The 115,343-nt window shown below is 74.9% G+C and carries 94 protein-coding genes and 1 pseudogene (1 of these 95 running past the window's edge); 48 read left to right on the top strand and 47 right to left on the bottom strand.

Annotation, left to right across the window (positions count from 1 at the left end):
• Together H7K62_RS00480 and H7K62_RS23390 are read left to right on the top strand one after the other, a co-directional pair.
• Positions 1-237, top strand: partial view of a glutamate--cysteine ligase gene (locus tag H7K62_RS00480; RefSeq protein WP_370591531.1) — the 3' end only. 2,289 nt of this gene lie to the left of the window's left edge; 237 of the gene's 2,526 nt are visible here — the last part of the coding sequence; its start codon lies off the left edge, out of view; it ends in the stop codon at positions 235-237.
• 52 nt (positions 238-289) lie between these two features.
• A complete protein-coding gene (locus tag H7K62_RS23390; protein ID WP_370591530.1) occupies positions 290-2,260 on the top strand; it encodes a S9 family peptidase in 1,971 nt (656 codons plus the stop codon).
• A gap of 130 nt (positions 2,261-2,390) precedes the next feature.
• Here H7K62_RS23390 and H7K62_RS00470 read toward each other — a convergent pair whose 3' ends face one another.
• From H7K62_RS00470 to sdhC, 4 genes are read right to left on the bottom strand one after another with little or no spacing between them, the layout of a single operon-like run.
• The gene (locus tag H7K62_RS00470) at positions 2,391-3,146 is read right to left on the bottom strand and encodes a succinate dehydrogenase iron-sulfur subunit (RefSeq protein ID WP_186715405.1); all 756 of its coding nucleotides are present in this window, start codon (positions 3,144-3,146) and stop codon (positions 2,391-2,393) included.
• Between the two features lie 5 nt (positions 3,147-3,151).
• Positions 3,152-4,918, bottom strand: coding sequence for a succinate dehydrogenase flavoprotein subunit (gene sdhA, locus H7K62_RS00465; protein WP_186715403.1), 1,767 nt, complete (start codon positions 4,916-4,918; stop codon positions 3,152-3,154).
• A 35-nt stretch (positions 4,919-4,953) separates the two neighbouring features.
• On the bottom strand, positions 4,954-5,433 hold the full coding sequence (locus H7K62_RS00460) for a succinate dehydrogenase hydrophobic membrane anchor subunit (RefSeq protein WP_186715401.1): 480 nt from the start codon (positions 5,431-5,433) through the stop codon (positions 4,954-4,956).
• Positions 5,434-5,449: 16 nt separating this feature from the next.
• Positions 5,450-5,842 (bottom strand): succinate dehydrogenase, cytochrome b556 subunit, encoded by a 393-nt coding sequence (gene sdhC, locus H7K62_RS00455; RefSeq protein WP_186716373.1) that lies wholly within the window; start codon positions 5,840-5,842, stop codon positions 5,450-5,452.
• 226 nt (positions 5,843-6,068) lie between these two features.
• Between sdhC and H7K62_RS00450 the strand changes: the two genes are divergently transcribed.
• The 12 genes and pseudogenes from H7K62_RS00450 to cofG form a co-directional block, all read left to right on the top strand.
• Entirely contained in the window at positions 6,069-7,220 is a 1,152-nt protein-coding gene (locus H7K62_RS00450; RefSeq protein WP_186715399.1) for a mannose-1-phosphate guanylyltransferase, read from the top strand.
• An 18-nt stretch (positions 7,221-7,238) separates the two neighbouring features.
• The gene (locus tag H7K62_RS00445) at positions 7,239-8,459 is read left to right on the top strand and encodes an amidohydrolase (protein WP_370591529.1); all 1,221 of its coding nucleotides are present in this window, start codon (positions 7,239-7,241) and stop codon (positions 8,457-8,459) included.
• Positions 8,460-8,726: 267 nt separating this feature from the next.
• A complete protein-coding gene (locus H7K62_RS00440) occupies positions 8,727-9,827 on the top strand; it encodes a BMP family lipoprotein (protein WP_222436843.1) in 1,101 nt (366 codons plus the stop codon).
• 126 nt (positions 9,828-9,953) lie between these two features.
• On the top strand, positions 9,954-11,558 hold the full coding sequence (locus tag H7K62_RS00435) for an ABC transporter ATP-binding protein (protein ID WP_186715395.1): 1,605 nt from the start codon (positions 9,954-9,956) through the stop codon (positions 11,556-11,558).
• Positions 11,559-11,610: 52 nt separating this feature from the next.
• Positions 11,611-12,807: an ABC transporter permease gene (locus H7K62_RS00430; RefSeq protein WP_222436842.1), complete on the top strand. Its 1,197-nt coding sequence runs from the start codon at positions 11,611-11,613 to the stop codon at positions 12,805-12,807.
• Complete coding sequence (locus tag H7K62_RS00425) at positions 12,804-14,096, top strand: ABC transporter permease (RefSeq protein ID WP_222436841.1); 1,293 nt, start codon at positions 12,804-12,806, stop codon at positions 14,094-14,096. Before H7K62_RS00430 ends, H7K62_RS00425 begins: the two co-directional genes overlap by 4 nt.
• Before the next feature lie 118 nt (positions 14,097-14,214).
• Positions 14,215-14,625, top strand: coding sequence for a cytidine deaminase (locus H7K62_RS00420; protein WP_186715393.1), 411 nt, complete (start codon positions 14,215-14,217; stop codon positions 14,623-14,625).
• A 142-nt stretch (positions 14,626-14,767) separates the two neighbouring features.
• Positions 14,768-16,102 (top strand): thymidine phosphorylase, encoded by a 1,335-nt coding sequence (locus H7K62_RS00415; protein WP_186715391.1) that lies wholly within the window; start codon positions 14,768-14,770, stop codon positions 16,100-16,102.
• A 141-nt stretch (positions 16,103-16,243) separates the two neighbouring features.
• The gene (locus tag H7K62_RS00410) at positions 16,244-16,603 is read left to right on the top strand and encodes a hypothetical protein (RefSeq protein WP_186715390.1); all 360 of its coding nucleotides are present in this window, start codon (positions 16,244-16,246) and stop codon (positions 16,601-16,603) included.
• 59 nt (positions 16,604-16,662) lie between these two features.
• Complete coding sequence (locus tag H7K62_RS00405; protein ID WP_186715388.1) at positions 16,663-17,751, top strand: adenosine deaminase; 1,089 nt, start codon at positions 16,663-16,665, stop codon at positions 17,749-17,751.
• Between the two features lie 181 nt (positions 17,752-17,932).
• Positions 17,933-18,328: a VOC family protein gene (locus tag H7K62_RS00400; protein WP_370591589.1), complete on the top strand. Its 396-nt coding sequence runs from the start codon at positions 17,933-17,935 to the stop codon at positions 18,326-18,328.
• Between the two features lie 42 nt (positions 18,329-18,370).
• Positions 18,371-19,654: pseudogene (cofG, locus tag H7K62_RS00395) on the top strand (7,8-didemethyl-8-hydroxy-5-deazariboflavin synthase CofG); the annotation flags it as partial.
• An 11-nt stretch (positions 19,655-19,665) separates the two neighbouring features.
• Here cofG and H7K62_RS24440 read toward each other — a convergent pair.
• From H7K62_RS24440 to H7K62_RS00380, 3 genes are read right to left on the bottom strand one after another with little or no spacing between them, the layout of a single operon-like run.
• The gene (locus H7K62_RS24440) at positions 19,666-21,216 is read right to left on the bottom strand and encodes a flavin-containing monooxygenase (protein WP_186715386.1); all 1,551 of its coding nucleotides are present in this window, start codon (positions 21,214-21,216) and stop codon (positions 19,666-19,668) included.
• 2 nt (positions 21,217-21,218) lie between these two features.
• Positions 21,219-22,367: an FO synthase gene (locus H7K62_RS00385; protein WP_222436840.1), complete on the bottom strand. Its 1,149-nt coding sequence runs from the start codon at positions 22,365-22,367 to the stop codon at positions 21,219-21,221.
• A complete protein-coding gene (locus tag H7K62_RS00380) occupies positions 22,364-24,436 on the bottom strand; it encodes a M13 family metallopeptidase (protein WP_186715384.1) in 2,073 nt (690 codons plus the stop codon). The genes H7K62_RS00385 and H7K62_RS00380 overlap by 4 nt, the downstream gene beginning before the upstream one ends.
• 26 nt (positions 24,437-24,462) lie before the next feature.
• Between H7K62_RS00380 and H7K62_RS00375 the strand changes: the two genes are divergently transcribed.
• Positions 24,463-25,563 carry an ABC transporter permease gene (locus tag H7K62_RS00375; RefSeq protein ID WP_186715382.1) on the top strand — a complete coding sequence of 367 codons (1,101 nt, stop codon included), beginning with the start codon at positions 24,463-24,465 and terminating at the stop codon, positions 25,561-25,563.
• 53 nt (positions 25,564-25,616) lie between these two features.
• On the top strand, positions 25,617-26,348 hold the full coding sequence (deoC, locus tag H7K62_RS00370; RefSeq protein ID WP_186715379.1) for a deoxyribose-phosphate aldolase: 732 nt from the start codon (positions 25,617-25,619) through the stop codon (positions 26,346-26,348).
• A 13-nt stretch (positions 26,349-26,361) separates the two neighbouring features.
• Here deoC and H7K62_RS00365 read toward each other — a convergent pair whose 3' ends face one another.
• From H7K62_RS00365 to H7K62_RS00345, 5 genes are all read right to left on the bottom strand, one after another.
• Entirely contained in the window at positions 26,362-27,447 is a 1,086-nt protein-coding gene (locus H7K62_RS00365) for a diguanylate cyclase domain-containing protein (protein WP_186715377.1), read from the bottom strand.
• A gap of 125 nt (positions 27,448-27,572) precedes the next feature.
• Positions 27,573-29,393 carry a phospho-sugar mutase gene (locus H7K62_RS00360; protein ID WP_370591528.1) on the bottom strand — a complete coding sequence of 607 codons (1,821 nt, stop codon included), beginning with the start codon at positions 29,391-29,393 and terminating at the stop codon, positions 27,573-27,575.
• Positions 29,390-30,283, bottom strand: coding sequence for a purine-nucleoside phosphorylase (locus H7K62_RS00355; RefSeq protein ID WP_186716350.1), 894 nt, complete (start codon positions 30,281-30,283; stop codon positions 29,390-29,392). Before H7K62_RS00355 ends, H7K62_RS00360 begins: the two co-directional genes overlap by 4 nt.
• Positions 30,284-30,365: 82 nt before the next feature.
• A complete protein-coding gene (locus H7K62_RS00350) occupies positions 30,366-30,842 on the bottom strand; it encodes a gamma-glutamylcyclotransferase (protein WP_139711912.1) in 477 nt (158 codons plus the stop codon).
• Between the two features lie 25 nt (positions 30,843-30,867).
• Positions 30,868-31,524 carry a hypothetical protein gene (locus H7K62_RS00345; protein ID WP_186715375.1) on the bottom strand — a complete coding sequence of 219 codons (657 nt, stop codon included), beginning with the start codon at positions 31,522-31,524 and terminating at the stop codon, positions 30,868-30,870.
• 290 nt (positions 31,525-31,814) lie between these two features.
• Here H7K62_RS00345 and H7K62_RS00340 point away from each other — a divergent pair, with 290 nt between their 5' ends.
• Complete coding sequence (locus H7K62_RS00340; RefSeq protein WP_186715373.1) at positions 31,815-33,236, top strand: NAD(P)H-quinone dehydrogenase; 1,422 nt, start codon at positions 31,815-31,817, stop codon at positions 33,234-33,236.
• Between the two features lie 32 nt (positions 33,237-33,268).
• On the opposite strand, the gene H7K62_RS00335 is transcribed toward H7K62_RS00340, so the two are convergent.
• On the bottom strand, positions 33,269-35,107 hold the full coding sequence (locus H7K62_RS00335; RefSeq protein WP_186715371.1) for an ATP-binding protein: 1,839 nt from the start codon (positions 35,105-35,107) through the stop codon (positions 33,269-33,271).
• 329 nt (positions 35,108-35,436) lie between these two features.
• On the opposite strand from H7K62_RS00335, the gene H7K62_RS00330 reads away from it, so the two are divergent.
• The 3 genes from H7K62_RS00330 (at position 35,437) to H7K62_RS00320 (ending at position 37,977) form a co-directional block, all read left to right on the top strand.
• A complete protein-coding gene (locus tag H7K62_RS00330) occupies positions 35,437-36,801 on the top strand; it encodes an L-lactate MFS transporter (RefSeq protein WP_186716349.1) in 1,365 nt (454 codons plus the stop codon).
• A complete protein-coding gene (locus H7K62_RS00325) occupies positions 36,798-36,971 on the top strand; it encodes an MFS transporter small subunit (RefSeq protein WP_186715369.1) in 174 nt (57 codons plus the stop codon). Before H7K62_RS00330 ends, H7K62_RS00325 begins: the two co-directional genes overlap by 4 nt.
• A 112-nt stretch (positions 36,972-37,083) precedes the next feature.
• Positions 37,084-37,977: a glucose 1-dehydrogenase gene (locus tag H7K62_RS00320; protein ID WP_370591527.1), complete on the top strand. Its 894-nt coding sequence runs from the start codon at positions 37,084-37,086 to the stop codon at positions 37,975-37,977.
• 80 nt (positions 37,978-38,057) lie between these two features.
• Here H7K62_RS00320 and H7K62_RS00315 read toward each other — a convergent pair whose 3' ends face one another.
• The 8 genes from H7K62_RS00315 to H7K62_RS00280 form a co-directional block, all read right to left on the bottom strand.
• The gene (locus H7K62_RS00315; RefSeq protein WP_186715367.1) at positions 38,058-39,065 is read right to left on the bottom strand and encodes a TIGR03557 family F420-dependent LLM class oxidoreductase; all 1,008 of its coding nucleotides are present in this window, start codon (positions 39,063-39,065) and stop codon (positions 38,058-38,060) included.
• A gap of 68 nt (positions 39,066-39,133) precedes the next feature.
• A complete protein-coding gene (locus H7K62_RS00310) occupies positions 39,134-39,817 on the bottom strand; it encodes a Maf family protein (protein WP_370591526.1) in 684 nt (227 codons plus the stop codon).
• Positions 39,818-39,828: 11 nt separating this feature from the next.
• Complete coding sequence (locus H7K62_RS00305; protein WP_186715365.1) at positions 39,829-40,314, bottom strand: GNAT family N-acetyltransferase; 486 nt, start codon at positions 40,312-40,314, stop codon at positions 39,829-39,831.
• A gap of 19 nt (positions 40,315-40,333) precedes the next feature.
• The gene (locus H7K62_RS00300; protein WP_186715363.1) at positions 40,334-41,827 is read right to left on the bottom strand and encodes a dicarboxylate/amino acid:cation symporter; all 1,494 of its coding nucleotides are present in this window, start codon (positions 41,825-41,827) and stop codon (positions 40,334-40,336) included.
• Between the two features lie 294 nt (positions 41,828-42,121).
• Positions 42,122-43,861, bottom strand: coding sequence for a DUF885 domain-containing protein (locus H7K62_RS00295; RefSeq protein ID WP_370591524.1), 1,740 nt, complete (start codon positions 43,859-43,861; stop codon positions 42,122-42,124).
• A 23-nt stretch (positions 43,862-43,884) separates the two neighbouring features.
• Positions 43,885-44,991 carry an esterase-like activity of phytase family protein gene (locus H7K62_RS00290; RefSeq protein WP_186715361.1) on the bottom strand — a complete coding sequence of 369 codons (1,107 nt, stop codon included), beginning with the start codon at positions 44,989-44,991 and terminating at the stop codon, positions 43,885-43,887.
• A 74-nt stretch (positions 44,992-45,065) separates the two neighbouring features.
• Positions 45,066-46,256, bottom strand: coding sequence for an AAA family ATPase (locus tag H7K62_RS00285; protein ID WP_186715359.1), 1,191 nt, complete (start codon positions 46,254-46,256; stop codon positions 45,066-45,068).
• Between the two features lie 68 nt (positions 46,257-46,324).
• Positions 46,325-47,047 (bottom strand): PspA/IM30 family protein, encoded by a 723-nt coding sequence (locus H7K62_RS00280; protein ID WP_186715357.1) that lies wholly within the window; start codon positions 47,045-47,047, stop codon positions 46,325-46,327.
• 184 nt (positions 47,048-47,231) lie between these two features.
• Here H7K62_RS00280 and H7K62_RS00275 point away from each other — a divergent pair, with 184 nt between their 5' ends.
• Together H7K62_RS00275 and H7K62_RS00270 are read left to right on the top strand one after the other, a co-directional pair.
• Positions 47,232-47,768 (top strand): PAS domain-containing protein, encoded by a 537-nt coding sequence (locus H7K62_RS00275; RefSeq protein WP_186715355.1) that lies wholly within the window; start codon positions 47,232-47,234, stop codon positions 47,766-47,768.
• On the top strand, positions 47,765-48,733 hold the full coding sequence (locus H7K62_RS00270; RefSeq protein ID WP_186715348.1) for a methyl-accepting chemotaxis protein: 969 nt from the start codon (positions 47,765-47,767) through the stop codon (positions 48,731-48,733). Before H7K62_RS00275 ends, H7K62_RS00270 begins: the two co-directional genes overlap by 4 nt.
• Positions 48,734-48,778: 45 nt before the next feature.
• Here H7K62_RS00270 and H7K62_RS00265 read toward each other — a convergent pair whose 3' ends face one another.
• From H7K62_RS00265 to H7K62_RS00245, 5 genes are all read right to left on the bottom strand, one after another.
• A complete protein-coding gene (locus H7K62_RS00265; protein ID WP_186715346.1) occupies positions 48,779-49,762 on the bottom strand; it encodes an SMP-30/gluconolactonase/LRE family protein in 984 nt (327 codons plus the stop codon).
• A gap of 1 nt (position 49,763) precedes the next feature.
• Positions 49,764-51,863: a TPM domain-containing protein gene (locus tag H7K62_RS00260; RefSeq protein ID WP_186715344.1), complete on the bottom strand. Its 2,100-nt coding sequence runs from the start codon at positions 51,861-51,863 to the stop codon at positions 49,764-49,766.
• Between the two features lie 594 nt (positions 51,864-52,457).
• The gene (locus H7K62_RS00255; protein WP_222436838.1) at positions 52,458-52,697 is read right to left on the bottom strand and encodes an acyl-CoA carboxylase epsilon subunit; all 240 of its coding nucleotides are present in this window, start codon (positions 52,695-52,697) and stop codon (positions 52,458-52,460) included.
• A complete protein-coding gene (locus H7K62_RS00250; RefSeq protein ID WP_370591523.1) occupies positions 52,694-54,331 on the bottom strand; it encodes an acyl-CoA carboxylase subunit beta in 1,638 nt (545 codons plus the stop codon). Before H7K62_RS00250 ends, H7K62_RS00255 begins: the two co-directional genes overlap by 4 nt.
• Positions 54,332-54,364: 33 nt before the next feature.
• A complete protein-coding gene (locus H7K62_RS00245; protein WP_186715339.1) occupies positions 54,365-55,291 on the bottom strand; it encodes an SMP-30/gluconolactonase/LRE family protein in 927 nt (308 codons plus the stop codon).
• A 189-nt stretch (positions 55,292-55,480) separates the two neighbouring features.
• On the opposite strand from H7K62_RS00245, the gene H7K62_RS00240 reads away from it, so the two are divergent.
• From H7K62_RS00240 to H7K62_RS00230, 3 genes are read left to right on the top strand one after another with little or no spacing between them, the layout of a single operon-like run.
• Complete coding sequence (locus tag H7K62_RS00240) at positions 55,481-56,362, top strand: biotin--[acetyl-CoA-carboxylase] ligase (RefSeq protein ID WP_186716341.1); 882 nt, start codon at positions 55,481-55,483, stop codon at positions 56,360-56,362.
• A gap of 55 nt (positions 56,363-56,417) precedes the next feature.
• Positions 56,418-57,140, top strand: a complete 723-nt coding sequence (locus H7K62_RS00235; RefSeq protein WP_186715337.1) for a response regulator transcription factor — start codon at positions 56,418-56,420, stop codon at positions 57,138-57,140.
• Between the two features lie 15 nt (positions 57,141-57,155).
• Positions 57,156-58,424, top strand: coding sequence for an ATP-binding protein (locus H7K62_RS00230; RefSeq protein ID WP_186715335.1), 1,269 nt, complete (start codon positions 57,156-57,158; stop codon positions 58,422-58,424).
• A gap of 23 nt (positions 58,425-58,447) precedes the next feature.
• Here the strand turns inward: H7K62_RS00230 and H7K62_RS00225 are convergent, their stop codons facing one another.
• Positions 58,448-58,957 carry a GtrA family protein gene (locus tag H7K62_RS00225; RefSeq protein ID WP_186715333.1) on the bottom strand — a complete coding sequence of 170 codons (510 nt, stop codon included), beginning with the start codon at positions 58,955-58,957 and terminating at the stop codon, positions 58,448-58,450.
• A gap of 87 nt (positions 58,958-59,044) precedes the next feature.
• Here H7K62_RS00225 and H7K62_RS00220 point away from each other — a divergent pair, with 87 nt between their 5' ends.
• Positions 59,045-60,331, top strand: a complete 1,287-nt coding sequence (locus H7K62_RS00220) for a 5-(carboxyamino)imidazole ribonucleotide synthase (protein ID WP_186715330.1) — start codon at positions 59,045-59,047, stop codon at positions 60,329-60,331.
• Between the two features lie 207 nt (positions 60,332-60,538).
• Positions 60,539-61,978, top strand: a complete 1,440-nt coding sequence (locus H7K62_RS00215; protein WP_186715328.1) for an amidohydrolase — start codon at positions 60,539-60,541, stop codon at positions 61,976-61,978.
• Positions 61,979-62,055: 77 nt separating this feature from the next.
• Here H7K62_RS00215 and H7K62_RS00210 read toward each other — a convergent pair whose 3' ends face one another.
• The 6 genes from H7K62_RS00210 to H7K62_RS00185 all read right to left on the bottom strand — a co-directional run bounded on the left by H7K62_RS00210 (position 62,056) and on the right by H7K62_RS00185 (position 64,940).
• Positions 62,056-62,646 carry a hypothetical protein gene (locus tag H7K62_RS00210; RefSeq protein WP_186715327.1) on the bottom strand — a complete coding sequence of 197 codons (591 nt, stop codon included), beginning with the start codon at positions 62,644-62,646 and terminating at the stop codon, positions 62,056-62,058.
• Positions 62,643-63,263 (bottom strand): DUF6286 domain-containing protein, encoded by a 621-nt coding sequence (locus H7K62_RS23380; protein WP_186715325.1) that lies wholly within the window; start codon positions 63,261-63,263, stop codon positions 62,643-62,645. Before H7K62_RS23380 ends, H7K62_RS00210 begins: the two co-directional genes overlap by 4 nt.
• On the bottom strand, positions 63,260-63,712 hold the full coding sequence (locus H7K62_RS00200; RefSeq protein ID WP_186715323.1) for an Asp23/Gls24 family envelope stress response protein: 453 nt from the start codon (positions 63,710-63,712) through the stop codon (positions 63,260-63,262). The genes H7K62_RS23380 and H7K62_RS00200 overlap by 4 nt, the downstream gene beginning before the upstream one ends.
• Positions 63,713-63,753: 41 nt before the next feature.
• Positions 63,754-63,945: a DUF2273 domain-containing protein gene (locus H7K62_RS00195; protein ID WP_186715320.1), complete on the bottom strand. Its 192-nt coding sequence runs from the start codon at positions 63,943-63,945 to the stop codon at positions 63,754-63,756.
• A gap of 124 nt (positions 63,946-64,069) precedes the next feature.
• Positions 64,070-64,471 (bottom strand): hypothetical protein, encoded by a 402-nt coding sequence (locus H7K62_RS00190; RefSeq protein ID WP_222436836.1) that lies wholly within the window; start codon positions 64,469-64,471, stop codon positions 64,070-64,072.
• A gap of 7 nt (positions 64,472-64,478) precedes the next feature.
• Complete coding sequence (locus H7K62_RS00185; RefSeq protein WP_186715318.1) at positions 64,479-64,940, bottom strand: Asp23/Gls24 family envelope stress response protein; 462 nt, start codon at positions 64,938-64,940, stop codon at positions 64,479-64,481.
• Between the two features lie 228 nt (positions 64,941-65,168).
• On the opposite strand from H7K62_RS00185, the gene H7K62_RS00180 reads away from it, so the two are divergent.
• The 7 genes from H7K62_RS00180 to H7K62_RS00150 all read left to right on the top strand — a co-directional run bounded on the left by H7K62_RS00180 (position 65,169) and on the right by H7K62_RS00150 (position 72,805).
• Complete coding sequence (locus H7K62_RS00180) at positions 65,169-65,840, top strand: RNA polymerase sigma factor (RefSeq protein WP_370591522.1); 672 nt, start codon at positions 65,169-65,171, stop codon at positions 65,838-65,840.
• 17 nt (positions 65,841-65,857) lie between these two features.
• On the top strand, positions 65,858-66,337 hold the full coding sequence (locus tag H7K62_RS00175; protein WP_186715316.1) for an Asp23/Gls24 family envelope stress response protein: 480 nt from the start codon (positions 65,858-65,860) through the stop codon (positions 66,335-66,337).
• A gap of 105 nt (positions 66,338-66,442) precedes the next feature.
• Positions 66,443-66,928: a 5-(carboxyamino)imidazole ribonucleotide mutase gene (gene purE, locus H7K62_RS00170; RefSeq protein WP_186716336.1), complete on the top strand. Its 486-nt coding sequence runs from the start codon at positions 66,443-66,445 to the stop codon at positions 66,926-66,928.
• 335 nt (positions 66,929-67,263) lie between these two features.
• Positions 67,264-68,217 (top strand): ferritin-like domain-containing protein, encoded by a 954-nt coding sequence (locus H7K62_RS00165; protein WP_370591521.1) that lies wholly within the window; start codon positions 67,264-67,266, stop codon positions 68,215-68,217.
• 80 nt (positions 68,218-68,297) lie between these two features.
• Positions 68,298-69,335: a cell wall-binding repeat-containing protein gene (locus H7K62_RS00160; protein WP_186715314.1), complete on the top strand. Its 1,038-nt coding sequence runs from the start codon at positions 68,298-68,300 to the stop codon at positions 69,333-69,335.
• 56 nt (positions 69,336-69,391) lie between these two features.
• Positions 69,392-70,324, top strand: coding sequence for a ferritin-like domain-containing protein (locus H7K62_RS00155; protein ID WP_186715312.1), 933 nt, complete (start codon positions 69,392-69,394; stop codon positions 70,322-70,324).
• 225 nt (positions 70,325-70,549) lie between these two features.
• The gene (locus tag H7K62_RS00150) at positions 70,550-72,805 is read left to right on the top strand and encodes an ArnT family glycosyltransferase (RefSeq protein ID WP_186715310.1); all 2,256 of its coding nucleotides are present in this window, start codon (positions 70,550-70,552) and stop codon (positions 72,803-72,805) included.
• Positions 72,806-72,898: 93 nt separating this feature from the next.
• On the opposite strand, the gene H7K62_RS23375 is transcribed toward H7K62_RS00150, so the two are convergent.
• The 3 genes from H7K62_RS23375 to H7K62_RS00135 form a co-directional block, all read right to left on the bottom strand.
• Complete coding sequence (locus tag H7K62_RS23375) at positions 72,899-74,131, bottom strand: LCP family protein (RefSeq protein ID WP_186715303.1); 1,233 nt, start codon at positions 74,129-74,131, stop codon at positions 72,899-72,901.
• A gap of 64 nt (positions 74,132-74,195) precedes the next feature.
• Positions 74,196-74,642: a DUF2304 domain-containing protein gene (locus tag H7K62_RS00140; RefSeq protein ID WP_370591520.1), complete on the bottom strand. Its 447-nt coding sequence runs from the start codon at positions 74,640-74,642 to the stop codon at positions 74,196-74,198.
• Between the two features lie 106 nt (positions 74,643-74,748).
• A complete protein-coding gene (locus tag H7K62_RS00135) occupies positions 74,749-75,420 on the bottom strand; it encodes a glycosyltransferase family 2 protein (RefSeq protein WP_370591519.1) in 672 nt (223 codons plus the stop codon).
• A 138-nt stretch (positions 75,421-75,558) separates the two neighbouring features.
• Here H7K62_RS00135 and H7K62_RS00130 point away from each other — a divergent pair, with 138 nt between their 5' ends.
• From H7K62_RS00130 to H7K62_RS00090, 8 genes are all read left to right on the top strand, one after another.
• Positions 75,559-76,857 carry an ROK family transcriptional regulator gene (locus H7K62_RS00130; protein WP_222436835.1) on the top strand — a complete coding sequence of 433 codons (1,299 nt, stop codon included), beginning with the start codon at positions 75,559-75,561 and terminating at the stop codon, positions 76,855-76,857.
• Positions 76,858-77,226: 369 nt separating this feature from the next.
• Positions 77,227-78,216 carry a type IV toxin-antitoxin system AbiEi family antitoxin domain-containing protein gene (locus H7K62_RS00120; RefSeq protein ID WP_186715301.1) on the top strand — a complete coding sequence of 330 codons (990 nt, stop codon included), beginning with the start codon at positions 77,227-77,229 and terminating at the stop codon, positions 78,214-78,216.
• Between the two features lie 650 nt (positions 78,217-78,866).
• On the top strand, positions 78,867-80,237 hold the full coding sequence (locus H7K62_RS00115) for an extracellular solute-binding protein (RefSeq protein WP_186715299.1): 1,371 nt from the start codon (positions 78,867-78,869) through the stop codon (positions 80,235-80,237).
• 2 nt (positions 80,238-80,239) lie between these two features.
• The gene (locus H7K62_RS00110; protein ID WP_186715297.1) at positions 80,240-81,184 is read left to right on the top strand and encodes a carbohydrate ABC transporter permease; all 945 of its coding nucleotides are present in this window, start codon (positions 80,240-80,242) and stop codon (positions 81,182-81,184) included.
• A 128-nt stretch (positions 81,185-81,312) separates the two neighbouring features.
• Positions 81,313-82,140 carry a carbohydrate ABC transporter permease gene (locus tag H7K62_RS00105; RefSeq protein WP_186716329.1) on the top strand — a complete coding sequence of 276 codons (828 nt, stop codon included), beginning with the start codon at positions 81,313-81,315 and terminating at the stop codon, positions 82,138-82,140.
• 165 nt (positions 82,141-82,305) lie between these two features.
• On the top strand, positions 82,306-85,500 hold the full coding sequence (locus H7K62_RS00100; protein ID WP_186715295.1) for an alpha-mannosidase: 3,195 nt from the start codon (positions 82,306-82,308) through the stop codon (positions 85,498-85,500).
• Positions 85,497-86,831, top strand: coding sequence for an AGE family epimerase/isomerase (locus H7K62_RS00095; RefSeq protein ID WP_222436833.1), 1,335 nt, complete (start codon positions 85,497-85,499; stop codon positions 86,829-86,831). The genes H7K62_RS00100 and H7K62_RS00095 overlap by 4 nt, the downstream gene beginning before the upstream one ends.
• 105 nt (positions 86,832-86,936) lie before the next feature.
• Complete coding sequence (locus tag H7K62_RS00090; protein WP_186715293.1) at positions 86,937-88,985, top strand: putative bifunctional diguanylate cyclase/phosphodiesterase; 2,049 nt, start codon at positions 86,937-86,939, stop codon at positions 88,983-88,985.
• On the opposite strand, the gene H7K62_RS00085 is transcribed toward H7K62_RS00090, so the two are convergent.
• The gene (locus tag H7K62_RS00085) at positions 88,916-91,249 is read right to left on the bottom strand and encodes a SpoIIE family protein phosphatase (RefSeq protein WP_186715291.1); all 2,334 of its coding nucleotides are present in this window, start codon (positions 91,247-91,249) and stop codon (positions 88,916-88,918) included. The genes H7K62_RS00090 and H7K62_RS00085 overlap by 70 nt on opposite strands.
• Before the next feature lie 161 nt (positions 91,250-91,410).
• On the opposite strand from H7K62_RS00085, the gene H7K62_RS00080 reads away from it, so the two are divergent.
• The 3 genes from H7K62_RS00080 to H7K62_RS21750 all read left to right on the top strand — a co-directional run bounded on the left by H7K62_RS00080 (position 91,411) and on the right by H7K62_RS21750 (position 95,543).
• Positions 91,411-92,742, top strand: coding sequence for a diguanylate cyclase (locus tag H7K62_RS00080; RefSeq protein WP_186715289.1), 1,332 nt, complete (start codon positions 91,411-91,413; stop codon positions 92,740-92,742).
• A gap of 114 nt (positions 92,743-92,856) precedes the next feature.
• Complete coding sequence (locus H7K62_RS00075) at positions 92,857-93,921, top strand: LacI family DNA-binding transcriptional regulator (protein ID WP_186715288.1); 1,065 nt, start codon at positions 92,857-92,859, stop codon at positions 93,919-93,921.
• A 113-nt stretch (positions 93,922-94,034) separates the two neighbouring features.
• On the top strand, positions 94,035-95,543 hold the full coding sequence (locus H7K62_RS21750) for a diguanylate cyclase domain-containing protein (protein ID WP_186715287.1): 1,509 nt from the start codon (positions 94,035-94,037) through the stop codon (positions 95,541-95,543).
• Positions 95,544-95,612: 69 nt separating this feature from the next.
• Here H7K62_RS21750 and H7K62_RS00065 read toward each other — a convergent pair whose 3' ends face one another.
• Positions 95,613-97,172 (bottom strand): GAF domain-containing protein, encoded by a 1,560-nt coding sequence (locus tag H7K62_RS00065; protein ID WP_186715282.1) that lies wholly within the window; start codon positions 97,170-97,172, stop codon positions 95,613-95,615.
• A 169-nt stretch (positions 97,173-97,341) separates the two neighbouring features.
• The gene (locus H7K62_RS00060; RefSeq protein WP_186715280.1) at positions 97,342-98,901 is read right to left on the bottom strand and encodes a GAF domain-containing protein; all 1,560 of its coding nucleotides are present in this window, start codon (positions 98,899-98,901) and stop codon (positions 97,342-97,344) included.
• 211 nt (positions 98,902-99,112) lie between these two features.
• Here H7K62_RS00060 and H7K62_RS00055 point away from each other — a divergent pair, with 211 nt between their 5' ends.
• On the top strand, positions 99,113-100,339 hold the full coding sequence (locus H7K62_RS00055; RefSeq protein ID WP_186715278.1) for a sensor histidine kinase: 1,227 nt from the start codon (positions 99,113-99,115) through the stop codon (positions 100,337-100,339).
• Between the two features lie 77 nt (positions 100,340-100,416).
• On the opposite strand, the gene H7K62_RS00050 is transcribed toward H7K62_RS00055, so the two are convergent.
• From H7K62_RS00050 to H7K62_RS23365, 4 genes are all read right to left on the bottom strand, one after another.
• Entirely contained in the window at positions 100,417-102,378 is a 1,962-nt protein-coding gene (locus H7K62_RS00050; RefSeq protein WP_186715276.1) for a methyl-accepting chemotaxis protein, read from the bottom strand.
• 210 nt (positions 102,379-102,588) lie between these two features.
• Positions 102,589-104,172: a methyl-accepting chemotaxis protein gene (locus tag H7K62_RS23230; RefSeq protein ID WP_186715275.1), complete on the bottom strand. Its 1,584-nt coding sequence runs from the start codon at positions 104,170-104,172 to the stop codon at positions 102,589-102,591.
• Positions 104,173-104,366: 194 nt separating this feature from the next.
• Positions 104,367-105,953: a methyl-accepting chemotaxis protein gene (locus tag H7K62_RS00040; RefSeq protein ID WP_370591518.1), complete on the bottom strand. Its 1,587-nt coding sequence runs from the start codon at positions 105,951-105,953 to the stop codon at positions 104,367-104,369.
• 48 nt (positions 105,954-106,001) lie between these two features.
• Positions 106,002-108,323, bottom strand: coding sequence for a putative bifunctional diguanylate cyclase/phosphodiesterase (locus H7K62_RS23365; RefSeq protein ID WP_186715273.1), 2,322 nt, complete (start codon positions 108,321-108,323; stop codon positions 106,002-106,004).
• A 316-nt stretch (positions 108,324-108,639) separates the two neighbouring features.
• Here H7K62_RS23365 and H7K62_RS00030 point away from each other — a divergent pair, with 316 nt between their 5' ends.
• Complete coding sequence (locus tag H7K62_RS00030; protein WP_222436832.1) at positions 108,640-109,056, top strand: hypothetical protein; 417 nt, start codon at positions 108,640-108,642, stop codon at positions 109,054-109,056.
• A gap of 53 nt (positions 109,057-109,109) precedes the next feature.
• Here the strand turns inward: H7K62_RS00030 and H7K62_RS00025 are convergent, their stop codons facing one another.
• The 4 genes from H7K62_RS00025 to H7K62_RS00010 form a co-directional block, all read right to left on the bottom strand.
• On the bottom strand, positions 109,110-109,262 hold the full coding sequence (locus tag H7K62_RS00025; protein ID WP_186715269.1) for a hypothetical protein: 153 nt from the start codon (positions 109,260-109,262) through the stop codon (positions 109,110-109,112).
• 504 nt (positions 109,263-109,766) lie between these two features.
• Entirely contained in the window at positions 109,767-111,239 is a 1,473-nt protein-coding gene (locus H7K62_RS00020) for an HNH endonuclease signature motif containing protein (protein ID WP_186715267.1), read from the bottom strand.
• A gap of 351 nt (positions 111,240-111,590) precedes the next feature.
• A complete protein-coding gene (locus tag H7K62_RS00015; RefSeq protein ID WP_186715265.1) occupies positions 111,591-111,752 on the bottom strand; it encodes a hypothetical protein in 162 nt (53 codons plus the stop codon).
• Positions 111,742-114,099 (bottom strand): putative bifunctional diguanylate cyclase/phosphodiesterase, encoded by a 2,358-nt coding sequence (locus H7K62_RS00010; protein WP_186715263.1) that lies wholly within the window; start codon positions 114,097-114,099, stop codon positions 111,742-111,744. Before H7K62_RS00010 ends, H7K62_RS00015 begins: the two co-directional genes overlap by 11 nt.
• 783 nt (positions 114,100-114,882) lie before the next feature.
• Here H7K62_RS00010 and H7K62_RS00005 point away from each other — a divergent pair.
• On the top strand, positions 114,883-115,343 hold a 461-nt coding region (locus tag H7K62_RS00005; protein ID WP_186715261.1), incomplete at its 3' end, for a cell wall-binding repeat-containing protein.

Genomic DNA, 115,343 nt, shown 5'->3' with positions numbered 1-115,343 from the left:
GCGCCGCAGCGGTGGGTGGCCCAGGAGCTCGTGCAGCTGTCCTCCCTGCCGTCGCTGGTCGGCGGCGACCTCGTGCCCCGGCACGTGGACCTGCGGGTGTTCGCCCACGTGGTCGGCGACGGCCGCGGCGACGCCCGCGTGGCCGACGTGGCCCTGACCCGCGTGGCCCCCGAGGGAGACCTGGTGGTGAACTCCTCCCGCGGGGGCGGCGCCAAGGACACCTGGCTGCTCACCTGACGGCGCCCCGGACGGCGGGGCGGACCAGCACGACGACGGGGGAGGGGCACCGGTGAGCGACACCGCGGCCAGCAGCACGGTCGCCAGCAGCACGGTCGCCAGCCGGGTCGAGGCGGCGGTGGCGCTCGCGGACGACCTCGTCGGCGCGTGGGGCAGCTGGAGCCCCGTCATGACGCCGGACGCCCGCCGCGTGGCGTTCGTCTCCGACAGGTCCGGCTCCCCGCAGGTGTGGGTGCAGGACGTCGTCACCGGCCTGCCCGAGGGCGCCGCGCTGCCGCGCGCCCACCACCTGCCGCTGGGCACCCCCGACCCGGTGGTGGGCCTCAACTGGGCCGCTGACGGCCGCTGGCTCGGCGTGGAGGTCGCCACCGGCGGCGGCGTGCGCACCGAGGTGTGGGTGGTGCGCCCCGACGGCAGCGACGCCCGCCGCATCGCCGGCGGCGCCGGGGCAGCGGACGGCGAGGGCGCCGAGCACGCGGCGCTCGGCCCGTGGACCCGCAGCGGACACCGCCTCGTGGTGACGCTGCCGTCACCGGGCGCCGGCCGGCCCACGCGCTCCTTCCTCGCCGACCCCGCCACCGGCCGCCTCGACCCGCTCGCCGAGGGCGCCAACACCACCGTGCTGGACGTCTCCCTCGAGGAGCGCTTCCTCGTGCTCAAGGACGGCGAGCGCGGCCACCAGTTCTGCGTGGCGGTGGACCGGCTGGAGGACTCCCACTTCCCGCTGCTGCAGCCCGGCGCCACCGGCTCCACCGACCGGGCCGTGCTGCGCCCCGCCCCCGAGGGGGACTCCGGACCGCTCTGGGTCTACCTCGCCTCCGACGTGGGCCTCGCGCGGCGCCAGCTCATCGGCACGGCGCTGGGCCCGCACGGCTTCAAGGGCGAGCCGCGGGCGCTGGCGGTGCGCGACGACGCCGAGCTGGAGGGCCTGGACGCCGACGACGCCGGCCGCCTCCTGCTGCTCGTGTGGAACTGCGCCGGGCGCAGCGAGCTGGAGCTGTTCGACACTTCGACCCACCAGCGCACGCCCATCACCGGCATGCCCGGGCAGGTCGCCGCCGACCCGGTGCTCTCCCGCGACGGCTCCTCGGTGGTGCTCGGCGTGGAGGGGCCGCGCCGCCCGCGCGAGCTGTGGCACGTCGACGTCACCACCGGGGCGTGGTCGCGGATCACCCACGCCCCCGAGCTGCCCGAGTCCTCCCTCGTGGAGCCGGAGCTCGTGCGCTTCCCCGGCAGGGACGGGCTGCCGCTCACGGGGTGGCTCTACCGGCCGAGGCCGTCGTCGTCGGGAGGGTCGTCGGGAGGGTCGGCGGGACCGGGGCCGGCGGCCCTGTGGCTGCACGGGGGCCCGGAGGCCCAGGAGCGCCCGACGTTCAACGCCCAGCACCAGGCGCTGGTCGCGGCGGGCATCGCGGTGCTCGCGCCCAACATCCGCGGCTCGTCGGGGTTCGGGCGGGAGTTCGTGCACGCCGACGACGTCGAGAAGCGCTGGGACGCCTTCGCCGACGTGCTCGCCGCCGCCGACCACCTCGTCGCGACGGGCGTGGCCGACCCCGCCCGCATCGCCGTGACCGGCCGCTCCTACGGCGGCTACCTCGTGCTGGCGTCGCTGGCGTTCTCGCCGGGGGTGTTCGCCGCCGGGGTGGACGTGTGCGGCATGAGCGACCTCACGACGTTCTACCGCGACACCGAGCCGTGGATCGGTGCGGTCGCGGTGACCAAGTACGGCCACCCCGAGCGCGACCGGGCGCTGCTGGAGGCGCTGTCCCCGCTGCGCGCGGTGGACGACGTCGACGCGCCGCTGCTCGTCGTCCACGGCGAGCACGACACCAACGTCCCCCTCGGCGAGGCCCACCAGGTGGTGGCCGCCCTGCGCGAGCGGGCGGAGCTGGACGAGTCCGCGCCACCGGTGGAGTACCTCGAGCTCGCGGGGGAGGGGCACGACTACCGCCGCGCCGACTCCCGCCGGGCTCTGCACGCCGCCGTCGTGAGGTTCCTCGCCGAGCACCTCGGCCCCCTCTGACCCACCGCCCTCTGCGCAGCCGAGCGCCCGGCTGCGGCTCGTGGGGACGTCGAAGGGCCGTGCCCCTCGACGCAGCGAGGGGCACGGCCCCGACGCGGTACCGGCGCCGAGTGCAGCGCCGGGACCGGCCTCAGATCTTGCGCTGCAGCAGCGCCTGCTTCACCTCGGCGATCGCCTTGGTGACCTGGATGCCGCGCGGGCACGCCTCCGAGCAGTTGAAGGTGGTGCGGCAGCGCCACACGCCCTCGCGGTCGTTGAGGACCTCCAGGCGCAGGTCAGCGCCCTCGTCGCGGCTGTCGAAGATGAAGCGGTGCGCGTTGACGATCGCGGCCGGGCCGAAGTACTGCCCGTCGGTCCAGAACACCGGGCAGCTCGACGTGCACGCCGCGCACAGGATGCACTTGGTGGTGTCGTCGAAGCGCTCGCGGTCGTGGGCGGACTGCAGGCGCTCCTTGGTCGGCTCGTGCCCGGAGGTGATGAGGAAGGGCATCACCTCGCGGTAGGACTGGAAGAACGGCTCCATGTCCACCACGAGGTCCTTCTCCACCGGCAGGCCCTTGATGGGCTCGACGGTGATGGGCTTGGACGGGTCGAGGTCCTTGAGCAGCGACTTGCACGCCAGGCGGTTGACGCCGTTGATGCGCATCGCGTCGGAGCCGCACACGCCGTGCGCGCAGGAGCGGCGGAAGGTCAGCGACCCGTCCTGCTCCCACTTGACCTTGTGGAGGGCGTCGAGGATGCGGTCGGTGCCGTGCACCTGGACCTTGTAGTCCTCCCAGTGCGGGGCCTCGTCGCGCTCGGGGTCGTAGCGGCGGATGCGCACCGTGACCTCGAAGCTCGGGATGGCGCCCACCTTCGCCTCGGGGGCCGCGTCGGTCTGGGCCATGGGTGTCAGTACTTCCGTTCCATCGGCTGGTAGCGGGTGGTGACGACCGGCTTGGTGTCCAGCCGCACGCCCTCGTGACCGTTCTCGTCGACCGCGCGGTAGGCCATCGTGTGGCGCATGTGGTTGGCGTCGTCGCGGTTGGGGTAGTCCTCGCGGAAGTGCCCGCCGCGGCTCTCCGTGCGGTGCAGCGCACCCGCGCAGATGACGTTCGCCAGCTCCAGCAGGAAGCCCAGCTCGACGGCCTCCAGGAGGTCGGTGTTGTACCGCTTCCCCTTGTCCTGGACCCGGACGCGGCCGTAGCGCTCGCGCAGGGCGTCGATGTCGGCCATGGCCTGCTTCAGCGTGGTCTCGGTGCGGAAGACCTGGGCGTTCGCGTCCATGGTCTCCTGCAGCTCGCGGCGCAGGACGGAGACGTTCTCGGTGCCGGTGGAGGAGCGCAGCCCCTCGACCATCGCGACCACGTCGGCCTCGGGGTTCTCCGGCAGGTCGGCGAAGGTCTCGGTGGCCAGCGCGTGCTTGGCCGCCGCGATGCCGGCGCGCTTGCCGAACACGTTGATGTCCAGGAGCGAGTTGGTGCCGAGGCGGTTGGAGCCGTGCACCGACACGCACGCCACCTCGCCGGCGGCGAACAGGCCCGGCACGGCGGTGTCGTTGTCGGCCAGCACCTGGGAGGTGACGTCGGTCGGCACGCCGCCCATGGCGTAGTGCGCGGTCGGGTAGACCGGCACCGGCTCGGTGTACGGCTCCACCCCGAGGTAGGTGCGGGCGAACTCGGTGATGTCCGGGAGCTTGGCGTCGATGTGCGCCGGCTCCAGGTGCGTCAGGTCCAGCAGCACGTAGTCCTTGTTGGGGCCGGCGCCGCGGCCCTCGCGCACCTCGTTGGCCATGGAGCGGGCCACGATGTCGCGCGGGGCGAGGTCCTTGATGGTGGGGGCGTAGCGCTCCATGAAGCGCTCGCCCTCGCCGTTGCGCAGGATGCCGCCCTCGCCGCGGGCCGCCTCGCTCAGCAGGATGCCCAGGCCGGCCAGGCCCGTCGGGTGGAACTGGAAGAACTCCATGTCCTCCAGCGGCAGGCCGCGCCGGTAGGCGATGCCCATGCCGTCACCGGTGAGGGTGTGCGCGTTGGAGGTGGTCTTGTAGACCTTGCCGGCGCCGCCGGTGGCGAGCACCACGGACTTGGCGCGGAACACGTGGATGGTGCCGGTGGCGAGCTCGTAGGCGACCACGCCCGCCGTCGTCCTGACGCCGTCGACGTCGGTGAGGAGCAGGTCGAGCACGTAGAACTCGTTGAAGAACTCCACCTCGTGCTTGACGCACTGCTGGTAGAGGGTCTGCAGGATCATGTGGCCGGTGCGGTCCGCGGCGTAGCAGGACCGGCGCACCGCGGCCTCGCCGTGGTTGCGGGTGTGCCCGCCGAAGCGGCGCTGGTCGATGCGGCCCTCGGGGGTGCGGTTGAACGGCAGCCCCATCTTCTCCAGGTCGAGGACGGCGTCGATGGCCTCCTTGCACATGACCTCGGCGGCGTCCTGGTCGACGAGGTAGTCGCCGCCCTTGACGGTGTCGAAGGTGTGCCACTCCCAGTTGTCCTCCTCGACGTTGGCGAGGGCGGCGCACATGCCGCCCTGCGCCGCGCCGGTGTGGGAGCGGGTGGGGTAGAGCTTGGTGAGCACGGCGGTGCGGGCGCGCTGGCCCGACTCGATCGCCGCGCGCATGCCGGCACCGCCGGCACCCACGATGACGACGTCGTAGCTGTGGACCTGGACCTCAGCCATGGGGTGTCCTCCTCGGGTGGACGCTCAGCGAGCGGTCAGCGGACGGCCGAGCAGAAGCTCGGGACGAGCGACGGGTCGGCACCGACCGGGCACGGGTCGAAGGTGAAGATCACCAGGGTGCCCAGGGCGACGGTCAGCGCGAACGCGGTGAAGAGCAGCGCCTTCAGCCAGAACCGGGTGCCGTTGCGCTCGGCGTAGTCGTTGATGATCGTGCGGACGCCGTTGGTGCCGTGGAGCATGGCGAGCCAGAGCATCGCCAGGTCCCAGACCTTCCAGAACGGCGAGGCCCACTTGCCGGCCACGAAGGCGAAGTCGACCTGGTGGATGCCGTCCCCGAGGACGAGGTTCACCAGGAGGTGGCCCAGGATCAGCACCACGAGCAGCACGCCGCTGAGGCGCATGAACGCCCAGGCGTACAGCTCGAAGTTGGTCTTGGTGGGCTTGCTGCGGCGGTACGGGGAGCGGGGCGCGTCGATCGCCTCGGCCGGACCGGGCGTGGACTGCAGTGCGGTCATCGCGGGAGCCCCTCTCTCAGCCGTTGACGGGGGAGAAGATGACGATCATGTGCCGCACGAAGAACGGCACGAACAGGAGCACCCACACCGCGAGGACGCCCCAGAAGAGCTGGCGGTGGTAGCGGGGGCCCTTGGACCAGAAGTCGACGAGCATCACGCGGATGCCGTTGAACGCGTGGAACAGGACGGCGGCCACGAGGCCGGCCTCGCCCAGGCCCACCACGGGGTTCTTGTAGCTGCCGATGACGGCGTTGTAGGACTCCGGCGAGACGACCACGAGGGCCGTGTCGAGCACGTGCACCAGCAGGAAGATGAAGATCAGCACCCCGGTGATGCGGTGGCCGACCCAGGACCACATGCCCTCGCGGCCCCGGTAGAGGGTGCCGGTGGGCCCTGAGACCGTCGGCATCAGCGTGCGTGCCACGGAGTGCGCCTCCTTGTTCCCCGCGCCAGTGGTCCCTGCAGGTGTGCAGGGGGCGCCCGCCTCGGGAGGACCTGAGCGCTGGCTGGTGCCTCGCTGTGGTCAGGCCGGGACTGCGGCGTCGCTCGTGAGCGTAGCGCCGCCGGGAGATCGTGCTCCCCGGACGGCGCGCTGAGGTGACCTACGCCTCACGCCGTTGTGCCAGGCTGGCGAGGTGACGTCAGCTGACACGCGCCCCGGCCGCGCCGCGTCCCGCATCGACGGCTTCGCCGCCGTCGTGCCCGCGGGGGGAGCCGGCACGCGCCTGTGGCCGCTCTCCCGCGCCGGCGCCCCGAAGTTCCTGCACGACCTCACCGGCTCCGGCCGGTCGCTGCTGCAGGCCACCTGGGACCGCCTCGAGCCGCTCTCCGGCGCGGAGCACCTGCTGCTGGTCACCGGCCGGTCGCACGCCGACGCGGTGCGGGCCGCGCTGCCGGGCCTGCGGGCGGGCAACCTGCTGCTGGAGCCCTCGGCCCGCGACTCCATGGCCGCCATCGGCCTGGCCGCCGCGGTGCTCGAGCACCGCGAGGGCCCGGACGCGGTGCTCGGCTCGTTCGCCGCCGACCACGTCATCGACGACGACGAGGCCTTCGGCGACGCCGTCGCGCAGGCCGTCGCCACGGCCCGCACCGGAGCGGTGGTGACCATCGGCATCACGCCCACCGGCCCCGCCGCCCAGTTCGGGTACGTCCGCAGCGACGGGCCGCTGTCCGTGCCCGGCGCCCCCGACGCCCTGCGGGTGGCCGAGTTCGTGGAGAAGCCGGACGCCGCGACCGCCGCCGGGTACGTCGCCTCGGGCGACTACCGGTGGAACGCCGGCATGTTCGTCGTGGGCGCCGGGGTCCTCCTGGGCCACCTCCACGAGCAGCTGCCGACGCTGGCGGACGGGCTGCGCGAGATCGCCGCCGCGTGGGACTCCGACGGGCGCGAGCGGGTCCTGGACGCGGTGTGGCCGGGCCTGGTGAAGATCGCCATCGACCACGCCATCGCCGAGCCCGTGGCCGCCGCGGGCGGCGTGGCCGTGGTGCCGGGGGCCTTCGGGTGGGACGACGTGGGCGACTGGGACTCCCTGGCCACCCTCCTGCCGGGCGCCGCCTCGCGGGTGGCGGTCCTCGGTGACGACGACGCCGTGCTGGGCCTGGCCGCCACGGGCCTGGTGGTGGCCGGCAGCGGCGTGCCCGGGCGGACCGTGTCCGTGCTGGGCGTTCCCGACGTCGTCGTCGTCGACACCCCCGACGCCCTGCTGGTCACCACGCGTGAGCACGCGCAGTCCGTGAAGGGCCTCGTGGGGGCCTGGCGCGAGCGTGGGCGCGACGACCTGGTCTGACGCGCGCATGATCCTGCGGTGACCTACCACGTCCGCCGGTCCCCGGAGCGCGAGCCGTCGCGCCCCCGCACCCTGACCGAGCTCCTCGCGCCCCGCCTGGAGGCCCTGGTGGCCTTCCGGCGGGACCTGCACGCCCACCCGGAGACCTCGCACGCCGAGCACCGCACCACCGCGCAGGTGGCGCAGCAGCTCCGCGACGCGGGGCTGGAGCCGTCCCTGCTGCCCGGGACCGGCCTGGTCTGCGACGTCGGGACGGGCCCGCGCACCGTGGCGCTGCGGGCCGACCTCGACGCGCTGCCGCTGGCCGACGAGACCTCCAGCCCCTGGTGCTCGACGGTCCCCGGCGTGGCGCACGCCTGCGGGCACGACGTGCACACCTCGGCCGTGCTCGGGGCCGGCCTGGTGCTGGCGGACCTCGCCCGCGCGGGCCAGCTGCCGGGCCGGGTGCGGCTGGTGTTCCAGCCGGCCGAGGAGGTCACCCCGGGCGGTGCGCTGGGCGTGGTGGCCGCCGGCGCGCTGGAGGGGGTCGAGCGCATCTTCGCCGTGCACTGCGACCCCCACACCGACGTCGGCCGGGTGGGCCTGCGCGTGGGCGCCATCACCTCCGCCTTCGACCAGGTGAAGGTGGAGCTGCACGGTCCCGGGGGCCACACCTCGCGGCCGCACCTGACGGGCGACCTCGTCTTCGCCCTCGCCAAGGTGGTCACCGAGGTGCCGGCGGTGATGTCCCGCCGGCTCGACCCCCGCGCCGGCGTCTCGCTGGTGTGGGGCAGGGTCAGCGCCGGCGGGGCCGCCAACGCCATCCCCCGGATCGGGGTGGCCGAGGGGACGCTGCGCTGCGTGCGCCAGGACGCCTGGAAGGACGCCGGCGACCTGCTGCCGGAGGTGGTGCGCGAGGTGGTCGCGCCCTACGGCGTGCGCGCCGACGTCGAGCTGCAGCGCGGCGTGCCGCCCGTGGTCAACGAGGCCGTGAGCACCGGGCTGCTGCAGCGCGCCGCCGAGGAGCAGCTGGGGGAGGGGGCGGCGGTCCCCACCGACCAGAGCCTGGGCGGGGAGGACTTCGCCTGGTACCTCCAGCACGTCGCGGGGGCCATGGCCCGGTTGGGCACCCGCACGCCCGGGGGACCCACCCACGACCTGCACCGCGGGGACTTCCAGGCCGACGAGCGGGCCATCGCCCACGGGGCCCGGCTGCTCGCCGGGGCGGCGCTCGAGGCCCTGCGGCTGCCGCTGGCCTGACGGGCTCCGCAGCGGTCGGTGACCGGCCGACCACCGGCAGCAGCCCTGCTGCGCCGGAGATCCACCTCCCGCGGGGCCCTTGGGTCACGGAACGGTTGCGATCGCGTCCGCCCCCTCGTCCCCCGCGCGAGACGGCGCCTAGCCTCGCCCCCGATGACGCCCGAGGGCGCGGCCAGCACCCCTGCCCGCCCTCCGCGGGCGCCGCGACCGCGGCGCCCCGGGCCGGACCAGCGCTCGGCGCCCAGCGCCTGCGGGAGGAACCCACTCGTGAAGAAGATCTTCGGCACCGTCGCTGCCGCCGGCGCCCTGGCGCTGGTGGCCGCGTGCGGCCAGGCCCCGACGACCTCCACCGGTGGCGGCTCGAGCGCCGCCACCGCCTCGGCCTCGGGCTCCGGCTCGAGCGTCAAGGGGTGCATCGTCTCCGACGGCGGCGGCTTCAAGGACCAGTCCTTCAACCAGGCCGGCCTGGAGGGCCTGGAGAAGGCGAAGTCCGAGGACGGCATCCAGATCGCCTCCGTGGAGTCGAAGTCGGACGCCGACTACGCGCCGAACATCCAGTCGCTGGTCACGCAGAACTGCAACCTCGTCATCGCCTCCGGCTTCCTCCTGGCCGACGCCCTCGGCCAGGCCGCGGACGCCAACAAGGACATCCAGTTCGCCATCGTCGACTCGACCGTCGACCCGGCGCGCGACAACGTCAAGCCGCTCCTGTTCGACACCGCGCAGGCCGCCTACCTGGCCGGCTACGTCGCCGCGGGCATGTCCAAGACCGGCACCGTGGCCACCTACGGCGGCATCCAGATCCCGTCCGTGACCATCTTCATGGACGGCTTCAGCGACGGCGTCGCGAAGTACAACCAGGACAAGGGCAAGAGCGTCAAGGTGCTCGGCTGGGACAAGAACGCCCAGACCGGCTCCTTCACCGGTGACTTCACCGACGCCACCAAGGGCCGCAACACCACCCAGAACTTCATCGACCAGGGCGCCGACATCATCCTGCCGGTGGCGGGCCCGGTGGGCGCCGGCACGCTGGCCGCGGCCAAGGCCGCGAACGGCGGCGGCAAGGACGTCAAGGTCATCTGGGTCGACTCGGACGGGTACAACACCCAGCCCGACTACCGGAACATCATCCTCACCACCGTGGTGAAGCAGATCGGCACCGCCGTCCAGGCCGCCGTGAAGTCCGAGGTGGACGGCTCCTTCTCCAGCCAGCCCTACGTCGGCACGCTCCAGAACGGCGGCGTCGCCCTGGCGCCGTACCACGACCTCGACTCGCAGGTCCCCCAGGAGCTCAAGGACGAGGTGACCAAGCTCCAGGAGCAGATCTCCAGCGGGGCCATCAAGGTGGAGTCCAAGTCCACCCCGTGACGCACCGCTGACCGCGCTCGGGCCCCTCGGTAGCGTGCCGAGGGGCCCTGGCGCGTCTGGTGTCCGCTGGTCGACCAGACCGCTGCGCCGGGGGGACCCGCCGCAGCTGTGGAAGGAGGTGCGGGCGTGGAGCTCGCGCTGGAGGGGATCACCAAGCGCTTCGGGGCGCTGGTCGCCAACGACGGCATCGACCTGGTGGTGGCCCCCGGGGAGGTGCACTGCCTGCTCGGCGAGAACGGCGCCGGCAAGAGCACCCTCATGAACGTCATCTACGGGCTGTACCGCCCGGACGCCGGACGGCTCCTCGTGGACGGCCGCCCGCTGGAGCTGACCGGTCCCGGGGACGCCATGGCGGCCGGCATCGGCATGGTCCACCAGCACTTCATGCTGGTGCCCGTCTTCACGGTCGCGGAGAACGTCGTGCTGGGCCACGAGCCCACCCGCGGTCCGCGGGCCGCGGGGCTGCTGGACCTCGACAGCGCGCGGCGCCGCGTGCGCGAGCTGTCCGACCGCTACGGGCTCGCCGTGGACCCGGACGCCCTCGTCGAGGACCTCCCCGTGGGCGTGCAGCAGCGCGTGGAGATCCTCAAGGCGCTGGTCCGCGACGCGAAGGTCCTCATCCTCGACGAGCCCACCGCCGTGCTCACGCCGCAGGAGACTGATGAGCTCATCGCGATCATGCGCCAGCTCACGGCCGCGGGCACCTCGATCGTCTTCATCACGCACAAGCTGCGCGAGGTGCGCGCCATCGCCGACCGCATCACCGTCATCCGCCGGGGGAAGGTGGTCGGCTCGGCCGACCCGAGCGCGCCGGAGAACGAGCTCGCGGCGCTCATGGTGGGGCGCAGCGTCTCCCTCGGGGTGGCCAAGCAGCCCGCGACACCGGGTGAGGTCACCGTCGTGGTCCGCGACCTCGTGGTGCGCGACCACACCGGAGCCCGCGCCGTGGACGGCGTCGACCTCGACATCGCGCGCGGCGAGGTGCTCGCCGTCGCCGGGGTGCAGGGCAACGGCCAGACCGAGCTCACCGAGGCGGTCGTGGGCCTGCAGGGCGACGTCACCGGGTCCATCACCCTGGGCGGCACGCAGCTGGTGGGGCTGAGCACGCGCCAGGTGCTGGACGCCGGGGTCGGCTTCGTCCCGGAGGACCGCACCCACGACGGCCTGGTGGGCACGTTCTCCATCGAGGAGAACCTCGTGCTCGACCGCCACCGCGCCGCGCCGTTCGCCAAGGGCCCCGCCCTCGACCGCGCCGCCCTGCGCGCCAACGCCACCGAGCTCATCGGCGCGTTCGACGTGCGCGCCTCCGGGCCGTCTGTGGCCGCGGGCACGCTCTCGGGCGGCAACCAGCAGAAGGTGGTGCTGGCCCGCGAGCTGAGCCGGCCGCTGCAGCTGTTCATCGCCTCCCAGCCCACCCGCGGCCTGGACGTCGGCTCCATCGAGTTCGTCCACCAGCGGATCATCGCCGAGCGCGACGCGGGCACCCCGGTGCTCATCGTCTCCACTGAGCTCGACGAGGTGCTGGCCCTGGCCGACCGCATCGCGGTCATGTACCGCGGACGGGTGGTGGGCGTGGTGCGCGCCGACGCCCACGAGAACCTTCGCGACGTGCTCGGGCTCATGATGGCCGGGGTCCCCGAGGCCGAGGCCGTGGCGCAGGCCGCGGCCCACCCCAGCGAGGTGGAGGCCGCCGCCGCCGAGGCCGGCGACGACCCGGTGGCCACGACGTGAGCGCCACCACCGCCCCCAGGACGCACGCGTCGACGACGGAGAGGACCGACCGGTGAAGGCCTGGCTGGAGGACGTCCGGCGGAGCAGCTGGCTGGTGTCGCTGCTCGCCATCGTCGTCGCCTTCGTGCTCGGCGGGGTGCTCATCGCCCTGACCGACGCCGACACGCAGAACGCGATGGGCTACTTCTTCGCCCGTCCCACCGACGCCATCACCTCGGGCTGGCGCGCCGCCACCGAGGCGTACGGGGCGATGCTGCGCGGCGCGGTCTACGACCCGCAGGCGAGCACCACCGTCCGGCAGTGGCGCCCGATCACCGAGACGCTGACCGTGGCCACCCCGCTCATCGCGGCCGGGCTCGGCGTCGCCGTGGCCTTCCGGGTGGGCCTGTTCAACATCGGCGCCCAGGGCCAGCTCATCATCGGCGTGGTGCTCGCGGGCCTGGTCGGCTTCCGCCTGCACCTGCCGCCGGGCATCCACCTCGTGGTGGCCGTGCTGGCCGCGCTGGTCGGCGGAGCGCTCTGGGGCGGTCTGGTCGGGGTGCTGCGAGCCCGCACCGGAGCGCCCGAGGTGATCACCACGATCATGCTCAACTACGTCGCCCTGTACCTGCTGGCGTACCTGCTCACCACGAGCACCTTCCAGCGCGACGGCGCCTCCAACCCCATCAGCCCGCCGGTGGACGACTCCGCGGCCTTCCCGCTGCTCCTGGGCGACAGCTTCCGCCTGCACCTCGGCTTCCTCGTGGTGCTCGTGGCCGCCGCCGTCGTCTGGTGGCTCGTGGAGCGCAGCACCCTCGGCTTCCGCTGGCGCGCCGTGGGCGCCAACCCGGCCGCCGCCCGGACCGCGGGCATGAGCGTGCCCGCCGCCTACGTGGGCGTCATGGTCGCCGCCGGCGCGCTGGCGGGCCTGGCCGGCGCGGCCCAGCTGCTGGGCACCGAGAAGTCGCTCACCGGCGGCATCGCCGGCTCCATCGGGCCGGACGCCATCACCGTGGCGCTGCTCGGGCGCTCGCGCCCCTTCGGCGTGGTGCTGGCGGGCCTGCTGTTCGGCGCCCTGCGCGCCGGTGGCGTGCTCATGCAGGCCCAGACCGGCACCCCCATCGACATCGTCCTCGTGGTGCAGTCGGTGATCGTCCTGCTCATCGCGGCCCCGCCGCTCGTGAGGGCGATCTTCCGCCTCGAGACCAAGCGCCGCCGCGGCACCGACGCCGCCGCACCGACCGCCGAGCGCCAGGGAGCCGCCGCGTGAGCACCACCGCACCCGTCGACCCCACCCCGCACCCGGCGCAGCAGGCGCCCGCGCCGGTGCCGGAGCGCGCCAGCGCCCGGCCCGTGTGGGTCCTGGCCGTCTTCGCCGCGCTGGCGCTGCTGCTCTTCGGCGGCTTCGGCCCCTCGGGCAGCTCCTCCTTCGCCCTGTCCGGCGGGGGAGCGGCCATCGCGCTGCCCGACCTGCCGCTGCCGGGTCGCCCCACCGGCTGGCTCGTGGGCCTGCTGTGCGCGGCGGTCGTCGTCGTCGTCGAGCTCGCCCGCAGGGCGGGGCGCCCGGCGCCGCGCTGGGCCGTGCCGGCGTTCGCGCTGCTGTGGGTGGTCGGCTTCCTCGTCTGGGTGGTCGCCGGCCAGCGCATCAGCCTGGTCGGCCTGCTCGGCGGTGGCCTCGTGCTGGCCGTGCCGCTGGTGTTCGGGGCGCTGTCCGGCGTCGTCTCCGAGCGCGCCGGCGTGGTGAACATCGCCATCGAGGGGCAGCTGCTGGCCGGCGCGTTCCTGTCCGCCGTCGTGGCGAGCGCCACGCAGAGCGCCTGGCTGGGGCTCGTCGCGGCTCCGCTGGCGGGCGTGCTCGTCGGGCTGCTGCTGGCGGTCTTCGCCATCCGCTACCTGGTCGACCAGATCATCGTGGGCGTCGTGCTCAACGTGCTGGTGCTGGGCCTGACCAACTACCTGTTCAGCACGGTGCTGTCGGCCGACCGCGCCCTCAACACCCCGCCCGGGCTCGGGCCGGTGGCCGTCCCGCTGCTGTCCGACGTCCCCGTGCTCGGGCCGGTGCTGTTCAACCAGTCCGTGATCGTCTACCTCATGTACGTGGCCGTGGTGGTGGTGCACGTCGCGCTGTTCCGCACCCGGTGGGGCCTGCGGGTGCGCGCCGTAGGGGAGCACCCCCGCGCCGCCGACACGGTGGGCATCGACGTCAACCGCACCCGCTTCGTCAACGTGCTCATCGCCGGTGCGCTGGCGGGGCTGGGCGGCGCCATGCTCACCCTCGGCGCGAGCCTGGCGTTCGGGCAGAACATGAGCGCCGGCAAGGGCTACATCGCCCTCGCCGCCATGATCTTCGGGCGGTACTCGCCCAAGGGCGCGCTCGCCGCGGCGCTGCTGTTCGGCCTCGCCACCAACCTGCAGGACATCCTCAGCTCCATCTCCACGCCGGTGCCGAGCCAGTTCCTGCTCATGGCCCCCTACCTGGCGACGGTGCTCGCCGTGGCGGGGCTCGTCGGCCGGGTGCGCGCGCCCGCCGCCGACGGCCAGCCCTACGTCAAGCAGTGACCCCGGGAGCCCGGCGCCACCGGTGAGGTGTCCGGAGCCCGGAGCCCTGTCCGACAGGGCCCCGGGCTCCGGACACCGACCCGCCGTGCCCGGCCCCACCGACCCTCAGGAGGACCTCGTGGACGACCGCTCGGACGACGTCGACTGGGACGGGCTGCTGACCGCCGCCCGCGAGGTGCAGCAGCGGGCCTACGCGCCCTACTCGCGCTTCCACGTGGGCGCAGCGGCGCTCGTGGACGACGGGCGCGTGGTGACCGGGTGCAACGTCGAGAACGCCGGGTACGGCGTGACGCTGTGCGCCGAGTGCGGGCTCGTGTCGTCGCTGGTGGCCGGCGGCGGGGGCCGCCTGGTCGCGTTCACCTGCGTGGGCGGCGACGACGCGCGGCTGATCATGCCCTGCGGGCGGTGCCGCCAGCTGCTCTACGAGCACGGCGGTCGGTCGCTGCTCGTCTCGACGCCGGAGGGCGTGCAGACGATGGCCGAGGTGCTGCCGCAGGGCTTCGGCCCGGAGGAGCTCGAGCGCGGCTGACCTCGGTCGGTCCCGGGACTGACCTCGGTCAGTCCCGGTGGGGCGTTCCTGGCGCGACGCATCCGCACCTGACCTCGGTCACCTCCGGAGGTGACCGAGGTCAGGTGCGGGCGGGGCGGGCGGCGGTGGCAGGGTGAGCCGCGTGACCGAGCAGACGGCGCAGACCGCGCAGACGCCAGCCCCGAAGACCGAGCCCCACGACGCCGTCGAGGTCATCGCCGCCAAGCGCGACCGCCACGAGCTCACCGACTCGCAGATCGACTGGGTGGTCGACGCCTTCACCCGCGGCGCGGTGGCCGACGAGCAGATGAGCGCACTGGCCATGGCGGTCCTGCTCAACGGGATGGGCCGCCGCGAGATCTCGCGCTGGACCGCCGCGATGATCGCCAGCGGCGAGCGGCTGGACTTCTCCGGCCTGAGCCGGCCGACTGCTGACAAGCACTCCACCGGCGGTGTCGGCGACAAGATCACGCTGCCGCTGGCGCCGCTCGTGGCGGCCTGCGGGGTCGCCGTCCCGCAGCTGTCCGGACGGGGCCTGGGGCACACCGGCGGCACCCTCGACAAGCTCGAGGCGATCCCGGGCTGGCGCGCGGCGCTGAGCAACGAGGAGATGCTCGCCCAGCTGGAGGACGTCGGCGCGGTCATCTGCGCTGCCGGCTCCGGGCTGGCCCCCGCGGACAAGAAGCTCTACGCCCTGCGCGACGTCACCGGCACGGTGGAGGCGATCCCGCTCATCGCCAGCTCGATCATGAGCAAGAAGATCGCCGAGGGCACCGGCGCGCTGGTGCTCGACGTCAAGGTCGGCACGGGCGCGTTCATGAAGACGAGGGAGGACGCCGAGGAGCTCGCCCGCACCATGGTCGACCTCGGCACCGACGCCGGGGTGCGCACGGTGGCGCTGCTCACGGAGATGTCCACGCCGCTGGGCCTGACCGCGGGCAACGCCCTGGAGGTGCGGGAGTCCGTCGAGGTGCTCGCCGGCGGGGGACCGCGCGACGTCGTCGACCTCACCCTGGCGCTGGCCCGCGAGATGCTCGCCGCAGCCGGCCGCGGCGACGTCGACCCCGCCGACGCCCTCGCCGACGGCCGCGCCATGGACGTGTGGCGCCGGATGGTCGCCGCGCAGGGCGGAGACCCGGACGCCGAGCTGCCGGTGGCCCGTCACACCCACGAGGTGCGAGCCGGCGCCGACGGCACCCTGACCCGCCTCGACGCCATGGCCGTGGGGCTCGCCGCCTGGCGCCTGGGCGCGGGGCGCGCCCGCGCGGGGGAGTCCGTGCAGGCCGGGGCCGGTGTGGAGCTGCGCGCCAAGCCCGGTGACGCCGTGCGCGCCGGAGACGTGCTCGCCGTGCTGCACACCGACACCCCGGAGCGCTTCGACCGGGCCCTGGCGGCCCTCGAGGGCGGCTGGGACGTGGGGCCCGCGGGAGCAGCGACGACCTCGGCCGTCGACGTCGTCCTGGACCGCATCGGCTGACTCCCGGGCACCCGGGCACCGTCTCCCGGTGCTGTCCTCCGAGCGGGTGGTTCCGCACCGCTGCTGGGGCCGAGGCCGTCAGTCTCCGGGCGGCGCGTGCCGATCTGACCGGCACGTCGTTCCCGAGCAGAGGAGGAAGTCGTGTCTGGTGTCACCTGGAAGACCCACGCCGGCAAGAAGGTGCTGATCGCCGACTACCGAGGCTCGAAGGGGGCCGAGACGGTCGCGCTGATGAAGCAGGTCGCCAAGGAGGTCCAGGCCGCGCCTCCCGGCGTGCTCATCCTCACCGACGTCACCGGGGTGGCGCTGGGCCCGGACTTCATGGCCGAGAGCAAGAAGCTCAACGAGGACGTCCTCGGTCCTCGGGGGGCCAAGCTGGCCATGGTCGGCGTCGACGGCATCAAGGCCCTGCTGCTCAAGGGCTTCAACGCCGTCGGGAAGGGCGCCAAGGGCGTCCCCTTCCCGGACGAGGCCTCAGCCCTGGCGCACCTCGTCGCCTGAGCCGGAGGCCGCGGCACGGGCCGGGCCGGGCGCTGAGCGGGGCTGGCTAGCCTGGCGGCATGACTGACCTGCGCGATCGCCTGGCCCGGGCCCCGAAGGTGGTGCTGCACGACCACCTCGACGGCGGCCTGCGCGCCTCCACCCTGCTCGAGCTGGCCGACGAGATCGGCCACGACCTGCCCGAGAGCACCCCCGAGGCGCTGGCCGCCTGGGTGCAGCGCCAGGCCGACTCCGGCTCGCTGGAGGCCTTCCTCGAGCCGTTCTCCCACACCACCGCGGTGCTGCAGACGCCCCACGCCCTGGAGCGCGTGGCGCGCGAGAGCGTGCTGGACCTCGCCGCGGACGGCGTCGTCGTCATGGAGAGCCGGTTCGCGCCGGAGCTGTCCACGGGAGGGGGCCTGAGCATCGAGGAGGTGCTCGACGCGGTGCTCGCCGGCCTGCACGCCGGCGCTGCGGAGGCTGCCGACGCCGGCCGCCCGATCCGCGTGGGGGCGGTCGTCTGCGCCATGCGGCAGGCGGACAGGTCGCTCGAGGCGGCGCGCGCGGCGCTGTCGCGGCGGGACGCCGGGGTGGTCGGCTTCGACATCGCCGGGCCCGAGATCGGCTTCCCCGCCACGGACCACGCCGAGGCGTTCGCGCTGCTGCGCGAGAACCTCTTCCCCTTCACCGTGCACGCCGGCGAGGCCGTCGGCCCGGAGTCGGTGGCGCAGGCCCTGGCCGTGGGCGCGAGCCGCCTCGGGCACGGCGTGCGGGTGCTGGAGGACGTCACGGTCGGAGACGACGACGGGAGCGGTCACGCCTCGGCCCGCCCGCGCTTCGGGCGCGTCGCGTCCTACGTGCGCGACCGGCAGGTGCCGCTGGAGGTGTGCCCGCGCTCGAACACGCAGACCGGCACCTCGCCGTCCATCGCGGGCCACCAGGTGACCGCGCTGCGCGACCTGGGCTTCACCATCACGCTGAGCAGCGACGACCGCCTCTGGACCGGCACCACGCTCACCGACGAGATGGTGCTGCTGGCCGAGGAGGCCGGCTGGGGCTGGGACGACTTCCGCCAGGTCACCCTCGACGCGCTCGACGCCGCGTTCATCCCCCAGGACGAGCGGATAGCGCTGCTCGAGCACGTCGTCCTCCCCGGCTGGGCAGACTGACCCCACCCGCTCCCCGTGCGTGATCATGGGCGGTCGGCCACCTGCGAGGTGGCCGACTGCCCATGATCACGAGGGGTGGGGGGTTCCGGGGTGTCGGTGGGCGGTGCCACCCTGCGGAGGCATGAGCGACGACGACGCCGTCCCGTCCGGTCCGCGCACCACCCTTGTCACCGGTGAGCCGATGCAGACCCCCGCCACCAGCGCGCTGAGGGTCTCCCTGGAGCTGGTGATGGTCGGCGTCTCCGACGTCGACCGCGCCAAGCGCTTCTACGCCGAGGTGCTCGGGTGGGGGTGCGACCACGACCAGCGCGTCTCCGACGACCTGCGCTTCGTCCAGGTCACGCCGCCCGGGTCGGCGTGCTCCATCGCCTTCGGGCAGGGCATCACCCCGCTGCGCCCCGGTGACCAGAAGGGCCTGCAGGCGGTGGTCGACGACGCCGACGCGGCCCGCGCGGACCTGCTCGCGCGGGGCGTGGAGTGCACCGAGGTCGACGAGATGGCCTGGGGGCGGTTCGTGTTCTTCAACGACCCCGACGGCAACGCCTGGATCCTCCAGCAGGTGCCCGCCCGAGGGTGACGCGCATGTCCGACCTAGCCTCGTGAGGTGAGCACCACCGCACTGCCGGACCCGACCTCACCGCCGAGCGGGCGCGCCGTCCAGGAGGCGCTGCGCGTCGCCGAGGCCGGGGCGGTCCTCGAGCCGCACCAGGCGGAGGCGCTCCTGGGCGCCCGCGGCCTGGCCGGCGGCGACCCGCTGGACAGGCTGCTGCGGGTCGCGTCAGCGGTGCGCGACGCGGGGCTGGCCGCGGCCGGGCGCCCCGGCGTCGTCACGTACTCGCGCAAGGTGTTCGTTCCCATCACCACGCTGTGCCGCGACCGGTGCCACTACTGCACCTTCGTCGACACGCCCCTGCAGCTGGCGCGCGCCGGCCGCGCCCCCTTCATGACCGAGGACGAGGTGCTGGCCCTCACCCGCGACGGCGCCGCGCTGGAGTGCAAGGAGGCGCTCTTCACCCTCGGCGACCGCCCCGAGGCCCGCTGGCCCGAGGCTCGGCAGTGGCTGGAGGCGCACGGCTTCGGCTCCACGCTGGCGTACGTGCGCCACCTCGCCGTCCGCGTCCGCGAGGAGACGGGGATGCTGCCGCACCTCAACCCGGGTGTCATGACCGCCGCCGAGCTCGCCGACCTGCGCCCCGTCGCGGCGTCGATGGGGATGATGCTCGAGACCACCAGCCGCGACCTGTTCGAGCGCCGCGGCGCCGCGCACTTCGGCAGCCCGGACAAGGACCCGGCCGTGCGGCTGCAGGTGCTCGAGGACGCCGGCACCGCCGTCGTCCCCTTCACCACCGGGGTGCTGCTGGGCATCGGGGAGACCCCGGCGGACCGGGTCGAGTCGCTCCTGGCGCTCGCGGACACGGCGCGCCGCCACGGGCACGTGCGCGAGGTGATCGTGCAGAACTTCCGCGCCAAGCCGCGCACCGCCATGCGCGGCGAGCCCGACCTGGCCCTGCAGGAGTACGCGGCCGCGCTCGCCGTGTCCCGCCTGCTCCTGGGGCCGGACCTGCGCATCCAGGCGCCGCCCAACCTCTCCGCGACCGACGACGACGGCGCCGAGCTGGCGCTCCTGCTGCGCGCCGGCGTGGACGACTGGGGCGGCGTCAGCCCGCTGACGCCCGACCACGTCAACCCCGAGCGGCCCTGGCCGCACCTGGACGACCTCGCCCGCTGGTCCGCCGAGGGCGGCTTCGAGCTGCGCGAGCGCCTCGCGCTGCAGCCCGAGCACGCCCTCGACGCCGAGCGCTGGCTCGACCCGGTGGTCCGCCCGGCCGTAGCGGCGCTCGCCGGTGCGGACGGGCTGGCGGTGCAGGGCCGCCGCCCGGTGGGCGCCGCGCCCCGCCGTCCCGCCGCCTGAGTTCAGCTCGCGGCGCCGTGGGTGCCGTAGGCGGCGGGGTCGAAGCGGGCGTTGCGCGCCCGGAACTCCGCCGCCGACGCCGGCCACAGCAGCGCCAGCCGCCCGCTGCGGTCGTCGCGGTACCAGCTCGTGCAGCCGCCGTCCTCCCACACGGTCCCGGCGGCCATCGCGTCGACCTCCCGCAGGTACGCGGCTTCGGTGCGCTCCGCCACCTCCAGCGGCGCGGCGCCGGCACCGAGGCGCCGCAGGTGCTCCAGCGCGCCCAGCACGTGCTCGACCTGCGCCTCCAGCACGTCGATCGCCGAGGAGTGCCCCAGCACCGCGTGCGGCCCGCCGAGCAGGAAGAGGTTGGGGAACCCCGGCACCGCCGTCGAGGCGTAGGCCGACATCCCCCCGGCCCACCGCTGCGCGAGGGAGCGTCCGCCCCGGCCGTGCAGCCGCTCCGCGATCGGCGGCCGCGTGGTGGTGAACCCCGTGGCCATCACCAGCGCGTCCAGCCCGAAGCGCTCACCCGAGCCCGCGACCGCGCCGCCGGGCTCGACGCGCGCCAGCGCGCTCGGCTCCAGGTGCACGTCGGGGCGCAGGAGCGCGGGGTAGAAGTCGTCCGAGAGCAGCACGCGCTTGCAGCCGACCTCGTACGACGGGGTCAGCGCGCGGCGCAGCGGACCCTTCGGGACCTGGGACGCCAGGTGCTCCAGCGCCCGCGCGCGCAGCGCCTCCAGCGCGGGGCGCTCGCGGCGGCGCGCGGCGATGCCGGCGTCGAGCTCGGCGAGCAGCTCCGCCCGCAGTGCGCGCACCGCGCCCGGGTCCCGCTGCAGCGCCTCGCGCTCGGCGGCCGGCACCTCGGCGTCCTGGCGCGGCACCACCCAGGGGGCCGTCCGCTGGAAGACCACCACCTGCGCGGCCACCCCGGCCAGCTGCGGCACGACCTGCACCGCCGACGCCCCGGTGCCGACCACGCCCACGCGGAGACCGCGGACGTCGAGCCCGGCGTCCCAGTGCGCGGTGTGCACCACCGGCCCGGCGAAGCGGTCCAGCCCCGGCACGTCGGGGGTGCGCGGCTCGGCGAGCCGGCCGACCGCGGTGACGAGCACCCGCGCGCTGACCCGCAGCACCCCGTCGGGCGTCACCGCGGTCACGTGCCAGCGCCCTCCTGCCCTGGCGACGCCGTCGCCGTCGTCGTCCCAGGTGGCGTCGATGACGTCGGTGCGCAGCCGCAGGTGCGGCCCGAGGCCCTCCTCGCGGGCGCTGGTGCGCAGGTACTCCAGCACCTGGGCTCCGCGCGCGTAGCGGTGCGTCCAGGCCGGCTGCGGGCGGAACGTGTACGCGTACAGCGGTGCGGGCACGTCGCAGGCGACCCCGGGGTAGGTGTTGTCGCGCCAGGTCCCGCCGACGTCGTCGCCGCGCTCCAGCACCACGAAGCTCTCGCGGCCCCGGCGGCGCAGCTGGATGGCCGTCGCCAGGCCCGCCACCCCGGCGCCGACGACGGCGACGTCGACCGCCAGGTGTGCAGAACTCCCATGATCACGGGGGGTCGTGTGCGCATCGCCCATGATCACGGACGGGGGAGGGGGAGGCGGCGGTCCGGAGGGACGTCCGCGTAGGTGGTGGTCCGCTGGCGCGGCGTGCGTCCCAGGCGCCCGGCGACGACGACGACGTCGGCCGCGGACAGCGCCAGCCCCGCCTCGGCGCCGGCCTCCGGGGCGGTGGTGCCGTCGAGCAGCAGCCCGCCCAGGTCGTCGGCGCCGCCGCGCAGCACCTGCTCCACCAGCGGGGTCGTGCCGCCGCCGAGCTTGGTCCACGCCACCTGCAGGTGGTCGATGCTCCCCGCCGCCTGACCGCCCCCGTGGCACAGCAGCAGGCGCGCCACGGCGTGCAGCGCCCGCGTCTCCCGCACCGACGGGCCCGGGGCCTGGCGCGGCAGGCCCGCGGGCAGCGGGTCGGGCAGGGCAGCGGTGAGCGCCGGCACCCACGGCATGAGGATGAGCTCGGTGAAGCCGCCCGTGCGCCGCTGCACCTCCTGCAGCCGGCGCAGGTGCGCCACCTGCTGCGCCGCCGTCTCGAGGTGGCCGTAGACGAGCGTGGCGGTGGAGCGCAGGCCCACCTCGTGCGCGGTGGTGACGAGGTCCAGCCACTGCTGGGAGGTGAGGTCCGGGCTGCCGGGCGGCGCGAGCGCGGGCCGCAGCGCGTCGTCCAGCACCCGCGCGCCGGTGCCGGGCACCGAGCCCAGCCCGGCCTCCCGCGCGGCGGTCAGCCACTCCCTCGGGGTGCGGCCCGAGCGCGCCGCGGCGTCCAGCACCTCCGCGGGTCGGAAGGCGTGCAGGTGCAGCTGCGGCGCCCGCTCGTGCAGGGCCACCACGAGGTCGAGGTAGCCGTCGGCGCCGGCCTCGGCCGGCAGCGGGCCCTGGACGCACAGCTCGGTCGCGCCCAGCGCCACCGCCTCGTCCACCAGCGCGTCGCGCAGGTCCGCCTGCCGCGAGCCGGGCGGCCCGGCCACCGCGGCGGTCGTGAGGTTGCGGTTGACCACGAACGTCAGCTCGCCCGCGCCCGGGCGGTGGCCGCGCACGGCGTCGGCGAGGGCGCACAGGGCCTCGAGGTCGTCGCCGTCGGCGGTCAGCAGCTGCTGGCCGCCGTCGTCGTCGAGCCCCGGGTCCTGCGGGTCGCCCTGCTCGCAGCGGGCGAGCAGGTGGAGCAGCGGGCTCACCAGATGCGCACCCGCTGCTCCAGCGGGGTGAACAGGGCGTCGCCCTCGACCACCCCGAACGCCTCGTGGAAGGCGTCGAGGTTGGTGACCACGGCGTTGCAGCGCAGGTCGGCGGGGGAGTGCGGGTCGATCGCGAGCCGGCGCCGCACCTCCGCCTCGCGGGTCTTGGTGCGCCACACCTGCGCCCACCCGATGAGCACCCGCTGGGTGGCGGTGAAGCCGTCGATCTCCGGGCCGTCGGCCAGACCAGCCTCCTCCAGCGAGATCCGGTAGGCCTTCAGCGCGATGGTCAGCCCGCCGAGGTCACCGATGTTCTCGCCGACCGTCAGCTCGCCGTTGACGCGGGCGTCCGGCGCCTCCCGCGGGGACAGCGCCGAGTACTGCGCGACGAGCGCGGCGGCGCGGCGCTCGAACTCCTCCCGGTCCGACGGCGTCCACCAGTCGACGAGGTTCCCGGAGCCGTCGTACTTGGAGCCCTGGTCGTCGAAGCCGTGGCCGATCTCGTGGCCGATGACCGCGCCGATGCCGCCGTAGTTGGCGGCGTCGTCGGCGTCCGCGTCGAAGAACGGCGGCTGCAGGATCGCCGCGGGGAAGACGATCTCGTTCATCACCGGGTGGTAGTACGCGTTGACGGTCTGCGGCGTCATCAGCCACTCCGACCTGTCGATCGGCTGCCCGATCTTGGCCAGCTCGAAGGCGGTCTCCCACTCCCCGGTCCGGCGCACCGTGCCGACGAGGTCCTCGCCGTCCACGACGAGGGAGGAGTAGTCCTTCCACCGGTCCGGGTAGCCGATCTTGGGCGTGAACGCCTCCAGCTTGGCCAGGGCCTTCTCGCGGGTCTCCGGGCCCATCCAGTCCAGCGCCGAGATGGACCGGCGGTAGGCCTCGACGAGGTGGGCCACCAGCTCCACCATGCGCTCCTTGGAGCGCGGCGGGAAGTGCCGCTCCACGTAGAGCTGCCCCACGGCCTCCCCGAGGGTGCCCTCGACGAACGAGACGCCCCGGCGCCAGCGCTCCCGCAGCTGCGGGGTGCCCGACAGGGTGCGGCCCGAGAAGTCGAACTGCTCCTCGACGAGGTCGGCCGACAGGTACGGGGCCAGCCCGCGCACCAGGCGCACCGCCAGCCAGGCGCGCCACTGCTCCAGCGGTCGCTCCTCGAGCAGCCGCGCCGCGCCGGTCACGAACGAGGGCTGGCGCACCACCACCTCGTCGAGGGCGTGGGCGCTGACACCCGGCAGGCGGCTCGCCGGCCCTCCGCTCCCGCCGTCGGTGGTGTCGTCGGTGGTGTCGTCGGAGAGGTCCAGCAGCGCCGCGCGCCAGGCCTCCCAGTCCAGTCCCGGCGCGCTGGCCACCAGGGCGTCCCAGGTCATCAGCGTGTACGTCCGGTGAGCGTCCCGGCGCGAGACCCGGTCCCAGCTGACGGCCGCCAGCGCGGTCTCGAGGTCCAGCACCGTGGCCCCCAGCGGCTCCAGGCCCGCGAGCGCGCACAGCCTGTCGAGGTGCTCGACGTACTTCCCGCGGACCTCGGCGTGCTCGTCGAGGCGGTAGTACGCCTCGTCCGGCAGGCCCAGCCCGGCCTGCTCGGCGTAGACGACGTACCGGGAGGAGTCCTTCGCGTCCGGCGAGACGTACGCGGCCACCAGCGCCACCAGCCCCTCGCGCTGGTAGCGGCCCAGCAGCGCGGCGAGCTCGCCGCGGTCGCGCAGCGCGGCCACCTCGTCCAGCAGAGGCCGCAGCGGAGCCGCCCCGAGGGCCTCCACGCGGTCGACGTCCATGAAGGCCCGGTAGGCGCGGCCCACCTGTCCCAGCGAGCCGCCCGAGGCGGGCCCGGTGGTCTCGGCCGGGGCGCTCGCGGCGGCCTCCTCGACGATCGCGCGGACCTGCTCCTCCGCGGCGTCGAACAGGGCCCGGAAGGCACCGTCGGAGGACCTGTCGGCGGGGATCTCGTGCGCGGCCAGCCAGGAGCCGTTGACGTGCCCGAACAGGTCGTCCTGGGGGCGGGCGGCGACGTCGACGTGGGCGAGGTCGAGGCCCGAGCGGACCGGGGGCTGCGTCGGAGAGGTGGCCATGCCCCATCCTCCCTACTCTCACGAGCGTGACGCAGGAGGCCCCGTCCGAGCCCACGGGCCAGGCCCGCCAGGACGCCCCGGACGAGAGCGCCGACGACGGCGGGCAGGGCGCCCAGCCCCACCACCCCCAGCACCGGGCGGACCGGCCGTGGGCGGAGCTGCGGCCCTCCTTCAAGCACGCGGCGGTCATCATCGCGGTGGCCACCACCATGGTGGCGTTGTTCGCGCTGAGCTACATCGACGCGCTGGGCCGTCCCGTCGCGCGCGCCCTGCCCGTGGCGGTGGTCTCCGGCGCGGAGTCCTCGCCGTTCGTCGCCGCGCTCGAGCGCGCCACCTCCCAGGGGCTGCAGCTGCGCGCCGTCGACAGCGCGGCCGAGGGCGAGCGGCTGGTCCAGCTGCAGGAGGTCTACGCCGTCCTCAGCCCCACCGGCTCGGACGAGGGGTCCGGGGTGCGGATGGAGCTGTCCAGCGCGTCCGGGGCGTCAGCGGCCCGCGTGCTCACCCAGGCGGCGCTGAGCGCCGAGAGCACCTCCGGGGTGGCCCTCACCACCGCCGACCTGCACCCGCTGCCCTCCGCCGACCCCTCCGGCCTGGCCGCCTTCTACCTGACCATTACCGCCACGATCCTCGGCTTCGTCACCACCTTCCAGCTGCGCGCCCACGCCAGCCCGCTGCCGCTGCGCGCGTGGGCGCTGGTGGCGGGGGCCCTGGTGGTGCTCGGCTCGCTCGTGCTGACCACGCTGGCGATCGCGGTGCTCGGGGTGCCGCTGCCGTTCTGGGAGACGTGGTGGGCGCTGGCGCTGCAGGTGCTCACGGCCTCCTCGTTCGCGGCGCTCATGAGCGTGCTGGTGGGCCGGTGGGCGATCCTGCCCACCTGGGCGCTGTTCATCCTGCTCGGCAACACCTCCAGCGGCGGCGCCGTCGCCCCCGGTCTGCTGCCGGAGCCGTTCAGCACGCTCTCGCGCGTGCTGCCGTCCGGCGCGCTCGTCTCCGCCCTGCGCGCGGCCGCCTACTTCAACGACACCCAGCGCTGGGAGCCGCGCCTGGTGCTCCTCGCGTGGGCGGTGGCGACGACGACCACCCTGGTGGTCGTCTGCCGCGCCCGCCGCACGAGCCCGGCCCCCTGACCGGTGCCGCGGGCAGCGGGCTGCGGCCTGCGGCCTGCGGGCAAGATGGCCCCATGAGCACGGACAGCAGCACCGCCGGCACCGGGACGACCCCGACGACCCCGACGACGTGGACGGCGGCCCGCGTGGCGCGGCTGGTCGACCACACCCTGCTCAAGCCCGAGGCGACCACCGCCGACGTCGCGGCCCTGCTGGCCGACGCACGCCGCCTGGGCGTCCTCGCGGTCTGCGTCTCGCCGTCCTTCCTGCCCCTGCAGGACACCGCCGGACCCGGCTCGACCGAGGGCCTCGTCGTGGCGACGGTCTGCGGCTTCCCCTCCGGCAAGCACGTCAGCGAGGTGAAGGCCGCCGAGGCCGCCGCCGCCGTGGCCGCCGGGGCGGACGAGGTCGACATGGTCATCGACGTGGGCGCGGCGCTGTCGGGCGAGGTCGAGGCGGTCCGCTCCGACATCGCCGCCGTGCGCGCGGCCGTCCCCGCGCCGGGCGTCCTCAAGGTCATCGTGGAGAGCGCGGCCCTGCCGGACGACGTCCTCGTGGCCGTCTGCCGGGCTGCGGAGGAGGCCGGGGCGGACTTCGTGAAGACCTCCACCGGCTTCCACCCCGCGGGCGGCGCCAGCGTGCACGCCGTGGAGGTCATGCACGCCACCGTCGGCGGCCGCCTCGGCATCAAGGCGTCCGGTGGCATCAGGACGGCGGAGGCCGCCGTCGCCCTGCTCGAGGCCGGCGCCACGCGCCTGGGACTGTCGGGGACCGCGGCCGTGCTGGACGGGCTGGCGCAGGACTGACGCGGTCGCCCCGTCAGCCGAGGAGGGTGGGCCTGGCGGCGGAGCGACCGGCTCGCCGCTGCGCCTTGGCCGCGTACATGGCGGTGTCGGCGCGGCGCAGCAGCTCCTCACCCGGCACCGGGGCGTCGCTCCAGGCGCACCCGCTGCTCAGCCCGAGCGCCAGCACGAGCCCGTCGACCTCGACGGGCTCGTCGAGGCAGTCCCGCACGCGCGCCGCGAGGGTCTCGACGGCCCGGGTGTCGTGCGCTCCGCCCAGGACCACGACGAACTCGTCGCCGCCGGTGCGGCCCACCTGCGCCGAGGGGCCCGCCGCCTCGGCCAGGCGCCGGGCCACGTCCACGAGCAGCCGGTCGCCCACGGCGTGGCCGTGGGCGTCGTTGACGGGCTTGAACCCGTCGAGGTCGCAGAAGACCACCGCGGCGAGCGCCCCCGGCGCGGCGGCGGCGCACGCCGCCGCGAGCGCGTCCGCGGTGCCGCGGCGCCCGAGCAGACCCGTCAGGGCGTCGTGCTGGGCGGCGTGCAGCAGCTCGTCGTGGCGGGTGCGCCGCGTGGCCTCGAGCGCGGCGTCGGCGCGCTCGCGCTGACGGGCCAGCACCGCCACGTTGGCCAGCACCAGGCACGCGAGCCCCAGCGCGGCCGCCTGCTCGGCGGTGCCGTGCGCCGACGGCAGCACCCCGGCGGACACCCCGGCCGTCGCGGCTCCTGACAGCACGAGCGTGCCCAGGCCCCCGGCCTCCAGAGCGCGGCGCCAGCGCCACTCGACGTGCACCACGGCCACCAGCAGGCACACCACCGGCACGAGCGCCGGCAGCGCGCTCGACGCCACGGCACCGGCGCCCAGGGCCTGCCCGAAGAGCACCCGCCGCGCCGTCCGCCGGTCCAGGCCCCCGCCCGCCAGCCAGCGCTGGGCAGCGTCGTGGCGCAGCCCCACGAAGGCCGCCCACAGGACCACCTGGACCGGCCACGGGCCGGCCTGCGGGCCGGAGCCCGCCGCCAGCAGGGCGCCGGTCAGGACCAGGGCGCCCACGGCGACGACGCCGACAAGCACCCGCGACGGCCGTCGCACAGCACCGGCGCCGGTGCTCGCCCGCTGCGTCACGTGCCCCCCAGGCTGCGCCGTCGACGACGTGCGCGCCGACCTCCGTCCGTGCATCGGCACGGCGGAGCCTCACCTGGAGAGCCGCCGGACGGCCACCACCCCCGCGCGTCGTGCGGCCCGCGGCGTCACAGGGCCAGGAGGGCCCTCACCGCGGTGCCCAGGTCGGCGAGGCGCCGGTCCGCCAGCGCGCGCGCTGCTGCCAGGCCCTCGCCGTCGACGGGCACGACCACCTCGAGGTAGCACTTGAGCTTCGGCTCGGTGCCGCTCGGGCGGACGACCACCCGGCCGCCGCCGGCCACGGTCCAGCGCAGGCCGTCGGTGGCGGGGACCCCCGTGGTCTCCACGGAGCCCTCCGACAGGTCGTCCACGCGCTCGACGGCGCGTCCCGCCAGCTCAGCCGGGGGCTGGGCCCGCAGCCTCGCCATCGCGTCGGAGATGAGCGAGAGGTCCTCCACGCGCACCGAGACCTGTCCGGTGGCGTGGACACCGTGCTGCACCGCGAGGTCGTCGAGGACGTCGAGGAGCGTGCGTCCGCGGGCCCGCAGGTCCGCGGCGAGCGCGGCCACCACCACGGACGCGGAGACGCCGTCCTTGTCGCGCACCAGCGCGGGCGCCGCGCAGTAGCCGATGGCCTCCTCGTAGCCGTACGCGAGGCGCGGCGCACGGGAGATCCACTTGAACCCGGTGAGGGTCTCGGCGTGGCCGAGGCCGTGCGCCGCGGCGATCCGGCCCAGCAGGCTGGAGGAGACCAGCGAGCACGCCAGCACGGCGTCACGGGGCAGCGCGCCGCCCGGTCCGGCCAGCCCCCCGGAGGCCACGTGCTCCCCGAGCACCGCGCCCAGCTCGTCACCGGTGAGGGCGCGCCAGCCCCCCTCGCGGGAGGCGTCGGGCACGGCGACGGCGCAGCGGTCGGCGTCCGGGTCCACGGCGATGACCAGGTGCGCGTCGCGCCGGCGCGCCAGGTCGAGCGCCAGGTCGAGGACCCCCGGCTCCTCGGGGTTGGGGAACGCGGTGGTGGGGAAGGCGGGGTCCGGGTCCGCCTGCTCGGGGACCACGGACACGTCGCTGACACCGGCCCGGCGCAGCGCCTCCACCACCACCGCGCCGCCGACGCCGTGCACGGGGGTGAGCACCACGCGCAGCGCGGAGCGCCTGCCGTCGGCCGGAGGCGGTCCGGGCAGCGCCGAGGCCCCGTGCAGGTACGCCTCGAGCACGTCGCCGCCGAGCACCGACCACCCCTTCTCGGCGCGGGGCACCTCCCGGGCGGGCGGCTGCGCCGCGATGTCGGCGGCGATCTGGGCGTCGGCGGGCGGCACGATCTGCGCACCCCTCCCGGGGGCGTCCGCACCCCCGGCAGCCCCGGAGGACGACGACGACGGCGTGCACCGCCCGCCCAGGTAGACCTTGTAGCCGTTGTCCTGCGGCGGGTTGTGGCTCGCGGTGACCATGACGCCGGCGTCGGCGTCGAGGTGGCGCACGGCGAAGGCCAGCACGGGCGTGGGCAGCGGGCGCGGCAGCAGCAGGGCGCGCACCCCGGCCGCGGTCATCACCGCGGCGGTGTCGCGGGCGAACTGCGCCGACCCGCGGCGCGCGTCGTACCCGATGACGCACATCGGCGGGCCCGCCTCGGCGTCGCCGGGGGCGGCGACCCGGTGCAGGTGGGCGGCCAGGCCGGCGGCGGCCCGCACCACCACGGCGCGGTTCATCCGGTTGCTGCCCGGACCCAGCGCTCCGCGCAGGCCCGCCGTGCCGAACTCCAGGTGGCCGTCGACGGCGGAGGCCACCTCGGCGGCCGCGGCCGCTGCGTCGTCGTCCCCGCTCTCGGCGCGGTCGAGCAGCGCCAGCAGCGCGGCGCGGTCGTCGTCGTCGACGTCCCCCGCGGCCCAGGCGCGGACGCGGTCAGCGGTCCGCGCGTCGAGGCGGACCAGGGGGGAGGCGGCGCTCACGGGCGCGGCTCGGCGAGGACGCGGCGCACGACGGACGCCAGCAGCGCCCCGATGCGCGGGCCCGCCGCCTTCCCCGCGTCGATGACCTCCTGCGCGTCCAGGGGGGTGGGGCTCACCCCCGCCGCCAGGTTGGTGACCAGCGAGATGCCCAGCACCTCCAGGCCGGCCTGGCGCGCGGCGATGGCCTCCAGGGCGGTGGACATGCCGACCAGGTCACCGCCCATGCGGCCCGCCATCCGGACCTCGGCGGGCGTCTCGTAGTGGGGGCCGGGGAACTGCACGTACACGCCCTCGGTCAGCTCGGTCTGCACCTGGCGCGCGAGCCCGCGCAGCCGCGAGGAGTACAGGTCCGTGAGGTCGATGAACGTGGCGCCCTCGAGCGGCGACGTCGCCGTGAGGTTGATGTGGTCGCTGATGAGCACCGGCGTGCCCGGACCGCGGCCCGGGTCGATGCCGCCGCAGCCGTTCGTCAGGACGATGCTCGCGCAGCCCGCCGCAGCGGCCGTCCGCACGGCGTGGACCACCGGACGCACCCCGCGGCCCTCGTACAGGTGCGTCCGCGAGAGGAACACCAGCACGTGGCGCTCGGTGCCCGCGTCGTCGGTGACGCTCACCGAGCGCACCGTGCCCACGTGGCCGAGGGCCGCCGCGGGCGGGAAGCCGGGCAGGTCGGTGACGGCGATCTCGGCGGTCGTCTCGCCCAGCAGGTCAGCGGTGACCTGCCAGCCGGAGCCGAGCACCAGGGCCGTGTCGTGGCGCGCGACGCCGGTGCGCTCGGCGATGGCCCGGGCGGCGGAGGCCGCGACCTGGAAGGGGTCGGTGCCGGGGTCGCCGAGGTCGTGGGCCGGGTCGTTCGCGTGGTCCGGCGCGACGCTGTCGAAGGGGTCCATCACGCGGGGCACCGTACTGGCAGGCGCGCGCGAGCCCTGCGCGGCGGGCGCCCCGTGGGCTCAGTGCGGGCTCAGTGCGGGGTCAGCCGACCGAGCGGCAGGGGCGCGAGCGCAGCTCGGCCACGTAGTCGTCCGGGGCGCCGGCGGCCTCGGCGGCGTCGGCCAGCATCCCCAGGTAGAAGGCGCTCGGGAGGCCGCCCTCGTAGTCGTCGAGCACGTACGTCCAGGCGAGCCGCTCGCCCTCGAGGGTGTCCACCCGCACCTTGACCTTGGTGTAGAGACCGATGTCGACGCCCTCCCACTGGTCCAGCTGCTCCGCGTCGGCGTCGGTCAGGTCGTACAGGGCCACGAACACCTGGTGCTCGACCTCGGCGTCGGGGTCCTCCGAGGGGGGCACCTCCACGACCGTGGCGAGCGCCCCGTCCCAGCCGCGTTCCTCCCCGCCGAACGTCAGGCGCCAGCCGCGCAGCCAGCCCGTCTGCTCCAGGGGTGAGTGCGGCGCCCGCACGGACATCCGCTCGGGGTGCAGGTTGCTGGCGTACGCCGCGTACAGCGCCATGAGCGGGAGGGTAGCGAGCAGTCGCTCACCTGCGCCCGGAACCGCCGTCTTCCACCGTCCTCGCCGTCGTCCTGGCGAGCTCCGCGATGAGCGGCACCAGCCGGTGCCGCACCCCCTGGGGGAGCACGAGGACGGCGTCCTGCAGAGGCGCGAGGTCTCCGCCGAGCCGCTCGACGACCTGCGCTCCCAGCGTGAGCGCGTAGGGGCGGTGTCGCAGGCGGTGCAGACGGGGGGACGGCCAGGCGACCACGCGCGCCCACAGGTGGGCGTCGGCCGGGCGCCGCGCACCGTCATCGGTGACCCTGGGCACGGTGGCCGGCAGGGGAGCGGGGTCGACGGCGAAGCCGACCCGCGACCAGTTCCAGTGCCACGTCGACAGCGGGACGCGCACGAGCAGCGGCTCGTCGGCCAGCACCGCCTCGAAGCCGTACGGCAGGACGAGTCCCGCCGCTGCGACCGCGTGCAGCCCGACCACCGACGTCCCCGGCGGGCAGACGAGCAGCCCGGCCCGAGCGCGCAGGAGAGGGCTCCAGCCCAGGGAGACGGGCGCGCGGACGCCTCGGAACGGGGCCCACAGGTCGGCGCTGCGCAGGCGCTTCGGCGTCACACCGAGCGCCAGGGCCTCGGAGACCCGGAACGGTCTGTCGGCCAGCTCTGGCGGGAGCAGCGAGGCGGGGTGCACCGCCCCAGGCTGGCCCCCGTGCTGTGGCCACCGCTGGCGCCGTCCACAGGTGCGCTCGCAGCCCGCCCCTCGGGCAGGGGAGCGGGGTGATCGAGTCGTGGTGCTCGGAGGATCGGCCCCTTCGGAGTGACGGACCGGTCACTCCCAAGGGGCCGATCCTCCGAGCACCCTGCACCGGACACGCGGAGTGGCCGGGGGTGGGCCGGAGGGACGGACGAGGCCGGCGTGCGTCGACCGTCCGGGCGGTGTGAGGATGCCGCCTGCACCCCCGGCCGCCTCGGGCTGCGAAGATGACGTCCGTGCCTGGTCGAGCGCCGCGCGTCGTGGTCATCGGTGGAGGTCCCGGGGGGTACGAGGCGGCGCTGGTCGCCTCGCAGCTCGGGGCCGAGACCACCGTCGTCGAACGCGCCGGGATGGGCGGCTCCACCGTCCTCACCGACGTGGTCCCCTCCAAGACCCTCATCTCCGTCGCCGAGGTCATGAACCTCGCCGCCGAGGCCGAGGAGCTGGGGCTGCGCTTCCCCGGCAGCGATGGCGACCCGGAGACCAAGGAGCCCATCACCGTCGACCTGGGCCGGGTCAACGCCCGCGTGCGCAAGCTCGCCGAGGCGCAGTCCGCCGACATCGAGCGCCGCCTCGCCGCCGAGGGCGTGCGCGTCCTACGCGGTTCCGGCCGGCTCGACGGCACCGAGCGCGTGGTCGCCGACCTCGAGGGCGGCGGCAGCGAGACCCTGCAGGCCGACATCACCCTGGTCTCCACCGGCTCCTCGCCGCGCGAGATGGACTCCGCGAAACCGGACGGCGAGCGCATCCTCACCTGGAAGCAGCTCTACCAGCTGGAGAGCATCCCCGAGCGGCTCGTCGTCGTCGGCTCCGGCGTGACGGGCGCCGAGTTCGCCAGCGCCTACGACGCGCTCGGCTCCGACGTCGTCCTCGTCTCCAGCCGCGACCGCGTGCTGCCGGGGCAGGACGCCGACGCGGCCGAGGTCATCGAGGACGTCTTCCGCCGCCGCGGCATGGAGCTCATGGGGCGCTCGCGGGCGAAGGCCGCGCGGCGCGAGGGCGACCGGGTGGTGGTGACCCTCGAGGACGGCCGTGAGGTGCGCGGGTCGCACTGCCTCATGGCGGTGGGGTCGGTGCCCAACACCGCCGGCATCGGCCTGGAGGAGGCCGGCGTGCAGCTCTCCGAGAGCGGGCACGTCGAGGTCGACCGGGTCTCGCGGACCTCCGCGCGCGGCGTCTACGCCGCCGGTGACTGCACCGGTGTGCTCCCGCTGGCGTCCGTGGCGGCCATGCAGGGGCGCACCGCCATGTGGCACGCCCTCGGTGACGCCGTCAGCCCGCTGCGGCTGCGCAAGGTCTCCGCGAACATCTTCACCGCCCCCGAGATCGCCACCGTCGGCTGGAGCCAGGAGCAGGTGGAGTCCGGTGAGGTGGACGGCGAGGTGCTCATGCTGCCGCTGGCCGGCAACGCCCGCGCCAAGATGCTGGGCATCCGCGACGGCTTCGTGAAGCTCTTCGCCTCCACCGGGTCCGGCCGGGTGCTCGGAGGCGTCGTCTGCGCACCGCGCGCCTCGGAGCTGATCTTCCCGGTGGCGCTCGCGGTCGAGCACGGCCTGACCGTCGACCAGGTGGCGCACGCCTTCACGGTCTACCCGTCGCTGTCCGGCTCGGTGGCCGAGGCGGCCCGCCGCCTGCACGTCGCCACCTGACGGCCTGACCGCCGACCGGCGAGCGCCGGCCGTCAGCTGGCCGGGGCGTCCTTGAGGGTGCAGATCACGGCGCCGGTGGTGAGGGTGTCGCCGACAGCGGCCTTGAGGCCCGTGACCACGCCGTCCTTGTGGGCGGTCAGCGGCTGCTCCATCTTCATGGCCTCGAGGACGACGACGAGGTCTCCCGCGACCACGCTCTGCCCCTCCTCGACGGCCACCTTGACGAGCGTGCCCTGCATCGGCGCCACGAGGGCGTCGCCGCCGGCGGCCTTCGCGGCGGCCGCGGCGTTGCGGGGCCGCTTCTGCTGCCGGCGCGCCGACTGCACGGCACCGCCGACCTGCGCGCCGGCCTCCATGACCCAGCCGGGCAGGGTCACCTCGAGGCGCTTGCCGGCCACCTCCACCACCACGGTGGAGCGCTCGGCGTCCGCCGGGTCGGCGGCCTCCGGCGCGGGGCCGGACCACGGCGCCGTCGAGCCGGTCCAGGCGGTCTCGATCCAGCGCGTGTGCACCCGGAACAGCTCCGCCTGCCCGACGGCCGCCGCCGAGGACGGGGCTGACGCGGCCGCAGCCGGGTCGACCGCGGTGAAGGCCGGGTCGTCCACGACGAGGCGGTGGAACGGGAGCACGGTCGGCATGCCGTCCACGGCCATCTCCGCCAGCGCGCGACGGGCGCGCTGCAGCGCCTGCTCGCGGGTGGCGCCGGTGACCACCAGCTTGGCGAGCAGGGAGTCGAACGCGCCGGAGACGACGTCGCCGCTGCGGATGCCGGCGTCCACCCGGACGCCGGGGCCGGACGGCGCCTCGAACCGGCTGACGGTGCCGGGGGCGGGCAGGAAGCCCCGGCCCGGGTCCTCGCCGTTGATGCGGAACTCGAAGCTGTGGCCGCGCGCGGGCGGGTCGTCGTAGCCGAGCGGCTCGCCGGCGGCCAGGCGGAACTGCTCGCGCACCAGGTCGATGCCGGTGACCTCCTCGGTCACCGGGTGCTCCACCTGCAGGCGCGTGTTCACCTCGAGGAAGGAGACCGTGCCGTCCTTGGCCACGAGGAACTCGCAGGTGCCGGCGCCGACGTAGCCCGCCTCGCGCAGGATCGCCTTGGACGCCTCGCGCAGCGACGTCTCCTGCGCCTGCGTGAGGAAGGGCGCGGGCGCCTCCTCCACCAGCTTCTGGTGACGGCGCTGCAGCGAGCAGTCGCGGGTGGACACGACGACGACGCCGCCGTGGGAGTCCGCCAGGCACTGCGTCTCCACGTGCCGGGGCTCGTCGAGGTAGCGCTCCACGAAGCACTCGCCGCGCCCGAAGGCCGCCACGGCCTCGCGGACGGCCGACTCGTACAGCTCGCCGACCTCCTCGCGGGTGCGCGCCACCTTGAGGCCGCGACCCCCGCCGCCGTAGGCGGCCTTGATGGCCACCGGCAGGCCGTGCGCGTCGACGAAGGCCAGCACCTCGTCCACGCCGCTGACGGGGCCGGGCGTGCCGGAGACCAGGGGAGCGCCGACCTTCTCGGCGATCTCGCGGGCGGAGACCTTGTCGCCGAGGGCCTCGATGGCGGCGGGCGGCGGGCCGATCCAGGTCAGGCCGGCGTCGACCACGGCGCGGGCGAAGCCGGAGTCCTCCGAGAGGAACCCGTAGCCGGGGTGGACGGCATCGGCGCCGGAGCGGGCCGCGACCTCGAGCAGGAGGTCGGCGCGCAGGTACGACTCGGCGGAGGTGGTGCCGCCCAGGGCGTGCGCCTCGTCGGCGAGCTCCACGTGCAGGGCGTGCCGGTCCGGCTCGGCGTAGACCGCGACGGAGCCGATGCCGGCGTCCTTGCAGGCCCTGATCACGCGGACGGCGATCTCGCCGCGGTTGGCGACCAGGACCTTGGTCACGCTGCGGCTCTGCTCGCGACCCCCCGTGCGCCCACCGCTGCTGCGACGCTCGGTGACCACGCCTCGCCTCCGCCCTGCTCTCCGGGCGCCCCCGGCGGGCATCCCGGCGGAGCAGCCTAACCGCCAGGTGCTCGGGGTCGACCACGAGCACGTCCACCCGCGACCCGTCCAGGGTCGACGGACCTCCGACCGGGGCACCTTCGACTCGCAGCCAGCCCACAGCGGGGGCACAGTGCGCGGGACGGGTCGTCCAGCGAGGGCCGGCCCGAGGAGTCTGACGCCGCCGTGGCCCGGGGTCGCGCGGTGCGAGGAGGTGGACGGTGGCAGCGCTGTCGTTCCTGGACCGTGAGCGGACCGTGGCGCCACCCGGCTACAGCCGGTGGCTCATCCCGCCGGCGGCCCTGGCGGTGCACCTGTCGATCGGGCAGGTGTACGCCTTCAGCGTCTTCAAGACGCCCCTGCAGGACCGCTTCGGCGTGGAGGGGACGCCGATCGCGGTGATCTTCTCGATCGCCATCGTCATGCTCGGCCTGGCGGCGGCGTTCGGCGGCACCTGGGTGGAGCGCAACGGGCCCCGCAAGACGATGGTCGCGGCGGCGCTGTTCTTCTGCGGCGGCCTGTTCATCGGAGCCGCGGGCGTCGCCGCCGGCCAGCTGTGGCTGGTCTACCTCGGCTACGGCGTGGTCGGCGGCATCGGCCTGGGCCTGGGGTACATCTCCCCGGTCTCCACGCTCATCAAGTGGTTCCCCGACCGCCCGGGCCTGGCCACCGGCCTGGCGATCATGGGCTTCGGCGGCGGTGCGCTCATCGCCAGCCCGCTGTCCAACCGCCTGCTCGGCGCCTACGCCGCCCAGCCGCAGGACGCCGTCGCACCGACCTTCCTGACCCTCGGCGCCATCTACCTCGTGCTCATGCTGCTCGGCGCCTTCGTGGTGCGGGTGCCCGCCAAGGACTGGCGCCCGGCGGGCTGGACCCCGCCGCAGCAGGCCAGCGGGCTGCGCTCGGTCGGTGACGTCACGGCGCGCAACGCCCTCCGCACGCCGCAGTTCTGGCTGCTGTGGGTGGTCCTGTTCACCAACGTCACCGCCGGCATCGGCATCCTCGAGACCGCCTCGCCCATGGTGCAGACGTTCTTCTCGGGCATCACGCCGGCCGCGGCCGCCGGCTACGTCGGGGTGCTGTCGCTGTGCAACATGGCGGGCCGCTTCGTGTGGTCCTCCACGTCGGACGTCATCGGCCGCAAGCGCATCTACATGCTGTACCTCGGCGTGGGCGCGGTCCTCTACCTCGGCGCGGTGCTGCTGGGCACCTCGTCCGTCGTCGTCTTCGTGCTGCTCACCGGGATCATCCTCAGCTTCTACGGCGGCGGCTTCGCCACGATCCCGGCCTACCTCAAGGACCTCTTCGGCGGTCTGCAGGTGGGCGCCATCCACGGGCGCCTGCTGACGGCGTGGTCGGCGGCCGGTGTCGCCGGGCCGCTCATCGTCAACACCCTCGTCGACGCCGCGGGCGGGGAGTCCAGCGGAGCCGGGGCCTACCGGCTGCCGCTGTCGGTGATGGTCGGCGTGCTGGTGGTCGGCTTCATCGCCAACGCGCTGGTCAAGCCGGTGGACCCGAAGTTCCAGGAGCCGCGCGCGCAGCGCGCTGACGACAGCAGCGCCGCGGGGGCGCGCGAGGAGGCGAGGAGCCGGTGAGCACCAGCCAGACCAGCGGTGGGTCGAGCAGGACGGCGGCGTCGGGCGCGGGGACCGGGCAGGGCACGGCCAAGGCCGCAGCCGTCGTCCTGTGGGTGCTGGTGAGCGGTGGTCTGCTCTACGGGGTGGTGCAGACCGTCGCCCGCGCCAGCCAGCTCTTCGGCGGCTGACCGGTCGCTCGGGCCGCCGCCGCAGGACGGGCCCGCCGGCCGCCCCACCGCGCTGTCCCCGGTCTCAGCACTGGATCAGCGTGGAGGGGCGTCCGGCGGGTAGGGGACGTCGGTGACCAGCACCCCTGACCTCATCGACCCGACCACCCGCTACCCCCAGCCCGAGTTCGACCAGGAGGCCCAGCCCGGCGCGGGCCAGGCCTGGGGCATGGACCCCACCCCCGACCACGGGGAGGACAGCTACCGCGGCAGCGGCAAGCTCACCGGCCGCCGCGCGCTCGTGACCGGTGGCGACAGCGGCATCGGCCGCGCCGCGGCGATCGCGTTCGCCCGCGAGGGCGCCGACGTCGCCATCTCCTACCTGCCCGAGGAGCAGCGGGACGCCGACGCGGTCATCGCGCTCATCGAGAAGGAGGGCGTCAAGGCCCTCGCACTGCCCGGTGACATCAAGGACGAGGCCTTCGCCCGGTCGCTGGTGACCAGCACCGTCGAGGCCTTCGGCGGCATCGACGTCCTCGTCAACAACGCGGGCAAGCAGCAGGCGCGCGAGTCGGTCCTGGACATCACGTCCGAGCAGTTCGACGAGACGTTCAAGACCAACGTCTACGCGATGTTCTGGATCACCCAGGAGGCCGTGAAGCACCTGCCGGCGGGTGCCTCCGTCATCAACACGACGTCCGTGCAGGCCTACCAGCCCTCGCCGACCCTGGTCGACTACGCCAGCACCAAGGCCACCATCAACGCCTTCACCAAGGCGCTCGCGGCGCAGCTGGCCGAGAAGGGGATCCGCGTCAACGCGGTGGCCCCCGGGCCGGTGTGGACGCCGCTGCAGCCGGCCGGCGGCCAGCCGGAGTCGGCGCTGCCGGAGTTCGGCGCCCAGACGCCGCTGGCGCGGCCCGGCCAGCCGGCGGAGTACGGCGCCGCCTACGTGTACCTGGCCTCGAACGACTCCAGCTACACGACCGGCTCGACGCTCTCCATCACCGGTGGCATGCCCACCCCCTGATCCTCTTTCCCGTCCGTGATCGTGGGAGTTGTGCCTACCACCCGGTAGGCACAACTCCCATGATCACGAGGGGAGCGGGGTCAGGAGGACGACGACGGCGTGAGCGCCCGGAACGCGGGGATCAGCTCGGAGGCCGCGAACTCCAGGAACCCGTCGGGGTCCGGACCGGCGTTCTGCGCCACGAGGTGGTCGTACCCGGCGTCGACGAACTGCTGGCCGTTCGCCACGTGCTTCGCGAGGTCCGGGCCGCACGCGAACTGCCCCGCGACGTCGGCCTTCGTGACGAAGGCGGAGGCGGCGTCGAAGTTCACGGGGTTGGGCAGCTCGGCCATGACCTTCCAGCCGGTCAGGGCCCAGCGCGTCTTCTCCAGCACGGCGTCCACGGCCTCGCCCTCGGTCTTCGCCCACGCCAGCGGCACCTCGCCGTAGACGGGACCGGAGCCGCCGTCTCCCTTCCAGGCGCTGACGAACGAGGCGTCGGGCTCGGTGCCGAACAGCCCGTCGCCCAGGTCCGCGGCCAGCTTCGCCGAGGCCGGGCCCGAGCCGGCCACGGCGATGACCGGCAGGGTCTCGGGCAGGTCGAAGACGCGGGCGTCCTCCAGCTGCAGGTGCTTGCCGGAGTAGCTCTGGTACCCGCCCTGCCACAGCAGGCGGATGATCTCGAGGGCCTCGCGGAACCGCTCGTGGCGCTCGTGCACGCCGCGGAACGCCGGCTCGCCGATGACGTGCTCGTTGAGGCGCTCACCAGCGCCGACCCCGAGGGTGAAGCGCCCGTCGGAGAGGATCTGCAGGGTGGCGGCGGCCTGCGCGACGATCGCCGGGTGGTACCGGTAGGACGGGCACGTCACGCCGGTCACCAGGCCGATCCGCTCGGTCTTCGCGGCGATGGTCCCGAACATCGCGAAGGTGAACCCGGAGTGCCCCTGGCTCTCCAGCCACGGGTGGTAGTGGTCGCTCATCTCCACGAAGTCGAAGCCGGCCTGCTCGGCGGCCACGGCCTGGCGGACGACCTCCTTCGGGTCGAACGCCTCGGTGGCGAGCTTGTAGCCGACCTTGAGGCCGGAGGGTGCGGGGGTCGCTGACGACATGCCCGGCCCCTACCCAGCCCCTCCGCGCGCAACCGGGCGCCCGGCTGCGAGGAGCGGGGGAGCGGGGGTCAGGCGCGGGGCGACCAGAGGTCGGTCCAGCGGACGCCGACCTCGGCGAGCAGCTCGCGCAGCAGCGGCAGCCCGATGCCGACGACGGTGTGCGGGTCTCCCTCGACCCCCTTCACGAACGCGCCGCCGAGGCCGTCGAGGGTGAACGCGCCCGCCACCGCCAGCGGCTCGCCGGTGGCCACGTAGGCCTCCAGCTCGGCGTCGGAGACGTCCGCGAAGTGCACCGTGGTCGAGGCGACGGCGCCCAGCGTGGCGCCGGTGACCGGGCCGTCGTCGTCCTCGCGAGCGTCGATGAGCCAGTGACCGGTGTGGAGCACGCCAGAGCGCCCGCGCATGCCCTTCCACCGCTCGAGGGCCTGCGCGGCGTCGGCGGGCTTGCCGAACGCCTCACCGTCCAGCTCCAGCACGGAGTCGCACCCGATCACGAGCACGCCGTCGTCCGGGGCGCCGTCGGCCTCCTCCCAGCGGGCGGCGACGTCCTCGGCCTTGGCCTTGGCCAGCACCAGCGCGACGTCCTGCGGGTCGGTGACGCCGTAGCGCTCGACCACCGCGGGCTCGTCCACGCCCGAGACGAGCACCAGCGGCTCCACGCCGGCGGAGCGCAGCGTCGCGGCGCGGGCGGGGGAGGCGGAGGCCAGCAGGAGGCGCACGGGGCTGGGTGCGGCGGGGGCAGCAGCGGTCACGGGCGGCGACGCTAGCCGAGCGGCTTGGAGAACCAGAGCTGGGCGTCCGCGTTGTTGTTGTACGCGGGCACCTCGGTCCAGCCGGTGCGGCGGTACAGCCGCGTCGCGGCGCCGAGCTCGGAGCGGGTGTCGAGCACCAGGCGCGCCACGCCGCGCGCCCGGGCCCAGTCCTCGACGGTGGTCAGGAGCCGGCCGCCGAGCCCCAGGCCGCGCGCCGCGGACGAGACCCACAGGCGCTTCACCTCCACGGCCGGCCCGTCCGCCAGGTCGACGGCCCGGGCGCCGACGCAGCCGAGCACCTCGCCGTCACCCCGGGCGAGCCAGAACGCGCCGTCGGCGCCGGCCAGGTCGCCGTCGGCGTCAGGCGGCAGCTGCCAGGTGGCGCCCATGGCGGCGGACACGTCCGCGGAGAACGACGCCCGCGCCGCCACCGCCTCGGGGGCGGTCGGCGGCGCGGGCTCGATGGTGATGGCGCTGACCTCGGGACCGGTGCTCACGAGGCCGCAGTCTGCAGCGTCAGGCGCGTGCGGCGGGGGAGCCGTTCGAGCCGGCGCCGACGAGCGCGTCGTCGGTGCCCTGGGCGGCGCGGGCCTCGGCAGCCCGCTCCTCGCCCTCGGACAGGAACGTCGGCACGGTGCGGCCGTCGTAGCGCTCGCGGTCGAGGATGCCCTCGCGCTTCGCGACGATGGTCGGCACGAGCGCCTGCCCTGCCACGTTCACCGCGGTGCGGCCCATGTCGAGGATCGGGTCGATGGCCAGCAGCAGGCCCACGCCCGCCAGCGGCAGGCCCAGCGTCGACAGCGTCAGCGTGAGCATCACCGTGGCGCCGGTCAGGCCCGCCGTCGCCGCGGAACCGACCACGGAGACGAAGGCGATGAGCAGGTAGTCGGTCCAGTCCAGCGGCACCCCGAAGAACCCCGCCACGAAGATCGCGGCGATGGCCGGGTAGATCGCGGCGCAGCCGTCCATCTTGGTGGTGGCGCCCAGCGGCACCGCGAAGCTCGTGTACGCGCGCGGCACGCCGAGGTTGCGCTCGGTGACGCGCTCGGTCACGGGCATGGTGCCCACCGAGGAGCGCGAGACGAACGCCAGCGAGATCGCCGGCCACGCGCCCGCGAAGAAGCGGCGCACGCCCAGGCCGTGGGCCTTGAGCAGCACCGGGTAGAGCACGAAGAGCACCAGCGCCAGGCCCACGTAGACGTCGACGACGAAGACGCCCAGCGGGCTGAGCGCGTCCCAGCCGTAGGTCGCCACGGCCGTGCCCAGCAGGCCGACGGTGCCGAGCGGGGCGAGGCGGATGACCCACCACAGCACCGTCTGGACGACGGCGAGGGCGCTGCGCGCGAAGGCCAGGAACGGCTCCGCCTTCTCGCCGGTCTTGAGGGCCGCGACGCCGACGGCGATCGCGATGACGATGAGCTGCAGGACGTTGAACTTCAGCGACGTCGTCGAGGTGACGGCGAGGCTGGTCACCGAGTCGCCGGCGACCTGCGTGGAGGTGCTCGCGCCCAGCCCGAGCCAGTTGGACGGGACGATGCCGGTGAGGAAGTCCAGCCACGAGCCCGTGCGGCCGTCGTAGGAGGCGCTGCTGGCCGAGGCGCCAGAGCGGGTGCCGGGGTCGGTGAGCAGGCCGATGGTCAGGCCGATCGCCACCGACACCGCGGCGGTGATGGCGAACCACAGCAGCGTCTGGCCGGCCAGGCGGGCGGCGCCCACCACGTGCCGGAGGTTGGCGATCGAGGTGATGACCGCCAGCAGCACCAGCGGCGGCACGAGCGCCAGGAGCAGCGTGACGAACGTCGACCCGACGGTGTCGAGGGTGGTGACGAGCCAGTTGACGGGGGCGCCGTCGGCGTCGACGCCGCCGAAGCTGCGGGCCACCAGGCCCAGGACGACGCCGAGGACGAGGCCGGCGATGACCTGCGCGCCGAACGGGATGCGCGTCAGGCGGGACAGCGGGGACGACGAGCGCGGGCGCGCGGGCGCGTCAGGGGCAGCGGTGGAGGACACGGGTGAGCCTTCGGGTCGAGCGACGGGGTGGCGCGGATCAGCCCCGCAGGGCCGTCGGTCACCGACAGCGGTCGCTCGCGGTACGCAGGAGGTCGACGTGGAGGCGCCGGGTCAGCTCCTCGCCCCGGCGCCCGCAGGCCTCCCAGGCAGCGCGCACCTGAGGCGCAGCAACGCGCCAGCCCGATCTGTTCCCTGGGGCCACCACCCTGCGGACAGCGCTTCGGAAGTCCATGATCACGGAGGGCAGGGACCCCCTCCCCGCCGTGATCATGGACTTCCCGTGCACTTTCCCCGTCAGGCGGCGAGGGCGTGGCGCAGCACGTCGAGGGGGACCGAGCCCACGTCGAGCGCGCGCCGGTGCCACGCCTTGAGGTCGAACTCCCCACCGGACGCGGCGGCGCGCTGCTGCGCCTCGGACCGCAGCTGCAGCCACACCCGCTCGCCGAGCTTGTACGCCGGGGCCTGGCCGGGCCAGCCCAGGTAGCGCAGGTGCTCGAAGCGCAGGAACTCCTCGGCCTGGAAGGTGTGCCCCGACAGGAACGTCCACACCTTCTCGGCGTCCCAGGTGCCCCCGCCCAGCTCCGCCGGGGCCTCGAGCCCGCAGTGCAGGCCGATGTCGACGACGACGCGCGCCGCCCGGAACAGCGACCCGTCGAGCATGCCCAGGTGGTCGGCCGGGTCGTCCAGCCAGCCCAGGTCGGACATGAGGCGCTCGGCGTACAGCGCCCACCCTTCGGCGTGGCCGGAGGTGAAGCACATCATCCGGCGCCAGCGGTTGAGCGTGGCGGACCGGTACATCGTCTGCCCGATCTGCAGGTGGTGGCCCGGTACGCCCTCGTGGAAGACGGTGGTCCGCTCGCGCCACGTGCCGAAGCGCTCCACCCCCGGCGGCACCGACCACCACATGCGGCCCGGCCGGGAGAAGTCCTCCGTGGGCGGCGTGTAGTAGATGACGCCGGACGAGCTCGGGGCGATGCGGCACTCCAGGCGCCGCACCGGCTCGGGGATGTCGAAGTGGGTGCCGGCCAGGGCCTCGACGGCGCTGTCGGAGAGCTGCTGCATCCAGGCCTGCAGCGCGTCCTTGCCCACCACCTGGCGGGACGGGTCGGCCTCCAGCAGGGCGATCGCCTCGCGGGTGCTGGCCCCGGGGGAGATGCGCTGCGCGGTGGCGCTCATCTCCGCCTCCAGGCGCGCGACCTCCTCCAGGCCCCACGCGTACGCCTCGTCGAGGTCGAGGGTGGCGCCCACGTGGTGGCGGCTGAGCAGCGCGTACTCCTCGCGGCCCACGGCGTCGGTCTCACGGGCGACGGGCAGCACGTCCTCGCGCAGGTGCCGGGCCAGCTCCCGGTAGGCGTCCCGCGCCGTCCCAGCGCCCGCGGCCAGGTCCGCCGACAGCGCCGCCGACGGCTCGGCCCCGTCGGGGCGGGCGCTGGCCGCGAGCCGCGCGAAGGCGCCGTCGTCGGCCACGAAGCCGTCGACCTGTCCGAGCACGGCCTCCACCTGCCGGCGGGCCGGCGGGCGCCCGGCGGCGATCCCCGCCGCGAGCGAGGCGCGGTACTGCGCCAGCCGCTGGTCCGTGCGGCCCAGGCGCGAGGCGATGGCGGCCCACTGGTCGGCGGTGTCGGTGGGCATGAGGTCGAAGACCTCCTGGGTGCCCTGGACGGGGGAGTCGATGACGTTGAGGACGCCGACGTCGAGGCCGGCGTCGTGCACGGCCACCTCCAGCCCGAGCCGGTCGCGCATGGCGGCGACGGTGACCTCGTCGGTGGCGTCCAGCTCCACGGACGGGTCGGCGGAGAGGGCCTCGAGGGCCGAGAGGGTGCGGCGCGCGTGGTCGGCGCGGGCGCCGATCGCCTCGGGGGAGACGTCCGTGGGCTCGTCGGACCGGCCCGGAAGGCCGTACCAGACCCGCATGTCGGGGTCGAGGGCCACGGACTGCTCGAGGTAGCTGTCGGCGAAGGCGTCGACGGCGGAGGGCGTGCGGCGGGGCTGGCTCGACGTCGCGGCGGGCTGCTGGGCGTTGCTCGAGGTCACCGCCCCACGCTAGGCGTCGGCGGTCAGCGGTGGGCAGCGGGGAGGCGCACCACGAGGTCGAGCAGCCGGGTGGTCTGGCTGGGCCGGCCGTTGTCGTCGCTGACGAGCAGCAGGCGCAGCCGGTCCCCGTCCGCCCCCACCAGCGCCATGCCCTCGACGTTGTCGAGCAGCGGGTTCGCCTGCTGCTGCTGGGCCCTCGCACCGCCCGACGGGCAGGTGACGAGGTCCGCCAGCAGCTGCTTGCCGAGCACCGCGTCGTCGTCCTGGGAGAGCTCCGCGGTGCCGCTGACGTCGTGCGCGCGCCCGTCCGCGAGGTGCGGGTCCACCAGGTAGAGGCGGACCGTGTTGCCGTAGGCCGGGAGGTAGCCGCGCTCCAGGACGACCAGGCGCCCGTCCGGGGCGAGCAGCACCTCCGAGACGCCCAGGCCCGGGTCCGCGCGGTACGCCAGCTGCGGGCCGGGGGAGAACGACGACGACGCGTCGGGCCGCGTCCAGGTCTGGAACCTCACCACGCCGTCGGCGTCCCCGGACAGGGACGCCTCGTCGGCGGCGAGCAGGACCTTCCGGTCCGCGGACAGCGTCAGCCCCTCGAAGGAGGCGTTCTCCTGCGCCCGTCCCACCGGGGCCACCCGCAGCGCCGCCGGCACCTCCAGCTCGCCCAGCACGGAGCCGTCGGCGGCCAGGTGCAGCACCCGCGGCCCGGTCTCGGAGGAGACCCACACCGTGCCGTCGCCGTCCACGGCCAGCCCCTCGCTGTCGAGGGTGGAGCCGTCCGGAGCCGCCAGCCGCACCACGCGCTCGGGCCGGTGCGAGCGCTGGCCCAGGGTGAACAGGGCCGACCTGTCCGACAGCGCCAGCACGTCGCCGCGGCCGGTCACGCCCAGGGCGGACAGGCCGCTGACCGGTACCCCCTGGAAGGTCGTGCCGTCGAGTGCGTCCGAGTACCCGGTCAGCGAGACCGCCGCCGAGCACCGGCCGGCTGCCGAGGCGCCAGCGCGGTCGCTCGCCGCCGCCTCCGGGCCCGCCGCGGCCACCGCCACCGGGCCCGCGACGGTCCCGGCCAGCACCAGGCCCGCCAGCAGGGTGGAGACGGTCGCGGCCGCGCGCGAGCGCCAGGGGTCCAGCGTCATGGCCCCCACCGTGGTCGGCGCCCTCGGTCCCCGCGTTCCCGGCCGGTGACATCCGGCTGAACGATGGATGAGCGTCAGGCAGGCGGTGCGGCGTCCAGATCCATGTGGCGCCGCATGAACCTGTCGAACTGGGGGACGGTGAACCGCGCGAAGCCGTAGCGCGGCGTGTACAGGAGGCCCTTGTTGATGAGCCGCGCCCTCAGGGGCGCCACCTGCTCTGAGGTGCGGTTGAGCACCTCCGCGACGTCGGAGGCCTTCTGCGCCTGCGCACCGAGCTCGGCCATGGCGCGCATGTACCGGAGCTCCTCGGGGGTGGAGCGCTGCACGCGCGTCTTGAAGAAGCTCTCATCCAGTTCTGCTTCGACGAAGGTCTGTGCCTCGACCGCATCGGTGTGCGTGATGGAACGCCCCTGTGCCAGGTCCCAGACGGCCCGCCCGTACTCCTGGATGAAGTAGGGGTACCCCTCGGTGTAGTCGACGATGTGGTCGACCGCCCGGTCCTCGTAGGCGACCCCCTCCGCACGAGCCGGCTGGATCAGCGCGTCGACGGCCGCTGGTCCTGCGAGCTCACCGATGGTGGGAAAGCGGAAGAGGCGTTCGGCGTAGGACTTGGCGTCACCGGCCAGTCCCGGGAGCTGAGGTAGTCCCGCCCCCGCGAACGTCACGGGGAGCTGGCGCTGGACGGTGCGGTGAACGGCGCCGATGAGCGCTTCGAGTTCCTGCTTCCCGAGGAACTGGACCTCGTCGAAGAGGAAGACCACGCCTCGGCCCTGGGCCTTCGCCGCTCGGCCCACGGCTTCGAAGAGGTCGGCCAGGTCTTCGTTGAGGTCACCGGTGTCCGCTGCTCCGGGCTCGGCTTCGATGTCGAGCCCGCCGGTCAGGGAACCGCCGGGCTGGACGGTCAACGAGAACGACTTCACCACCGCGGCGGCTGCTGTCACGCGCTCGGTCCAACGGGCTCGGGGTGAGGTCTTGAGCAGGGCCCGTCGGGCGAGGTTCGCCATCTGCGGCCCGAAGCGGGTCGTCTTGGAGACCTCGGTCTCGACCGCCACCCAGTTCTCGTCGTCGGCGATGCGCTGGAACTCGCCCAGCAGCACTGTCTTCCCCACGCCGCGAAGGCCTGTGATGACGACGGACTTCTCCGTGTACCCGCGCTGGAGGCGCTTCAGGAGGGTCCGGAAGTCCTCCACCTCCGAGGCGCGGCCTGCGAGGTGCCGCGGGGGTGCGCCGGCGTTGGGCGTGTAGGGGTTGCGCGCGCGGTCCACCCCTCGATCTTGACAGGATTAGCAAAGTTTATCAACAACAGATAATCTCCGCTAATCCTGTCAAGCCCTCAGTCGGTGGAGGTGCCGCCCTTGAGGGCGGCCAGCCGCAGCTCGACCTCGGTCTGGTCCCCGTCGGCCTCCAGCGCCTCGAACTGCGCGTCGAGGCTGGAGGCGGCCAGCTCCTCCTGGCCGCGCACGCGGGCCTCCTCGCGGCGCACCTTCTCCTCGAAGCGGGACACCTCGCTGGTGGGGTCGAGCAGGTCGACCGCCTTGACGGCGTCGTGCACCTGGGACTGGGCGGCGGCCATCCGGGAGCGGGCCACCAGCTCGTCGCGCTTGGACTTCAGCTCCTCCAGCTTGCGGCGCATGCCCTCCAGGCCGGTCTTGAGCTTCTCGACCACCTCGGTGCGGGAGGCGATCTGCGGCTCGAAGCCCTTCGCGTGGCCCTCGGCGTCGATCTGGCGCTGCAGGGCGACGCGGGCCAGCTGGTCGAACCTGTCGGCCTCGGTGCCGTTGCCCTCCCCGCGCAGCTGGTCGGCCTTGCGGGAGGCGGCGGCCGCCTTGCCGCCCCACTCCTTCGCGGTGGCGACCGCCTCGGCGTGGTCGTCCTCCATGAGGCGCAGGTCGCCGATGGTCTGCGCCACCGACTGCTCGGCCTCGCGGATGGCCTGCGTGTAGTCGCGGACCATCTGGTCGAGCATCTTCTGCGGGTCCTCGGCCTGGTCCAGCAGGGCGTTGATGTTCGCCCGGACCAGCTGCCCGACCCGTCCCAGCAGCGACTGCTGCGCCATGCCATCTCCCACGTCGCGCCGCGCCGGCCGCGGCTGCGACCGGTGACCGCGCCCAGCATGGCCGACGGTGCGGACGCGCCGCCAGGCGTGTCCGCACCGGGACCAAGGTCCCCACTTGCGCGCCGTCCTGATGCCGGTCGCCGCAGCGGCTTCAGTCGATCTTGTGGTCCACCGAAGAACCACCATGCCCAGTCCTTCAGGGGTGGAGCGGATGCTGGGGGCGGACGAGCTCATCGTGAGCAAGACCGATCTCCAGGGCCGGATCACCTACGCCAACGAGTCCTTCCTCCGCATCGGCGCCTTCACCGAGGACCAGGTGATCGGCAAGCCGCACAACCTGATCCGGCACCCCGACATGCCCCGCGCGGTCTTCAAGCTGCTCTGGGACACGGTGCAGGCCAAGCAGGAGCTGTTCGCCTACGTGGTGAACCTCGCTGCCGACGGCGCCCACTACTGGGTGCTCGCCCACGTGACGCCGTCCTTCGACGCCTCCGGCGCGGTGGTGGGGTACCACTCCAACCGCCGCAGCCCCCACCCGGCGGCGCTGGCCGCCATCAAGCCCGTCTACCAGCGGGTGCTGGCCGAGGAGGCCAAGCACTCCGGTGCCCGCGCGGCCACGGCGGCCGGCGCGGCGCTGCTGTCCCAGCTCGCCACCGCCTCGCACGGCTCCTACGACGAGTTCGTGTGGTCCCTCGAGCCGCAGCTGGCGGGTGCGCGGTGAGCCCGCTGTTCCGCCGCGGCCAGGCGGGCGGGGGAACGGCCGCCGAGCTGGAGGTCCACCGCGCGCTGCTCGCCGAGGTGCGCCGCACCTGCCAGTCGGTCGCCTCCGGCGACCTCGAGGCGCGGGTGCGGTCCGTCCCCGGCCTGGAGGACGCCGCCCACGCCGACGAGCTCCACGCCCTGCGCAACGAGGTCAACGGCGCGCTCGACGTGGCCGACGCCTTCGTCCGCGAGTCCAGCGCGTCCCTGACCGCCGCGGCGGAGGGCCGCTTCCACCGCCGCTTCCTGCTGCGCGGCATGCCGGGCTCGTTCCGCTCCGCCGCCATCACCATCAACTCCGGCGGTGACGCCGTCCGCCGGGCCGCGGAGGACGTCGCCAGCGCCGGGGTGGCGCGGCTCGCCCTCGCCGACGACTTCGAGGCGTCAGCGGTGTCCACCACCCGCGAGGTCGGTGCGGCCACGCAGGTGCTCAGCGCGGCCGCCGCGCAGGCCACCACCTCCGCGCAGCACGCCGCGGACGAGGCGGACGCCGCCCGCCGCACCATGGAGGACCTCTCGGCCTCCTCGGACCGGATCCGCGAGGTGGTGGCCGTCATCGGCTCCATCGCCTCCCAGACCCGGCTGCTCGCGCTCAACGCGACCATCGAGGCCGCCCGCGCGGGGGAGGCCGGCAAGGGCTTCTCCGTGGTCGCCTCGGAAGTCAAGGACCTCGCCGACCAGACCGGCCGGGCCACCGAGCAGGTCACGGCCCAGGTCGACGCCGTCCAGCAGGCCAGCGGCTCCGCCGTCGCCGTCATCACGCGGGTGGTCGACACCATCGCCCAGATGAGCGAGGTCATCGCCGACATGGCCACCTCGGTGGACGGCGGCGACACCGCCGCCCAGGGCAGGGTCCGCGGCCTGGCCGACACCGCCCGCCAGCTGGAGCAGCAGGTGGTCGAGCTCCTCAGCGGCATGCGCCGCTGACGCGCTGCTCCGCCGAGCCCCGCCGAGACCCGCTGAGCCGTGCGCTCAGCGGGGCTCGGCGCTGCGCACGGCCGTGGCGATCCGGTACAGCGACGTCGAGGCGGTGACGTACAGGTCCTGCCCGCCGGAGGCGTTGTCGGGGCCGAAGCAGGCGTTGGAGACCTTCTCCGGCACCGCGATGCGCCCGAGCAGCGCGCCGCTCGGCGCGAGCACCAGCACCGCGTCCTCGCTGGAGCACCACAGGCGGCCCTCGGCGTCCACCCGGAACCCGTCCACCACGCCCCGCTCGCACACGTGCAGCACGGCTCCGCCGGTGAGGTGCCGGCGGCCGTCGTCACCGACGACGACGTCGAACGCGCGCACGTGGTGGGCGCTGTCGCCGGCGCGGTCGCTGATCACGCCGGTGTCGGCCACGTACAGGCGAGCCTCGTCCGGGGAGAAGGCCAGGCCGTTGGGCTGCTCGAAGTCCGTGGCCACGGCCTCCAGCTGTCCGTCGGGGTCGAGCCGGAAGACGTGGCAGCCGCCGTACTCGCGCTCGCCCGGGTGCCCTTCCCCGGGCTGGAACAGCCCGTAGGTGGGGTCGGTGAACCACACCGAGCCAGCCGCGTCGACGACGACGTCGTTGGGGGAGTTGAGCCGCGCCCCGCGGTAGGAGGAGACCAGCTCGGTGACCACCGGCTCGCCGTCCGGGCCGGTCTGCTCGAGCTCGACGCGGCGCAGCCCGTGCGAGCACTGCACCACGCCTCCGCCCGGCCACCGGGCGCGGCCGTTGGTGTGCTCCACCCCGCTGCGGTGCACGCCGCTGGCACCCGTGGCGGGCTCGAAGAAGAGGATGCGGTCCCCGGGGATGTCGCTGAACCTCACCACGCCGCCGTTCCCCTCGTCGGGCAGCCACACCGGGCCCTCGGTCCAGGTGGACCCGCCCACCAGGTGCTCCAGCCGCGCGCCGGGGGCGAGCAGGGGCGCCAGCGCCTCGTCGACGCCGGTCTGGGCGCCCGCGCCCGCGGCTGCGTCGTCGTCGTCACCCATGTCAGAAGCTCCCGCCGCCGCCGAAGGACCCACCACCACCGAAGCCTCCGCCACCGCCGAAGCCTCCGCCACCTCCGCCCCAGCTGCTGCTGCCGCCGAAGCCGCCGGAGCGCCCGCCGCCCCCTCCGGACAGGATCCCGCCGAGGACGCCGCCGATCACCGCGCCCTCGAAGGAGCCGCTGCTGCCGTACCGGCTGCCGTAGCGGGACCCGCCCCCACCGCCCCAGCCCGACCAGGAGCCCAGGTCGTCGTCGGCCTCGCGCTGGGCCCGCTCGGCCAGGGCGTCGGCCTGCTGGGCCGCCGCCAGCGCCCGCACCGGGTCCGGTCCGGCCAGCTGCTCGGCGCTGGCCAGTTGCTCCTCGGCGCCCGCCAGCAGCGCCCGAGCCTGCCCGCCGACCGCCCCGCGGCGCGTGCGCACCACCGCCCGAGCGGCAGCCACCTCGGCCCGGGCCGCCGGCAGCGCCTGCTCCAGCTGGGCCCGGGCCCGGGAGGCGCGCTGACCCTCCTCGCGGGCACCGGCCAGTGCCGCGTCCAGCCCGGAGTCGGCCTCGTGCACGCGCCGCAGCGCCGTCTGCGGGTCCCGCTGTCCGTCCGTCCGCGCGGAGGACCCCGCCTGCTCGGCGCGCCCCACGGCACCGGCCAGGTCGCTGCTGGACGCGCCGCCGCCGGCCGCCAGCACCGCGCGCGCCTCGGCGAGGTCCGCGTCCAGCTCCGCCAGCGCCCTCGGCAGCGAGTCCACCGAGCTCTGCAGGTCGCGGCCGAGGGCGTCCACGGCGTCGAGCAGCTCACCGGCCCGCCGCAGCGCGTCGCGCACCGCCTGCACGGCCACGGCGGCCTCCCCGGCCGCCCCCGCGGCCTGGCGCTCGCGGGCGGTGGCCAGGCCCTGGGCGGCCAGGTCGAGCAGGCGGGAGGCGTGCTCGTCGTCGCCGTCGACGCTGCTCACCGCGGCCGGCGCGTAGCGCGCCTGCAGGTCCGTCAGCCGCCGGCGGGTCTCAGGCAGCCGGTCGGCCAGGCGGGAGCGGTCGGCCTCGAGGGCGGGCAGCACGTCGGGCAGGCGGCGCTGGAGGTCGCGCAGCGCCTCGAAGGCGTCCTTCTGCTCGTCGAGGGCGGCGTCGGCGGCCTGCGCGTGCTGCAGCTGCTGGGTGAGCAGGGCGCGGCGGTCGTCGTCGTCCAGCGGCCGGCCGACGGGGTCGGCGGCGGCGCCGTCGGCCAGGCGGCGCTGGATCGCGAACGCCTGGGCGAGCTCGGAGCGGGCGCGCTCGACGGCGGCGACGAAGGGGGCGGTGGCCGCGTCGCCGAACTCCGCGCGGGCGAAGCCCAGCTCCGCGTCGGAGCCGTCGAGGGCGTCGTCGGCGGCCACCACCGCCGCCGACGCCCGCCGCTCCAGCTCCGGCAGCGGCACCGGCGGCGCCTGGGGCGCGCCCCCGCCGGCGCCCGGAGCGCCGGGACCGCCGGGGGGGCCGGCCAGGCCCGCGCGGCGTCGCCTGCGAGACGCGCTGGAGAGCAGGCCCAGCACCAGCAGGGCCACGCCCAGCACCACCACGACCCCGACGACGACGAGCCCCACCGGGAACCCCGAGCCGCTCGAGCCGCCGCTGGCCGAGGTCCCGGAGCCGCTGCCGTCGGCGGCGCGGCCCAGGCCGTTGACCGCGGCGGTGACGGCGCCGTTCCAGTCGCTGCGGCCCAGCGCCTGCTTGACGTCGCCCTCCATCACGGAGGACACCTGCGACTCGGTGAGCCGGCCGCCGCTGAACCCCTCGTACCCGAAGGACCGGTCCCGCACCGCCACCGCCAGCAGGACGTCGCTGCCGCTGAGGCCGCTCTCCTGCGCGGTCTGGCGAGCCCACTGCGGCCCCTGCTCGCCGTCGAAGGAGTCGACGAAGACCACGGAGAGGTCGATGCCCGCCGCGTCGCGCAGGGTCTCCAGCTGCTGCTGGGTGGCGGTCTCGTCCAGCACACCGGCGGTGTCGGTGATCGCGCTGTCGAGGCGCTGCGGCGGCTCGGCGAGCGCCGGTGCGGCCAGCCACAGCAAGCCGACGAGCGACCAGACGAGGGCGAGGACGGCGGCCGTCAGGCTGCGCGCGGGGGCGGTGCGGGGCACCCGCCGATCCTCCCGTGGCCGCCCGGGCGCCGTCCACGGGGCGCCCGCACCGCCGGACCCGGCCCGCGTCGTCGTCCTCCGCCGTCCCCGTCCCCGCTCGGGCGCAGGGTGTCCCAGCGCCGGCTCAGACCAGCCGAGGACCAGCCGAGGACAGACCGGGACGACGACGAGTGCGGCCGTGCAGCGCCGGCTCGCGCCCGACGCGTGTCGCTGACCGGTCGTCGACGCCTGCGACTGACCTCGGTCACTTCTGGGGGTGACCTCGGTCAGGTGCGGTGTGTGCTTGCTGGGGCGGTGCGTCCGCAGGTGACCGGGGTCAGGTGCGGGGGTGCGTCGCTCGTGCGGGAATGCGTCCGCGACTGACCTCGGTCACTTCTGGGGGTGACCTCGGTCAGGTGCGGTGTGTGCTTGCTGGGGCGGTGCGTCCGCAGCTGACCGGGGTCAGGTGCGGGGGTGCGTCGTTCGTGCGGGGGTGCGTCCGCGACTGACCTCGGTCACCTGCAGGCGGGTGTGGCGACCAGCCGCGAGCCAGGTGCCAGGCCCAGCCGCGTCAGCCGCGGCCAGGTGCCAGGGCCCGGGCGGCGTCGGGCGGCGTCAGCGGCGCCAGGCGGCGGCGCGCCACGCGCCGGGGCCCGGGGCGGGGGGCACGCGCAGGAGGGTGGGCTTGTCAGCCCACAGGTCCGGGCCCGGGTCGGGCTCCACCGCTCCGCCGCGCACCGACGCCGCGGCGGCGAGCGCCGCGACCAGCGCCACGACCTCCTCCTCGGTCGGCCCTCCGGCGACGACCTTGACGACGTCGTCCTCGGAGGGGCCCGAGGTGCCGGACACGCTCACAGCGGGATGTTCCCGTGCTTCTTGGCGGGCAGCTGCTCGCGCTTGGTGCGCAGCGCGCGCAGCGCCCGCACCACGTGCGCGCGGGTCTGGGAGGGCTCGATGACGTCGTCGACGTAGCCGCGCTCGGCGGCCACGTACGGCGTGGCGAGGCGCTCCTCGTACTCCTGCACCAGCCCGGCGCGCACGGAGGCGACGTCGTGGCCCTGCTCGGCGGCGGCCGACAGCGTGCGGCGGTGCACGATCTCCACCGCGCCCTGCGCGCCCATCACCGCGATCTGCGCCGTCGGCCAGGCCAGGTTGACGTCGGCGCCGAGGTGCTTGGACCCCATGACGATGTACGCCCCGCCGAACGCCTTGCGCGTGATCACGGTGATCTTGGGGACGGTGGCCTCGGCGTAGGCGTACAGCAGCTTGGCGCCGCGGCGGATGATGCCGTTCCACTCCTGCTCGGTGCCCGGCAGGAACCCGGGGGTGTCCACCAGCGTGATGACCGGGATGCCGAACGCGTCGCACAGCCTCACGAACCGCGCGGCCTTCTCGGAGGCGTCGATGTCGAGCGTGCCCGCCAGCCGGGCGGGCTGGTTGGCGACGACGCCGACGGAGTGCCCCTCCACGCGCCCGAACCCGATGACCACGTTGGGCGCGAACAGGTCCTGGACCTCGAGCAGCTCGCCGTCGTCCAGGACGTGCGCGATGACCTCGTGGACGTCGTAGGGGACGTTGGCGGAGTCGGGCACGAGCGCGTCCAGCTCGAGGTCCGCGTCGGTGACCAGCAGCGGGTCGGTGTCGTCCAGCGGCGCCAGCACCGGCGGCTCGGACAGGTTGTTGCTGGGCAGGTGCGCCAGCCAGTCCTTGACCCACGTGATGGCGTCGTCCTCCGACGGCGCCATGTGGTGCGCGACGCCCGAGACGGCGTTGTGCGTGTGCGCCCCGCCCAGCTCCTCCATGGCGACGTCCTCACCGGTGACGGTGCGGATGACGTCCGGCCCGGTGACGAACATGTGCGAGGTCGCCTCGACCATGACCACCGCGTCGGTGATGGCGGGGGAGTAGACGGCGCCACCGGCGCACGGCCCCATGATCAGCGAGACCTGGGGGACCACGCCGGAGCCGCGCACGTTGCGCAGGAAGATGTCGCCGTACCCGGCGAGGGAGGAGACGCCCTCCTGGATGCGGGCGCCGCCGGAGTCGTTGATGCCGATGACGGGGCAGCCCACGCGCAGCGCGTGGTCCATCACCTTGACGATCTTCGAGGCGTGCACCTCCCCGAGCGACCCGCCGGAGACGGTGAAGTCCTGGGAGTAGACGACGACGGGGCGCCCGTCCACCGTGCCGTGGCCGGCCACCACGCCGTCCGTCGGGGGGCGCTCGGTGCGCCCGGCCGCCGGGTCCCCGAACAGCGCGCGGGTGTGGGCGCCCACCTCCACGAAGCTGTCCTCGTCGAGCAGCGCCTCCAGGCGCTCGCGGGCGGTGCGCTTGCCCTTGGCGTGCTGGCGCTCCACGGCCCGCGCCGAGCCCGGGGCCAGGGTCGCCTCGCGGCGGGCGCGGGCGTCCTCCAGCTTGCCCGCGGTGGTCGTCAGGTCCGGTCCGGTGGAGGTGGTGGGTCCGCCGTCGCTCCCGCGAGTCACAGTCACCCCGCGAGGGTAGCCAGGTCGCGCGCGACCGCCTCAGCCGTCGTAGCGCAGGGGCGGCAGGGCGGCCACCTCCACCGGCAGGCTGAACACCGAGCCCGAGGCCGGGTGGGCGTCCAGGTCGACCCCCTGCGTGGAGGTGGTCACGTAGAGCACCGCGCCGCCGCGCGTGCCGTCGTCCCCCTCGCCGGTGCCGCCGAGGGTGCACGCGGTGACGCCGGGGACGCCGACGTCCACGCGCTCGCTCAGCCCGCCGCCGGCGTCCAGGCGCACCACGGCCCCCGCGCCGTTGACGGCCACCCACACGCCGCCCTCGGCGTCGACGACGAGGCCGTCCGGCACGCCGCCGGGGTCTGCGCCGAGCACGTCGGCCAGCCGCACCCAGGGCTCCCGGTCCAGCACCTCACCGGTGTCGGGCGCCACGTGGAGCAGGCTGATCTCCCCCGAGGGCGAGTCGACGTGGTACGCCCGCTGCCCGTCGGGGCTCCACGCCAGGCCGTTGGGGATGGTCAGCCCGTCGAGCACCGGGCGGGCGCTGCCGTCAGGGTCGAGCCGCCACAGCACCCCGACCGGCTCGCCGCCCTTGCCGCCGTCGCCGTAGGCCATCGACCCGCAGAAGAACCGGCCCTGCGGGTCGCACCCGCCCTCGTTGAACCGCAGCTCCGCGTCGTCCCACAACGGCGGGAGCATGCGGGGCTCCTCGCGGCCGGCGAGCAGGTCGGTGACGCTGTCGACCAGCGCGAACCGGCGCCGGGCCGCCACCACCCAGCCGCCCTCGCGGCGGGGCCTCACGCAGGCCAGCGCGTCGGCCACGTGGTGCGTCGACACCTCCCCGCCGGTGGAGACGGCCAGCAGGTCGCCCCGCTCGAGGTCCACGGCGAGCAGGCGGCCGCCGTCGGCGTCCCAGACCGGCCCCTCCCCGTGCTCGGCGATCGGCTCGGTCAGCTGCGCGGCGGTGGGCACCCCTCGACGCTAGGCGAGGACGCCGACGACCGCGCAGCGGCGGTGCGGTGCAGCTGGCGCGGAGCCGCATGATCGTGGCGGGAGTGGGGTGGGCGGCCGCCGCTCCCGTCCCCGCCCACGATCATGCGTCTGGGCGCCACCACGGCCCGGGGCGGCGCCGCTGCGCCCGGCGCCCGAGCCCCGGTGAGGATGGAGCCCGTGAGCACCCCGGGACGCTGGAGCGACCTCGACCGACCGCCGCTGTCCGCAGAGGCGCTGGGCCGGGCCCTGCTGGCGCCCGGCGGCCCGCTGGCGCGCCTGGAGGTGGTGGGGCAGGTCGGGTCGACCAACGCCGAGCTGCTGGCCCGCGCCGCGGCCGACCCCGGGGCCTGGCCCGCGCCGTCGGTGCTCACCACCGACTCCCAGACCCGTGGGCGAGGCCGGCTGGGACGGCAGTGGGAGGCGCCGCCCCGGTCCGGGGTGGCGCTGTCGCTGCTGGTGCGCCCCCAGGCGCCCGTGGAGGCGTGGGGGTGGCTCCCGCTGCTCGCGGGCGTGGCCGTGGTGGGCGTGGTCCGCGACCTCGCGGGGCTGCCGGCGCAGGTGAAGTGGCCCAACGACGTGCTCGTCGAGGGCCGCAAGCTCTGCGGGATCCTCGTCGAGGTCCTCCCCGGGGCGGTCGCGGGAACGGGGCCCGCCGGCGTCGTCGTCGGCGTGGGGGTCAACGCGACCACCACGCGGGCGGAGCTCGACGGCGGGGGGCTGGGGGGCGCGACGTCCCTGCGCCTGGAGGGGGCGGCCTCCACCGACCGCGACGTGCTCGTCCGGGCCCTCGTCCGGGCGCTGACCGCCGAGCTGGCCCGCTTCGAGGCCGCCGGCGGGGACGCCGCGGCCAGCGGCCTGGCCGCGCGGGCCGCGGAGGCGTGCACGACCCTCGGGCGCGACGTCGTCGTCCACCTGCCCGGCGGGGCGCAGCTGCGCGGTGTCGCGGAGGGCCTGGACGGCGACGGGCGCCTGCTCGTGCGGCGCGAGGGCGCCGCGGCGGACGAGGGGCCGGTGCCCGTCTCGGCGGGTGACGTCGTCCACGTCCGCTGACCCCGGCGCCGCTCGCCGGCTCGACGCGCGCAGCCCTGTCAATACCCTGGCGTCCGTGAAGCGCGTGCTGCTGGTCGAGGACGACACGGCCATCTCCGAGCCGCTGGCCCGCGCGCTCAAGCGGGAGGGGTACGAGGTCGACGTCCAGAGCGACGGCGCCGGCGCCCTGGCCTCGGCGCGGCGCCAGCTCGACCTCGTCGTGCTCGACCTGGGCCTGCCGGACATGGACGGGCTCGACGTGGCCCGCCGCATCCGCGCCGACGGGGTGGCCGTGCCGATCCTCGTGCTCACCGCCCGCTCCGACGAGGTCGACCTGGTGGTGGGCCTGGACGCCGGCGCCGACGACTACGTCTCCAAGCCCTTCCGGGTGGCCGAGCTCCTGGCCCGCGCCCGCGCCCTCCTGCGCCGCGGGGACGTCACCGCCCTGCAGCTGCACGGGCGCGGGGTCCGTCTGGACCCGACGGCCCGCAAGGCGTGGAAGGTGGCCAGGGAGGGCGACGTCGACGACGACGGCCGCCCCCTGGAGCCCGGGCAGGAGGTGCCGCTCGTCCTGGCCGCCAAGGAGTACGAGCTCATGCGCGTCCTGCTGCGCGAGGTCGGCACCGTGGTGCCCCGGCAGGTCCTCATGGAGGAGGTCTGGGGGCTGGAGTGGTTCGGCTCCAGCAAGACCCTCGACATGCACGTCTCCTGGCTGCGCAGGAAGCTCGGCGACGAGGCGGGCGACCCGCAGTACATCACCACCGTGCGCGGCGTCGGCTTCCGCTTCGAGCGCGACTGACGGCGGGGTCAGCGGGTGCACCGCCGCGTGCAGGCGGCCACCATGGCCGCCGTCGTCCTCGCCGTCCTCCTGCTCGGCCTGCCCCTGTGCGTGGCCGGGCTCGTGCTGCAGACGGAGCAGGCGCGGACCAGCGTGCAGGTGCGCGCCGACGCCGTGCTCGCCGCCGCGAGCAGCCGGCTGGCCACCGGCGGCCGCGTGGACCCGCAGGTGCTGGAGCGCAGCGCCCGCAGCGACGGGCGCTGGCCGGCCAGCGTGGTGGTGGACCTTCCCGACGGCAGCACCGTCAGGGCCGGACCCGACACCACCGGCTCCACCGTGGTGGGTCACGCCGGCACCGCCGACGGCCTCGCGGTCACCGTCACCGCCGCGCGCAGCAGCCTGTGGGCCGCGGACGCCCAGCTGGTGGTGCTCGTGGTGGGCCTGGCCGCCGGCGCGGTGGCGGCCGGCTCCGCCGTCGGCCTCGTGCAGGGCCGCCGCCTGGTGCGCCCCCTGGAGGACCTCGCCGAGCGCGCCGAGCGCCTCGGGTCCGGCCAGGTGCCCACCACCCCGCCGCCCAGCGGCGTGGAGGAGGTCGACTCGGTGGCACAGGCCCTTGTGCGCAGCGCCGCCCAGCTGCAGGCGCGGCTGGCCGTGGAGCGCCAGTTCGCCTCCGACGCCAGCCACCAGCTGCGCACGCCCCTCACCGCGCTGTCCATGCGGCTGGAGGAGGTGCTCGCCACCACCAGCGAGCCCGCCGTCGCCACCGAGGCGCAGGTGGCCCTGGAGCAGGTCGAGCGCCTGTCAGGGGTGGTCGACGACCTCCTCGCCCGCGCCCGCCTGCAGGCCAGCGCGCCCCGTGAGCCGCTGGTGCTGGCAGGGGTGCTGGAGCAGCAGCGCGCCGAGTGGCGACCCGCGTTCGAGCGCGCCCGCCGCGAGCTGGTGGTGGAGCCGCTCTCGCCGACCACCCGGGTGGTGGCCGGCGCCGGACCGCTCGCCCAGGCGCTGGCGGTGCTGCTGGAGAACAGCCTCGTGCACGGCGACGGCACCACCCGGGTCCGCGTGCGCGCCAGCAGCGAGCGCGGCGGGGAGTGGGTGGTGCTCGAGGTGAGCGACTCCGGGCCGGGGGTCCCGCCCGAGCTGGGCGGGCGCGTCTTCGAGCGGGCCGTGAGCGGGGCGTCGGGCACGGGGCTCGGCCTGCCGCTGGCCCGGGACCTCGTCACCGCCGAGGGCGGTCGGCTGGAGCTGGCGCGGATGCGCCCGGCGACCTTCGCGGTGTTCCTGCGGGCCGCCCCCTCGCGGCCCTGACGGTGCTCGGGTGCGGACGGTCCTCAGGCCCGGACGGTGCTCCGGTCCGAGCTGGACCGCCCGTCCCCACCGGCGGCACGGGGACGGCGGAACACCCAGAGCCGGTAGGCGACGTACCGGAACGCGGTGCCCAGGGCGATGCCCACGAGGTTGGCGGTGTTGTCGGCGAGCGGCCCGCGCAGGTCCAGCACGTAGTGGCTGGTGGCGAGCACCGCCAGGCCGATGAGCAGGGCGGCGGCGTTCATCAGCACGAACAGGCCCAGCTCCCGCAGGGCAGCGGGCCGGTTGCGGTGCCGGAACGTCCACCACCGGTTGCCGGCCCACGCGACCACCGTGGCGACCGACGCCGACACCACCTTGGCCGTGAGGGGCTGGTCGGCGAGCAGGCCGCTGCCGCCGAAGCGCAGCAGGTTGAACAGGCCGACGTCGACGACGAACGCGAGGCCGCCCACTACGCCGAACGCCCCGAGCTCGCGGCCGTGCGAGCGCCAGAGGCGGCCCGCGAGGGCGCGGGAGCTGGCGAGGACCTGCACGCCTCCACCGTAGGCGTCGCGCGGACGCCGGGGCGCCCGTGCGGCGCCTGCGGTGGAGTCGCGAGGCACCCCCTACCCTCGGGGGCCGTGACCGCCACGCCCGACGCCACCTCCGCTGACACCCCCGCCGGGTCGCCCGCTGGCGCACCCGGCGGAGCCGACGACGCGCGCGACGCGCGCGACGGCACCGCGGGGGCCACCGAGACCACCTTCCCCGTGGTCGCCGTGGTCGGTGCGGGCCAGCTCGCCCGGATGACCGTGCCGCCCGCGGTGGGGCTCGGCGCCCGGCTGCGGGTGCTCGCCACCGACGCCGCCGAGTCGGCCGCGCAGGTGGTGCCCGACGTGCAGCTCGGCAGCCCCGACGACCTCGCCGCCCTGCGCCGCCTGGCCGAGGGCGCCGCCGCGCTCACCCTGGACCACGAGCAGGTCCCCACCGAGCACCTGCGCGCGCTCGTGGCCGAGGGCGTCGCCGTCCGGCCGGGCCCGGAGGCGCTCGAGCACGCCCAGGACAAGCTGCTGCTGCGGCGCCGACTCGACGCCATGGGCGTGGCCGGGCCGGCGTGGGCGGAGGTCCGCTCGGCGGACGACCTGCGCGCCTTCGGCGAGCGCGCCGGGTGGCCGCTGGTGCTGAAGACCCCCCGCGGGGGCTACGACGGCAAGGGCGTCCTCGTGGTGTCCTCGCTCGAGGAGGCCGCCGCCTGGCTGGAGCGCGCGGCGGGGGAGCCGCTGCTGGCCGAGGAGGCCGTGCGCTTCACCCGCGAGGTGGCCGTGATGGTGGCCCGCTCGCCCTCGGGGCAGGCGGCGGCCTGGCCCGTGGTGGAGACCGTCCAGGTGGGCGGCGTCTGCCGCGAGGTCATCGCCCCGGCGCCGGACCTCGACGACGACCTGTCAGCCCAGGCGACGGCGCTGGCGCTGCGCCTGGCCGGGGAGCTGGGCGTCACGGGCGTCATGGCCGTCGAGGGGTTCGAGGTGCCCGTCACCGACGGTGGCGGCGCGCACGGCTCGTCGAGGTTCCTCGTCAACGAGCTGGCGATGCGGCCGCACAACAGCGGTCACTGGACCATCGAGGGCTCGGTGACCTCCCAGTTCGAGCAGCACCTGCGCGCCGTGCTGGACCTGCCGCTGGGCTCCACCGAGCCGCGCGCCCGCTGGACGGTGATGGTCAACGCCCTCGGCGGTGACTACCCCGACCTCTTCCACTCCCACCTGCACGTCATGGCGCGCGACCCCGCCGTCAAGGTGCACCTGTACGGCAAGTCGGTGCGGCCGGGCCGCAAGATCGGGCACGTCACCGCCTGGGGCGACGACCTCGACGCCGTCCGCGCCCGCGCCGCTCACGCCGCCGACTACATCACCGGCACCGTCGACGGCTGACCCTCCGCCCCGTGATCATGGGCGTTCTGCGCACACCCCGCCGTGATCATGGGCGTTGTGCGCACCCCGGGGTCGTGCGGGCCTCCACCGCAGGTGACCTCGGTCAGTTCCGGCGCATCGGTGCTGGGCCGACGCGTCCGCAGGTGACCTCGGTCAGCCGCGGAGGTGACCGAGGTCAGCTCCGCGGGCCGCTGGCAGAGTGCAGGCGTGGACCAGTCCCCGCCTGACGCGAGCCCGCACGACGCGACGGCCCAGCGCGTCGACCTGCGGGTCGAGGGCTGCACCGCGCTCGTGCACGGCGTCGGGGGTGACGAGGGCCCGGACGGCATCGGCTTCGCCGAGGACGTCGACGTCGAGGTCAGCGGCGGTCTCATCACGCGCGTCGGTCCCGCCCGCGAGCGGTCGGAGCACCAGGGCGCCCCGCCACCGGCGGAGGTGCTCGACGGGCGCGGGTTCCTCGCCGTCCCCGGCCTGGTGAACTGCCACACGCACGCGGCGATGGTGCTGTTCCGGGGAGCCGCCGAGGACGTCGACGTCCACACCTGGTTCAACGAGCGCATCTGGCCGATGGAGTCCAACCTCACCGAGCGCGACGTGGAGCTGGGCGCCCTGCTCGCCTGCGCGGAGATGCTGCTCGGCGGGACGACGACGTTCGCCGACCACTACTTCCACATGTACGCCGTCGCCCGTGCGGTCGAGGTGAGCGGCGCCCGGGCTGACCTCGGCTGGGCCAGCTTCTCCTCCGACGGGGAGGCCGGCCGTGAGCGCGGCCTCGACTTCGCCCTGCGGCAGCGCGGGGCGGCGGGCGGCCGGGTGACCACGCGGCTCGCGCCCCACGCGCCCTACACGGTGAGCGAGCCGGACCTCGCGGCGTTCGCGGTCCTGGCGCGCGAGCACGACCTGCCGGTGCACCTGCACGCCGCGGAGACCGCCGAGCAGACCCGCGCCAGCCTCGAGCGCTCGGGGGTGACCCCGGTGCAGGTGCTGGACCGCACCGGGCTCCTCGACGTGCCGCTGCTCGTGGCGCACGCCACCGGCGTGGTCGAGACCGACCTGCCCCTGCTCGCGCGCGCCGCGGAGCGCGGCCTGGTGGGGGTGGCGTCGAGCCCGCGGTTCTACCTCAAGTCCGCGCACGGGACGACGCCCATCAGGGCGCTGCGGGGGGCGGGGGTCCCGGTGGGGATGGCCACCGACGGCGCGGCGAGCAACGGCGACCTCGACCTGTGGGCCAGCCTGGAGGTCACGTCGCTGGTGCAGAAGTCGCTGGGCGGCGAGGCCGACCCCCGCTGGATGACGAGCCGGCAGGTGCTGCACCACGCCACCACCCAGAGCGCGCAGGCGCTGCACCTGGCCGACCCGGGCTCGGCGCGCGGCGCGGTGGGGCGGCTGGCTCCCGGCCACCGGGCGGACGTGGCGCTGCTGGACCTGTCCGCGCCCCACCTCCAGCCCGTGCACGACCTCGCGGCGACGCTCGTGCACGCCGCGCGCCCCGGCGACGTCAGGCACGTGGTGGTGGACGGCCGGGTGGTGGTGCGCGACCGGCGGCTCCTCACCGTCGACGTGCCGGCCGTGCTCGCCGAGCTCCGCCCGCGCCTGGCTGAGCTGACGCGTCGGGACGCAGGGCGGATCCAGACCTACGAGCCCTGACCCCCGTCCGGGGACGGTGAGAGCCCCGCACGCGGGGCGTGCGGGGCTCTCACCTGGGTGTTGTCGTGACGGTGGTGTCAGGCGACGCGGGTCAGGCCCTTGGAGCGGCGGGCGATGGCCACGTGCACCCGTCCGCGCACGTCCGCGCGGGACAGGACGGTGTTCAGGTCCGCGCTGGCGGCGACCATGGCGTGGTCCAGGGCGACCAGGTCCACCTCGGGGTCAGCGACCACGTCCAGCTCGGCGATCAGCTGACCGCGCTCGGAGACCATCTTCCCGCTGGCCGAGCGCACCCCGGGCACCTCGGAGATGACCTGGGCGGCCACCGCCACGGCGGCGTCCCCGTCCAGGACCAGGGTCCCCGCCGCCGAAGAACCCGGGAGGCGCACCGGGTCGGCGCCGCGGTGGGGGATGTGGGCCAGCAGCCACCACAGGCCCAGCAGGCCCAGCACGACGGCGGCGGCGGCGGTGGCGTAGGCCCACCACGAGGCCCCGGTGAGGTCGGTGGCGCCGGCGGTGGAGATCTTCTGGGGGACCGCGGAGGCGGGCACGCCGAGCTGGGGCAGCAGGTCCAGGGCCCAGGCGCCCACGAGGGCGCCACCGGCGAGCAGGACCAGGCCGAGGACGAAGACGGCCAGGCGGTCAAAGCCTGCGGTCTTGCGGCTCATCGGCTCGCCTCCTTGTCGGCGGTGGTGGCGTTGATGGTGACCTTGGGGGCGTCGGCCAGGGCCGACAGGGCCCGCTGGACGTCGGTCTGCACGGCGGTGCGGGTGGCGCCATCACCGGTGGTGGTGACCTCGACGGTGACCTTGCGGCGGGTGGCCGAGGCGGAGGCGTCCAGGACCCCGTCGACCTGGCGGGCGGCGCCGGAGGCCAGGCGGGCCACGTCGCGGGTGGTCAGGTGGGCGCCGAGGTCTCCGCGCAGGACCAGGGCCTTGCGCTTGCGGCGGGAGAAGGCCGCGCCCAGCAGCAGCAGGCCGATGATGATGGCGATGGCGGCGGGCACGGCCAGGGCCGCAGAGGGGGCCAGGCCGTTCAGGGCGGAGATGACCGATCCGAGCCAGGAGCTCTGGGCGCCGTTGAGGCGGACCCAGGCGTCCTGGCCCAGCAGCACGGCGACGGCGATGAGCAGGACGGCCAGCAGGGGCCCGAGCCAGCCGATGCGGCCGGCGCCGGTGGGCAGGGGAGCCGGGCGCAGCGGGGCGCCGGACCGACCGGCCTGACCGTTCTGACTGGCCTGACTGGTCTGACTGGTCTGCTGGCGGGTCTGGGTGGGGGTGCTCACTGGACCCTCCTGGTGGTGGTGGTGCGCTGGTCGCGCACGACGGTGGAGATGGTGACGGCGACGGTGTCGGTGGTGGTGGCGGCGTACTCGCGCAGGCGCGCGGCGACGTGCTCGCGCACGGCGGCGGCGACGGTGGCTGCGGAGTGGGGCCACAGCAGGGCGATCTCGACGCTGAGGCGGGCGCGGTCGCCGGCGACCTGGGCGGAGGCCCGGGGCAGGGTGCGTCCCACCGCGGAGGTGAGCTGGTCGCCGATCTGGCTGGTGATGCCGCTGACGCCACCGGCGGCCTTGGAGGCGCTCTTGTTCTGGGTGGGGGTGGCCACCCCGGTGACCTCCATGGCGGCGGCGCGGGCGATGGCGACCACCACGCGCTCGGAGACCTGGAGGGAGCCGCGCTGGCCGGGTTCTGCCAGCTGCTCGCTGTGCGGGGTGTCGGTGAGGGTGGTCATGGAGACCTCAGCTCTGCCTGTGGTTGCTGCCGGAGCGCGGGTCAGCCACGGCTGCGGCGGCCGAGGGCGCCGAGGACGTCGATGCGGCCTTCGACCTGTGCGCCGATGAGCCAGCCGATGGCGCCGAGGACGAGGGCGGCGACCAGACCGCCGAAGCCGCCTTCGATGCCGGCGATCGCCAGGAGCAGACCGGCGAGAGCGGCGGCCCAGGAAGCGGGAACTGCGTTGGACATGGTGGTTCTCCTCCGAGTCGGTACGTGGGTGACCGCGGATCCGTCAGGCGGTCGGGGTGGGGTGCGGGGGGCGCGCCGGCCGCGGTCTGGTGACCGCGGCCGGCGCGCCCCACCGCTGCGCGGGTCAGGCGCGGGGCGCCGGGGCCGCGAGGTCCTCCACGTGGACGTGGACCGGCTGCGGAGCGACAGCGGGACCGAGCGCGTCCACCGCGCGGTGCACGGCCTCGGCCGTGGCGCGGATGTCCGCGGTGGTCTCCAGCACGAGGTGCACCGAGGTGCCGCTCTCGCGCAGGGCCACCCCCGCCACCCGGCGACCGGGCAGGAAGGTGGCGACTCCACCGAGGGGGCCGCTGTGGAGGGCGGCCACCCCCGGCACGGCCAGCACCGCGGCGGCGACGACGTCGACGGGCTCGAGGACGCGTCCCTCGATGACGGTGTCGTCCGTGGTGCTGAGGACCTCACCCGGCACGAGGGTCTGGGCCTCTGGGTCGACGCGGACGGGCTCCGCGGGGCTGGACGGGGTCATCGGGACGTCACTGCACCCGGGCGGGCTTGGCCGGCTCGTCGTCCTCGTCGTCCTCGGACGGGATGTGCACGTCGTTGACGTCGATGTTGACCTCGGTGACCTGCAGGCCGGTCATGCGCTCCACGGAGGCGATGACGTTGCGGCGCACGCCCGCGGCCAGGTCGGCGATGGACACGCCGTACTCGGCGATGAGGTTGATGTCGACGGCGGCCTGCTTCTCGCCGACCTCCACCGAGACGCCCTGGGCGTGGTTGGTGGTGGCACCCGGGATGCGCTCGCGCAGGGCGCCGATCGCGCGGGCGGCACCGCCGCCGAGGGCGAACACGCCGTTGACCTCGCGGGTGGCGATGCCGGCGATCTTCGACACGACGGTGTCGGCGATCGTGGTGGAGCCCTGCGTGCTGGCCAGCGCGCCCGGCTTGGCCGAGCTGACGACGGCGGCAGAAGTCTTGTCAGTCGTCTGGGACATGGTGTGCGGTCCTCTCGATCGTCGGCCTCGTGGCCGTCTGGCGGGTCTTCCACGTTCGCCCCGGGGCTGCCCCCGGAGTGCGTGACACAAGGTGAGAGTCAGGTGGTGCTGGATCGTCACGCTCCACCAGGTGTGACCTGAGTCACAGATCGTGACGACCTCGGAGAGAGCGTGCACCAGCCGTTCGGATCGCGCACGACGAGTTCGGGTTGCCGCCCCCGATCGGTGGTGATCTGCTCCGAGCACACGGCTCGGACGTCGAGCCACGACCCGCGGGAGCACGCCATCACCGCCGACGACGACCGCCCGCCCGCGGGCAGCGAGGTGCTGGAGGAGCGCAGCGCGTCGAGCATCGACGACGACGTGCTCGCCCGGCGCGCGCGGGTCGGAGACCGCGACGCCTTCGCGCAGCTGGTGGACCGGCACGGTCCCGCGCTCCACCGCTACGCCTCGCGCATGCTGGACGACCCCAGCGAGACCGCGGACTGCCTGCAGGACGCCTTCGCCGACGCCTGGCGCGGGCTGCCCGGGTGGGAGGGGCGCGCGGCCGTGAGGACGTGGCTGTTCACGCTGGTCACCAACGCCGTCCGGCGCCACCAGAGCCGCCACCTGCGCAAGACCCCGAAGCCGGTGGACGACGAGCAGATCCGGACCCGGGTCGGCGCCAGCACCAGCGGCGACCCGGCGCGGATCGTCGAGATGGAGGACTTCGTGCGCGCACTGGACGCGGCGCTCGGCACGCTCCCGGCCGGGCAGCGGTCCACGTGGCTGCTGCGCGAGGTGGAGGGTCTGTCGTACGCGGAGATCGCGGAGGTGGCTGCCACCACACCTGACGTCGTGCGCGGCCGCCTGTCCCGGGCGCGCGCATCCCTCGAGGTCGCGATGGAGGACTGGCGATGACGGGCGAGCAGCCCAGCATGACCGGCGGGACCGCGGGCCCGGCGCGCGGCGCCGACCGCCTGGCCGCCGCCACCGCCGCCATGCGCCAGCACACCGACCACGGCTGGGAGCAGGTCCGCGGCGACGTGGTCGCCGCCGCGATGAAGGCGTTCCGGCCGTCGTCGCCGGTCCGCGCCGTCCACGCGGCCGGCAGCTTCACCGTGGCCTCCGAGGTGGTCGTCACCGTGGTCCGGCGGGCGCTGGAGCCCCTCCCCGACGCCTCCGCGGACGCGGTGCGCCTGTCGACGGGGGAGGACGACCGGCTGGAGCGCATCGCCGTCTCGGTGGTGGCCGCGTACGGCGCGCCGCTGCTGTCCGTGGCCGACGAGGTCCGCCGGCGCACCGCCTCGGCGCTGGAGTCCGTCCTCGGGGCGGGCGCCCTCGGGTCTGCGGCCGAGTCCGTGGTGGAGGTGGACGTGCACATCGGGGGCGTCGAGGTGGACCCGCGGCGGCTGTGACCCGGGGCGGAGGGCGCACGGCGCGGGCTGCGTCCTCGCTGCTGCGGAGCAGGTGGGAGGGTGGCGCCCGTGAGCGCTGCTGAGCTGCCGCTGGTCGGCGTCGTCATGGGTTCGGACTCCGACTGGCCGGTCATGAGCGCCGCCGCGGAGGCGCTGGCCGAGTTCGGCGTGCCGCACGAGGTCGACGTCGTCTCCGCGCATCGCATGCCGGACGAGATGATCGACTACGGGCGCCGGGCCGCCGACCGCGGCCTGCGGGTGGTGGTCGCGGGAGCCGGGGGAGCGGCGCACCTGCCGGGCATGCTGGCGGCCGTCACCCCCCTGCCCGTCATCGGTGTGCCGGTGCCCCTGGCGCACCTCGACGGGATGGACTCGCTGCTGTCCATCGTGCAGATGCCCGCGGGCGTGCCGGTGGCCACGGTGAGCATCGGCGGGGCCCGCAACGCCGGGCTGCTCGCCGTGCGGGTGCTCGCGGCGGGCGGGGACGCCCTCGGCGCGCGGCTGCGCGCGGCCATGGTCGAGTTCCAGGGCGAGCTGCGCGACGTCGCGCACGCCAAGGGGGCGCGGCTGCGGGAGCGCCGCGCCACCTGACGAGCGTCACTCTGCGTCGCCCCAGCTGTCTCCCGAGATGGAGACAGTGGATGACCCATCCGCAGTCCTGTTGGCTGCGAACCCTTCTGATCGGCACCGAAAGACCTGTTCATGGGCATGTCGGTGCCGTGCCGGCCCATGCCGTCGTTCCCGACGATGTCGCGCGCGACGCGCCGACAGACGTCCCGGGTCTTGCCGTGGTGAGCACCTAGCGTCACGGACGTCCCCGCTGGGGGGAGGGGTGCCGCAATGCAGTCGCGGCGCCGGACAGCCACCGGGTCAGGGTCGACGGCGGACGCCGCTCCCTGCTGCCCGGACAGCAGGAAGAGGGCACCGTGTTCGGGAAGCCGCTCGTCGTCGACATGATCAGCCGCAGCGCTGAGAACCCCGCGGACCGCCGCAACTTCCTGCGCGCCGCCGGCCTCGCCGGCCTCGGCGCCGTGGGGGCGGTGACCGCCATGACGGTCGGGGCGCAGGACGCCCACGCCGCCGACGCCCCCATCTCCGACAGCGCGATCCTCAACTTCGCGCTGAACCTCGAGTACCTCGAGGCGGAGTTCTACCTCCGAGCCACCACCGGCCAGGGCCTGCCGGACAGCCTCACCACCGGCACCAAGGCGCTGGGTGGGGTCACCGGCGGCTCGCAGGTGCCGTTCAAGGCCGGCAGCACCGTGGCGAAGTACGCCAAGGAGATCGCGGGCGACGAGCTCGCGCACGTGAAGTTCCTGCGCGGGGCGCTCGGCTCGGCCGCGGTGGCCCGCCCGACGATCAACTTCACCGACGCCTTCAACGCCGCGGCCACCGCAGCCGGCGTCATCAAGGCCGGGGAGAGCTTCGACCCGTTCAAGGACGAGACCAGCTTCCTGCTGGGCGCCTACATCTTCGAGGACCTCGGCGTCACCGCCTACAAGGGCGGCGCCCCCCTCATCTCGAACAAGGACTACCTCGGCGCGGCCGCCGGCATCCTGGCCGTCGAGGCCTACCACGCGGGCCTGGTCCGCCGGTCGCTGTACAACCTCGGCATCGACGTCGCGGTGATCACCAACAAGATCTCCGACGCCCGCGACTCCCTCGACGGCACGAACGACGACGACCAGGGCGTCCTCGCCGGCAACCCGAAGGCCTACCGCGCCAACCTCGTGCCGGCCGACAAGAACGCCATCGCGTACAGCCGGTCCCCGCAGCAGGTGCACAACATCGCCTACCTGAACCCGGCGTCCGGCGTCACCAAGGGCGGGTTCTTCCCCGACGGCACCAACAACGACGACGCGCGCCTGACCACCACCTGAGCAGCGCAGCTCCGGCCCGTCGAGCAGCCAGTCCCGTCGTCAGCCCCACCAGACCAGCAGACCCGTCCAGGAGGCACCCCGTGACCAGCCCCACCCCGCGCCGGCGCACTCGCGCCGCCGCCGTCACCCTGCTCGCCGCGCTCGCCGTGGCGCCGATCACCCTGCTCGGCGCGTCCGCGGCCACCGCCGCCACCGGCGTGAAGTTCGACCAGCGCACCGGCGGCGCCACCCGCGTCGAGACCGCCGTCGAGTCCTCGAAGGCGCTGTACCCGAACGGCGGCAGCGACGACGTCGTCCTCGTCAACCTGTCCCGCACCGTCGACGGCCTCTCGGCCTCGTACCTCGCCGGCCTCAAGAGCGCGCCGATCCTCTACACCGACACCGACGCGGCGCCCCAGGCCACCCGCGACGAGATCAAGCGCCTCGGCGTCAAGCGCGTCTGGCTGGTCGGCGGCGAGGCCGTCATCTCCAAGAGCCAGGAGATGGCCATCGCCGGCGACTACACCGTCAAGCGCTTCGGCGGTGACGACCGCTACGCCACCGCCGCGGCCGTGGCGACCGCCGGGGACTACGCCCCCGAGCGCGTCTACATCACCTCCGGCACCTCGCTGGCCGACGCCGTGACGGTCGGCCCGCAGGCGTGGGCGAACAACACCCCGATCCTCCTCACCGAGGCCGGCCACGTGCCGGACGCCACCAAGGGCGCCCTCGACAAGCTCGGCGTGAGCTACCGCACCGTGGTGGGCGGCAAGGCCGTCGTCTCCGACGACACCTACAAGGCCCTCGGAGCCAACAGCCGCCTCGCCGGCGACGACCGCCAGGGCACCGCCGTGGCGGTGGCCGAGGACTCGGTGGCCACCGCGAACTTCACCTACGCCGGTGCGGCGCTGGTGGGCGGGGCCAACCTCAACGCCGTCGACGCGCTGTCGGCCTCGGCGCTGGCCGGCTACTACGGCGTGCCGATCCTCTACACCTGGACGCCCGACGACATCGGCGCGCCCACGGCGAACTACCTCAAGAAGCACGCCGTGGACTTCACGGGCCCGGGCTTCATCTTCGGCGGCAAGAGCGCCGTGTCCGACAAGGCGGCCCAGCAGGCCACCGACGCCGCGCAGTGACGCGCGCAGCGACCCGCCACCGCCACCCCCTGACACGCTGACGAGACGAGGACACCATGTTCGGCAAGGCACTGGTCAACGACATGATCACCAGGAGCAGCGAGACGGCGCACGACCGCCGCACCATGCTCCGCGGCGCGGGCCTGCTCGGCCTGGGTGCGCTCGGTGCGACCGCGCTCGGCACCGCCGGTGCGTCCGCGGCGAACGCCGCGGACGCCCCCAGCGACGCGACCGTGCTCAACTTCGCGCTCAACCTGGAGTACCTGGAGGCCGAGTTCTACTCCTACGCCGCCTTCGGCCACGGGCTCACGCAGTCCATGGCGGACGGGAACGGGACGATGGGCGGCGTCTCCGGCGGCCGCAAGGTGCTGTTCAAGAACCGCGCCGTCCGCCAGTACGCCGAGGAGATCGCCAAGGACGAGCTCGCCCACGTGGCGTTCCTGCGCTCCGCCCTGGGCGGCGCCAAGGTCTCGCGCCCGGCGATCGACCTCAAGGCGTCCTTCACCGCGGCGGCCGTGGCCGCCGGCATCATCAAGCAGGGCCAGACCTTCGACCCGTTCGCCGACGACACGAGCTTCCTGCTCGGCGCGTTCATCTTCGAGGACGTCGGCGTCACGGCTTACAAGGGCGCGGCCCCCCTCATCACCAACAAGACCTACCTCGAGGCCGCCGCCGGCATCCTCGCGGTGGAGGCGTACCACGCGGGCATCGTGCGGTCGGCGCTGTTCGAGATGGGCACCGACGTGCAGGGCGTCGCGCAGAAGATCTCCGACGTGCGCGACGCCGTGGACGGATCCACGGACCTCGACCAGGGGCTGACCCCCGACGGCGGCGCCACCGCGAACATCGTGCCCACCGACGACAACGGCATCGCCTTCAGCCGCACGCCGCAGCAGGTGCTGAACATCGTCTACCTCAACGGCGCCTCCGGGGTCTCCGGCGGCGGCTTCTACCCCCAGGGGCTCAACGGCGACCTGCGCACCACCTGATCCCCGCCGCTCCCGCAGCTCGTCACGAGGGGCCCCGCCGGCGCACCGCCGGCGGGGCCCCTCGTCGTCCCCGACCGCCAGCAGGACGACGACGACGACGTCCAGCGCACTCCCAGCCGGTGCCGACGCCGTCCACAGGGGCGGGGGTGAGGCTCCCCAGCAGACCTCGCGCCGCGGCGCGCCCTCGAGCGGCGCCGGCGCGGTGAGCCCCGGGAGCGCTGACCCATGACCTTCTCGTACTCCGCCTCGAGCGCGGCCCCCGCCGAGGTGCCCGCCCCGAGCGCGGCCACCCGGTGGTGGCGCGGCCGCGCGGCGGACCCGGCCTGGGCGCGCGCCGCCCTCGTGGTGCTGCTGCTCGGCACGGCCGTGCTCTACCTGTGGGACCTCAGCGAGTCCGGCTGGGCCAACGCCTTCTACTCCGCGGCGGCGCAGGCGGGGTCGCGCAGCTGGGAGGCCTTCTTCTACGGCTCCTCCGACGCCGGCAACTCCATCACCGTGGATAAGCCGCCCGCCTCGCTGTGGGTGATGGCGCTGTCGGTGCGGCTGTTCGGCCTGTCCAGCTGGTCGCTGCTGGTGCCGGAGGCGCTCATGGGCGTCGGGGCCGTGTGGCTGCTGCACGGGTCGGTGCGCCGCGTGGCCGGAGCACCCGCCGGGCTGCTGGCGGGGCTCGCGCTGGCGGTGACGCCCGTGGCCGCGCTGATGTTCCGCTTCGACAACCCCGACGCGCTGCTCGTGCTGCTCATGACGGGTGCCGCCGTCGCCGTCCTGAGGGCGGTGGAGGCCGCGGCGACGTCGGCGCAGACGCGCTGGCTCCTGCTCGCCGGGGTGCTCGTGGGGCTCGGCTTCCTCACCAAGCAGCTGCAGGTCTTCCTCGTGCTGCCGGCGTTCGGCCTCACCTACCTGCTGCTCGGGCGCCCCGATCTCGGGCGCCGCGTGGTGCAGCTGCTCGCCGCGGGGGCCGCGCTGGTGGTCTCGGCGGGCTGGTGGGTGGCCGTGGTGGAGCTGGTGCCGGCCGGTTCGCGCCCGTACATCGGCGGCTCGCAGGACGACAGCTTCCTGGGGCTGACCTTCGGCTACAACGGCGTCGGCCGGCTGACCGGCCAGGAGACGGGCTCCGTGGGCACCACCGTGGGCCCGGGGGGCGCCGGCCACTGGGGCGACACCGGCCTGCTGCGGCTGCTCGGCACCACCTTCGGGGGCCAGGTGACGTGGCTGGTGCCCGCGGCGCTGGTGCTCGGCGCGGTGGCGCTGTGGCTGCTGCGCCGGTCCGCGCGGACCTCCCCGCTGCGCGCCGCGCTGGTGCTGTGGGGCACCTGGCTGCTCACCACGTGGCTGGTCTTCAGCTACATGTCCGGGATCTTCCACCCGTACTACACGGTGGCGCTGGCGCCCGCGATCGCCGCCCTGGTGGGCCTGGGGGCCGCCGTGGTGTGGCGGGCCCGCGCCTCGTGGCTCGGGACCGCGGCCCTCGCGGCGGCCACCGGTCTGACCGCCGCCTGGGCCTTCGTGCTGCTGACGCGCAGCAGCGACTACTACCCGCTGCTGAAGTGGCTGGTGCTCGCGGTGGGCCTGCTCGCCGCCCTGGGCTTCGTGCTGCTGCGGGCGGTGCCGGTGCTGCCGCGCCTGGCGCGCACGGCGGGGCTGTCCGTGGTGGGGGCCGCGGTGGTCGCCTCGCTGGCCGCACCGACCGCCTACGCCGTCGACACCGCGGGGAACCCGCACACCGGGTCGCTGCCGAGCGCCGGCCCGGCGGTCAGCGGGGGGCTGGGAGCCGGGATGGCGGGACCGGGGGGCTTCGGCCGCACGGGGCACGGCGGCTGGTCGGGGAGCAGCCACGGTGGTCAGCACGGCGGTCAGATGGGCGGCCAGCCGGGTCAGCTCGGCGGCCAGCTGGGTGGGCAGGGCCAGCAGTGGCAGGCGGTCCCGCCCGTCCAGGGCCGGCAGTGGCAGGCGGGCCCGCGCGGCGGCGGTTCGGGGGCCGGGGCGGGGGCGGGGCCCCAGCAGTTCCCGGGAACGGCCGGCGGGTTCGGGGGCCTCGGCGCAGCGGGCGGGACCGGGGGGTTCGGCGGTGCCGCTGGCGGCGGGGGCCTGCTCAGCGCCAGCCGTCCCAGCGCGGCGCTGGTCCAGCTGCTCGAGCAGGACGCCGGCCGCTACCGCTGGGTGGCGGCCGCCATCGGCTCGCAGAACGCCGCCGGGTACCAGCTGGCCACCCAGGACCCGGTGATGCCGGTGGGCGGCTTCAACGGCACCGACCCCTCGCCCACCCTCGCGCAGTTCCAGCGCTACGTGGCCGACGGCGACATCCACTACTTCATCGCCAGCGCCACCGTCGGTGGCTTCCAGGGCGGCAGCGGCACCGCTGAGCGCGACTCCGCGCAGGTCCGCGACTGGGTGGAGTCCCACTTCACGTCGCAGGACGTCGACGGGACCACCGTCTACGACCTCACGGCCCCGTCGGCCACCGGGGCGGCCAGCGCCTGACCCCCGGCCCCACAGACCCCGGCGGGTCGCGGTCCACCCCCTCTGGGCCGCGGCCCGCCGGTTCCGTACCCCTGCCGGCCCGCCGGGGGAGCGTCAGGAGGTGGCGCTGGTCGCGGAGCCGGTGGACTCGGCGGCGGCGATGGCCTTGACGGACTCGGTGTCGTCGTCCTTGATGGCCTGGAAGACCTGCTCGGCCTTCGCCTGGTCCCAGTCCACCACCAGACCGGCCTTGGTGCGGCGGTTGGCGCTGGCGACCGGCACGTTGAGCGAGACCGCCTGGCCACCGGCGACAGCGCGGACTCCCATGACGAAGCCGTACAGGTCCGTGGGCCCGAAGCCGTCGTCCACGGACAGCGCCGAGCCACCGGCCTCGGCCAGCGGGAACGACCGGAACGGGTTGAGCAGCACGGCGGGGGAGGCCGCCTCGTGGGCGACGGCGCCGATGATGGCGCGCTGGCGCTGGGCGCGGCCGAGGTCGCCGTTGACGTCGAAGTCGCGGGTGCGGGCGTACCCGAGCGCCGTCGGCCCGTCCATGGTCTGGCAGCCGGCCTGCACGTCCAGACCCGCCTTCGGGTCCTTGATGGCCTTCTCCGGGCACATCCGCACGCCGCCGACCGCGTCGACGAGGTTGGCGAAGCCGCCGAGCCCGGTCTCCACGTAGCCGTCGACGTGGATGCCGGTCGCGCCCTCCACCGTCTGCACCAGCAGCGAGGGCCCGCCGAAGGCGTACGCAGCGTTGATCTTGTTCGAGCTGTGCCCGGGGATCTTCACGTAGCTGTCGCGGGGGATGCTCAGCAGCACCGTGGGGCCGCCGCCGCTGGGCCGGTGCAGCAGCATGATCGTGTCGGTCCGCTTGCCCTGGACGTCGGTCCCGGTGGACAGCTGCACCATCTGGTCGCGCGTGAGGCCCTCGCGGCTGTCGGAGCCGACCAGCAGGATGGTCTGCCCCGGCGTCACCGCCGCGGAGGAGCTGGGCAGGGCGCCGACGCGCGTCACGGACGTGTAGGCCACCGCGCCGAGCGCCACCGGGTACGCCACGAGCGCCAGGAGGACCAGGACGACGACGGCCCTCACCGGCCGCCGCCTGCGGCGCGCGCCCGGCCCCTGCAGCGGGGGCTGCGCGTTCGGGCGGCGGGGGGTCCCCGCGGCAGGGCCCACGCGCCCCGCGCCGCCGCCGTCCTCCCGGTAGGCGCGCTCCGCGCGGGACTGCTGGGCGCTGCCGGGGCGCTTCGAGGAGGAGCCGCTGCGCTGGCCGGCGGCGCCGCGGCGCAGTCCCGGCGACGACCGGTAGGTCGTCGCGGGTCCCCAGCGCGGTTCGTCAGCCACCTGCCGAGGGTAGGTCGCGGGGGCGCCGTCGAGGCTGAGAACGCGCTGAAGCCTCAGCCCGGCGTCAGCCCGCGGCGACCGAGCGCGGAGTGGGCAGGGCCCGCGGCGCGAGCTGCGCCGCCGTCGTCGTCGCCATGGCAGCGAGGGCGGCGGCCTGCGCGGCAGCCGCGTCGTCGGCGGCGGCGCGCGCCGCGGCCTCGTCGAGCGCGAGCCGGCGGCTGAGCACCGTGACCTGGCGCTGCAGGTCGCGGGTGCGCAGGTAGGAGGTGGCCATGAAGCCCAGGAACGCGATGATCGTGGCGTAGAGCAGCAGGTCGGTTCCGCGGCCGACGCCCAGCAGGGACGCCGCCGACTGCCACGTCTGCGGGAAGAGCAGGGACGCCACGGCCAGCCCGACGAAGCCGACCACGGCCACCCGGCGCAGCGCCTGGTGGCGGGCCGTGGAGTGCCCGCGCACGAAGAACAGCGCCACGACGCCGATGCCCGCCATGAGCAGAGCCTTGATCAGCACGCTGTCCACCTCGCTGTCGTGCACGCCGTCGGGAACCCAGCGTGGCGGTCCTGTCCACACGGAGCAACGTCGACACCCGGGCGGGTGCCTCGGAGCTCGGTGGGAGTCACTTGAAGATGAGCTCGGTGACGATGTTCACCGAGTTGAGCACCGACTGCCCCTTCTTCACGGAGTAGTCGGTGTAGAGGATCTCCACGGGGTGCTCCACCCAGCGCCAGCCGCCGCGTCCGATCTGCTCGACGATCTCGCTGGCGTGAGCCATCCGGTTCTGCGTGATGTCCAGCGACTGGGCCACCTCCCGCGTCATGGCCCGCAGCCCGTTGTGGGCGTCGGTCATGCGCACACCCGTGGTGGCGTTGGAGTAGACGACCCCGGCGCGCAGCACGGCCCGCTTCAGCGCTCCCACGCGGGTGCGCCCGTCGAGGAAGCGGCTGCCGATCACCACGTCGGCCTCGTCGGCGCGCAGGCGCTCGACCATGGCGAGGGCGTCCGCCACCTGGTGCTGGCCGTCAGCGTCGAAGGTGACCACGTAGCGGCAGCCCGGGTCCGCCAGGGCCCAGGCGAGGCCGGTCTGCAGCGCGGCGCCCTGCCCGAGGTTGACCGGGTGCCGCACCACGCGGGCGCCGGCGCGCGCGGCGACCTCGCCCGAGCCGTCGCGGCTGGCGTCGTCCACGCACACGACGCGGGCGAAGGTGCGGCGCAGCCCGGCCACCACGTCACCGACGACGGCGGCCTCGTCGTAGAGCGGCACGACCACCCAGGCGTCCTCCACCAGCACGCCCTCGACGGTACGGCGGAGCGGGCCGGTGCGCTGGACTTCGGCGCGGCTCGTGGGGCGCGAGCGGTCAGGTGACCACGGCAGCGGATCGCGGCAGCGCCGTGACCAGCGGCGCGCCCGGCGTGCGACCCTGGCCGGGTGGCGCCGACCAGGACGACGACGACGGGTGTGCGTCGGGGCTCCAACCTCCCCCGCGTGGGTGACTACAACCAGGTGGTCGTGCTCGAGGCGATCCGGCGCCACGCCACGGGCCTGAGCCGCGTCGAGGTGGCGGTGCTGACGGGCCTGTCGGCGCAGACGGTCTCCAACATCTGCCGGCGCCTCCTCGACGACGGCCTCGTCGAGGAGGCGGGCAAGCAGGGCGGCGGCCCGGGCAAGCCCCGCACGCTGCTGCGCCTGGTGCCGCAGGGGCGGTACGCCATCGGCGTGCACCTCGACCCGGCCGTGGTCACCGTCGTCGTCCTCGACCTGCTGGGCCACGTGGTGGCGCGTCGGGACCACCCGCTGCGGCCCGGGGCCGGGCCCGGGCAGGTGCTCGCCGACGTCGCGCGGGACGTCGACGCCGTCGTCGCCGACTCCGGCGTCGACCGGGAGCGCATCGTGGGGCTGGGCGTCGCGGCGCCCGGCCCGGTGGACAGCGCCGCGGGCGCCGTGGTGCACCCGCCCAACCTGCCGGGGTGGGACCGGGTGGACGTGCGGGACCTGCTCTCGCAGGCCACGGGCCTGCCGGTGGTGCTCGACAAGGACGTCGTGGCGGCCGCGGTGGGGGAGGTGTGGTCCGGTGGCGTGACCGGCACCGGCAGCGCGGTCTTCTTCTACCTGGGCACGGGCGTCGGCACCGGGCTGGTGCTGCGCGGCGAGGTGTACCGCGGCGCGTCCGGCAACGCCGGGGAGGTCGGGCACCTCGTCACCGGCCGCGGCGGCGCCGAGTGCCCGTGCGGGCTCGCCGGCTGCCTGGGGGAGTCGAGCGGCCCGCTGCACCTGGTGCGGGAGGCCGAGCGGCTCGGCGTGGGCCGGTGGGACCTCGACTCCGGTGACGACCTGGCGGGCCGGCCGACGGCGGAGGTGGCGGAGCACCGGGCGTCGGTGGCGTCGGCGTTCGCCGAGGTGTGCGCTCTGGCCGACGCCGGTCACCCGGAGGCGTCGGCGCTGCTGGAGGACCTCGCCCGCCGCATGGCGAAGGCCGCCACCGACCTCGTGGACATGCTCGACGTGGAGCAGGTGGTGTTCGGCGGGCCGCTGTGGTCGCGGCTGGAGCGGACGTTCCTGCGGGTGGTGCCGCCGCTGGTGCAGTCCGGCGCCGTGGCGCGGGAGATCCACCCGGTGGAGGTCCGCGGGACGCTGGTCGGCGCGGACGTGGCCGCCGTCGGCGCGGGCTGCCTGGTGCTGGAGGACGCCTTCAGCCCCCGGTCGGCGACCCTGCTGCTGGAGCACTGAGACGCCCGCTCGCCGACCCGGCACGGCGGCCGGTCGGTCGGTCGGGCGGGCGGCTGGTCGGGCGGCCGGTCGGGCGGCCGGTCGGGCGGCCGGTCGGGCGGCTGGTCGGGCGGTGCCCCCCCGCAGGTGACCTCGGTCAGTCCCGGGGGTGACCGCGGTCAGGTGCGGACGCGTCGGCGCAGGAGCGGCCCTCGCAGGTGACCTCGGTCAGTCCCGGGGATGACCGCGGTCAGCTCCGAAGCCGCCCGCCGCGCTCGCCGTCGTCGTCGTGCGCCCACAGGGAGGGATCCGCGCCTGCCGAGAGGGGGGCGGTCCACAGCTGGTCCGCGGGGGGTGCGCGGGAGGGCGGCGGCGGACGACGGTGGGCGCGTGACCCACCCGACCGCGGCGCTGAGCAGACTGCGCTCACTGGCCGCCGCCCAGGACGACGTCGTGACGCGACAGCAGGTGCTGGACAGCGGTGTCCCGGAGCAGCTGCTGAGGATGCTCGTGGCGGCCGGCGACTGGAAGCGCCTGCAGCGCGGCACGTACCTGGTCGAGCCCGACCGCGAGGGCAGCGACCTCCAGCGGTCGTGGGGGCGCAGCGGTGTCCTGCTGGTGCCGGGATCCGTCGTGTCGCACCACACGGCCGCCGTGCTGATGGGGCTGCAGGGCGTCCCTCGGACCGGGGTCGTGCACGTGACGCGGTCGGCGAAGGCCGCGCCCCGGAAGCTCCTCGTCCCGCACCGGGCGGTGCTCGGCCCGGACGACGTGGTCGACCTGGGAGGTCTGCTCGTGACCAGCCCGAGGCGGACGCTGGCGGACGTCGTGCCCCGGCTCGACCCGATGACCGGGCTCGCAGTCCTCGACTCGGCGCTGCACACCGGGCTGGCCTCGGACTCCGACCTCGTCGCGGCGCACGCGACCGCCGAGCGCTTCGCCGGCCATCCGATCACCGCGCGCGTCTGGGCCATGGCCGACGGCCGCGCCGCATCTCCGCTGGAGAGCAGGGTCAGGTGGAGGTGCGTGGACCGCGGAGTGTTCCCGGTCGAGCTGCAGCGCGTGGTGCTCGGCCGTCACGGGGAGCTGGTCGCACGGGCGGACTTCTCCTTCGACTGGGACCAGCTCCACCAGGCGCTGGGCGTCCCCCTGCCGCCGGGACCGCTGCGCAGGCTGCCGCTGCTGGGTGAGGCGGACGGGCGCCGCTACCACCCCGACCTCGACGACGAGCTCGAGGACGCCTTCATCTGGGACCGGCGCCGCCAGAACGCGGTCACCGGCCTCGGGTTCTGCGTCGTCCGATTCACCTGGGCCGACACCGTCTCGCGCGGGGCGGTCGTGGCGTCGCTGCGGGACCAGCTGCTGGGCGAGGCCGCCTGAGGGAGACCGCGCACGCGGCGAGCCCGGGCCTTCCGCCGGGTTCGCCGGGTCCGCCGTGCGTCCGCAGGTGACCTCGGTCAGTTGCGGTGGGGTGGTGCTGGGGCTTCGCGTCTGCGAGTGACCTCGGTCGGTCGCGGACGTGTGGGCTGGCTGGGCCTGTGCGTCCGCAGGTGACCTCGGTCAGTTGCGGTGGGGTGGTGCTGGGGCTTCGCGTCTGCGAGTGACCTCGGTCGGTCGCGGTGGGGCTGGGGGGCTGGGCCTTCGCATCTGCAGGTGACCTCGGTCAGTCGCGGAGGGGCGGGGGCGGGGGAGCAGGTGACCGCGCGGGGGCTGATCTGGAGCGACGGCGCGACGGCGCGTCGGTGCGGCGGTGGGGGGGGAGTGTCCGCCGGAGGGGGACGTCCTGGAGGCGGCACGGCCGTGGTCGTCTGGTGCGGGAGCGGCTGCTGGGACGCGAGGAGGCGTTCGCGGGCGGGCTCCGCCGCAGGTGGACAGGGGCTGGCGCGCTTGGACCCCGACCGGTCGGTCGGGGTCCAGTCACGGATGCATCACGGTGGTCTGCGGCTCTTGACGCAGGTAACTCCATTTGATGTATAAACCTCCCAGCACGAGTCGCAGAGGACTCGTCGAGTGAGCGAAGGGGCCACCCCATGCAGCGCAGGCGCATCGCGGGCATCGCCGCAGCAGCCGTCACCCTCAGCCTGGCGATGACCGCTTGCGGTTCGTCGGGGAGCAACGGCAGCGGCAGCAGCGGCGACAGCAAGACCGTCACGGTCGTCTACCAGAAGACCGCGAGCTTCACGCAGCTCGACGACGTCCTGACCAAGGCCAAGGGCGAGTACGAGTCCGCCCACCCGGGCACCACGGTCGAGCTCAAGCCGATCGAGTCCGAGGCCGACCAGTACTTCACCAAGCTGGCCCTGATGAACAAGTCCAAGGCCACCGCTCCGGACGTCATCTACGAGGACAGCTTCCAGGTCCGCTCCGACGCCGCCGCCGGCTACCTCGCCCCGATCGACGACGAGCTGGGCAAGTGGTCCGACTGGAGCCAGTTCGACGACACCGCCAAGCAGGCCGGCCTCGGTGACGACGGCAAGACCTACGGCGTGAGCATGGGCACCGACACCCGCGCGCTCTACTACAACAAGAAGCTCTTCGCCCAGGCCGGCCTCCCCACCGACTGGCAGCCCAAGACCTGGGACGACGTCCTCTCCGCCGCGCGCACCATCAAGGCGAAGGTGCCGGGCGTCACGCCGTTCAACATCTACGGCTCCAAGGCCGCCGGTGAGCAGACCTCGATGCAGGGCTTCGAGATGCTCCTGTACGGCACCAAGGACCCGCTGTACGACACCTCCACCAAGAAGTGGCTGACCGGGTCGAAGGGCTTCACCGACTCGCTGAACTTCTACAAGACCGTGTTCTCCGAGGGCCTCGGCCCGGACCAGAGCCTCGCGCTCGACTCCACGCTGGGCAGCCAGGTCTCCACCACGCTCATCCCGCAGGGCAAGATCGCCATCGCCCTGGACGGCTCCTGGCTCCCCGGCCAGTGGATGAAGGGCGACAACGCCTGGCCGCAGTGGCAGGAGACCATGGGCATGGCGCCCATGCCGACCCAGGACGGCGCGAGCCCCGGCTCCACCTCCATGTCCGGTGGCTGGCTGCTCTCGGTGGGCGCCAACGCCCCCGACAAGCAGGCCGCGTTCGACTTCGTCAGCACCGCGCTCAACAAGGAGAACGCCCTCAAGTACGGCACCGAGGCGTCGCAGATCGCCGTCCGCAAGGACGTCGCCACCGACTCGGCGTACCTGGACTACAACCCCTCGTTCAAGTTCTTCTCGTCGCTGGTGCCGGTGACGCACTTCCGCCCGGCCACCCCTGACTACTCGCAGATCTCGAGCAACATCCAGGTCGCCGTGGAGTCCGTGGTCACCGGCAGCTCCAGCCCCGCTGACGCCGCGAAGGCCTACGACGAGGCGCTCGTCGGGATCGTCGGCCAGGACAAGACCCAGGCCGCGAGCTGACGATGTCCACCCTCGAGCTCGACGGCTCGGCCACCCGGGGGGGCAGCGACCAGCTGCGCCCCCGGGGCAGGGGCAAGGAGGCGGCCCGGACCGCGGGCCGCCTCCTGCCGCTGACGCCGGCCATCGCCCTGATGGGCGTGTTCCTCGCGGGCCCCATCGGCTACGCGCTGTACGGGTCCCTCACCAACGCGACGCTGTCGGGCTACCGAGCGGTCAACCCCGACTTCGTCGGGATCGACAACTACACGCGGCTGCTGTCCAGCGGCGCCTTCTGGCAGTCGGCGCTGCTGACGCTGGTGTTCGTGCTCACCTCCGCGGTGATCGGCCAGAACGCGCTGGGCATGTTCCTCGCCGTGCTCATCGAGAAGGCGCCCAAGCCCGTCAGCGGCGTCGTCGGCGCCCTCGTGGTGGGCGCCTGGGTGATGCCGGAGATCGTGGCGGCGTTCGCGCTCTACGCGTTCTTCTCCACCAACGGCACGCTCAACGCGGTGCTCCAGTTCTTCGGAGCGAGCAGCGTCACCTGGCTCATCAGCTTCCCGCTGCTGTCGGTGATCCTCGCCAACATCTGGCGCGGCACGGCGTTCTCGATGATGGTCTACGGCGCGGCCCTCGCGGAGGTGCCGCCGGAGGTCGACGAGGCCGCCCAGATCGACGGCGCCACCCCGCTCCAGCGCTTCTTCCGCATCACGCTGCCGATGGTCCGCCGGGCCATCGCCACCAACATGATGCTCGTGACGCTGCAGACCCTCGGCGTGTTCACCCTGATCTGGGTCATGACCGCGGGTGGGCCCGGCACCCGGAGCACCACGCTCCCGCTGCTGGCGTTCCAGGAGGCCTTCAAGCTCTCCCAGGTCGGCTACGGCACGGCCATCGCCACCGTCACGCTCATGGTCGGCGCGATCTTCGCGGTGGTCTACGTGAAGATCCTCAAGCCGGAGGTGGACTGATGACGATCCCGACCGCTGGTCCCAGCGCTCCCGCTGAGCTCCCCTCCGGCCCGGCCGCCGCGCAGTCACCGGTGCCCGCCGGCACGCCCGGCCGCCCGGCCCGCCGGAGCCGCCGCGACGCCCTGGCGATGGCCTCGCCGCGCAAGCGCGGGACGGCCGTGGCCGCCAGCATCGCGCTCGTCGTCGTCGGGGTGGCGTTCTTCGTGCCGCTGGCGTGGATCGTGCTGGCCTCGGTGGACCCGGCGGCGACGGTCGCCATCGGCATCCCGGGCAGCCTCACCCTCGACAACTTCACCACCGTGCTCACGCCGGACCTGACGTTCGTGCCGCTGTGGAACTCCCTGGTGGTCTCCGGGGGGACGGCCATCATCACGGTGCTCATCGCCACCCTGGCGGCCTACCCGCTGAGCCGCTACCAGATGCGGTGGAACAAGTCGTTCCTCTACACGGTGCTCTTCGCGAGCTGCCTGCCGATCACCGCGGTGATGGTGCCGGTGTACGCGCTCTTCGTGGCCCTCGGCCTGCTCGACTCCCTGCCGGGCACGGTGATGTTCCTCGCCGCCACGAGCCTGCCCATGGCCATCTGGATGATGAAGAACTTCATCGACTCCGTCCCGGTCTCCCTCGAGGAGGCCGCGTGGGTGGACGGCGCGAGCGCGATGCAGGCCCTGGCCCGCGTGGTGGTCCCGCTGATGCGCCCGGGGCTGTCGGTGGTCTTCATCTTCGTCTTCACCCAGGCGTGGGGGAACTTCTTCGTCCCCTTCGTGCTGCTGCTCGACCCCGACAAGCAGCCCGCCGCGGTGAGCATCTACAACTTCTTCGGTGTGAACGGCGCCGTCGCCTACGGGCAGCTGGCCGCGTTCTCCGTGCTCTACACGCTGCCCGTGCTGTTCCTGTACCTGCTGGTGCAGCGCCTGTCCGGGGGCTTCGCCCTCGCCGGCGGCGTGAAGGGCTGACCCCCGCGGCCCGGCAGCAGCGCCGGGCCCCCAGACGCGCACGGCCGGTCCTGCCCCCAGCGGCCGGCCGTGCGCCCTCCACCCGGGCACCGCCCCGCCCCCGACCGCGGGACGCGACCACCGGGCCCCGACCTCCCCAGCCCCTCGCCCCAGGAAGGCACCACCGTGCACGACGACTCCCACCTCGTGGAGATGCGGGTCGAGCGCTTCGTCCGCGAGCGCCTCGTCCCCGCCCTCCACCGCCGTCGCCACCCGCTGGCGGTGTCCCGCTGGGAGGCCCCGGGGGAGCCGGTGCCGTTCGCGCACGCGGCGGCCCAGGAGTTCGCGCCGTTCCCCATCGGCCCGACCGGCACCCCGTGGGGGCCGCCGTGGGGGACCACGTGGTTCCGCGTCACCGGTGAGGTGCCGGCCGGCTTCGGCGAGGACCCCCGCGTGCGCGTGGAGGTCGACGTCGACCTGGGCTACCTCGCGGTGCAGCCCGGCTTCCAGTGCGAGGCCACGGCGTACCGCCCGGACGGGTCCGTGGTGAAGGGCCTGCACCCGCGCAACCGCTACCTGCCGCTGTCGCAGGTGAGCACCGGTGGCGCGCCCGCCGGGCCCGGCGCCGCCGTCGACGTCCTCCTCGAGGCGTCCTCCAACCCCGACGTCTCCGGTGCCTCCGGCGGGCACGACTGGTACTTCGAGCCGACGCAGGTGGGCACCAAGGAGGGCGCCGGCACGGACCCGGTGTACCGGATGCGCGCCGTCGACGTCGTCGAGCTGGACCTCGACGTGTACGACCTCACGCGGGACGTCGCGGTGCTCCGCGGGCTGCTGGAGCAGCTGCCGCCGGCCACGAGCCGGCGCGCCAGCGTGCTGCGCGCCCTGGAGGACATGGTCGATGCGGTCGACCCCGACGACGTCGCCGGCACCGCTGCCGCCGGCCGCGCCACACTGGCCCCGGCGCTGGCCGCCCAGGCCGACGCGACCGCGCACCGCACCGTGGCCGTGGGCCACGCGCACATCGACTCCGCGTGGCTGTGGCCGACCCGCGAGACCGCGCGCAAGTGCACCCGCACCTTCTCCAACGTGCTCAGCCTCATGGACGAGCACGACGACTTCACCTTCGCCTGCTCCTCCGCGCAGCAGTACGCGTGGGTGAAGGAGCACCAGCCGGAGCTGTTCGAGCGCATCAAGAAGCGCGTGGCCGAGGGCCGCTTCGTGCCGGTGGGCGGCATGTGGGTGGAGTCCGACACCAACCTGCCCGGCGGTGAGGCCCTGGCCCGCCAGTTCGTGGCCGGCAAGCGCTTCTTCTCCGAGGAGTTCGGGGTGGAGCCGCTGGACGTGTGGCTGCCCGACTCCTTCGGCTACACCGCGGCGATGCCGCAGATCGCCCGCCTGGCGGGGGCCCGGTACTTCCTCACCCAGAAGCCCAGCTGGAACGAGACCAACCGCATCCCGCACCACACCTTCTGGTGGGAGGGCATCGACGGGTCGCGCGTCTACACGCACTTCCCGCCGGCGGACAACTACAACTCCGAGGTCTCCGCGGAGGACCTGGCCCGCGCCGAGCGCCAGTTCGCCGAGAAGGGCCGCGCCAACACCTCGCTGCTGCTGTTCGGCTACGGCGACGGCGGGGGCGGCCCCACCCGCGAGATGATCGAGACCACCGCGCGCACCCGGAGCCTGGAGGGCTCCCCGCGCGTGGAGCTGGGCCACCCGCACGAGTTCTTCCGCGACGCCGAGGCGGAGTACCCCCAGCCCCCGGTGTGGAGCGGGGAGATGTACCTGGAGTTCCACCGCGGCACCTACACGTCCCAGGCGCGGACCAAGCGCGGCAACCGCCGCAGCGAGCACCTGCTGCGCGAGGCCGAGCTGTGGGCGACCGCCGCGGCGGTCAAGGCCGCGGCCCCCGGGCAGCGGGGTGGGGACTACGCCTACCCCTACGAGGAGCTCGAGCGCATCTGGCACACCGTGCTGCTCCAGCAGTTCCACGACATCCTCCCGGGCACCTCCATCGCCTGGGTGCACCGCGAGGCGGAGGCCAACTACCTGCGCATCGCGGTGGAGCTGGAGGCGCTCATCGCCGACGCGCTGGCCTTCCTGGCCGGCGACGGCGACAGCGCCCTGGCCTTCAACGCCGCACCGCACCGGCGCGACGGCGCACCGGCCCTGGGGGCCGGCGTCCGCGCCGCGGCCACCGCGACCGGCGCGGCCCGCGTGACCGTCCAGGAGCCCACCGCCACCGCGCCGTGGACGGTGCTCGACAACGGCCTGGTGCGCGTGGTGGTCGACACCGACGGGCTGCTCGCCTCGGTGCGCGACCTCACCGCCGAGGGCGGTGCGGGGCGCGAGGTGCTGCCGCCCGGCACCCGCGGCGGCCTGCTGACGCTGCACCGCGACACCCCCACCCAGTGGGACGCGTGGGACGTGGACGTGCACTACCAGCGCCACACCACCGAGCTCACCGCCGCCGAGTCCGTGCAGCTGGCGGCCAGCTCCGAGGACCGCGCCGCGGTCCGCGTGGTCCGCGGCTTCGGCTCCTCGCGGGTCGAGCAGCTCATCACCCTCGAGGCCGGTAGCCCGGTGGTCGGGTTCGAGCTGGACGTCGACTGGCACGAGAAGCAGAAGATGCTCAAGCTCGCCTTCCCCGTGGACGTGCACGCCGACCGCGCGGCCAGCGAGATCCAGTTCGGGCACGTCATGCGCGCCACGCACACCAACACCAGCTGGGACGCCGCGCGCTTCGAGACCAGCGCGCACCGGTGGGTGCACGTGGGCGAGGCCGGCTACGGCGCCGCCGTGGTCAACGACTCCACCTACGGCTACGACATCGGCCGCGCGACCCGCGAGGACGGCGGCACCACCACCACGGTGCGGATGTCGCTGCTGCGCGCACCGGTGTACCCCGACCCCGAGGCCGACCAGGGCGAGCACCGCCTGCGCGCGGGCCTGGTGGTGGGCGCCGGCATCGCCGACGCCGTCCGCGAGGGCTACCGCGCCAACCTGCCGGTGCGCCAGGTGACCGGTGCCCCCGAGGCCGCCCAGACCGCCCCCGTGGTGCGCCTGGACGCGCTCGCGGGCCAGGTCAGCGGCCACGAGGGCGTGGTCGTGGAGGCCGTGAAGCTGGCGGAGGACCGCAGCGGTGACGTGGTGGTCCGCCTGTACGAGTCCCTCGGCGGCCGGGCCTCGGCGCGCGTGGTCGCGGGCTTCGCGCACGCGGGCGTCAGCGAGGTGGACCTCCTGGAGCGGCCGGTGGCCGAGCCGCGGTCCCTGGTCGAGCCCGGCGCCCTGGCCGAAGCGGGGCAGGGACAGGATGCTGCCGTGCACCTGCGCCCCTTCCAGATCGTGACCCTGCGCTTCTCCCGGAGCGCCCTGTGAGCGCGGCGGGGACCACCCCGGCGACCCCGACCACCGGCCAGCGGCTGCCCGGCTGGCTCGGGCAGCCCACGCACCGCGCATGGCTGGACGAGCACTGCCGGGACCTGCTGGCGTTCGGCCAGCTCTTCCCCGCCGACGGCGGGGGAGCGGCCTGGCTCGACGACCAGGGCGATCCCGACCCCAGCCACGGCGTGCAGACGTGGATCACCGCCCGGATGGCGCACGTCTACTCCCTGGGCCACCTGCTGGGCGTGCCCGGGGCGGGTGCCCTGGCCGACGAGGCGCTCGCCGGGCTGTGGGACGCCGAGCACGGCGCCGACGGCGAGGCGCCCCTGCGGGACGCCGAGCACGGCGGCTGGTTCAGCAAGCTCGACGAGAGCGGCACCCCCGCCCAGGGCAAGGCCTGCTACGACCACGCCTTCGTGGTGCTCGCCTCCTCCACCGCGACGGCCGCAGGCCGTCTCGGCGCGGCCGACCTGTTCCGCGAGGCCCTCGCCGTCTACGAGGAGCGGTTCTGGGACGAGGACGCGGGCATGCCCGTGGACACGTGGGACACCGCGTTCACCACCCTGGACGACTACCGCGGCATCAACGGCGCCATGCACTCCGTGGAGGCGTCGCTGGCGGCCTCCGACGTGCTGTCCGACGTCCTCGGGGACGACGAGGGCTCCGCTCGCTGGCGCGGGCGGGCCCTGAGCATCCTCGCGAAGGTCGCCGCGTGGTCGCGCGACAACGGCTGGCGCGTGCCGGAGCACTTCGACTCCGCCTGGTCGGTGCAGCTGGAGTTCAACGCCGACAAGAAGGCCGACCCCTTCAAGCCGTACGGCGCGACCATCGGCCACGGCCTGGAGTGGTCCCGCCTGCTGCTCCACGGCGACGCCACCGCCCGCGCCGCGGGGGAGGAGCCGCCGGCCGGCCTGGTGGAGGCCTCGACGGCGCTGTTCGAGCGGGCCGTCCTGGACGGCTGGCACGTCGACGGGCTCCCCGGCTTCGTCTACACCACCGACTGGTCCGGGAAGCCCGTGGTGCGCGACCGCATGCACTGGGTGCCCGCCGAGGCGACCGCCGCCGCGGCCGCCCTGGCCCTGGCCACCGGGGAGCAGTCCTACGCCGACTCCTACGCGCTGTGGTGGGACCACATCGCCGACGTCGTCCTGGACCACGAGGACGGCTCCTGGCACCACCAGCTCGACGAGCGCAACCGCCCCAGCGGCACGGTCTGGCCGGGCAAGGCCGACCTCTACCACGCCGTCGGCGCCACCCTGGTGCCGCGGCTCCCGCTGGCTCCCAGCCAGGCTACAGCCGTGCGCCGGGGGCTGCTGCTCGGCTGAGGCCGGGCGAGGGGAGGGGGGACGGGTTCCAGCGCCCGTCCCCCCTCGGGGAGTCTGCCGAGAGGCCTACTCGACCGGTGATCGGGACATCCCGATCTCTCCACCATGACGTCGAGCCCGGGACCTGAGCCCCCGCAGGGGGCCGAGCTGTCCTCCGAGGTCTTCGAGCTGCGGCACCGGTGGGTGACCGGCGTGCTCGTCGGCCTCGCGCTCGGGCTGGCCGTGTGGGTGCTCACCCCCGGGACGCCCCGGGCCTCCACGGTCCCCCTGACACCGCTGCTGGTGTTCGTGGCGCTCACGGCGGCGACGGCGCTCGTGGCGCTGCGCCCGTGGCGGTCGCTGTCCGCCCGCGCCTCGTGCACCCTGCGCGCCACCGCCACCTCCACGGGCTGCTTCGCGGCGGCGAGCCTGGTGGTGGCGCTGACGGGAGGGGCCGCCGAGGCGCACTTCCTCTTCTTCGTCCTGGTGCCCCTCGTCGCGCTCTACGAGATGGCCGTGCCGTTCCTCGTGCTCGGCGGCTTCGTGTTCCTGGAGCACGGCGTGGTGGGCAGCCTGTGGCCCCAGGCGGTCTTCGGGTACGGGTACCCCGGCAGCGAGGACGTGTGGGTCGCGGCGGCCGTGCACTCGGCGCTGTTCGCCGCCGGGTGCGCCGGGTCGGTGCTGGCCTGGCGCGGTGCTCGCAGCGCGCGCCGGGAGGCTGCCCGCGTGGTGTCCCTGCTGCGCGAGCGCGCCACCCACGACGAGCTGACGGGGCTGGCCAACCGCGCCGGCCTCGCCCGGGTGCTGGGCTCCGCCCTGACGGGGACGCCGCAGGACCTGGCGGTGGTGGTCGTCGACCTCAACAGGTTCAAGGAGGTCAACGACACCCTCGGCCACGACGCCGGTGACGTGCTGCTGCGCGGGGTGGCCCAGGTGATGGTGGAGACGGTCGGGGACCGGGGCGTGCTGGCGCGCCTGGGCGGTGACGAGTTCGCCCTGGTGCTGCCGGGCGCCGACGGGCGCACCGCGTGCGCCGTGGCCGAGCAGCTGCGCGAGCAGGTGCGCGAGCGCTCCACCGTGGCCGGCATCGCGCTGGACCTGGACCTGTCCGCCGGGGTGGCGCTGCACGTCGCGGACCAGGAGCTGGACGCCGCGGCCGCGCACACCGCCAGCGGGGAGCTGCTGCGCCACGCGGACATCGCGATGTACACCGCCAAGCGCGGCGGCGGCGGCGCCGTGGTCTACGACCCGGCCATGGACCACCACAGCACCGCCCGGCTGGAGGTGGCGCGCGAGCTGCGCACCGCGATCGCCCAGCGCGACCAGCTGGTGCTGCACTACCAGCCGAAGATCAGCCTCGTCGGTGAGAGCGGGGCCAGCGCTGGCCCGGCGTCAGGGACGCTGGTGGGGGTCGAGGCGCTCGTGCGCTGGCAGCACCCCGTGCGCGGCTTCATGCCGCCGGGGGACTTCATCCCGCTGCTGGAGACCACCGACCTGGTGCACTCCTTCACCGCCTACATGATCGACATGGCGCTCGACCAGGCGCAGGCGTGGTTCCTGTCCGGGCACGAGGTGCCGATCGCCGTCAACGCCTTCCCGCGCTGCCTCACCCACCCCGACTTCCTGCCGCACGTGGCGCACGCGCTGCACGTCCGGGGGCTGCCGGCGCACCTGCTCCGCCTGGAGATCACCGAGGACGCGCTCGTCGCGGACCCGGAGACGGCGTCCACCGTCATCACCCAGCTGCGCGAGCTGGGCGTGGCCACCTCCATCGACGACTTCGGCACCGGGTACTCCTCGCTGAGCTACCTGCGGCGGCTCCCCGTGGACGAGGTCAAGCTGGACCGCTCCTTCGTCACGGGCCTGGGCTCCGCCGCTGGTGGTGAGGGCGGTGACGAGGTGCTGGTCGCCTCGATCATCGACCTGGCCCACCGCCTGGGCATGAAGGTGGTGGCCGAGGGCGTGGAGGACCCGGCGGAGACCCGGGCGCTGCGCGCCCTGGGGTGCGACGTGGCGCAGGGCTACCTGTTCGCCCGGCCCGCGCCCGCCGCGGCGCTGGCGCCGGAGCTGCTGGCCACCAGCCGGCGCTGGTGGCGCGCGCCGGCTCAGGGGCGGGTGCTCACCGGTGAGATGACCGGGCCGGCCTCGGCGGGCCTGGGCTCGTCCTCGGGGTAGGCGCGCAGAGCGACGATCGCGACGTCGTCCTCCACCGCGTCGCCGACCTGGGCCAGCAGCTCGTCGCAGATCTCCTCGACGGACCGGTCGTGCAGCTGCTCGACGGTGCGCGCCAGCCAGGCGAGCCCGTCGGCGAGGTCGGCGCCCCGTCGCTCCACCAGGCCGTCGGTGAAGACCAGCAGCGTCGACCCGGCCGGCAGCGGCACCTCGTGCTCGGTGCGCGGCACCTCGGGAGCCAGCCCGACGAGCAGGTCCGGGTCGCTCTCCAGGTAGCGGGCGCGCCCGTCCGGTCCCACCAGCAGCGGCGGCGGGTGCCCCGCGTTGGACCAGCGCAGCCTGCGCTCCCCGCGGGCCCGCTGGGCCGGCGACTGCTCGACCTTCAGCAGCACCACGGTGGCCATGGCGCCCACGTCGAGGTCGCGGACGGCGGCGTCGAGGCTGCTCATCACCTGCGCGGGCTCCGCGCCGCTGACGTGGGCGATGCCGCGCAGCAGGTTGCGCATCTGGCCCATGGCCGCGGCGGCGTCCCGGTCGTGGCCGGTGACGTCACCCACCACGATGCTCGTGGCGCCGTCACCCACCATGAACGCGTCGTACCAGTCGCCGCCGACCTGCGCCTCGGTGGCGGCGGGCAGGTAGCGGACGGCCAGGTGCAGGTGGTCCGGCTCGGGCGGACGGGTCAGCAGGCTGCGCTGCAGGGTCTCGGAGAACCGGCGCACGGCGGCGTTGGCGGCCCGCTCGGCCTCCTGGGCGTGGATCCGGGACAGCGCCGTGGCGGTCAGCGACGTGAACGCCTGCAGCAGCGCCTGCTCGTCCTCGGTCCAGGTGTGCGCCGACTCCAGCGCCACCGACAGGGACCCGACGACGACGCCGGCGTCGGTGAGGGCCACGGCCGCTGACGCCTGCGTGCCGGCGGCCGCGTACAGCTCCTCGACCACCTGCTCCTGCCCGGGGAACAGCGCCACCGCGGCGGCGCTGTCGGGCAGGAAGTGGGAGCGCCCGCTGGTGGCGGCGTCCACCATCGGCAGCGGGAAGTCCGCGGGGAGCTCGGCCACCTCGGCCCGGACCGTGTCGGCGAAGAAGCTGGTGGTCAGGGCCCGCAGCACGCCCTCGCCGTCGTCGTCCCCGCTGCGCTCGCGGTCCGGGGCGCGCAGGCACAGCACGGCGCCGCGCGCTCCCAGCAGGCTCACGCCGCCGCCGGTGACCACGGCGAGCACCTCCTCCTCGTCCTCGGCCAGCTCCAGGGACTGGGCGAGGGCCACCAGCGCCGTCTGCTGGGCGGCGGAGCGGCGTGCCGCGTGCAGGGCGGCGAGCTCGGCGGAGCGCGCCCAGATCCGCCGCAGCGCCTGGGACGTCAGCGAGCCGAAGGTGGTGAGCAGCTGGCGGTCGGCCTCGCGCCACGTCCGCGGCGCCGGGAAGCCCACCGACAGGGCGCCGAAGACGCCGGAGTCGGACTCGAGCGGCACGCAGCCGACGGCGTCCGTGCCGGAGGCCTCCCACGCCGCCGCGCCCGCCGCGAAGGCCTGCGGGGCGCGGACGCGCGCCTCGACGAACCAGCTGGTCCCGCTCGTGGCGGTGTGCACCGCGGGCAGGGGGGCGTCGGCGGGGAGGTGGGCGGTGGTGGCGGTGGAGCCGTCGCCGTGGACGGTCAGGGTGCGCAGCGCGCCGCCGCCGTCCTGCTCGGTCTGCAGCACCAGCGCCACCGAGGAGGCGCCGAACACCTCGGTGGCGGCGCCGTTGACCACGCGCAGCACGGCCTGCTCGTCCTCGGCGTCCCCCAGGGCGCGGGCCACGTGCACCAGGCGCGCCATCCGCTCCGCGTCCTGGGCGGCCTCGCGCTGGGCGCGGCGCAGGTCGGTGACGTCCGCGTTGGTGCCCACCATGCGCACCGCCGCGCCGTGGGCGTCCACCAGCACCTGGCCGCGGGCGTAGACCACGCGCTCGGAGCCGTCGGGCTGGAGGGTGCGGAACTCGGCCTCGAGGGTGCCCCGCTGCGCGATGGCCCGGGCCAGCAGGTCGGCCAGCGGCGCCTGGTCGTCGGGGTGCATCGTCCGGTTGATGTCGCCGACCAGCCCGGTCAGCGGCATGTCGGTCTGGCCGTACATGGCACGGCTGCGGGCGTCCCACTCGAGGGCGTCGGTGGTGAGGTCCCACTCCCACAGCCCCAGCTGCGCCGCCTCGGTGGCCACCACCAGGCGGGCCTGGAGCAGCTCGTGGGCGGTGACCACGTCCGGCGCCGTCGCCGGGGTCGGGGGGCCTTCCACCCCGCGAGTATGGGCGATCAGCGCGCCGGCGGCCCCCGGACGGCCCAACAGCGCGGTCGCGTGGTCGACCGGCAGCGCTCCAGTGATCAACCCGCGCGCCGTCCGTGCCGATGCTGACCTGCGCGGACGACCGTCTGCGACACCGCCCCGCTGGAGGTCCCGTGCTCGAAGGCCCCGTGGTGGCGGCGCCCACCGGCCCACCCGACGCCGCGCTGGTCGCATGCCTGCTGCGCGGCACGGCCTCGCTCGCGGTGCTGCTGCTGGACGCCGACCTGCGCATCACCGCCACCGGGCCGGGCGTGTCCGGTCTCCTCGGCTGGCCCGAGGGGGCGCTGGTCGGGCGCTGGGCGGCGGACCTGCTGGTGCCGCTCAAGGTGCTGCCCGCCCCCCGCACGGGGGACGACGCCGAGGAGGCCTCCCTCTCGGAGGTGGTGGGCCGCGCGCTGCACGACGACGCCGTCCGCGGGCGCTGGCAGCTGAGGACGGCCGATGGCGGGCTGCGCACCGCCGTCGTGACCGCGGCCCTGGACCACGACGACGACGGCCGCGTGCGCGGCGGGGTGCTGGCGGCCGCCGAGGTGCAGACCGCCGACCACGCGCGCGACCAGCTGGCCGACTCCGAGGAGCAGTTCCGCCTGGTCTTCGACGAGTCCCCGACGGCGATGGCCGTGGTCAGCCTCGCCGCGGGCACCCGCGGCCGGGTCCGCCGCGCCAACGCGGCGATGGAGTCCTTCACCGGCCGCCGCCGCCGGGAGCTGTTCAGCATGGCGGTGGTGGACCTGCTGCACCCCGACGAGCGCGCGGCGCACCGCGGCTACCTGCTCGGCGCCGCGGAGGACGGGCTGACCGAGCCCGACGGCGTGCTGCGCCGCTTCGTGCACCGCGACGGATCGGTGCGCCTGGCCCGCAAGTCCACGGCCCTGGTGACCCCCCGCGGGGCCCGCGAGCGGCACCTGCTGGTGCAGCTGCAGGACGTCACCGAGCAGCACGCGGCGCAGGAGGCGCTCGCGCACGCGGCCCTGCACGACCCGCTGACGGGCCTGGCCAACCGCGCGCTCTTCACCGACCGCCTCGAGCACGCGCTCGCCGCGGAGGCGCGCGCGCAGCGCGGGCTGACCCTGCTCTACGCGGACCTGGACGGGTTCAAGCCCGTCAACGACGACCACGGCCACGAGGCCGGCGACGCCGTGCTGGTGGAGGTCGCCGAGCGCCTGCGCCGCGGCGTGCGCGAGGAGGACACCGTCGCCCGCCTGGGCGGCGACGAGTTCGCGGTGATCTGCCCCGGCCTGGTCGAGGAGCACGTGCCCACGGTGCTGGGGCGCGTGGCGGCGTCGGTGGAGGGCCCGTTCACCCTCCCGTCGGGGGTCGTCGTGCAGCTGGGCATGAGCACCGGGTCCGCCACCACGGTGGGCCGGGTCGCGGCGGACGCGCTCATCCGCGAGGCCGACACCGCCATGTACCGCGTCAAGCGGGCCCAGCGCGCCGAGCGCTGACAGCACCGGGACGGCGGGCCGGCCCGTCCCTGACGGGCCGGACGCGCCCGTCCGGTGGACGCCCGCCGTCCAGCTGCTGGTCACCGGCGGGCGCGGCGCGCCACAATCGGCGGCGTGAGCGCTCTCACGCCGCCGGCGTCGTCGCCGGGGCGCAGCCCGTCCATCACGGACGTCGCCGCGCGCGCCGGCGTGTCGATCCAGACCGTCTCGAGGGTGCTCAACTCAGCGCCGAAGGTCGCCGTCGGCACGCGGCAGCGGGTGCAGCAGGCCATCGCCGAGCTCGGGTACCGGCGCAACCCCGCGGCGCGGGCGCTGGCCACGGGCCGCGGCGGGGTGGTGGGCGTGCTGACCTCGAGCTCAGCGCTGTACGGGCCGGCGTCGGTGACGGCCGCGCTCGGCCTGGCGGCCACCGAGGCGGGCGTGCACCTCGCGGTGGAGCACGTGGTCGACTACGAGGTCGACTCGGTGCGCCACGCCCTGTCGCGCCTGGAGGACCAGTACGCCGCGGGCGTGGTGGTGGTCGCGCCGGTGCGCGAGGCCTACGAGGCCCTCGCCGGCGCGCAGCTGCTGGTGCCGGTGGTGGCCGTGAGCAGCGGTGGCGGGGGCGCCACCGAGGTCTCGGTCGACCACCGCGCTGGAGCCCGGTTGGCGGTGCAGCACCTGCTGGACCTGGGGCACGAGACGGTCTGGCACGTGCGGGGGCCGCGGGGCTGGTACGAGGCCGACCAGCGCGAGCAGGGCTGGCGGGAGGTGCTGGAGGGCGCGGGGCGGGAGGTGCCGCCGGTGCTGGAGGGTGCCTGGTCGGCGGATGCGGGGTTCCGGGCGGGGGAGCTGTTGGCGCGGGTGCCGGAGGTGACGGCGGTGTTCGCGGCGAACGATCCTTCGGCGCTGGGGGTGGTGCGTGCGCTGACCGAGCGCGGTCGCAGTGTGCCGGGGGAGGTGAGCGTGGTGGGTTTTGATGACGTGCCGGAGAGTGCGTTCTTCTTGCCGCCGTTGACCACGGTGCGTCAGGAGTTCTCCGAGCTGGGGCGCACGGCGCTGCGGGTGGTGCTGCAGATGGTCGAGGAGCTCGACGGCGGGCGGCCCGCGCAGGACGGGGAGCCGCAGGCCGCGGCCCGGTCCGTCCAGCTGCAGCCGGAGCTGGTGGTGCGGCGCAGCACCGCGCCGCCGCGGGTCTGAGCGCGTGAGCCTGGGACCGCTCGCACCGTTCAAGCCGGTGCGCCCGGGTGCCGATGCCCTCGGGGAGGGGTGGGCCGCGACCGGTGGCCGCCTCGCCGCGAAGGGACGGGTGCGTGGGGGAGCGCGACGCTGTGGTGGAGCCCGACGGGCTCCGTGAGCGCCAGCTGCGCGCGCTGGCGGACTGCGACCTGGCGGACTGCGACCTGGCGGACCCCTGCCGGGGCGCCGGCGCCGCCGCTGATGACGCCGAGCTCGCCGCCGCCGCCCGCGTCGCCGCGGCGCTGACCGGCTGGTCCACGGCGATGGTCAACGTGCTGCTGCCCGAGCGGACGTGCTCGCTGGCCCGGATGGGCGGCGAGGCGGTCCCGATGGTGCGCGAGGAGTCGCTGTGCCACCGCGCGAGCCTCGTGGGTGGTCCCGTGGTCTCCGACGACTGCGCCGCGGACCCGCTCTTCGCCGACCTGCCGTGGGTGGACGGGCGCCTCGGCGCCGCTCGCCGGTACGCGATGGCACCGCTGCACCTGGACGACGTCGTGGTGGGGACGCTGTGCGTGCTCGACGACGAGCCCGGAGCACCGCTGGGGGCCGACCGGCTGGCGCAGCTGGTGGACCTGGCGGCGCTGACCTCGGCGCTCTTCGCGCGCCGCCGCGAGGCGCTGGTCGCCCGCGCCGACCGGGAGGCCCACGAGCGGGCCCGGGCCTTCGACGCCGCCGTGCTGAAGGCACTGCCGGTGGGCGTGGTGGTGGCCGACGCCGACCGGCGCCTCACGCACGTCAACGACGCCCTGCGCGGTTGGTACGGGAAGGGCGACGACGACACCACCGACGACGGCGGGGGCTTACCGGATGCGTGGAGCGCCCGCTACGCCCTCTTCGAGAGCGACGGGACCACGCCGCTGGCGCCCGAGCGCGTCCCCATGGCCCGGGCCTTCCGGGAGGGCTCGGTCAGCGGCGCGGAGTACGTCATGCGGCCGGCGGACGGGCCGGCGCGCACCATCTCCGGCGCGGGGTCGCGGGTGAGCGACGCCGCGGGACGGCTGCTGGGGGCCGTCGTCGTCCTGAGCGACGTCACCGCCCAGCGCGCCCTGGAGGCGCAGCTGCGCGAGGCCGCCACGCACGACGTGCTGACCGGGCTGCCCAACCGCGCGCTGCTGGTGGAGCGGCTGGTGCTGGCGCTGTCCGAGGCGCACGACCTCAGCGGCGGCACGCCGTGGCGGGTGGCGGTCCTGTACTGCGACCTGGACGGCTTCAAGGCCGTCAACGACGTGCACGGCCACGCCGCCGGGGACGCCGTGCTGCTGGCCGCCGCCGGGCGCCTGTCGGCCGGACTGCGCCCGCAGGACGTGGTCGCGCGCCTGGGGGGCGACGAGTTCGTGCTGGTGTGCCCTGGGGTGGCGGACGCCGCGGAGGCCGAGGCCATCGCCGCGCGGCTGGCGCGCGAGGTCGGAGAGCCGGTGCTCGTGGGCGGCGTGGAGCACCGCGTGGGCGTCAGCGTGGGCGTGGTGCTCAGCGCGCCGGGGGAGGGCAGCGAGGGCGCCGAGCGCCTCCTGTCCGCCGCCGACGCCTCGATGTACACCCGCAAGCGCGAGCGCCGGGAGCGCCGGGCGGCCCTCACCCGCTGAGCCGCCCCACCCTCGTCCGCACCCGCCGTGGGCGGTGCGACGAGGGCGGGCGACGAGGGGGCGGGGGCGTCAGGCGAGGATCGCCCGGGTGGTCGCGACCTGCTCGGCCAGCACCCCGGAGATGACCTCCTGGGTGCTGTTGATCTCGTCGACGACGGCGGTGATCTCGTCCAGGCGGGCGATGACGCCCTGCGTCTGCTCCTGGATGAGGCGCACCCGCTCGTCCACCTCGGTGGTCGCGTGCGCCGTGCCGCGCGCCAGCTCCTTGACCTCCCCGGCCACCACCGCGAAGCCCTTGCCGGCCTCGCCCGCCCGCGCCGCCTCGATGGTGGCGTTCAGAGCCAGCAGGTTGGTCTGGGAGGCGATCGCCTGGATGGTGGAGACCACCTTGGAGATGAGCGCGCTGGCCTCACCCAGCACGGCCACCTCGGCGTTGGCCTCCGCGGTCAGCGCGTGCCCGCGCCGCGCGACGGAGCTGGCCTCCGCGACGTTGCGCTCGACCTCCTCGATGGACCCGACCAGCTCGCGCCCGGCGGTGGTGAGGCGCTCGCGGGAGGCTATCCGCTCCAGCGCCTGGCCCAGCAGGTACGCGGTGTTGCGCAGCGCGCTCTCGCGGCTCGGCTGCAGCGCCAGGGCGCGGGTGGCGAAGAAGTCCATCGTCCCCACCACCTCGCCGTCGACGACGATCGGCAGGCAGACCCCGCTCTTCACGCCGGCGCTGCGGGCGGCGGGGGCGCGCACGCAGTCGGTGACCTGGGCGAGGTCGGGCACGAACACCATGTCGCGCGTGGACCAGGCCCGGCCGGCCACCCCCACGCCGCGGGCGAAGGTGGAGGTGCTGGTGACGCGGCGGAACTCGTCGTTGACCGAGCCGACCTCCTGTCCGAAGCGCAGCACGGCGCCCTGCTCGTCCAGCTCCCAGAACGAGCCGTAGTCCCACCCGAAGCCCGACTTCACCGTCTGCAGCGCCAGCCGCACCACCTCCTGGGCGTCGGTGGCGTGTGAGAGGCTGCGCAGCAGGGAGCTGACGGCCTCGACGTCCTGGTCGGCCTGGCCCCGGCGCTCGGTCTCCACCACCCGCTCCAGCGCCTGGGAGACCAGCGCGCCGATGGAGCGCAGCGCGTCGAGGCGGCCGGCGCTCAGCTCCACGGTCTCGGTGGTGAAGAAGTCCATGGTGGCCACCACCGCGCCACCGGAGAACAGCGGGAAGCAGACGCCGCTGTGCACGCCGGAGCGCTTGGCCTCGGGGGCGCGCACGCAGTCGGTGACGTCCCCGATGTCGGTGACGAAGACGAGGTCGCGGCTCTTCCACGCCCGGCCCGACAGCCCCACGCCCTCCGCGAACGACGCCGCGTGCGTGACCTCGCGGAACGCCTGGCTGGTGGTGCCCGAGTCCTGCACGAAGCGCAGGGCGGCGTCGCGGCCGGTGCCGGACACGCGCCAGTACGAGCCGTACGCCCAGCCGAAGCGGGCGCGCACGGTCTCCAGAGCGGCGCTGACGGCCTCGGCGGAGGTGGCGGCGAAGGCGACGGCCTTGACCACCTCGACGACGGCGCGGACGTCCTCCTGGGACTCCGCGGCGGTGGTCTCGGCGGCGGACAGCGCAGCCAGCAGTGCAGAACGCTTCACGAGCGGTGGTGCTCCTCGATGCCAGCGGCGCAGGACGGCCGCGGTGGTTCCCCCCGGGTGATCACTGCATCGGTCGTCCGCGATCTTGTCTTGAGGCGCGTCACCCGGGTGAACGGCCAGGGCCCTGCCTGCCGTCCGGCAGACAGGGCCCTCGGGGGAGCCGGGTGCGTCAGGCGAGGATCGCCCGGGTCACCGCCACCTGCTCGGTGAGCACGCCGGCGATGACGTTCTGGGTCTCGTTGATCTCGTCCACCACGGTGGTGATGGACGACAGGCGGGCGATGACGTCCTGCACCTGGGTCTGGATGAGGCGCACCCGCTCGTCCACCTCGGTGGTGGCCCTGGCGGTGCCGTTGGCCAGCTCCTTGACCTCCCCGGCGACCACGGCGAAGCCCTTGCCGGCCTCGCCGGCGCGGGCGGCCTCGATGGTGGCGTTCAGGGCCAGCAGGTTGGTCTGCGCGGCGATCGCCTGGATGGCGGAGACCACCTTGGAGATCTGCGCGCTGGACTCGCCCAGCTGGGCCACCTCGTCGTTGGCCTCCACGGTCAGGGTGCGACCGCGCTCGGCCACGCTCCCGGCGGCGAGCACGTTGCGCTCGACCTCCTCGATGGAGACCACCAGCTCGCGGCCGGCGGTGGTGAGGCGCTCGCGGGAGGCGATCCGCTCCAGGGCCTGGCCCAGCAGGAAGCCCGTGTTGCGCAGGGCGCTCTCACGGCTGGCGGACATGACCAGGGTGCGGGTGGCGAAGAAGTCCATCGTCCCTGCCACCTCGCCGTCGACGACGATCGGCAGGCAGATGCCGCTCTTCACGCCGGCGCTGCGGGCGGCGGGGGCGCGCACGCAGTCCGTGACCTCCGCGAGGTCCTCGACGAAGAGGAGGTCGCGGGCGGCCCAGGTCCGGCCGGCCACGCCGACGCCCCTGGCGAAGGACGCGCTGGCGGTGACGCGGCGGAACTCCTCGCCGACCTGTCCGACCTCCTGGGAGAAGCGGAGCGCGTCGCCGCGCTCGTCGAGCTTCCAGAAGGAGCCGTAGTCCCAGCCGAAGCCGGAGCAGACGGTGTCCAGCGCGAAGCGGACGGCCGCGGCGGGGTCGCCCGCCTTCGACAGCTCGCGCAGCACGGCGTTGACGGCCTCGACGTCCTGGGCGGCCCTGGCCTGGCGCTCGGACTCGTGGACGCGCTCGAGAGCCTGGGAGACCAGCACCCCGATGGAGCGCAGCACGTCGAGGCGGCGCGGAGCGGGGTCGAGGGTCTCGTCGGTGAAGAAGTCCATGGTGCCGACCACCTGGCCGTGCTCGACCACGGGGAAGCAGACGCCGCTGCGGACGCCGGAGCGCTGGGCGACGGGCGCGCGGACGCAGTCGGTGAGCTCGCCGATGTCCTGGACGAAGACGAGGTCGCGGGCCTTCCACGCGCGCCCCGACAACCCGACGCCCTCGCAGAAGGAGGCCGAGCGGGTCACAGCGCGGAACTCCTCGGAGGTCTGGCCGGACTCCTGGACGAAGCGGAGCTCGGCGGCGCTGCCCCTGCCCTCGACCTTCCAGTAGGAGCCGTAGACCCAGCCGAACTGGGTGCGCACGGCCTCCAGGGCGGCACTCACGGCGGCGTCGGGGGTGGTGGCCGCGGCCACGGCCTTGACCACCTCGACCACGGCGCGGACGTCGGCCTCGGCCTCGACGGCGGTCTGCGCCGCCCGGTCGACGGCGCTGGTGCGGCCGGCTCGCTTCATCCTCAGGTGCTCCTCGCAGTGACTGCCCCCACGGCCGTGACGCCATGGTCATCGGCACCGGGGACCACGGGGTTGAGACGTGGTCGGTCAGGTCCCTCCCGGCGCTCTGCCCGTCCGCGGAGCCCCCCTGCGGGGGACTTCCGGCCGTGGTGGTGCTCCGGACGGGCAGTGCGCCTTGGGACTGGTCCCCCTCGGAGGGGATGATCGGGGCGTGGGTGAGCTGGCGTCCGGGAGCGCGGTGGTCGCGCCCGGGCGCGGTGGCGCCCCGCGGGCGCTGCGCGGCCGGTTGGCCGGCTGGCGCACGGGTCCGCTGCGGGTGGTCCTCGAGGTGGGCGTGGTGGCGCTGTGCGCGCTCGAGGTGCTCGCCTGGCAGGAGGTGCGTGCCGACAGCTACTTCGTGGTGGCGGCGGCCACCCTCGTGGCCGTGGTCGCCCGGCTGCGGTGGCCGGTGGCGGCCGCGCTGGTGGCGGGACCGGCCCTCGGGTGGACGGCCCTGCTCCTCACCCCGCTGGTGCTGCTCTTCACCGCCGGGCAGAAGGAGCGCCGCGATGCCGTGGTGGTGGGCCTGGTGGCGTGGACGGTGGTCTCCAGCGCCGCCCTCATGACCTGGCAGGACTCGCGCTACCTCGTCTCGGACGGCCCGCTGCGCCTCATCACCGACGTCGCCGCCGCCATCGCCATGTCAGCCGGTGCCGCGGGCCTGGGACGGCTCGTGCGGACCCGCCGCGAGCAGGCCGCCGCGCTGCGGGAGCTGGTGGCCGGCCGGGCGCGCGAGCGGGCGCTCGCCGAGCACGCCGCCCGCGCCGAGGAGCGCGCGCACCTGGCCCGCGAGATGCACGACGTGGTGGCCTCCCAGGTGACCCTCATCGCCGTGCAGGCGGCGGGGCTGCGGATGCAGCCCGACGTCGACGACCGCACCCGCCAGGTGGCCGAGACCATCCGCGACGCCGCGGCGCAGACCACCCGCGAGCTGCGCGAGGTGCTCGCCGACCTGCGCGGCCACGAGTGGCCGGCGGAGCCCGCCTCCCGGCCCCGCGCGGTGTGCCTGGGGGAGGTCGACGCGCTGTGGAGCTCCGCCGGGTGCGACGGCCAGCTGGTGGTCCAGGTGCCCGACGGGGTGGAGGTGGCCGCCCCGGTGCAGCGCGCCGCCTACCGGATCCTCCAGGAGGGGCTCACCAACGCCGTGCGCTACGCCCCGGGCGCACAGGTCCGGGCGGGGGTGGAGGTGGTCGCCTCCACGCTCGTGGTGTCCGTGGTCAACGGGCCGTGTCCGGCGTCGTCGTCCCCGGTGGCCGTGCCGGAGCGGTCCGACCTGTCGACGGGCAACGGGCTGGCGGGCGTGCGCGAGCGCGCGCAGGCCCTCGGCGGGTACGCCGGGTGGGGCACCACCGACGACGGCGGGCACCAGCTCACGGCCGTGCTGCCGCTCCAGGGCTGAGGCGCCCGTCACGTCACGGCGCGGCGACCACCCTCCGGTGGTCGCCGCGCCGTGACGTGACGTGCTCGGCGAGGACGTCAGACCGTGAAGCGTCCGACCAGGTGCTGCATGCGGTCGGCGGTGGCGCTGACCTCGCGCACGGAGGTGGCGCTCTGGGCGGCGCTGGTGCGCATGCTCTCGGCGGCGCGTGCCACGTCTTGGATGGTGTCGGCGATGGCGCGGGTGGCTGAGGCGGCGCGGGTGACGCCGGTGGCGATCTCGGCGGTGACCGCGGTCTGCTCTTCCACGGCGCTGGCCACGGTGGTCTGGATGCCGTCCAGGGTGCCGACCACGGTGCCGATGGTGGTCACCGAGGTGGAGGCGGAGCCGACGTCGCTGAGCAGGCGGGTGATGCGCTGTTCGATGTCGTCGGTGGCTCGGGAGGTCTGCACCGACAGGTCCTTGACCTCTCCGGAGACCACCGCGAAGCCCTTGCCGGCTTCTCCGGCGCGGGCGGCTTCGATGGTGGCGTTCAGGGCCAGGAGGTTGGTCTGCTGGGCGATGCCGGTGATGGTGGCCACGATGGCGCCGATCTCGGTGGAGCTGGTGGAGAGGGCTTCGAAGACGGCTTCGGTGGAGGTGGAGACCTCCACGGCTTCGCCGGCGATGCGGGTGGCTTCGTGGGTGCCGCGGGCGATCTCGGCGATGGAGGCGCCCATCTGCTCGGCGGCGGCGGCGATGGTGGTGACTTCGGCGCTGGCGGCGCCGGCTTGGTCGGCGACGTCGGTGCAGCGGGTGGCGGAGGCGTCGATGTCGGTGGTCAGGGCGCGGTTGGTGGTGTCCAGGGCGCTGGCGGCGCGGTGCAGGGCGCTGGCTTCGGTGGTGATGTCGCGCACGGTGGTGGCGATGGTGTCGGTGAAGCGGTTGAAGGCGGCGGCGAGCTGGCCGAGCTCGTCGCGGCGGGTGGCGTCCACGCGGCGGGTGAGGTCGCCGTCGCCGTCGGCGATGTCGACGAGGCTGTCGCGCAGGGTGCGCACGGGGCGGGCCAGTCCGCCGCCGATCCACCAGGTCAGTGCGCCGGCCAGGGCGACGGCGACCAGACCCACCAGCACGGTCGTCCACGTGGTCCGGGCGACCTCGGCCAGCACCGTGGCCCGGGGAGCGGAGACCACGAGGGACCACGTCTGGTCGGGCGTGACGGCGATGGGGGCCACCACGGCCAGGGCCGTCGTGCCCAGCACGGGGTCGGTGGTGGTCAGGGACCGGGGCTCGCGCTGGGCGCTGACCTGCTTGGCCACGGCGGCCAGCGGCCCCTCCAGCGGCTTGCCGAGCGCGTCGGAACGGGGGCTGGTGACGACGAAGCCCTTGTCGCTCAGCAGCGAGACGTACCCGTCGCCGTAGGGCTTGATGGCGTTCAGCCGCCCGGACAGGTCGGTCAGGGCCAGGTCCGCGGTGACCACGCCGAGGAACTTCCCGTCCTGCAGGACGGGAGCCGACGCCGTGGTCATGAGGACGTCCTTGCCGTCCAGCGTGTACGCGTACGGCTCGGTCAGCAGCGTCTTCAGGCTCTGGCGCGGACCGGTGTACCAGTTGCCCTGGGAGGGGTCCTCCACGCCGGTGAGGGCGGTGAAGGCCAGCTGACCGCCGCTGCGGTACCAGTACGGGGCGAAGCGGCCGTCCGCGGAGCTGTCGGTCCCGCCCGCGAACGCCGCGTCGCGACCGTCGAAGGCGTTGGGCTCCCACGCGCTCGACATGCCCACGAAGGCGGGGTTCGCGGCGAGCGTGTCGTGGACGGCGGCGGAGACGGCGGCGCGCGACGCACCGCCGTTGTGGTGCAGCGCGCTCAGCGCGTCCGACAGGGTGTCCACGGTGAGCAGCGCCTGGCGCAGCGTGAGCTCCACCGAGGTCGCCTCGCCAGCGGCCAGGCTGCGGCTGTACTGCTCGGCCTCGCGCTGCCCGGTGGCGGAGGCGCGCACGGCGACCACCGCCACCAGCGCGGCCACGACGGCGATCGTCATCGCCAGCACCCGTGTGACGAGCTGACCTCTGATGCTGCGCATGCTCCGACTCCTCTTCCCGCTGCTCGACAAGTGGTCTCCCGTGTCTATCGACCGGGAGACGCCGCACTTGATCAACGGGGGGCCACAAGATCCACGGGGGTGGCGCCGTCACGGACCGGGCCAGCGCCGTGGTCGGAGGACCACGAGAGCCCCCGGCCGGCGCGAGCAGCGCTGGCCGGGGGCTCTCGTGGGGTGCGGAGCCAGACCTCGTCAGACGGTGAAGCGGCCCGTGAGCTCCTGCAGCCGGCTCGCCGAGTCCGCCAGGGAGGTCGCCGTGGCGGCCGTCTGGCCTGCGCCGGCCCGGTTCTGCTCGGTGCCGGCGGCGATGTCGGAGACGTTCGCGGAGATCTGCGCGGACCCGGTGGAGATCTCGGTGACGTTGCGGACCATCTCGCTGGTGGTCGCCGACTGCTCCTCCACCGCCGCGGCGATGGTGGACTGCACCTCGTCGATGCGACCGATGACGTCCCCGATCTCCGTGACGGCGGCCGCGGCCGCGGCGGCGTCGTTCTGGGTGGCGTTGACCTTGCCGACGATCTCCTCGGTGGCCTGGGCGGTCTGGCGGGCCAGCTCCTTGACCTCCCCGGCCACCACCGCGAAGCCCTTGCCGAGCTCTCCGGCGCGGGCGGCCTCGATGGTGGCGTTCAGGGCCAGCAGGTTGGTCTGCTCGGCGATGGTGGTGATGAGCTTGACGACGTCGCCGATCTCCTTGCTGGAGACCCCGAGGCGCTCGATGGCGCCGCCGGCCGAGCCGGCGGCGGTGACGGCGTTGGAGGCCATGGCGGAGGCGTCGGCGGTGGCGGTGGCGATCTGGGCGATGGCGGCGGTCATCTCCTCCCCGGCGGCGGCGACGGTGGAGATGGAGGCGGTGACCTGCTCGGAGGCTGCTGAGACGACCTGGGTCTGGGTGGCGGCCTCCTCGGCGCCGGCGGAGATCTGGGCGGCGACGCTGGACAGGGAGGCCGAGGCCGTGGCCAGGGAGCGGGCTTCGGCGGCGATGTCGCGCATGGCGGTGCCGAGGGTGGCCACGGTGGTGTCCACGGCGTCGGCGAGCTGGCCGACCTCGTCCTTGGTGGTCAGGCCGACGCGGCGGTCCAGGCGGCCCTGGGCGACCTCGACCATGACCGCGACGACCCGGGACAGCGGCCCGCTCACGGACCGGGAGACCAGGAGCGCCATGAGGACGGCGAGGACGATGGCGGCCACGGCGCAGCCGGCCACGAGGAGCGCCGAGGCGCGGTAGGAGGCCTTCCCCTCGGCGGCCATCTCGCTCGCGGTGGTCAGCTCGGTCTTGGTGATGGCGTCGACGGCGGCGAAGGCGGCCTTGGCCGCCGGGGTGGCCTTCTGCTTGCGGACCTCGATGAAGCCCGCCGAGTCTCCGGCCTTGGCCAGCGGCACCATCTCGGCCAGCGCGGCACGGTACTGGGACAGGGCCGTGGTGAAGGCGGTCCGCTGCTCGGCCGTCGACGACGGCTCGGAGTCCGTGTAGGCCTTCCACGCGGTGTCGAGCGCTGCGTCGCTCGTCGCCAGCGCGTCCGCCGCGGCGGCCACGTCACCCCCCTTGGCGAGGGCGAGGTTGGCGACGTCGAAGCGGACCTGCAGGAGCGCCAGCGACGAGCGGTCCGCGGTGTCGACCGAGACCAGACCGGACGTGGCCAGCCGGTCGAGGTTCGCCTGCGACTGGGCGAGGCGCGTGAGCGCCAGCCCGCCGACGAGGCCGACCAGGAGGCAGACGGCGCCGAAGCCGGCGAAGAGCTTGTGCGCGATGCGCAGGTCTGCGAGGCGGTGGAGCACGGGACCCTCCGATGCGGTTGCTGGGAGACGGCTGTGAGTCCCTGTATCGGTCGGTCGCCGTCTGCCTTGAGGGGTACGTCGGGTGCGTCTCGCCCGTCGACGTCCCCTGGAGAGAGGCGAGAGTCCCCGGCCGGCGCGGGCAGCGCTGGCCGGGGGCTCTCGTAGGGTCCCGGGCGGGACCTCGTCCGACGGGGTCAGACGGTGAAGCGGCCCGTGAGCTCCTGCAGACGGCTGGCCGAGGCCGCCAGGGACCCGGCGGTGGTGGCGGTGTGACCAGCGGACTCCCGGTTCTGCTCGGTGCCCGCGGCGATGTCGGAGACGTTCGCGGAGATCTGCGCCGACCCGGTGGAGATCTCGGTGACGTTGCGGACCATCTCGCTGGTGGTCGCCGACTGCTCCTCCACCGCCGCGGCGATGGTGGACTGCACCTCGTCGATGCGGGCGATGACCTCACCGATCTGGGTGACCGCCGAGGCCGCGGCCGCGGTGTCGGCCTGGGTGGCGGTCACCTTGCCCACGATCTCCTCGGTGGCCTGAGCGGTCTGGCGGGCCAGCTCCTTGACCTCCCCGGCCACCACCGCGAAGCCCTTGCCCAGCTCACCGGCGCGGGCGGCCTCGATGGTGGCGTTCAGGGCCAGGAGGTTGGTCTGCTCGGCGATGGAGGTGATGAGCTTGACCACGTCACCGATCTCGCGGGAGGAGACCCCGAGGCGCTCGATGGCGGTCCCGGCCGAGCCAGCAGCGCTGACCGCCGAGGAGGCCATCGCCGAGGCGTCGGCGGTGGCCGAGGCGATCTGGGCGATGGCGGCGGTCATCTCCTCCCCGGCGGCGGCGACGGTGGAGATGGAGGCGGTGACCTGCTCGGAGGCTGCCGAGACGACCTGGGTCTGGGTGGCGGCCTCCTCGGCGCCGGAGGCCATCTGGGTGGACACGCTGGACAGGGAGGCCGAGGCCGTGGCCAGGGAGCGGGCCTCGGTGGTGATCTCCTGCATCGCCGCTGACAGGGACTCCAGGGAGGCGTCGGTGGAGACCGCCAGCTGGCCGACCTCGTCCTTGGTGGTCAGGGCCACGCGCTGGTCGAGGCGGCCCTGGGCGACGCCGGCCATGACGGCGACGACCTTGGCCAGCGGCCGGGTCACCGACCGGGCCACCACCAGGGCGATGCCGACGGCCAGCGCCAGGGCGGTCACCGCGCAGCCGACGAGGAGGGCCAGGGCGGCCCGGTAGGCGGTCTGCCCCTGCGCTGCCAGGTCCGCGGCGGACTTGAGCTCGGTCTGGGTGATGGCGTCGACGGCGGTGAAGGCCGCCTTGGCCGCCGGCGTCGCCTCCTGCGTGCGGACCTCGAGGAAGGCCTCGACCTGGTTGCTCTGCGCCAGCGGGACCATCTTCTGGAGGGCGGCCCGGTAGGCCGTCAGCGCCGAGGTGAAGGCGCTCTGCTGGTCGGCCGAGGAGGCGGGCCCGGACTCCTGGTACTTCGTCCACGCCGCGTCGAGGGCGGCATCGTCGGTCTGGAGGGTCTTCACAGCGTCGGCGATGGCGGACGGGTCCGTGACCAGCGCGAGGTTGGCGGCGTCGAAGCGGACCTGCAGCAGCGCCAGTGCCGCCCGGTCGGCGGTGTCGACGGAGGCGAGGCCGGACCCGGCGAGCTGGTCGAGGTTGGCCTGGGCCTGGGTGAGCCGGGAGGCGCTCACCCCCGCCACGACGAGCAGTAGCAGGCAGACGACGGCGAAGCCGACGTAGAGCTTGTGAGCGACCCGCAGGTCGGCGAGGCGGTGGAGCACGAGACCTCCATCGGTCAGGGGAAGGGTGTGTCTCCCTAGAGATCGACATCACCGCGCGGGCACTTGAGGATCTTGGGCACCCAAGATCGACGCGGGCGCGTGCGCCCCTGCTCGGGCGGTCCACCACGCCGCGCACCGCTCGGCGGGCATCGGCGCGGCGTACAGGTAGCCCTGCACCTCGTCACAGCCGAGGGCGGCCAAGCAGGCCAGGGTCTCGGCGTCCTCCACGCCCTCGGCCACCACGCTCAGGCCGAGCGCGTGCGCCAGCGCCACGGTGCTGCCCACGATCGTGCGGGCGCGATCGTCCGCCAGCAGGCCGGCGGTGAAGGACGCGTCGAGCTTCAGCTCGTCCACCGCGAGGTCGCGCAGCCGGGACAGGGAGGACTGGCCGGTGCCGAAGTCGTCGATGCTCACGCGCACTCCCGCCCCGCGCAGCGCCTGCACCACGTCCTTGGACCTCTCGACGTCGCGCAGCAGCACCGACTCCGTCACCTCCAGCACCACGCTGGACGCGGGCACGCCGTGCTGGAGCAGCAGCACCGAGACGCGGTGCGGCAGCTCGACGTCGTGCAGGGCGCTGGCAGGCAGGTTCAACGACATCCGCGGCGTGAGCCCGCCGGTGCGCCACGCCGCCAGCTGCTCCACGCCGAGGCGGAGGACCTCCTCGGTGAGCGGCCCCATCAGCCCGTGCGCCTCGGCCAGGTCGAGGAAGCGCGCTGGGCCCAGCAGCCCGCGGGCCGGGTGCTCCCAGCGCACCAGGGCCTCCACGCCCACCGGCCGCCCCGTGGTGGCGTCCACCTGGGGCTGGTGGTGCAGCACCAGCTGCCGCTGGGCCAGAGCGACGCGCAGGTCGGCCACCAGCGCCAGCTGGCCGGCGGCGTCGTCGTGGCGCGCGGGGTCGTGGGCCACCCAACCGCTGCCGGAGCGCTTGGCGTCGTACATCGCGGCGTCGGCGGCGCGCAGCAGCCAGGAGGTCAGCGCGACCGCGTCGTCGTCGTCCTCGGCTCCGGCGGCGGGGGAGAGCGGCGGGAGCCAGGAGGCGGTGCCGGTGCTCGCGCCCACCAGCACGCTGCCCGCGCCGAGCTCCACCGGCTCGCCCAGCGCGGTCACCACCGAGGTGCCCAGGGTCGCGGCGCGCAGCGCCGCACCGGAGCCGGGCTCGCAGGGGGCCACCACCACGAACTCGTCGCCGCCCAGGCGCGCCACCACCTCCCCGGGCAGGAGGACCTCGCGCAGACGGTCGGCGGCGCAGCGCAGCAGCTCGTCGCCGGCGGCGTGGCCGAGGGCGTCGTTGACGTCCTTGAAGCGGTCGAGGTCGATGACGGCCACCACCACCGGCTGGCGCTGCACCAGCACCCGGGCCAGCAGCGCTGTCACGGCGCGCCGGTTGGGCAGCCCGGTCAGCTCGTCGACGAGGGAGGAGCGGCGGTTGGCCACCAGCGCCCTCAGCTCGCGGACGTCCAGCAGCAGCCGCCCCGAGGCGGCCAGCGCCGCCAGGGAGGCCACCACGGCCACGCCCGTCATCCGCTCGACCAGGGCGAGGGTGACCACGGGCAGCGCCCCGGCCACCACCGCGTACCCCGTGGTGCTGCTGATGACCACGTCCTGCCGCTCGCGGGGGTGCGGCACCGCGGGCAGCGCCGCGCAGACGGCCAGCGCCAGCGGCCACGGCGCGCGCACCAGCAGGGCCCACGGGATGAGCGGGAGCTGGCTCGCCAGCACGGCCGCGGTCCCCGCCGCCACGAGCAGCAGGGCGGCGCTGAGCACCGCGGGCCGCGGGTCGCCGCGGCGCAGGGCCCCGCGCGTGGTGGCGGTGAGCACGCCCACCACCACGAGGTTGCCGCTGATCGACACCAGGCCGGGCAGCGCGGGTCCGAAGCCCACGGCCAGGCCGGCGAGGTGCGTGAGCGCCTGGGCGGCGGTGGTGAGCACCACGATCGCGCAGACCGTCCCCACCAGGTGGTCGGGGTCGATGCCGCGGCCCTCGGGGTCGGGCCGGGTCCAGCGGATGACCGCCAGGTACGTCAGCGTCATCATCACCAGCACCCCGGCGCACAGGACCGCGGTGGTGGTGGCGGCGGGCAGCCCCGCGCGCACCGCCACGGCCACCGCGAGGACGGAAGCGGTGATGGCCCACAGCGACGCGCCGAGCAGGCGCCACGTCCGCTGCTCCTCCGCCGCTCGCCGGCCGCGCCACCGGATCAGCAGGCCCGCGCTGGCCAGCAGCGCCAGGTAGGCCACCGCGCTGGTGGCGGTGCCCGTGGTGCCCGGCAGCAGGAACGGAGCGACGACGACGACGAGCGCGGACGCGGCGGCCGCGCACAGCGCAGGGCGGGGGGCCCTGTCGGAGCGGGGGGTGTCGCGCGGCACGGTGGTGCATCGACCCGTGGAGGGCGGTGATCCACTCGTCGGTGCGAGCGTCACCCGTCTGCGCCCCGGCGCCTCGAGCCCCTTTCCGGGGATGGTCTTGCAGCTCGGTGGAGCTCCGCTGATGCGGTGGACAGACCTCTCACGGCTCTTCTGGGGCCGATCAACTGGATGCTGTTCCCCTCTGCCAGAACCGGAGGTCCCCGTGGTCGATCGTGGAAGGCCCTCAAGGGCGACGGTCTACCGGCGGCTCGACACGGCCACCACTGACGTGCGGGATCGGCGTGGCGGACTCCCCACGCCGCAGGAGGCTGCGGCGGTGTGGGACGACATCGGGCACCTGGAGGCTCACCACTCCACAGCGCTCGGGGGGAACACGCTCGTCCTCCGCGAGGTCGAGGCTCTGCTCGAACGCCAGCGGCCCGTGGGCGACGAGCCGTTGCGCGAGCACCTGACGGTGCAGGGATGCGGAGATGCGGCTCGCTGGGTCTACACCCAGGCGCACGACCGCAGCCGCCATGACCGGTTCATCATCCCGAGCATCGCCGGGCCAGCGCGCATGGTCCCTCTGGCGGTGCTGGTCACACCCGAGATCGCCCTCGTAGCCCTGCGGCACGCTGCGCGTCGGGGGCGTCTGGAGTCCTACCAGGACGCCGACGGAACGTGGCGGAGCAGCCGGCACGCCGTCGACCAGTACCTGGCCTCCCGGTTCCGCAGGAGCGCACCGCCAGCCTGAGCATGGGGTGGTGACGCCTCTGCGCCAGTTCGTCGCGGAGGTGCAGCGCGGGATCAGTGGTGGGGCTGGGAGCAGGCGGGGGGCCACACGAGGGCGCGCACGCGGTCCAGGACGCGGGCCAGCGCGGGCCGGGTGCGCCGGGTGTCGGTCTGGAAGCCGTCGAAGACGCTGCCGAGGGTCGGGACGCCGCGCTGCTCAGAGGTCATGCACCTGGATCGGCAGCGGGCGGCTCCGGCTGGGCCGCCGCAGCGGTGAAGGCACCCGATCAGCCCTGCACGCTCACGCCACCACATCGCCAGATCCGCGGCTCCCGCCACGGACGTGGGCACCGACGTCCTTGATCGCCCGTGCAGCCAGGCCGAGGCGGTGCTCGGGGTGGAGGCCACCTCCCAGGAGCAGCAGCGAGAGTCCATCCGCTCCTGTGGCGCGCTGGAGGGCGGACACCGCCAGCGTGGACGCCACGACCCCATCAGTCCGATCCCCCGCGAGAGACCCGAGAGTGAGGTCCACGTGCGGCCCGGGGCCACCAGGCCGTGAGGAGCGCACCTCCGTCACCTGGTGCGCGAGCAGCAGACTCTGCGCGGCACAGCGACACCACGGCCCTGTGGCGCGCGTGACCGCGGCGGTGCCTCGTCGGCGAGCAGGAGGACGCGTCGCCCCTCCTGGTGCGCCGGAACGCCGGCGCGCTGCAGAGCGTCGCAGCGCGGGTGTCACGCCGCCTCGGCGTCTGCGTCCTCCTGGTGGTCGGGTCGCGCACCGGGTTGTCCACCGGGTTGTCCACCGGGTTGTCGGCGCAGGTCGGCCGCGGCGGCGCGGGTCGCGGCGATCCGCTGGTGGAAGGAGTTGCGCAGCGGCCGCTGGGCCGCGTCGACCCACGGCGGCGGCACGAACCAGGGCACTGCGGCGCGCACGGTGATCGTCCAGTGACCGAGGTGGATCTCGGTGTGGTGCCGCGAGCACAGCAGCACCAGATTGGCCACGTCGGTGGCGCCGCCCTGGCTCCAGAAGACGATGTGGTGGGCCTCGCACCAGGTGGCTGGGGCGCTGCACTGGGGGAAGGCGCACCCGCCGTCCCGCGCGGCGAGCGCACGGCGTTGCGCGCGGGTGGCGAGCCGTCCGAGGGACTCCATGCGGACCACGGCGCCGTGGCGGTCGAGCACCACCTTGTCGACGACGGCGTCGCAGGCGTGCCGCCGCAGGGCGGTGGTGGACAGCGGGTCGGGGTCGTGGGTGCAGACCGCGCCGCCGGCACCTGGATCTTCGGCCAGCTGGGCCTCGGTGGCGACGACCACGAGTCGTCCCACCTCGGCCTCGAGGTCTCCGGGGGCGCTCTCGCCGCGCCGGACCAGCTCGGCGAAGGCGTCGGCGTTGCGCTGGGTGGTGGTGCGCACGTCCACCGGGGCCTCCGCGCCGCCGGGGTCGCCGTCGTCGTCGTCCTGGTCTCCGGAGTCGGGGGAGGCGCAGCGCGTGGGGGCGGCCAGACCTGACAGGGCGGCGGTGAGCGGCAAGGCGTCGGCCTCGGGCACGGAGAAGCGGAACTGGACCATGCCGGTCCAGTCGGTGTACCAGCTGCCCTGCCGGCGCTCGTAGCTGGCGGCGGGCGGCTCAGGCCACTGGTCAGCGGGGTCATCGGAGCAGACCGCGCGGCGCAGGTGCTTGGTGAGGGTGTCGGTGTCGCTGGGGGAGAAGTCGCGGGCCTGGTCGGTGAGGTGGTCGTCGACCTCCTCGCGCCGCTCGTCGAGCACGCGCTGGGGCAGGCGCGGGAGCAGGCGCGTGGCCACCTCGACGTGCTGGCGCGAGACCTCACCGGCCGCCAGTGCCGCTCCCAGGCCGCGCAGTGCGCCGCACGCGGGGTCGGTGGCGCGCGCTGCGGCCACCTCGGTGGAGGCCGCGCCGCGCCCGAGGCGGGCGGCGCGCTCCAGCCAGCCCTTGGTCTGGGTGCCCGGTGCCTTGCGGCGGTGGGGGCGCTCGTGCTCGACGAGCATGCGGGTCAGGTGCAGCTGGGCGGCCGCCACCGCGGCTTGGGCCGCCTGCAGCTGGAGGTAGGCGGCCTGCAACTGCGCCAGCGACAGCGACGCCCCGGAGCTGGCCAGCAGGGAACCCGCTGCCTGGGTGATCTGCCCGGGCGCGCACAGGACGGGGTGCGTGGGAGCGCACCCGCCGAGCACCTCGCCGTCGATCACGTCTCTGAACCTAGAGGCCACCACCGACAGCCCGGGGATCTCCGCGGGGCCTCTGCGCAGGACCGTTGCCGGGACCTGTCGAGCAGGTCCAGGCACGGCGCTGACGTCTACGCGCGGACCGCTGCGCTGCAGCCACGCCACCGCCAGCTCACGGCCGGAACGACCTGGCGATGGAGCAGTCCAGCAGCTCGCCGCCGCAGGCACAGACCGACAGACCTGCGGATGACGGAGCGTGAGGACGGTGCTGGAGCTCTTCGAGGATCTGCACGGCGACGTGCACGGGAAGAGTCGCCGACATCCTGGCGGTCAGGGGAGTCCAGGTCGTTCGAGTCCGGCTGGCTCCCTCCCCGGTCAGTGGTGGGGCTGGGAGCAGGCGGGGGGCCACACGAGGGCGCGCACGCGGTCCAGGACGCGGGCCAGCGCGGGTCGGGTGGGTCGGGTGAGCCGGGTGCAGGTCTGGGAGCCGCTGAAGAGGCTGCCGAAGGTGAGGGCGCCGCGCGGCTCAGTGCTCATGCACCAGGGATCGGCCGGTGGAGCCGTCGCCTTCGGCGCCAGCGGCCGGAAGGCACCCGATCGGCCCCCCGCGCTCCCGCCACCAGACCGGCAGCTGCGCGGCCGGCATCGGCCGGGCGACGAAGTAGCCCTGCGCCTCGTCGCAGCCGAGCTCGCGCAGCGCCCCCAGCGTCGCGTCGTCCTCCACGCCCTCGGCCACCACGCTCAACCCCAGCGCGTGGGCCATCGCCACGGTCCCGGCCACGATCGTGCGGGACCGCTCGTCCACCAGCAGCTCACCGGTGAAGGTCGCGTCCAGCTTCAGCTCGTCCACGGCCAGGCCCTGCAGCCGCGCCAGGGAGGAGTGGCCGGTGCCGAAGTCGTCGATGCTCACGCGGACGCCCGACCCGCGCAGCGCCTGCACCACCGTCCGGGACCGCTCCGGGTCCCGCAGCAGCACGGACTCGGTCACCTCCAGCACCAGGCTGGACCCCGGCACGCCGTGCTCGAGCAGCAGCGCGTCCACGCGGCGCGGCAGGTCCAGGTCGTGCAGGGCGCTCGCGGGCAGGTTCAGCGACAACCGCGTGAGCAGGCCGTCGCGGCGCCACGCGCCCTGCTGGGCCACGCCGAGGCGCAGCACCTCCTCGGTGAGCAGTCCCATCAGCCCGTGGGTCTCGGCGAGGTCGAGGAAGCACTCCGGTCCGAGCAGTCCGAGGCGCGGGTGCTGCCAGCGCACCAGCGCCTCCACGCCCACGGGGGTGCCGGAGTCGGCGCGCACCTGCGGCTGGTGGTGCAGCAGCAGCTGCCCGGTGACCAGGGCGGCGCGCAGGTCGGTGGCGAGTGCCAGCTGGCCCGCGGTGTCGTCGTGGCGGGCCGCGTCGTGGGGGACCCAGCCGCCGCCGGACCGCTTGGCGTCGTACATGGCGGCGTCGGCGGCGCGCAGCAGCCGGGCGGCCAGCGAGCCGGCGTCGCCGTCGTCGTCCTCAGGAGCAGCGGGGGAGGACGGGGGCTGCCAGGTGCTGGTGCCCGTGCTGGCCTCCACCTGCACCACCAGCGCGCCGAGCGGCGCCGGAGCGCTGAGCTGGCAGGTGATGGCGGCGCCCAGCTCCGCAGCCCGCTCCTGCGGCGTGGTGGGGGAGCAGCAGGGCGCCACCACCACGAACTCGTCGCCGCCGAGGCGGCCGGCCACCTCGCCGGGCAGCAGCAGGGAGCGGAGCCTGGCGGCCACGGTGCGCAGGAGCTGGTCTCCGGCGGCGTGGCCGAGGGCGTCGTTGACGTCCTTGAAGCGGTTGAGGTCGAGCACGGCCACCACCAGGGGGCGCTGCTCGGACAGCGCCCGCTCCAGCACCGCGTGGATGCCGCGGCGGCTGGACAGGGAGGTGAGGTCGTCGACGAGGGAGGCGCGCCGCTCGAGCAGCACCTGGCGCAGCTCGCGCACGTCCAGCAGCAGGCGGGTCGCCGAGCCCAGCAGGGCCGCGGTGGCGAGCACCGCCACCACCCCGAGGCCGCGCTGCGCGGCCACGGCCGCCACGGGCAGGGCCAGGACCACCACGGCGAAGCCGCTGGTGCTGCTGACGGCGACGTCGTGCCGGTCCCGCGGGTGCGCCACCTGGGGCAGCAGCGCGCACAGCGCCAGCGCGGCGGCCCACACGCCGTGGGGGAGCAGCGCCCACGGCAGCAGCCCCGAGGGGTCCCTCACCACCAGCAGCGTGAGGTTGATGCCCATGCCCGCCAGCAGGGCGGCTGTCAGGACCACGGGTCGCAGGTCGCCGCGGCGCGCCCACCCGCGCGTGGTGCCGGCCATCACCGCGGCCTCCACGAGGGAGCAGGCGGCCTGCACCAGGAGGGGGAAGCGGGAGTCGTGCAGGAGGCGCTGGTCCCCGGTCCACGCGCTGGCGGCCAGCAGCGCGCCCGCGACCAGCACGAGGGCGCAGCAGACGGCGTTGACCAGGTGGTCCGGGTCCACCCGCGCGCGGTGCTCCGTGGGGCTGGTCCACCGGATGACGCCCAGGTAGTTGAGCGCCACCCCCAGGAGCATCAGCGACGCGAGGGTCGGCGGCACCCAGGTCCCGGCTCCACCGGTCGCGTTGCCCACCACGATGACCACCACGGCGAGCACCCCGGCGACCAGCGCTCGGCCCAGGTTGGCCCACAGCTGGTGGTCCGGGGTGGCCGGGGGAGTGCGGCGCAGGCGCCACCGCAGGGTCAGCAGCGCGCTGGCAAGGCCGGTCACGTAGACGGCCATGGCCGTGGTCTTGGCCGCCGGGTCGGGCTGAGACAGTCCGATGAGGACGACGACGACGAGCGCGGCAGCGCACACGCCGAGCGCAGCGCGCGGCGCGCCGGCCTCGGGGGCGAGTCCTCTCACGTCCCCCTGATCGACAGGTGGCGGTGGCGGGTCGAGCAGCCGGTGCGGGGATCACCCATCCGTCGGTGGCAGGCCGCCCACCCCTGCCCCGGGCGCGGACGTGGCACGAGAACACGGTGCGTGGTGGTGACGCCGCGGTCGACGTGCACGACGCGCCTTCGCCGTCGCGGGCGGCGACGAGACGCTGGGTGGCGCTGTCGGGCATTCCGCCGGCCGTCACGTTGAGTCACATCTCGGTCGCAGCGGCCGTCCTCCGGGGGCGAGGGGGGCGAGTCTGGGCAAACTCGCAGGTCGCGAGGGTCGTTCTGTCCGGATTGGTGGCGGTTCTTCCGATATCGACGTTCGTGTGACTCGCGTGACGAGCGGGACGCAAAAAGATTTCCGAGTCGATTGGGGCGTGTCGCGACGCGTGGCGTGTCGCGGTGGGGCACTGTTCTCGTACGCCGAACGGGGGAGCTTCCTCCGGCTCCCGTGAGGCGCGACCCACCACGGCGACGCCGCCGCGACACGCGCGGACCACAACGATGTGGTTCGGCGTCACCGCAGGTCAGCGGCCGTTCGTGCCGCGCTGCGACACGCCGACACGCGCCATGTTTGGAAATCCCACGGTTGGGGCAGCGGCCCGGCTAACTTCTTCCTTGTCGTCACCGAGAGGTGAGGAAGAAACACAGTCCGTAATGTCCGGATCCGCCGGACGGCGGATCTGGAAGACCCGGAACCCCGGGTCCTTCCCAGGCCCGGGGACCAGCGTCCCCAACCGTTCATTCCATGGAGGACATTCACATGTCTGCTCGCAACATGGCGAAGCGCACCGCCGCGGGGACGCTCGCTCTCGCGGTCTGCCTCGGTGGTGGCGCCCTCGCCCTCGCCGGTGCCGCCAACGCCGACGCCAACTTCAAGTTCGACCAGCGCATCCAGGGCGATGACCGCTACGGCACCGCGATCGCCGCCTCCAAGGCCGCGTTCGACAAGGCCGACAACGTCATCCTCGTCAACGGCTACGCCACGGTGGACGGCCTCACCGCCTCCTACCTCGCCGGTGTCGCCAACGCCCCGATCCTCTACGTGAGCGACAAGGGCGCCGACGACGCGACCAAGGCCGAGATCAAGCGCCTCGGCGCCAAGAACATCTGGCTGATCGGTGGCACCACGGTCATCCCGACCTCCGTCGAGACCGCCATCAAGGGCGACGGCTACACCGTCAACCGCATCAACGGCTCCGACCGCTACGAGACCGCCAAGCT

The sequence above is a fragment of the Quadrisphaera sp. RL12-1S genome, assembly GCF_014270065.1.
In the GTDB taxonomy this organism is placed as follows: Bacteria; Actinomycetota; Actinomycetes; order Actinomycetales; family Quadrisphaeraceae; genus Quadrisphaera.
The sequence above is the reverse complement of the archived record's forward strand: the minus strand, read 5'-3'. Positions and strand labels throughout refer to the sequence as shown.

Coding starts and splice junctions, on each gene's coding strand:
- H7K62_RS00470 (WP_186715405.1), bottom strand. CDS start 3,146: ATGGCCCAGACCGACGCGGCCCCCGAGGCGAAGGTGGGCGCCATCCCG.
- sdhA (WP_186715403.1), bottom strand. CDS start 4,918: ATGGCTGAGGTCCAGGTCCACAGCTACGACGTCGTCATCGTGGGTGCC.
- H7K62_RS00460 (WP_186715401.1), bottom strand. CDS start 5,433: ATGACCGCACTGCAGTCCACGCCCGGTCCGGCCGAGGCGATCGACGCG.
- sdhC (WP_186716373.1), bottom strand. CDS start 5,842: ATGCCGACGGTCTCAGGGCCCACCGGCACCCTCTACCGGGGCCGCGAG.
- H7K62_RS00405 (WP_186715388.1), top strand. CDS start 16,663: ATGACTGACCTGCGCGATCGCCTGGCCCGGGCCCCGAAGGTGGTGCTG.
- H7K62_RS00400 (WP_370591589.1), top strand. CDS start 17,933: ATGCAGACCCCCGCCACCAGCGCGCTGAGGGTCTCCCTGGAGCTGGTG.
- H7K62_RS24440 (WP_186715386.1), bottom strand. CDS start 21,216: ATGGGCGATGCGCACACGACCCCCCGTGATCATGGGAGTTCTGCACAC.
- H7K62_RS00380 (WP_186715384.1), bottom strand. CDS start 24,436: ATGGCCACCTCTCCGACGCAGCCCCCGGTCCGCTCGGGCCTCGACCTC.
- deoC (WP_186715379.1), top strand. CDS start 25,617: ATGAGCACGGACAGCAGCACCGCCGGCACCGGGACGACCCCGACGACC.
- H7K62_RS00355 (WP_186716350.1), bottom strand. CDS start 30,283: ATGGACCCCTTCGACAGCGTCGCGCCGGACCACGCGAACGACCCGGCC.
- H7K62_RS00350 (WP_139711912.1), bottom strand. CDS start 30,842: ATGGCGCTGTACGCGGCGTACGCCAGCAACCTGCACCCCGAGCGGATG.
- H7K62_RS00340 (WP_186715373.1), top strand. CDS start 31,815: ATGACGTCCGTGCCTGGTCGAGCGCCGCGCGTCGTGGTCATCGGTGGA.
- H7K62_RS00315 (WP_186715367.1), bottom strand. CDS start 39,065: ATGTCGTCAGCGACCCCCGCACCCTCCGGCCTCAAGGTCGGCTACAAG.
- H7K62_RS00290 (WP_186715361.1), bottom strand. CDS start 44,991: ATGACGCTGGACCCCTGGCGCTCGCGCGCGGCCGCGACCGTCTCCACC.
- H7K62_RS00280 (WP_186715357.1), bottom strand. CDS start 47,047: ATGGCGCAGCAGTCGCTGCTGGGACGGGTCGGGCAGCTGGTCCGGGCG.
- H7K62_RS00275 (WP_186715355.1), top strand. CDS start 47,232: ATGCCCAGTCCTTCAGGGGTGGAGCGGATGCTGGGGGCGGACGAGCTC.
- H7K62_RS00265 (WP_186715346.1), bottom strand. CDS start 49,762: ATGGGTGACGACGACGACGCAGCCGCGGGCGCGGGCGCCCAGACCGGC.
- H7K62_RS00240 (WP_186716341.1), top strand. CDS start 55,481: ATGGAGCCCGTGAGCACCCCGGGACGCTGGAGCGACCTCGACCGACCG.
- H7K62_RS00210 (WP_186715327.1), bottom strand. CDS start 62,646: ATGAGCCGCAAGACCGCAGGCTTTGACCGCCTGGCCGTCTTCGTCCTC.
- H7K62_RS00200 (WP_186715323.1), bottom strand. CDS start 63,712: ATGACCACCCTCACCGACACCCCGCACAGCGAGCAGCTGGCAGAACCC.
- H7K62_RS00195 (WP_186715320.1), bottom strand. CDS start 63,945: ATGTCCAACGCAGTTCCCGCTTCCTGGGCCGCCGCTCTCGCCGGTCTG.
- H7K62_RS00190 (WP_222436836.1), bottom strand. CDS start 64,471: ATGACCCCGTCCAGCCCCGCGGAGCCCGTCCGCGTCGACCCAGAGGCC.
- H7K62_RS00185 (WP_186715318.1), bottom strand. CDS start 64,940: ATGTCCCAGACGACTGACAAGACTTCTGCCGCCGTCGTCAGCTCGGCC.
- H7K62_RS00175 (WP_186715316.1), top strand. CDS start 65,858: ATGACCGGCGGGACCGCGGGCCCGGCGCGCGGCGCCGACCGCCTGGCC.
- purE (WP_186716336.1), top strand. CDS start 66,443: ATGGGTTCGGACTCCGACTGGCCGGTCATGAGCGCCGCCGCGGAGGCG.
- H7K62_RS00155 (WP_186715312.1), top strand. CDS start 69,392: ATGTTCGGCAAGGCACTGGTCAACGACATGATCACCAGGAGCAGCGAG.
- H7K62_RS00150 (WP_186715310.1), top strand. CDS start 70,550: ATGACCTTCTCGTACTCCGCCTCGAGCGCGGCCCCCGCCGAGGTGCCC.
- H7K62_RS00115 (WP_186715299.1), top strand. CDS start 78,867: ATGCAGCGCAGGCGCATCGCGGGCATCGCCGCAGCAGCCGTCACCCTC.
- H7K62_RS00110 (WP_186715297.1), top strand. CDS start 80,240: ATGTCCACCCTCGAGCTCGACGGCTCGGCCACCCGGGGGGGCAGCGAC.
- H7K62_RS00105 (WP_186716329.1), top strand. CDS start 81,313: ATGGCCTCGCCGCGCAAGCGCGGGACGGCCGTGGCCGCCAGCATCGCG.
- H7K62_RS00090 (WP_186715293.1), top strand. CDS start 86,937: ATGACGTCGAGCCCGGGACCTGAGCCCCCGCAGGGGGCCGAGCTGTCC.
- H7K62_RS00060 (WP_186715280.1), bottom strand. CDS start 98,901: ATGAAGCGAGCCGGCCGCACCAGCGCCGTCGACCGGGCGGCGCAGACC.
- H7K62_RS00050 (WP_186715276.1), bottom strand. CDS start 102,378: ATGCGCAGCATCAGAGGTCAGCTCGTCACACGGGTGCTGGCGATGACG.
- H7K62_RS00025 (WP_186715269.1), bottom strand. CDS start 109,262: ATGACCTCTGAGCAGCGCGGCGTCCCGACCCTCGGCAGCGTCTTCGAC.
- H7K62_RS00015 (WP_186715265.1), bottom strand. CDS start 111,752: ATGAGCACTGAGCCGCGCGGCGCCCTCACCTTCGGCAGCCTCTTCAGC.